The 115,343-nt window shown below is 47.4% G+C and carries 120 protein-coding genes, 8 tRNA genes and 3 rRNA genes (1 of these 131 running past the window's edge); 17 read left to right on the top strand and 114 right to left on the bottom strand.

Annotated elements, in window-relative coordinates:
• A protein-coding gene (locus QUE66_RS00655) for a DNA recombination protein RmuC (RefSeq protein WP_286223829.1) crosses the window boundary here: on the top strand, positions 1–1,152 show its 3' portion. Its footprint begins 117 nt before the window's first position; 1,152 of the gene's 1,269 nt are visible here — the last part of the coding sequence; the start codon falls outside the window, past its left edge; the stop codon is at positions 1,150–1,152.
• 50 nt (positions 1,153–1,202) lie between these two features.
• Here QUE66_RS00655 and QUE66_RS00650 read toward each other — a convergent pair whose 3' ends face one another.
• The gene (locus QUE66_RS00650) at positions 1,203–1,784 is read right to left on the bottom strand and encodes a phasin family protein (RefSeq protein WP_286223828.1); all 582 of its coding nucleotides are present in this window, start codon (positions 1,782–1,784) and stop codon (positions 1,203–1,205) included.
• Positions 1,785–1,944: 160 nt separating this feature from the next.
• Between QUE66_RS00650 and QUE66_RS00645 the strand changes: the two genes are divergently transcribed.
• Positions 1,945–3,261: an MFS transporter gene (locus QUE66_RS00645; protein WP_286223827.1), complete on the top strand. Its 1,317-nt coding sequence runs from the start codon at positions 1,945–1,947 to the stop codon at positions 3,259–3,261.
• A 21-nt stretch (positions 3,262–3,282) separates the two neighbouring features.
• Here QUE66_RS00645 and QUE66_RS00640 read toward each other — a convergent pair.
• From QUE66_RS00640 to petA, 6 genes are all read right to left on the bottom strand, one after another.
• Positions 3,283–3,358, bottom strand: a tRNA-Thr gene (locus QUE66_RS00640).
• A gap of 27 nt (positions 3,359–3,385) precedes the next feature.
• The gene (locus tag QUE66_RS00635; RefSeq protein WP_286223826.1) at positions 3,386–3,793 is read right to left on the bottom strand and encodes a ClpXP protease specificity-enhancing factor; all 408 of its coding nucleotides are present in this window, start codon (positions 3,791–3,793) and stop codon (positions 3,386–3,388) included.
• Positions 3,794–3,828: 35 nt separating this feature from the next.
• Positions 3,829–4,440 (bottom strand): glutathione S-transferase N-terminal domain-containing protein, encoded by a 612-nt coding sequence (locus tag QUE66_RS00630; protein WP_108507650.1) that lies wholly within the window; start codon positions 4,438–4,440, stop codon positions 3,829–3,831.
• A 48-nt stretch (positions 4,441–4,488) separates the two neighbouring features.
• Positions 4,489–5,244: a cytochrome c1 gene (locus tag QUE66_RS00625; RefSeq protein WP_458574882.1), complete on the bottom strand. Its 756-nt coding sequence runs from the start codon at positions 5,242–5,244 to the stop codon at positions 4,489–4,491.
• A gap of 52 nt (positions 5,245–5,296) precedes the next feature.
• Positions 5,297–6,697, bottom strand: coding sequence for a cytochrome b (locus QUE66_RS00620; protein ID WP_286223825.1), 1,401 nt, complete (start codon positions 6,695–6,697; stop codon positions 5,297–5,299).
• Positions 6,698–6,739: 42 nt separating this feature from the next.
• Positions 6,740–7,342, bottom strand: coding sequence for a ubiquinol-cytochrome c reductase iron-sulfur subunit (petA, locus tag QUE66_RS00615; RefSeq protein ID WP_286223824.1), 603 nt, complete (start codon positions 7,340–7,342; stop codon positions 6,740–6,742).
• 154 nt (positions 7,343–7,496) lie between these two features.
• Between petA and mscL the strand changes: the two genes are divergently transcribed.
• From mscL to QUE66_RS00600, 3 genes are all read left to right on the top strand, one after another.
• The gene (gene mscL, locus QUE66_RS00610; RefSeq protein WP_286224685.1) at positions 7,497–7,913 is read left to right on the top strand and encodes a large conductance mechanosensitive channel protein MscL; all 417 of its coding nucleotides are present in this window, start codon (positions 7,497–7,499) and stop codon (positions 7,911–7,913) included.
• A 76-nt stretch (positions 7,914–7,989) separates the two neighbouring features.
• Complete coding sequence (locus QUE66_RS00605) at positions 7,990–10,407, top strand: O-linked N-acetylglucosamine transferase family protein (RefSeq protein ID WP_286223823.1); 2,418 nt, start codon at positions 7,990–7,992, stop codon at positions 10,405–10,407.
• Positions 10,408–10,470: 63 nt separating this feature from the next.
• On the top strand, positions 10,471–12,765 hold the full coding sequence (locus QUE66_RS00600; protein WP_286223822.1) for an O-linked N-acetylglucosamine transferase family protein: 2,295 nt from the start codon (positions 10,471–10,473) through the stop codon (positions 12,763–12,765).
• A gap of 252 nt (positions 12,766–13,017) precedes the next feature.
• Here QUE66_RS00600 and QUE66_RS00595 read toward each other — a convergent pair whose 3' ends face one another.
• The 11 genes from QUE66_RS00595 to hisB all read right to left on the bottom strand — a co-directional run bounded on the left by QUE66_RS00595 (position 13,018) and on the right by hisB (position 20,136).
• A complete protein-coding gene (locus QUE66_RS00595; RefSeq protein WP_286223821.1) occupies positions 13,018–14,334 on the bottom strand; it encodes a porin in 1,317 nt (438 codons plus the stop codon).
• 170 nt (positions 14,335–14,504) lie between these two features.
• Positions 14,505–15,296, bottom strand: a complete 792-nt coding sequence (gene tatC, locus QUE66_RS00590) for a twin-arginine translocase subunit TatC (protein ID WP_286223820.1) — start codon at positions 15,294–15,296, stop codon at positions 14,505–14,507.
• 27 nt (positions 15,297–15,323) lie between these two features.
• A complete protein-coding gene (gene tatB / locus QUE66_RS00585; protein ID WP_286223819.1) occupies positions 15,324–15,815 on the bottom strand; it encodes a Sec-independent protein translocase protein TatB in 492 nt (163 codons plus the stop codon).
• A 46-nt stretch (positions 15,816–15,861) separates the two neighbouring features.
• Positions 15,862–16,089 carry a Sec-independent protein translocase subunit TatA gene (tatA, locus tag QUE66_RS00580; RefSeq protein ID WP_286223818.1) on the bottom strand — a complete coding sequence of 76 codons (228 nt, stop codon included), beginning with the start codon at positions 16,087–16,089 and terminating at the stop codon, positions 15,862–15,864.
• A 17-nt stretch (positions 16,090–16,106) separates the two neighbouring features.
• Positions 16,107–16,472: a histidine triad nucleotide-binding protein gene (locus tag QUE66_RS00575; RefSeq protein WP_286223817.1), complete on the bottom strand. Its 366-nt coding sequence runs from the start codon at positions 16,470–16,472 to the stop codon at positions 16,107–16,109.
• A 54-nt stretch (positions 16,473–16,526) separates the two neighbouring features.
• On the bottom strand, positions 16,527–16,922 hold the full coding sequence (locus tag QUE66_RS00570) for a phosphoribosyl-ATP diphosphatase (RefSeq protein ID WP_286223816.1): 396 nt from the start codon (positions 16,920–16,922) through the stop codon (positions 16,527–16,529).
• On the bottom strand, positions 16,919–17,320 hold the full coding sequence (hisI, locus tag QUE66_RS00565; protein ID WP_286223815.1) for a phosphoribosyl-AMP cyclohydrolase: 402 nt from the start codon (positions 17,318–17,320) through the stop codon (positions 16,919–16,921). Before hisI ends, QUE66_RS00570 begins: the two co-directional genes overlap by 4 nt.
• Before the next feature lie 5 nt (positions 17,321–17,325).
• A complete protein-coding gene (hisF, locus tag QUE66_RS00560; protein WP_286223814.1) occupies positions 17,326–18,084 on the bottom strand; it encodes an imidazole glycerol phosphate synthase subunit HisF in 759 nt (252 codons plus the stop codon).
• A gap of 7 nt (positions 18,085–18,091) precedes the next feature.
• The gene (gene hisA / locus QUE66_RS00555; RefSeq protein WP_286223813.1) at positions 18,092–18,838 is read right to left on the bottom strand and encodes a 1-(5-phosphoribosyl)-5-[(5-phosphoribosylamino)methylideneamino]imidazole-4-carboxamide isomerase; all 747 of its coding nucleotides are present in this window, start codon (positions 18,836–18,838) and stop codon (positions 18,092–18,094) included.
• A gap of 22 nt (positions 18,839–18,860) precedes the next feature.
• Positions 18,861–19,511 (bottom strand): imidazole glycerol phosphate synthase subunit HisH, encoded by a 651-nt coding sequence (gene hisH, locus QUE66_RS00550; RefSeq protein ID WP_286223812.1) that lies wholly within the window; start codon positions 19,509–19,511, stop codon positions 18,861–18,863.
• A 37-nt stretch (positions 19,512–19,548) separates the two neighbouring features.
• Positions 19,549–20,136, bottom strand: a complete 588-nt coding sequence (gene hisB, locus QUE66_RS00545) for an imidazoleglycerol-phosphate dehydratase HisB (protein WP_108507634.1) — start codon at positions 20,134–20,136, stop codon at positions 19,549–19,551.
• A 106-nt stretch (positions 20,137–20,242) separates the two neighbouring features.
• Between hisB and hisC the strand changes: the two genes are divergently transcribed.
• Positions 20,243–21,322, top strand: a complete 1,080-nt coding sequence (gene hisC / locus QUE66_RS00540; protein WP_286223811.1) for a histidinol-phosphate transaminase — start codon at positions 20,243–20,245, stop codon at positions 21,320–21,322.
• A 20-nt stretch (positions 21,323–21,342) separates the two neighbouring features.
• Here hisC and hisD read toward each other — a convergent pair whose 3' ends face one another.
• From hisD to QUE66_RS00460, 16 genes are all read right to left on the bottom strand, one after another.
• A complete protein-coding gene (gene hisD / locus QUE66_RS00535) occupies positions 21,343–22,662 on the bottom strand; it encodes a histidinol dehydrogenase (RefSeq protein WP_286223810.1) in 1,320 nt (439 codons plus the stop codon).
• Positions 22,659–23,285, bottom strand: a complete 627-nt coding sequence (hisG, locus tag QUE66_RS00530; protein WP_286223809.1) for an ATP phosphoribosyltransferase — start codon at positions 23,283–23,285, stop codon at positions 22,659–22,661. The genes hisD and hisG overlap by 4 nt, the downstream gene beginning before the upstream one ends.
• Before the next feature lie 9 nt (positions 23,286–23,294).
• Positions 23,295–24,569 (bottom strand): UDP-N-acetylglucosamine 1-carboxyvinyltransferase, encoded by a 1,275-nt coding sequence (gene murA / locus QUE66_RS00525; RefSeq protein WP_286223808.1) that lies wholly within the window; start codon positions 24,567–24,569, stop codon positions 23,295–23,297.
• Between the two features lie 18 nt (positions 24,570–24,587).
• On the bottom strand, positions 24,588–24,827 hold the full coding sequence (locus tag QUE66_RS00520) for a BolA family protein (RefSeq protein ID WP_286223807.1): 240 nt from the start codon (positions 24,825–24,827) through the stop codon (positions 24,588–24,590).
• Positions 24,828–24,839: 12 nt separating this feature from the next.
• Positions 24,840–25,616, bottom strand: a complete 777-nt coding sequence (locus QUE66_RS00515) for an ABC transporter permease (RefSeq protein WP_286223806.1) — start codon at positions 25,614–25,616, stop codon at positions 24,840–24,842.
• Between the two features lie 5 nt (positions 25,617–25,621).
• Positions 25,622–26,368, bottom strand: a complete 747-nt coding sequence (locus QUE66_RS00510) for an ABC transporter ATP-binding protein (RefSeq protein ID WP_286223805.1) — start codon at positions 26,366–26,368, stop codon at positions 25,622–25,624.
• Between the two features lie 3 nt (positions 26,369–26,371).
• Positions 26,372–26,632, bottom strand: coding sequence for an STAS domain-containing protein (locus QUE66_RS00505; protein ID WP_286223804.1), 261 nt, complete (start codon positions 26,630–26,632; stop codon positions 26,372–26,374).
• Between the two features lie 2 nt (positions 26,633–26,634).
• Entirely contained in the window at positions 26,635–27,264 is a 630-nt protein-coding gene (locus QUE66_RS00500; RefSeq protein WP_458574694.1) for an MlaC/ttg2D family ABC transporter substrate-binding protein, read from the bottom strand.
• Positions 27,265–27,311: 47 nt separating this feature from the next.
• Positions 27,312–28,049: an MlaA family lipoprotein gene (locus tag QUE66_RS00495; protein WP_286223802.1), complete on the bottom strand. Its 738-nt coding sequence runs from the start codon at positions 28,047–28,049 to the stop codon at positions 27,312–27,314.
• A gap of 27 nt (positions 28,050–28,076) precedes the next feature.
• A complete protein-coding gene (gene mlaD / locus QUE66_RS00490) occupies positions 28,077–28,571 on the bottom strand; it encodes an outer membrane lipid asymmetry maintenance protein MlaD (protein ID WP_286223801.1) in 495 nt (164 codons plus the stop codon).
• Positions 28,572–28,606: 35 nt separating this feature from the next.
• On the bottom strand, positions 28,607–29,419 hold the full coding sequence (gene mlaE, locus QUE66_RS00485) for a lipid asymmetry maintenance ABC transporter permease subunit MlaE (RefSeq protein WP_286223800.1): 813 nt from the start codon (positions 29,417–29,419) through the stop codon (positions 28,607–28,609).
• Positions 29,419–30,252 carry an ABC transporter ATP-binding protein gene (locus QUE66_RS00480; protein WP_286223799.1) on the bottom strand — a complete coding sequence of 278 codons (834 nt, stop codon included), beginning with the start codon at positions 30,250–30,252 and terminating at the stop codon, positions 29,419–29,421. The genes mlaE and QUE66_RS00480 overlap by 1 nt, the downstream gene beginning before the upstream one ends.
• Positions 30,253–30,259: 7 nt before the next feature.
• The gene (locus QUE66_RS00475; RefSeq protein WP_286223798.1) at positions 30,260–31,723 is read right to left on the bottom strand and encodes a glutamate synthase subunit beta; all 1,464 of its coding nucleotides are present in this window, start codon (positions 31,721–31,723) and stop codon (positions 30,260–30,262) included.
• Between the two features lie 38 nt (positions 31,724–31,761).
• On the bottom strand, positions 31,762–36,510 hold the full coding sequence (locus QUE66_RS00470) for a glutamate synthase-related protein (RefSeq protein WP_286223797.1): 4,749 nt from the start codon (positions 36,508–36,510) through the stop codon (positions 31,762–31,764).
• A 168-nt stretch (positions 36,511–36,678) separates the two neighbouring features.
• Entirely contained in the window at positions 36,679–37,362 is a 684-nt protein-coding gene (locus tag QUE66_RS00465) for a transposase (RefSeq protein WP_286223796.1), read from the bottom strand.
• A gap of 6 nt (positions 37,363–37,368) precedes the next feature.
• A complete protein-coding gene (locus tag QUE66_RS00460) occupies positions 37,369–39,666 on the bottom strand; it encodes a penicillin-binding protein 1A (protein ID WP_286223795.1) in 2,298 nt (765 codons plus the stop codon).
• Between the two features lie 98 nt (positions 39,667–39,764).
• Here QUE66_RS00460 and QUE66_RS00455 point away from each other — a divergent pair, with 98 nt between their 5' ends.
• Genes QUE66_RS00455 through aroB form a run of 4 tightly spaced genes read left to right on the top strand, consistent with a single transcriptional unit; the run spans position 39,765 to position 43,167 of the window.
• Positions 39,765–40,439: a hypothetical protein gene (locus tag QUE66_RS00455; RefSeq protein WP_286223794.1), complete on the top strand. Its 675-nt coding sequence runs from the start codon at positions 39,765–39,767 to the stop codon at positions 40,437–40,439.
• A complete protein-coding gene (locus tag QUE66_RS00450; protein ID WP_286223793.1) occupies positions 40,436–41,554 on the top strand; it encodes a secretin and TonB N-terminal domain-containing protein in 1,119 nt (372 codons plus the stop codon). Before QUE66_RS00455 ends, QUE66_RS00450 begins: the two co-directional genes overlap by 4 nt.
• 9 nt (positions 41,555–41,563) lie before the next feature.
• The gene (locus QUE66_RS00445) at positions 41,564–42,088 is read left to right on the top strand and encodes a shikimate kinase (RefSeq protein WP_286223792.1); all 525 of its coding nucleotides are present in this window, start codon (positions 41,564–41,566) and stop codon (positions 42,086–42,088) included.
• The gene (gene aroB, locus QUE66_RS00440; RefSeq protein WP_286223791.1) at positions 42,085–43,167 is read left to right on the top strand and encodes a 3-dehydroquinate synthase; all 1,083 of its coding nucleotides are present in this window, start codon (positions 42,085–42,087) and stop codon (positions 43,165–43,167) included. The genes QUE66_RS00445 and aroB overlap by 4 nt, the downstream gene beginning before the upstream one ends.
• Here the strand turns inward: aroB and cyaY are convergent.
• Positions 43,151–43,534 (bottom strand): iron donor protein CyaY, encoded by a 384-nt coding sequence (gene cyaY / locus QUE66_RS00435; protein ID WP_286223790.1) that lies wholly within the window; start codon positions 43,532–43,534, stop codon positions 43,151–43,153. The genes aroB and cyaY overlap by 17 nt on opposite strands.
• A 226-nt stretch (positions 43,535–43,760) precedes the next feature.
• On the opposite strand from cyaY, the gene lysA reads away from it, so the two are divergent.
• Positions 43,761–45,053 (top strand): diaminopimelate decarboxylase, encoded by a 1,293-nt coding sequence (gene lysA / locus QUE66_RS00430; RefSeq protein ID WP_286223789.1) that lies wholly within the window; start codon positions 43,761–43,763, stop codon positions 45,051–45,053.
• Between the two features lie 17 nt (positions 45,054–45,070).
• Here lysA and QUE66_RS00425 read toward each other — a convergent pair whose 3' ends face one another.
• A complete protein-coding gene (locus QUE66_RS00425; RefSeq protein WP_286223788.1) occupies positions 45,071–45,784 on the bottom strand; it encodes a c-type cytochrome in 714 nt (237 codons plus the stop codon).
• A 67-nt stretch (positions 45,785–45,851) separates the two neighbouring features.
• Here QUE66_RS00425 and yihA point away from each other — a divergent pair, with 67 nt between their 5' ends.
• Together yihA and hemB are read left to right on the top strand one after the other, a co-directional pair.
• Positions 45,852–46,475, top strand: coding sequence for a ribosome biogenesis GTP-binding protein YihA/YsxC (gene yihA / locus QUE66_RS00420; RefSeq protein WP_286223787.1), 624 nt, complete (start codon positions 45,852–45,854; stop codon positions 46,473–46,475).
• 26 nt (positions 46,476–46,501) lie between these two features.
• On the top strand, positions 46,502–47,494 hold the full coding sequence (gene hemB / locus QUE66_RS00415) for a porphobilinogen synthase (protein WP_286223786.1): 993 nt from the start codon (positions 46,502–46,504) through the stop codon (positions 47,492–47,494).
• 2 nt (positions 47,495–47,496) lie between these two features.
• Here hemB and dsbD read toward each other — a convergent pair whose 3' ends face one another.
• The 55 genes from dsbD to QUE66_RS00140 form a co-directional block, all read right to left on the bottom strand.
• The gene (gene dsbD, locus QUE66_RS00410) at positions 47,497–49,179 is read right to left on the bottom strand and encodes a protein-disulfide reductase DsbD (protein WP_286223785.1); all 1,683 of its coding nucleotides are present in this window, start codon (positions 49,177–49,179) and stop codon (positions 47,497–47,499) included.
• Positions 49,176–49,496 (bottom strand): divalent-cation tolerance protein CutA, encoded by a 321-nt coding sequence (gene cutA, locus QUE66_RS00405; RefSeq protein ID WP_286223784.1) that lies wholly within the window; start codon positions 49,494–49,496, stop codon positions 49,176–49,178. The genes dsbD and cutA overlap by 4 nt, the downstream gene beginning before the upstream one ends.
• Before the next feature lie 76 nt (positions 49,497–49,572).
• The gene (rplQ, locus tag QUE66_RS00400) at positions 49,573–49,971 is read right to left on the bottom strand and encodes a 50S ribosomal protein L17 (RefSeq protein ID WP_108507606.1); all 399 of its coding nucleotides are present in this window, start codon (positions 49,969–49,971) and stop codon (positions 49,573–49,575) included.
• Between the two features lie 16 nt (positions 49,972–49,987).
• Positions 49,988–50,968 carry a DNA-directed RNA polymerase subunit alpha gene (locus QUE66_RS00395; protein ID WP_286223783.1) on the bottom strand — a complete coding sequence of 327 codons (981 nt, stop codon included), beginning with the start codon at positions 50,966–50,968 and terminating at the stop codon, positions 49,988–49,990.
• A 28-nt stretch (positions 50,969–50,996) separates the two neighbouring features.
• Positions 50,997–51,620 carry a 30S ribosomal protein S4 gene (gene rpsD, locus QUE66_RS00390; RefSeq protein ID WP_108507604.1) on the bottom strand — a complete coding sequence of 208 codons (624 nt, stop codon included), beginning with the start codon at positions 51,618–51,620 and terminating at the stop codon, positions 50,997–50,999.
• 115 nt (positions 51,621–51,735) lie between these two features.
• Entirely contained in the window at positions 51,736–52,149 is a 414-nt protein-coding gene (gene rpsK / locus QUE66_RS00385; protein WP_108507603.1) for a 30S ribosomal protein S11, read from the bottom strand.
• A 12-nt stretch (positions 52,150–52,161) separates the two neighbouring features.
• Entirely contained in the window at positions 52,162–52,527 is a 366-nt protein-coding gene (gene rpsM / locus QUE66_RS00380; protein WP_108507602.1) for a 30S ribosomal protein S13, read from the bottom strand.
• Positions 52,528–52,550: 23 nt separating this feature from the next.
• Entirely contained in the window at positions 52,551–52,667 is a 117-nt protein-coding gene (rpmJ, locus tag QUE66_RS00375; protein ID WP_096673338.1) for a 50S ribosomal protein L36, read from the bottom strand.
• A gap of 21 nt (positions 52,668–52,688) precedes the next feature.
• Positions 52,689–52,907 carry a translation initiation factor IF-1 gene (gene infA / locus QUE66_RS00370; protein ID WP_108507601.1) on the bottom strand — a complete coding sequence of 73 codons (219 nt, stop codon included), beginning with the start codon at positions 52,905–52,907 and terminating at the stop codon, positions 52,689–52,691.
• A gap of 1 nt (position 52,908) precedes the next feature.
• Entirely contained in the window at positions 52,909–54,252 is a 1,344-nt protein-coding gene (gene secY, locus QUE66_RS00365; protein ID WP_286223782.1) for a preprotein translocase subunit SecY, read from the bottom strand.
• A gap of 8 nt (positions 54,253–54,260) precedes the next feature.
• Positions 54,261–54,701, bottom strand: coding sequence for a 50S ribosomal protein L15 (gene rplO, locus QUE66_RS00360; RefSeq protein ID WP_286223781.1), 441 nt, complete (start codon positions 54,699–54,701; stop codon positions 54,261–54,263).
• Positions 54,702–54,705: 4 nt separating this feature from the next.
• Entirely contained in the window at positions 54,706–54,900 is a 195-nt protein-coding gene (rpmD, locus tag QUE66_RS00355; RefSeq protein WP_108509267.1) for a 50S ribosomal protein L30, read from the bottom strand.
• 23 nt (positions 54,901–54,923) lie between these two features.
• Entirely contained in the window at positions 54,924–55,442 is a 519-nt protein-coding gene (gene rpsE / locus QUE66_RS00350; protein ID WP_108507598.1) for a 30S ribosomal protein S5, read from the bottom strand.
• A 21-nt stretch (positions 55,443–55,463) separates the two neighbouring features.
• A complete protein-coding gene (rplR, locus tag QUE66_RS00345; protein ID WP_286223780.1) occupies positions 55,464–55,817 on the bottom strand; it encodes a 50S ribosomal protein L18 in 354 nt (117 codons plus the stop codon).
• A gap of 22 nt (positions 55,818–55,839) precedes the next feature.
• Positions 55,840–56,373 carry a 50S ribosomal protein L6 gene (gene rplF / locus QUE66_RS00340; protein WP_286223779.1) on the bottom strand — a complete coding sequence of 178 codons (534 nt, stop codon included), beginning with the start codon at positions 56,371–56,373 and terminating at the stop codon, positions 55,840–55,842.
• 10 nt (positions 56,374–56,383) lie between these two features.
• Positions 56,384–56,779, bottom strand: coding sequence for a 30S ribosomal protein S8 (gene rpsH, locus QUE66_RS00335; protein ID WP_108507595.1), 396 nt, complete (start codon positions 56,777–56,779; stop codon positions 56,384–56,386).
• A 25-nt stretch (positions 56,780–56,804) separates the two neighbouring features.
• Positions 56,805–57,110, bottom strand: a complete 306-nt coding sequence (rpsN, locus tag QUE66_RS00330) for a 30S ribosomal protein S14 (RefSeq protein ID WP_108507594.1) — start codon at positions 57,108–57,110, stop codon at positions 56,805–56,807.
• 9 nt (positions 57,111–57,119) lie between these two features.
• Positions 57,120–57,662: a 50S ribosomal protein L5 gene (rplE, locus tag QUE66_RS00325; RefSeq protein ID WP_286223778.1), complete on the bottom strand. Its 543-nt coding sequence runs from the start codon at positions 57,660–57,662 to the stop codon at positions 57,120–57,122.
• Between the two features lie 14 nt (positions 57,663–57,676).
• On the bottom strand, positions 57,677–57,985 hold the full coding sequence (gene rplX / locus QUE66_RS00320) for a 50S ribosomal protein L24 (RefSeq protein WP_286223777.1): 309 nt from the start codon (positions 57,983–57,985) through the stop codon (positions 57,677–57,679).
• A gap of 10 nt (positions 57,986–57,995) precedes the next feature.
• A complete protein-coding gene (gene rplN, locus QUE66_RS00315; RefSeq protein ID WP_108507591.1) occupies positions 57,996–58,364 on the bottom strand; it encodes a 50S ribosomal protein L14 in 369 nt (122 codons plus the stop codon).
• A gap of 220 nt (positions 58,365–58,584) precedes the next feature.
• Entirely contained in the window at positions 58,585–58,854 is a 270-nt protein-coding gene (rpsQ, locus tag QUE66_RS00310; protein WP_108507590.1) for a 30S ribosomal protein S17, read from the bottom strand.
• Between the two features lie 13 nt (positions 58,855–58,867).
• A complete protein-coding gene (gene rpmC, locus QUE66_RS00305; RefSeq protein WP_108507589.1) occupies positions 58,868–59,062 on the bottom strand; it encodes a 50S ribosomal protein L29 in 195 nt (64 codons plus the stop codon).
• A gap of 13 nt (positions 59,063–59,075) precedes the next feature.
• The gene (gene rplP / locus QUE66_RS00300) at positions 59,076–59,492 is read right to left on the bottom strand and encodes a 50S ribosomal protein L16 (protein ID WP_108507588.1); all 417 of its coding nucleotides are present in this window, start codon (positions 59,490–59,492) and stop codon (positions 59,076–59,078) included.
• Positions 59,493–59,494: 2 nt separating this feature from the next.
• Complete coding sequence (rpsC, locus tag QUE66_RS00295) at positions 59,495–60,337, bottom strand: 30S ribosomal protein S3 (protein WP_286223776.1); 843 nt, start codon at positions 60,335–60,337, stop codon at positions 59,495–59,497.
• Positions 60,338–60,345: 8 nt separating this feature from the next.
• A complete protein-coding gene (gene rplV, locus QUE66_RS00290) occupies positions 60,346–60,678 on the bottom strand; it encodes a 50S ribosomal protein L22 (RefSeq protein WP_199908528.1) in 333 nt (110 codons plus the stop codon).
• Between the two features lie 7 nt (positions 60,679–60,685).
• Positions 60,686–60,964, bottom strand: a complete 279-nt coding sequence (gene rpsS, locus QUE66_RS00285) for a 30S ribosomal protein S19 (protein WP_108507586.1) — start codon at positions 60,962–60,964, stop codon at positions 60,686–60,688.
• An 18-nt stretch (positions 60,965–60,982) separates the two neighbouring features.
• The gene (gene rplB, locus QUE66_RS00280; RefSeq protein WP_286223775.1) at positions 60,983–61,813 is read right to left on the bottom strand and encodes a 50S ribosomal protein L2; all 831 of its coding nucleotides are present in this window, start codon (positions 61,811–61,813) and stop codon (positions 60,983–60,985) included.
• 2 nt (positions 61,814–61,815) lie between these two features.
• Complete coding sequence (rplW, locus tag QUE66_RS00275; RefSeq protein ID WP_108507584.1) at positions 61,816–62,130, bottom strand: 50S ribosomal protein L23; 315 nt, start codon at positions 62,128–62,130, stop codon at positions 61,816–61,818.
• Complete coding sequence (gene rplD / locus QUE66_RS00270) at positions 62,127–62,747, bottom strand: 50S ribosomal protein L4 (protein WP_108507583.1); 621 nt, start codon at positions 62,745–62,747, stop codon at positions 62,127–62,129. The genes rplW and rplD overlap by 4 nt, the downstream gene beginning before the upstream one ends.
• 9 nt (positions 62,748–62,756) lie before the next feature.
• The gene (gene rplC / locus QUE66_RS00265) at positions 62,757–63,407 is read right to left on the bottom strand and encodes a 50S ribosomal protein L3 (RefSeq protein WP_286223774.1); all 651 of its coding nucleotides are present in this window, start codon (positions 63,405–63,407) and stop codon (positions 62,757–62,759) included.
• Positions 63,408–63,592: 185 nt separating this feature from the next.
• The gene (rpsJ, locus tag QUE66_RS00260) at positions 63,593–63,904 is read right to left on the bottom strand and encodes a 30S ribosomal protein S10 (RefSeq protein WP_108507581.1); all 312 of its coding nucleotides are present in this window, start codon (positions 63,902–63,904) and stop codon (positions 63,593–63,595) included.
• A gap of 98 nt (positions 63,905–64,002) precedes the next feature.
• On the bottom strand, positions 64,003–65,193 hold the full coding sequence (gene tuf / locus QUE66_RS00255; RefSeq protein WP_286223765.1) for an elongation factor Tu: 1,191 nt from the start codon (positions 65,191–65,193) through the stop codon (positions 64,003–64,005).
• 39 nt (positions 65,194–65,232) lie between these two features.
• Complete coding sequence (gene fusA / locus QUE66_RS00250; RefSeq protein WP_286223773.1) at positions 65,233–67,335, bottom strand: elongation factor G; 2,103 nt, start codon at positions 67,333–67,335, stop codon at positions 65,233–65,235.
• A gap of 23 nt (positions 67,336–67,358) precedes the next feature.
• Positions 67,359–67,829, bottom strand: a complete 471-nt coding sequence (rpsG, locus tag QUE66_RS00245; RefSeq protein WP_108507579.1) for a 30S ribosomal protein S7 — start codon at positions 67,827–67,829, stop codon at positions 67,359–67,361.
• 118 nt (positions 67,830–67,947) lie between these two features.
• On the bottom strand, positions 67,948–68,325 hold the full coding sequence (gene rpsL / locus QUE66_RS00240; protein ID WP_286223772.1) for a 30S ribosomal protein S12: 378 nt from the start codon (positions 68,323–68,325) through the stop codon (positions 67,948–67,950).
• A gap of 176 nt (positions 68,326–68,501) precedes the next feature.
• Positions 68,502–72,770 (bottom strand): DNA-directed RNA polymerase subunit beta', encoded by a 4,269-nt coding sequence (gene rpoC, locus QUE66_RS00235; RefSeq protein ID WP_286223771.1) that lies wholly within the window; start codon positions 72,768–72,770, stop codon positions 68,502–68,504.
• Between the two features lies 1 nt (position 72,771).
• Positions 72,772–76,872: a DNA-directed RNA polymerase subunit beta gene (rpoB, locus tag QUE66_RS00230; protein ID WP_286223770.1), complete on the bottom strand. Its 4,101-nt coding sequence runs from the start codon at positions 76,870–76,872 to the stop codon at positions 72,772–72,774.
• Between the two features lie 225 nt (positions 76,873–77,097).
• Positions 77,098–77,475 carry a 50S ribosomal protein L7/L12 gene (rplL, locus tag QUE66_RS00225; protein WP_108507575.1) on the bottom strand — a complete coding sequence of 126 codons (378 nt, stop codon included), beginning with the start codon at positions 77,473–77,475 and terminating at the stop codon, positions 77,098–77,100.
• 36 nt (positions 77,476–77,511) lie between these two features.
• Positions 77,512–78,102 carry a 50S ribosomal protein L10 gene (gene rplJ / locus QUE66_RS00220; protein ID WP_286223769.1) on the bottom strand — a complete coding sequence of 197 codons (591 nt, stop codon included), beginning with the start codon at positions 78,100–78,102 and terminating at the stop codon, positions 77,512–77,514.
• Positions 78,103–78,322: 220 nt separating this feature from the next.
• On the bottom strand, positions 78,323–79,021 hold the full coding sequence (gene rplA / locus QUE66_RS00215) for a 50S ribosomal protein L1 (RefSeq protein WP_286223768.1): 699 nt from the start codon (positions 79,019–79,021) through the stop codon (positions 78,323–78,325).
• Between the two features lie 2 nt (positions 79,022–79,023).
• Positions 79,024–79,455 (bottom strand): 50S ribosomal protein L11, encoded by a 432-nt coding sequence (gene rplK, locus QUE66_RS00210; RefSeq protein ID WP_108507572.1) that lies wholly within the window; start codon positions 79,453–79,455, stop codon positions 79,024–79,026.
• A gap of 115 nt (positions 79,456–79,570) precedes the next feature.
• Positions 79,571–80,128, bottom strand: a complete 558-nt coding sequence (nusG, locus tag QUE66_RS00205; protein WP_407675552.1) for a transcription termination/antitermination protein NusG — start codon at positions 80,126–80,128, stop codon at positions 79,571–79,573.
• Between the two features lie 21 nt (positions 80,129–80,149).
• Complete coding sequence (gene secE, locus QUE66_RS00200; RefSeq protein WP_286223766.1) at positions 80,150–80,527, bottom strand: preprotein translocase subunit SecE; 378 nt, start codon at positions 80,525–80,527, stop codon at positions 80,150–80,152.
• Between the two features lie 26 nt (positions 80,528–80,553).
• Positions 80,554–80,629 (bottom strand) — tRNA-Trp (locus tag QUE66_RS00195).
• Between the two features lie 9 nt (positions 80,630–80,638).
• A complete protein-coding gene (gene tuf / locus QUE66_RS00190; protein ID WP_286223765.1) occupies positions 80,639–81,829 on the bottom strand; it encodes an elongation factor Tu in 1,191 nt (396 codons plus the stop codon).
• 63 nt (positions 81,830–81,892) lie between these two features.
• Positions 81,893–81,967: transfer RNA gene (locus QUE66_RS00185), tRNA-Thr, on the bottom strand.
• 49 nt (positions 81,968–82,016) lie between these two features.
• A tRNA-Gly gene (locus QUE66_RS00180) sits at positions 82,017–82,090 on the bottom strand.
• Between the two features lie 73 nt (positions 82,091–82,163).
• A tRNA-Tyr gene (locus QUE66_RS00175) sits at positions 82,164–82,249 on the bottom strand.
• A gap of 106 nt (positions 82,250–82,355) precedes the next feature.
• Positions 82,356–82,469 (bottom strand): 5S ribosomal RNA (gene rrf, locus QUE66_RS00170).
• 112 nt (positions 82,470–82,581) lie between these two features.
• Positions 82,582–85,453 (bottom strand): 23S ribosomal RNA (locus tag QUE66_RS00165).
• A 237-nt stretch (positions 85,454–85,690) separates the two neighbouring features.
• Positions 85,691–85,766, bottom strand: a tRNA-Ala gene (locus tag QUE66_RS00160).
• 28 nt (positions 85,767–85,794) lie between these two features.
• Positions 85,795–85,871, bottom strand: a tRNA-Ile gene (locus QUE66_RS00155).
• A gap of 58 nt (positions 85,872–85,929) precedes the next feature.
• Positions 85,930–87,462 (bottom strand): 16S ribosomal RNA (locus QUE66_RS00150).
• Together the 16S, 23S and 5S rRNA genes with 5 tRNA genes alongside form the textbook arrangement of a ribosomal RNA operon.
• A gap of 415 nt (positions 87,463–87,877) precedes the next feature.
• The gene (locus QUE66_RS00145) at positions 87,878–88,522 is read right to left on the bottom strand and encodes a BON domain-containing protein (RefSeq protein WP_286223764.1); all 645 of its coding nucleotides are present in this window, start codon (positions 88,520–88,522) and stop codon (positions 87,878–87,880) included.
• A gap of 1 nt (position 88,523) precedes the next feature.
• Positions 88,524–89,132 carry a phosphoheptose isomerase gene (locus QUE66_RS00140; protein ID WP_286223763.1) on the bottom strand — a complete coding sequence of 203 codons (609 nt, stop codon included), beginning with the start codon at positions 89,130–89,132 and terminating at the stop codon, positions 88,524–88,526.
• 97 nt (positions 89,133–89,229) lie between these two features.
• Here QUE66_RS00140 and rsmI point away from each other — a divergent pair, with 97 nt between their 5' ends.
• On the top strand, positions 89,230–90,126 hold the full coding sequence (gene rsmI, locus QUE66_RS00135) for a 16S rRNA (cytidine(1402)-2'-O)-methyltransferase (RefSeq protein WP_286223762.1): 897 nt from the start codon (positions 89,230–89,232) through the stop codon (positions 90,124–90,126).
• Here rsmI and QUE66_RS00130 read toward each other — a convergent pair whose 3' ends face one another.
• A complete protein-coding gene (locus QUE66_RS00130) occupies positions 90,127–90,645 on the bottom strand; it encodes a c-type cytochrome (RefSeq protein ID WP_286223761.1) in 519 nt (172 codons plus the stop codon).
• Positions 90,646–90,744: 99 nt separating this feature from the next.
• On the opposite strand from QUE66_RS00130, the gene QUE66_RS00125 reads away from it, so the two are divergent.
• Positions 90,745–90,820: transfer RNA gene (locus QUE66_RS00125), tRNA-Arg, on the top strand.
• A 182-nt stretch (positions 90,821–91,002) separates the two neighbouring features.
• Positions 91,003–92,037 carry a fatty acid desaturase gene (locus QUE66_RS00120; protein WP_286224776.1) on the top strand — a complete coding sequence of 345 codons (1,035 nt, stop codon included), beginning with the start codon at positions 91,003–91,005 and terminating at the stop codon, positions 92,035–92,037.
• Positions 92,038–92,257: 220 nt separating this feature from the next.
• On the opposite strand, the gene QUE66_RS00115 is transcribed toward QUE66_RS00120, so the two are convergent.
• Complete coding sequence (locus tag QUE66_RS00115; RefSeq protein ID WP_286223760.1) at positions 92,258–92,902, bottom strand: MBL fold metallo-hydrolase; 645 nt, start codon at positions 92,900–92,902, stop codon at positions 92,258–92,260.
• A gap of 44 nt (positions 92,903–92,946) precedes the next feature.
• Between QUE66_RS00115 and gcvH the strand changes: the two genes are divergently transcribed.
• Positions 92,947–93,339, top strand: a complete 393-nt coding sequence (gene gcvH, locus QUE66_RS00110) for a glycine cleavage system protein GcvH (protein ID WP_286223759.1) — start codon at positions 92,947–92,949, stop codon at positions 93,337–93,339.
• Here the strand turns inward: gcvH and priA are convergent.
• The 21 genes from priA to dnaA all read right to left on the bottom strand — a co-directional run bounded on the left by priA (position 93,336) and on the right by dnaA (position 115,243).
• Positions 93,336–95,417 (bottom strand): replication restart helicase PriA, encoded by a 2,082-nt coding sequence (gene priA, locus QUE66_RS00105; protein WP_286223758.1) that lies wholly within the window; start codon positions 95,415–95,417, stop codon positions 93,336–93,338. The two genes, gcvH and priA, sit on opposite strands and share 4 nt — an antisense overlap.
• Positions 95,418–95,680: 263 nt before the next feature.
• Positions 95,681–96,790: a uroporphyrinogen decarboxylase gene (hemE, locus tag QUE66_RS00100; RefSeq protein WP_286223757.1), complete on the bottom strand. Its 1,110-nt coding sequence runs from the start codon at positions 96,788–96,790 to the stop codon at positions 95,681–95,683.
• A gap of 6 nt (positions 96,791–96,796) precedes the next feature.
• Positions 96,797–97,213 carry a F0F1 ATP synthase subunit epsilon gene (locus QUE66_RS00095; RefSeq protein WP_108507563.1) on the bottom strand — a complete coding sequence of 139 codons (417 nt, stop codon included), beginning with the start codon at positions 97,211–97,213 and terminating at the stop codon, positions 96,797–96,799.
• Entirely contained in the window at positions 97,213–98,613 is a 1,401-nt protein-coding gene (gene atpD / locus QUE66_RS00090; RefSeq protein WP_286223756.1) for a F0F1 ATP synthase subunit beta, read from the bottom strand. The genes QUE66_RS00095 and atpD overlap by 1 nt, the downstream gene beginning before the upstream one ends.
• Positions 98,614–98,650: 37 nt before the next feature.
• Entirely contained in the window at positions 98,651–99,520 is an 870-nt protein-coding gene (gene atpG / locus QUE66_RS00085) for a F0F1 ATP synthase subunit gamma (protein ID WP_286223755.1), read from the bottom strand.
• 11 nt (positions 99,521–99,531) lie between these two features.
• The gene (atpA, locus tag QUE66_RS00080; protein WP_286223754.1) at positions 99,532–101,073 is read right to left on the bottom strand and encodes a F0F1 ATP synthase subunit alpha; all 1,542 of its coding nucleotides are present in this window, start codon (positions 101,071–101,073) and stop codon (positions 99,532–99,534) included.
• Between the two features lie 46 nt (positions 101,074–101,119).
• Positions 101,120–101,656 carry a F0F1 ATP synthase subunit delta gene (locus tag QUE66_RS00075; protein WP_286223753.1) on the bottom strand — a complete coding sequence of 179 codons (537 nt, stop codon included), beginning with the start codon at positions 101,654–101,656 and terminating at the stop codon, positions 101,120–101,122.
• Positions 101,657–102,127: a F0F1 ATP synthase subunit B gene (locus tag QUE66_RS00070; protein ID WP_286223752.1), complete on the bottom strand. Its 471-nt coding sequence runs from the start codon at positions 102,125–102,127 to the stop codon at positions 101,657–101,659.
• Positions 102,128–102,179: 52 nt separating this feature from the next.
• Positions 102,180–102,446, bottom strand: a complete 267-nt coding sequence (gene atpE / locus QUE66_RS00065; protein WP_286223751.1) for a F0F1 ATP synthase subunit C — start codon at positions 102,444–102,446, stop codon at positions 102,180–102,182.
• Between the two features lie 39 nt (positions 102,447–102,485).
• Positions 102,486–103,355, bottom strand: coding sequence for a F0F1 ATP synthase subunit A (gene atpB / locus QUE66_RS00060; protein ID WP_286223750.1), 870 nt, complete (start codon positions 103,353–103,355; stop codon positions 102,486–102,488).
• A 37-nt stretch (positions 103,356–103,392) separates the two neighbouring features.
• A complete protein-coding gene (locus QUE66_RS00055) occupies positions 103,393–103,872 on the bottom strand; it encodes an ATP synthase subunit I (protein WP_286223749.1) in 480 nt (159 codons plus the stop codon).
• 83 nt (positions 103,873–103,955) lie between these two features.
• Positions 103,956–104,864 carry a ParB/RepB/Spo0J family partition protein gene (locus QUE66_RS00050; protein ID WP_286223748.1) on the bottom strand — a complete coding sequence of 303 codons (909 nt, stop codon included), beginning with the start codon at positions 104,862–104,864 and terminating at the stop codon, positions 103,956–103,958.
• 7 nt (positions 104,865–104,871) lie between these two features.
• Positions 104,872–105,642, bottom strand: a complete 771-nt coding sequence (locus tag QUE66_RS00045; RefSeq protein WP_286223747.1) for a ParA family protein — start codon at positions 105,640–105,642, stop codon at positions 104,872–104,874.
• Positions 105,643–105,647: 5 nt separating this feature from the next.
• Entirely contained in the window at positions 105,648–106,307 is a 660-nt protein-coding gene (gene rsmG / locus QUE66_RS00040; RefSeq protein ID WP_286223746.1) for a 16S rRNA (guanine(527)-N(7))-methyltransferase RsmG, read from the bottom strand.
• A complete protein-coding gene (gene mnmG / locus QUE66_RS00035) occupies positions 106,304–108,223 on the bottom strand; it encodes a tRNA uridine-5-carboxymethylaminomethyl(34) synthesis enzyme MnmG (RefSeq protein WP_286223745.1) in 1,920 nt (639 codons plus the stop codon). Before mnmG ends, rsmG begins: the two co-directional genes overlap by 4 nt.
• Before the next feature lie 95 nt (positions 108,224–108,318).
• Entirely contained in the window at positions 108,319–109,110 is a 792-nt protein-coding gene (locus QUE66_RS00030) for a sulfite exporter TauE/SafE family protein (protein WP_286223744.1), read from the bottom strand.
• A 23-nt stretch (positions 109,111–109,133) separates the two neighbouring features.
• Complete coding sequence (locus QUE66_RS00025; protein ID WP_286223743.1) at positions 109,134–109,361, bottom strand: DUF3717 domain-containing protein; 228 nt, start codon at positions 109,359–109,361, stop codon at positions 109,134–109,136.
• A gap of 12 nt (positions 109,362–109,373) precedes the next feature.
• The gene (locus QUE66_RS00020) at positions 109,374–109,832 is read right to left on the bottom strand and encodes an SET domain-containing protein (RefSeq protein ID WP_286224775.1); all 459 of its coding nucleotides are present in this window, start codon (positions 109,830–109,832) and stop codon (positions 109,374–109,376) included.
• A gap of 31 nt (positions 109,833–109,863) precedes the next feature.
• Complete coding sequence (gene gyrB, locus QUE66_RS00015; RefSeq protein ID WP_286223742.1) at positions 109,864–112,362, bottom strand: DNA topoisomerase (ATP-hydrolyzing) subunit B; 2,499 nt, start codon at positions 112,360–112,362, stop codon at positions 109,864–109,866.
• A 35-nt stretch (positions 112,363–112,397) separates the two neighbouring features.
• Positions 112,398–113,513 carry a DNA polymerase III subunit beta gene (gene dnaN / locus QUE66_RS00010; RefSeq protein ID WP_286223741.1) on the bottom strand — a complete coding sequence of 372 codons (1,116 nt, stop codon included), beginning with the start codon at positions 113,511–113,513 and terminating at the stop codon, positions 112,398–112,400.
• A 248-nt stretch (positions 113,514–113,761) separates the two neighbouring features.
• Positions 113,762–115,243: a chromosomal replication initiator protein DnaA gene (gene dnaA / locus QUE66_RS00005; RefSeq protein ID WP_458574877.1), complete on the bottom strand. Its 1,482-nt coding sequence runs from the start codon at positions 115,241–115,243 to the stop codon at positions 113,762–113,764.
• Between the last annotated feature and the right edge of the window lie 100 nt (positions 115,244–115,343).

Here is a 115,343-nt window from a genome sequence, read left to right as displayed (position 1 = left end):
GTAACTGCCCAGTTAGAGCAAATTAGGGTTGAGCGTGACCAAGTCCTCCAGCGCGCCATTCGCCTAGAGGCTGAGTTGGATTCAGAGCGTAAGCAAGTTCAACATCGGATTGATTCATTAAACGAGGCCAAGGAGGCGCTCACCAACCAGTTTAAGAATCTCGCCAATGAGATTTTGGAAGATAAAACCAAGAAGTTCACGGAGCAAAATGCCCAGCAGCTCGATATTTTGCTAAAGCCCCTACAAACCAAGCTCACCGAGTTTAAGGAACAAGTGAGCAACTCTTACGAAAAAGAATCTAGGGAACGCTTTGCACTTAAGCACGAAATTGAGCGTCTAGCCAATCTCAATCTCAAGATGTCGGATGAGGCACGATCGCTTACCAATGCACTAAAGGGCGACTCCAAGATCCAAGGCAACTGGGGGGAACTCGTTCTGGAATCCATCTTGGAGTCCTCGGGCTTACGTAAAGGCGAAGAGTATCTGGTTCAGGATAGCCATATGCAGGCGGATGGCAATCGCTTACAGCCTGATGTGATTATTAAGTTGCCCGAAGGACGCCACCTCGTAATCGATAGCAAAGTATCCATCACGGCCTATGCCAGACATACTGAGGCAGCCAGTCCAGATGAAGCCGATAAGGAACTACTCGCCCACATTCAATCGATTCGGCAACATATTCAAGGTTTATCTGGGAAGAACTATGCTGGGATTGCGGATATCGCCAGTATGGATTTTGTATTGATGTTTATTCCCATTGAGCCGGCTTTTTTAAGTGCTCTCAAGTCTGCCCCCAATCTCTACCAAGAGGCGCTTAGTAAAAATATCGTCTTGGTATGCCCCAGCACCCTAATGGCTACTTTACGGACTGTCGCCCACTTGTGGAGGCAGGATCAACAGAACAAAAATGCCATGGAGATTGCCCGTCAGTGCGCCAACCTCTATGACAAGTTCGTGGGCTTTGTAGAAGACCTTGAACAAATCGGCAAGCGCCTAGACCAAGCGCAATCGAGTTATCACGATGCTTTCAATAAACTTAAAACGGGTAAAGGCAATTTGATTAAGGCCGCTGAGAAGGTCAAAGAATTGGGTGTGAAGCCCAATAAGATGATTGCGAGCAATCTACTCACGCAAGATGATGAGTCTGCATAAATGAGAACCCGCTCACTCGGAGCGGGTTTTCATGAACAATAAACTACTAATTAAGCAGCTTTACGAGCCTTCGCAGGGGCAGCAGCTTTTTTCACTTGAGCCAATTGGCCTTGGAATGCTTCAAATGCTTGGTCAGCTGATTTCTCAACAGTAGCCAATGCATCCTTGCTGGCTTCACGGAACTGCTCAATACCTTGCATCACCGAGTTCATCGAGGTTTTGAATGCAGATACAAACACATCCGAACCAGCAGGTGCATTTGCAGCCAAGGTATTTACCCAGTCTTGCATGCCAGCTTGAGCTTGCTCAATGCTAGCTTCAACAACGTCGGCAAACTCTTTACCGCTCTCACGCAATACTTTAGTGACCTTGCGCTGATGAGCAATTGCTTGGTTACCAACGTCTTGCAAAGTATCCGCTTGCAAAAGTTCGGTTACTTGCTTTGGATCTTTTGCACTCAATACTTGCTGAATGTTCTCTTGAGCATTTAACAACGCAGCTTTAGAAGCGTCGTAGTTCAATTCAACGAGTTTCTGAGCATTCTCAAGAGCAGCTTCGCTCAAAGAAAATACGGTCTCGAGATTCTTGCTCTGGATTTGCGACAATTTTGCTGCGACTTGATCTTGATTCATGGTGTACTCTCCAATTAATTAATTCGTTTGATATTGCACTGCACCATGAAACTATACCCAATTATTTGCTGCTGCGCAATAAATATGTGTGCAATGCAACAAAATACTCGGGTATTGAATAAAATAGTTAATTAAATCAATTATTTATAATAAATCTACTGTGCAAAATCCCCCAAATACCAACCATTCTTACCCCAAAATTGCCACTGCTGCCTGTTTTGGCACCTTTCTAGAGTGGTACGACTTCCTCACCTTTGCCACCCTGGCAGTGGCCTTTGCCCCACTCTTTTTTCCAAGCTCCGACCCCATGACGGGCCTCTTAGCCAGTCTTGCAACCTTTGGGGCAGGGATGGTGGTTAGACCCTTGGGTGCAGCATTCTTTGGCTCTCTCGGTGATCGGATTGGGCGTCGGCCAGTCTTTCTAATCACGATCACCTTAATGGGCGGAGCTACTTTCGCCGTGGGATTTTTACCCACCTATGAGCAAATTGGGATTTGGGCACCCATTTGCTTGGTAACCCTAAGACTTCTTCAAGGCCTATCTGCCGGTGGAGAAATTGGCGGGAGTGCGGTCTACTTAACTGAGCATGCAGGAAGCACCAACCGGGGATTGAAGACAAGTGTTTTACAACTCATGGGGCCGCTTGGAATGCTGGCCTCCATCCTGCAATTGGTCTTACTCCATCACTATTTAGATCCGGAGAGTTTTAAAGAATGGGGCTGGCGGGTGCCCTTCTGGTTCTCCATTGTTCTTCTGCTAGTTGCCCTCAAGGTTCGGATGACCCTTGAGGAAACGCCAATCTTTAAAGCGATGCTCGCTAAGGGCGAGCTAGCCAAATCACCACTGCGCGATAACTTTAAAGACAAAGAAACGCGTAAACAAATGTTTCTGTTGTTCTTCTGCATCTCAGCGGGCGGATCTGTCCTCTTTTTCTGTGTGCAGGTCTATACCGGCATCTTCATGAAATCCGCCTTGCAAATGAGTTCGCAAATTGTGGATACCCTCACTATCACCGCAACGCTCGTTCTCTTTCCGATGGTGATTATTGCGGGAGCGCTCTCCGACAAAATTGGTCGACGTCCAGTCGTGATTAGCGGCTTATTACTTGGAACAATCCTGATTCAGCCTGCCTATCAATTTCTGCAAAGCCTATCAATGCAAAGTGCCCCTGATTATTTTCTAATGAGCGCAACCTTAATTGCACTGGCAATACCGCTTTCATTAGTTGTGGGGCCTCAAACGGCTCTTCTAGCGGAGCTGTTTCCAGCGAGAACACGCAATAGCGCAGCAACTTTGCCACACAACCTAGCAGCCGGCTGGATCGGGGGATTGCTCCCGTTGATTGTGACCTGGCTCAATAAAGAGTTTGCGAGTCAACTTGCAGGGCTTTGGTATCCAACTCTTTTCCTAGCGATTGCAGCAACTTTGGCAATACTGTATCTGCCAGAGACAAGGAAAGTGGATCTGAATCAATGAAGATAGGATCAAGAGGGTGATTGGTGCCCCATGTCCGACTCGAACAGACCACCTACTGATTACAAATCAGTTGCTCTACCAGATGAGCTAATGGGGCATTGACCTACTAGAACTGGATTTTAACTTACTTCACAATCTTCAAAACAGGGCGCTCGCTCTTGGTCTTGGTGGCTTCTTGGTTACCAAGTCCCTTATCTACTGGACCCTTGGTCTCGGGATCAAAGGGGAAGGACATCCCTTGGCCGTTTTCTCGGGCGTAGATTGCTAATACGTGCGTGACCGGCACTAATACTTTCTTCGGTACACCACCAAACCTTGCCTGAAAACTGATCCAATCGTTCTCAATATGCAGCTGATGGCAAGCCTCTGAAGAGATGTTGAGAACAATCTCGTTATTTTTGACAAACTCCATGGGCACTTCAACCCGATCATCAACAAAAACGGCTAAGAACGGTGTAAAACCAAAATCCGTACACCACTGATGCAGTGCACGGATGAGATAGGGTTTGGTACTTGGAGTTTCGCTAGCCATATTACTATTTTAAGCTAGCGACATAGACGCTTCGATTAACGACGCATGACCTTTTCAGAAGGGGTCAAGGCCTCAATGTAAGCAGGACGACTGAAAATGCGCTCAGCATATTTCAGGAGTGGGGCAGCATTTCTGGAAAGATCAATACCATAGTGCTCTAGGCGCCACAACAGAGGAGCAATTGCCACATCCAACATCGAGAACTCATCCCCCAACATATACTTGTTCTTTACAAATACCGGTGCTAATTGAGTCAACCGGTCCCGAATTGCTATTCGGGCCTTCTCATGCAACTTCTCAGCACTCTTGCCCTTTTCGTTCTCAAGCGCACTCACATGCACAAAGAGTTCTTTCTCAAAATTAAACAGAAATAAGCGGGCACGGGCACGAGCCACTGGATCGGGCGGCATTAACTGTGGATGAGGAAAGCGCTCATCAATGTACTCATTAATGATGTTGGACTCATACAAAATCAGATCACGCTCAACCAAAATAGGAACTTGGCCATAGGGGTTCATGACCGAGATATCTTCTGGTTTATTGAAGAGATCTACATCACGAATCTCAAAATCCATACCCTTCTCAAAGAGAACTAGGCGGCAGCGTTGTGAGAATGGGCAATTGGTACCCGAGTACAACACCATCATAAGCAAATATCCTTCAAATCAAATAATCAAAATACGCTAAGTTAGTTCTTAGCGAATGTCTTTCCAGTACGCCTTGTTCAGACGCCATGCAAGCAAGGTAAAGATTGCAAGGAATAGAAGGACGACGACACCGATCCGCTTACGTTGTAACTGAGTAGGCTCAGCCATCCAAGACATAAATGAAACGAGGTCCGCAATATTATCATCATATTCTTGGGGCTTCATTAATCCTGGGGTGGTTTGCTCAAATCCTTTGAAGACTTTAGTTGTCTTGGCAGGATTCTTGGGATCTTTTACCTCTTCAAACTTAGCAATACGCTCACCCTGGAGTTCCCACAATACATGGGGCATACCAACATTGGGATAGACCATGTTATTCCAACCCGTTGGACTCTCCTCATCCTTGTAATAAGTACGGAAGTAGGTATAGAGCCAATCGGTACCGCGGGCACGAGCTTCAACCGATAAATCAGGTGGAACCTTACCAAACCAAGCCTTAGCATCCTTAGGGTTCATCGAGATAGTCATCAGATCGCCTACCTTTTGATCGCCCAAGATCAAGTTGTCTTTAATCTGCTGATCACTCAAACCAATATCACGCAAACGGTTGTAACGTAAGTTCACTGCAGAATGGCAACCTAAGCAGTAGTTCACAAAAATCTTAGCACCATTTTGCAAAGAGGCATTGTTATTTACACGGTTAGGAGCGCTATCAAGAGGAAAGTCGCTGCCAGCCGCAAATGCAGCGCTAACCATGAAGCTACCTAAGCCCACTACAACAAACTTCTTAAGCGCACCGATCATATAAAGAGAATGGTTCATCTGGATTCCTAATATCTTCTATTGTTCTTATGGATTAGTGCGCCTCAAAGGTCACGCGATCGGGCACAGGCTTAAATTTACCCATCTTGCTCCACCAAGGCATGGCAAAGAAAAATGCCAGATAGTAAATCGTACATACCTGCGAGATCTTCTCAAAAAGTGGTGAAGGTGGCTTGATGCCGAGATAACCCAAGATCACAAAGCTCACAATGAAAATGCCGTAAATGTATTTATGAAAATCTGGGCGATAACGGATCGATCGCACTGGGGATTTATCGAGCCAAGGCAAGAAGAACAGGATCACGACCGTACCGCCCATGATGACCACGCCCCAGAACTTCGCATCAAACACATAAAAACCAACCGCAAGAGCAGCCAAAATGCCAACGCAAACGGCTTTCACCCGGATGTCTTTGTTGTTCTTAATGACCATCCCCAAAATCACTGCACACAGAATCCACAGAGGAATTAGGAATGGTGTGGTGGTGGCACGCAGCATTGAATAGAACGGCGTGAAATACCAGACCGGGGCAATGTGCGAAGGCGTTTGCAAAGGATCAGCCGGAATGAAATTGTTCGCCTCTAAGAAGTAACCACCCATCTCAGGTGCAAAGAACACAATGGCGGCGAAGATCATGAGGAACACACCGAGACCCATAATGTCATGCACTGAGTAGTAAGGATGAAATGGAATGCCGTCCACTGGCTTACCAGAGGCATCTAAGTTGTTCTTAATATCAATGCCGTCAGGGTTGTTAGAGCCCACTTCATGTAGCGCAATGATATGAGCTGCAACTAAGCCAACTAGAACTAATGGCAAAGCGATCACGTGCAAAGAGAAGAAGCGATTCAAAGTTGCGTCGCCCACCACATAATCACCGCGTAGCCACAAAGCCAAGTCTGGACCAATTAAGGGAATAGCAGCAAAGAGATTAATAATCACCTGAGCGCCCCAGTAGGACATTTGGCCCCAGGGTAAGAGATATCCCAAGAAAGCCTCAGCCATGAGCAATAAGAAAATGGTGCAACCAAAGATCCAAATGAGTTCACGCGGTTTTTGATAAGAACCATAGATCAAGCCACGGAACATATGCAGGTAGACCACTACGAAGAACATCGAAGCGCCAGTCGAGTGCATGTAACGAATCAGCCAACCCCAGGGAACCTCGCGCATGATGTACTCAACCGAATCAAATGCTTTCATGGCATCGGGTTTGTAGTTCATGACGAGGAAAATACCGGTCACAATCTGAATCACCAACACCACAATGGCTAAGGAGCCAAAGAAGTACCAGAAGTTAAAGTTCTTTGGAGCATAGTACTCGCTCATATGCTCTTTAAAGAGCTTAGTCAATGGAAAACGCGAATCCACCCACGCCAAGCCTTTTTGGGCAACAGAGGCGTTTTCTGGGACTTTAATTTCTTGAAATGCCATGGTTAGTTTCCTAAATCAGTAACTAATAATTAGATAAATAAATTACGACTTCTTGTCCTCACCAATCAAAATCTTGGTGTCGCTCAAATACATATGGGGAGGCACTTCTAGGTTATCTGGAGCAGGCTTGTTCTTATACACACGGCCAGCCAAGTCAAAGGTGGAACCATGGCATGGGCACAAGAAACCGCCCGGCCAATCGTTTGGCAAAGATGGTTGTGGGCCTGCTTGCAACTTCGCTGTTGGCGAGCAACCTAAATGTGAACAAATACCAACTGCCACAAAATACTCAGGCTTAATCGAGCGGTGGTCATTGCGGGCATAAGGAGGTGTTAAAGCTGCGGGATCACGCAAGGATTTGGGATCGGCCAGCTCGCCATCTAATTTAGGAAGTTCAGCTACTTGCTCTGGGGTGCGGCGCAAGACCCAAACTGGCTTTCCGCGCCACTCAACCGTCCGAATCTCATCGGGCTTCATGCCGGAGATATCGACCTCAACCGGGGCACCAGCAGCCTTAGCACGCTCGGATGGTTGGAAACTATCTAGAAATGGGTATGCAACAGCAGCGGCTCCGCAACCACCAACAGCAGTCGTAGCAATCAGCCAAGTACGGCGGTCTTTATCCATTTTTGGGGTATCACTCATGTACGATCTATCCTTGTGCCTAAGTCAAATAAGGGGTTCTAAAGGGTGAATTGCATAAACCTCCAATTTTAAGGTAAAAAGCCAAATGACCGCTTAATTTGGGTCAATTTCCAGCAAACCCATGATTTTTAGGGAGAGAGTTGTGGCATCCAAGATGATGAAAGAATTCCGGGCCTTTGCGGTCCGCGGCAACGTCGTTGACCTGGCGGTCGGTATCATCATTGGCGGCGCCTTCGGAAAAATCGTCGATTCCCTGGTCAATGACATTGTCATGCCCCTCATTTCTACCCTACTAGGGGGCAGGATTGACTTTACCAACCTGTTTATAGTTCTTGGCACAGTACCGGATAACGTACCAAGAACCTTTGATGCACTCAAAAAGGCTGGCATCCCTATCTTTGCCTACGGCAACTTCATCACCATCCTGATTAATTTCATCTTGCTCGCATTTGTGATCTTCCAGATGGTCAAAATCATCAACAAAATAAGAGCAGAAGAACCAAAAGAGGCACCCCCAACACCCGAAGATATTGTGCTGTTAAGAGAAATTAGAGATAGTTTAAAGAAGTGAGTCTAATAACGACTCATTTCCGATATGCAAGCAGAGTAACTTCGCTTAGTATTTTTAAGAAAATTAGCACAAACTTGTGAATCAAAACCCACCTCCATTTGTTATTCAACTCTTTGAGCTAGTTAAATCAAATAAGCTTGCTAATAATCAAAAGCTTTTATTGGAGGGAATCTCAAAAAAAGAGGGGCTATCTTATGTTTTTGAATTAGGCCTCCTTTGTGCAAATAATGGAAAAATAAATGATGCATTGCTTATTTTCGAGTCTTTAAAAACCGAAATAAAGAATGATGAAAGAATTTTTTATAACTTGGGACTTTTATATTCACTTCAAAGCAAACTTCATACCGCAATCGCTTGTTATGACTCAGCAATTCAAATAAAACCGAATGATGCAGCAAGTATTATCAACAAAAGTCAATTACTCATCCAATTAAAAAAGTTCGATGAGGCGAATAAATCCCTTGACGAAGCAATAAGCATTGATCCCAGCTTTCCTGAGGCATGGTCAAACAAAGGAATTGCCCTCAATCATTTAGAGCGATATTTAGAAGCATTGATAGCTTTTGATAAAGCAATAAAACTAAATCCTTTATATAGCGAGGCTTACGCCAACAAATCGAATTCTCTAATCAAGCTTAAGCGGCACTTTGAAGCGATTAATGCATGCGAACAGTCAATTCAAATACAACCTAATTTTGATGCTCTATTAAATAAAGGCATCGCACTAAATGAGCTAAAAAAATATGAGTCAGCAATCTTATCGTTTGATGACACATTAAAAATTGACTCTCGGTCTGCTGTTGCTTTCTTTGGCAAAGGTATTGCATTCACTGGCTTAGATAAGGATGAACATGCAATCCGTGAATTTGATAACGCCCTACTCATTGATCCCAATTATTTTGAGGCATTATTAGCAAAAGCATTTACTCTTAATAAGATAAAAAAATTTGCAAACGCAATTAGTAGTTTTGATGCAGCTTTATTAATTGATGATACCTCTTCGAAAGCATACTACGGCAAGGGTGCTGCGCACGTTGGCTTAGCACAAAATGATAAGGCTCAATTATTTTTTGATCTTGCCCTAAGGCACGATCCGAATTTTAGGTTGGCGCAGTGGTCAAAAGTATTTGCCATCATTCCCTCTATTTTGGGTGCGAAAAATGATGTCAATTCAATTAGAGAAATTTTCACCACTGAATTTATAAAACTCAAAAACAGCTTGTTAAGTGACGTAAATCTTAAGTCAAATGAAATCATTGAGATTGTTGCGTCAACTCAACCTTTTTACCTCGCTTATCACAATTTCAATAACAAGAATATCCTGTCTGAATATGGAGATCTCTGCTCAAAATTGATGGGTAAAGCAGTTTCTATTCAGTCAAGCCCCGAACAAAACACTCCCAGGTTAAAAATTAGGCTTGGAATCGTCAGCAGTCATTTCAGAAATCATTCTGTTTGGCATGCACTCACTAAGGGAATGATTAAAAATTTAAATAGGGAGGCCTTTGAGATTCATCTTTTTAGCACCAACCCCTATTGTGATAAGGAAACAGATTTTGCTAGAGAAAATTCGGATTCTTTCACCATTTATTCTCACGACATAAATGCTTTTGCCCAAGAAATTGTTAACAAAAAAATTGATTTTTTGTTCTACCCCGAAATTGGCATGGATCAACTAACCACTCAACTTGCAAGTTTGAGGCTCTCTCCTACACAGCTAGTTGGATGGGGACATCCGGAGTCAAGTGGCTTGCCCACAATTGACTACTATGTGTCCTCTGAGCTTTTTGAGCCCCCAAATGCCACTAATTATTATTCTGAAAAGCTAGTTCAATTACCGAATCTTGGCTCGTACTACGTTGACCCAGTTAATATTCAATCTACAAAGGCTCAGCCTCTGTCCCAATTTCCCTCCGATATCCCAGTCCTCATCTGTCCAGGAACGCCCTATAAATATCAACCAGATAGCGATTGGATTTTTGCTGATATAGCTAAACGGTTGGGTGCTTGTAAATTTGTGTTTTTTAACCTTGAAGACCCGCTGGCCAGTGTTTTGAGCAATCGTCTTGAAAATGAATTCAGCAAACATGGTCTTGATTCAAAAGGGTTTATTTCATTCATGCCATGGCTAGACGCGCGTGAGTTTCATGGTTTATTGAAGTCTTCGACGGCGATGCTTGATACCCTTCATTTCTCTGGATTTAATACTGCTATCCAAGCTATCGGATGCAATCTGCCAGTAGTTAGCCATGATGGTAATTTCTTGCGCGGCAGGCTTGGGAGTGGGATATTGAAACGCATTGGACTTACAGAACTGGTAGCAAAAGATTCAGCAGAATATATTCAGTTAGCAGTAAGGCTGTGCCAAGATTATTCGTTCCGTAAAAATGTTAAAGATAAAATAATTGAACGAAAGTCAACTCTCTATGAGGATATTGAGCCAATTAAAGCGTTTGAGGCTTTCATGATTAACCATTCTCTTAGTGTCAAGTAATCCATTAAATAGTGAGTTTCCCTTGTTAAATTCTTATCAGAATATCTACTATAAATTTTCATAATGAATCCTCAAGTTCACTTCCTTTTAAACAAAGCGCTTGAGTCACTTGGAAATTCAAATTTGGATTCTGCTGAGCTTTATTTAAAACAAGCATCAAAATTACAAGCTCATAATCCACATGTTTTAGGACTCTTGGGCATCGTTTATGCACAGCGCGGCAACTATCCAGATGCACTCAAATTCCTAAATGATTCTCTACGAATCCTGCCAAAAAATCCCTTAACTCTGAGTAGTCTCGGCAATACATATCTTGGACTTAAAGATTATGAGAATGCTCTTGATGCGTATAAAAGAGCAATTAAATTTGAACCCAATTTCTTTGAGGCTTGGTCTAATGCAGGTAATGCCCTACAGGAACTCAAGCGATTTGAAGAAGCGATCACTCATTACGATAAGGCCCTTAGTTTAAAACCAGACTACGCAGAAGCTTGGTCTAATAAAGGTAACGCCCTACAGGAACTCAAGCGATTTGAAGAAGCGATCACTCATTACGATAAGGCCCTTAGTTTAAAACCAGACTACGCAGAAGCTTGGTCTAATAAAGGTAACGCCCTACAGGAACTCAAGCGATTTGAAGAAGCGATCACTCATTACGATAAGGCCCTTAGTTTGAAGCCGGATTACGCAAAGGGATATGCAAACAAGGGAAATGTGCTCAATGAGTTAAAGCGCTTTGATGAAGCCATTGCATATTACCACCAAGCCCTTAAACTTAATCCTAATTATGCTGAAGTATATTCTTGCATAGGAAATACTTTACTTGAGCTTAATCAAATTGATGATGCAATAGCCCATCACAACAAGTCTTTGGATCTTAACCCTCATAATGCTGCAGCTTGGCTCAACAAGGGTGTGGCTCTAAATGAGCTCAAGTGCTATCGGGAGGCAATTGATTGCTATAGCAAGGCACTGAATTTAAGACCTGATATTTATTGGGTGCATGGATATCTTATTCATGCAAAAATGAAAATTGGTAACTGGTCTGATTACTCTGATTTTCTCAAATATATTTATCAAAAAATTATTTCGGATGAAAAAGTAATTAGCCCTTTTGTATTACTCTCTCTGAGTGATGATCCCCTGCTACATAAGCAAACTAGCAAAATTTTTTCAGAACATAACTTTCCTGAAAACTTTCCTTTGGGGATAATTTCTCAGCACAATAAAAAAGAAAAAATTAGGATTGCTTATTTTTCTCCTGATTTTCGTAGCCACCCTGTTTCTTATTTAACTGCTGAGCTGTTTGAAAAACATGATCGCAATCGGTTTGAGGTATTTGCATTTTCTTTACAAAAAGCTCCTCCCGATGACCCAATGAGAGCACGTCTTAAAAGAGCTTTTGATGAATTTATCGAGATTGATAATCTTTCCGACCTTGAAACCGCTCTGTTAACGCGAAATCTTGGAGTTGATATTGCCATTGATCTAGCAGGTTTTACCCAACACTCGAGAACTGGAATATTTTCCTTTCGAGCCGCACCTATACAGGTTAACTGGTTAGGGTATCCAGGGTCTTCTGGTTCAAATTTTATCGACTACATAATTGCCGACCAAACGGTTATTCCGAGGTCTCATGAACGTTTTTATTCTGAAAAGGTAGCATATCTTCCAAATAGCTATATAGTGGATGACTCCAACCGAATTCCATCAGGAAAAATATTCTCAAAGGAAGAATGTGGATTGCCACAAGATAATTTTATCTTCTGTTGCTTTAATAATGATTTTAAATTTAATCCTTCTGTATTAGATCGCTGGTCAAGAATTTTACTTGCAGTAGAGAATAGCGTATTGTGGATTTCAGAAAACAACAATGAATTCAATATGAATATAAAAAGTGAGTTCGAAAAGCGAAAGATTAATCCATCAAGAATTATTTTTGCTAGCCGTCTCGATTCCATGGGTGACTACTTAGCTAGATATGCCTTGGCTGACTTATTTTTAGATACTCACCCATACGGTGCCCACACTACTGCTGTCGACTCTCTTAAGTCAGGAGTTCCTGTGCTTACACTCTTAGGCCAGTCATTTGCAAGTCGCGTAGCCGCAAGTTTATTGAATACCATTGGACTGCCAGAGCTCATTGCTCATAGCCCTGAAGAATACGAAATGATGGCTATTGATTTGTCTACCACACCGAAGAAATTAGAAACAATAAAGCTTAAATTAGCTACCAACCTTCAGAATACGCCCTTATTTAAAACTTCCGTATTTACTAAAAATCTTGAATCAATTTATCTGAAAATGTATGAGCGTTGTCAGCTAAATTTACAGCCGGATCATATTCTTATTCATTAAGTATTCATTTTTTAATCAGTTACGATACTGATGATTATTATATGTTTGATTCATATGTTTTGATTGTCTTAGTTATTAAATCTTTTTTTAAATTTTCTGAATACGGATTAATCATCTGATTGTCCTGTCGAGACGAAGATTGATTTGGTTTTTTATAAAAATGGAATTAACTTAATTAAAAAAACCCACTGTGTTTTCACAGTGGGTTTATTTGCTACAACTAATCTTCAACTAGCCAAAGCTAGCATCAAATTAGAACGTGTGACGCACACCAACAGCGTAGTTATTGGCATTGGCGCTAGTTCCAACACGTGCAGTGTTGTTACCAGTACCGCTGACAATCAAGGTATTCCCAGAGGTCTGGGATGTGTTGGTTGCACCAAAGATTGCATACAAGTTGGTACGCTTGCTCAACCAGTAGTTGGAACCAATCTGATATCCAGTGAAGTCAGCAGTTGGGTTGGCATAACCAAAGTTAGAATTGCGTCCCATACCAGCCGAGCCCCAGAGCTCAACAGTCTTGGTTAGGTTTCCACGCAAACCAATTTGTTGAGCAGTGCGCTTCGCATACGCATTGGAATCCAAGCCAGACTCAACTTTACGGTTGATGTACTGAGCGTAGGCCTTGACGATACCGAAGTCATAAGTCGCACCAACGTACCACTGGTTGTCGTTGAGGTTGGTCAAAATACCTGATTGAGCAGCAGAAGAGCGCGCTGCTACAGCAGTATCAGTGGTGCCAGTTGCTGCAGAACCAGTAACTACTGGCACTAAATTCTCTTGATAAGTCCAGTTGTTCTCAGTTTTGAACGACTGATAGTTAGCAGAGATCAAGAACTTCTGAATGGCAAAGTCTAAACCAAGGCCCCAGCCTGTGCTGTTGGTGTTGCCACCTGTGTAGCCTTCACCATTAACATAGCGCGTTGTACCAGATGTTGCGCCACCAGCAGCTGGGTAATCTGTTTGGTTTTCATTTCTGTTGTTGGCAACATAAAAGGCCTTGCCTTTGAAGCCAGAGAAGCTCTCAGACTCAAAACGGATCATGTTGTTTGCACGAACTGTGTAACCAGCGTTGGCGTTACTTGCGCTGCCGTCGCGGTTGGTCAAGCCAGTGTTCTGGGGATAAATCACGTCACCCACTAAGTTATTCAATTGGTTAGCACCAGTTGCGCCAACGGCCTCGTGGATTGGGGTGTATTGAGTACCGATACGTGCGTTACCCAAGCCTTTTTGGCCCAAACCGATAAATGCTTGACGGTTATTGAATGGCGATAGGCTGCTTTGATTTGGCTGAAGGCCAGTTTCAAAGGTGAAGAATGCTGTGGTGCCACCACCCAAGTCTTCTGTACCGCGGAAGCCTAAACGGCTGGTTGTTTGGGCAGATTGACCAAGCAAGCTTACTGTTTCAGCTACGTTGACTTGACCGCCAGTTGAGTTAATAGTGGTTGCCTTGGCATTACCACCCACATATCCCACGTCCAAAATACCGTATACGGTTACGCTTGACTGAGCTTGAGCAGCACCAGCAAACGCGCCGACTGCGGCGAGTGCAAATAGTGATTTTTTCATTGTTTAAATCTCCATAAATTAAGAAATGCCCGAATTCCTTCGAGACCATTGAATTATCCCGTTTTTGTATGTAAATACAGCCTTTTGAGGCTTTTTTATGGCTATTCGTTGTATTGGTGCAACAGATATTTTTGATTGATTTAATCCATTTAAATCAATGAGTTGCAGAATTATTCTGATTTTTCTTCTTCAGATTCGGTTTTGGGTAGGTAGAAACGAGCAATAAATAGCCCCAGCTCGTAGAGAAGGCACATGGGAATGGCCAAAAAGAGCTGGGATAAGACGTCCGGTGGGGTCACAATCGCGGCAATCACAAAGGCCCCAACAATCACATAAGGTCGAATCTCTTTTAACTTTTCTAGGCTCACAATCCCCATCTTGACTAAAACAACCACCACCACCGGGACCTCAAAGGTGATCCCAAAGGCCAAAAAGGTCGACATCGCAAAGCTTAGGTATTTATCAATATCAGTCGACATATCGGCACCCAGGGGTGCGTTATAGCTCGCCATGAACTGGAAGACGGTTGGGAAAACCAGGAAATAGGCAAAGGACATACCAACCAAAAATAGTGAGTAACTGCTTACTACTAATGGAAGGATTAGTTTTCTCTCATGGGTGTAGAGACCTGGGGCGATAAAGGCCCACATTTGATAGAGAACAATCGGTAGCGCAATTAAAAAGGCGACCAACATCGTGACCTTCATCGGCACAAAAAAGGATCCGGTTACATCGGTCACGATCATCTTGCCCCCGGCTGGAAGGGCATCTAAAAGTGGCTTGGCAAACAGATGAAAGATATCGGGCGCCCAATAAACAAGCGACAGAAAAACAATGATCACTGCTATGGCGGCTTTGATCACCCGATCGCGCAACTCAAAGAGATGCGACATGAAGGTTTCTTGAAAACCCTCGCCCTCTTTTGCAGTCTCTTCGCTCTGACCTGGTTTGGTATCGGACATCGTGATTTGTTCTTTGTTCTTGATTTTTTACTTACTCAATACCGGACGTTTAAATCGCTTAACCCTTGCTGCACCCGATTGCACTCGAGTGCGCACACCCGCTGAGTGTTTATACCAAAGGGGTCTTGCGGTGCGCTTGACGCCCCAACTATCCCTACCCTGACGCAGAGCATCTCGATAGACCTTAGTCACATCCGGCGCAGAATCTAAGAGCGAACTGGAAAACTCATTGGTCGTAGGCTCGGCCTGATCGCTCAGGTTTACATTCGCCTCTTGGACTGTGGCATTAAGGGTACTTTCCATCTCCCGCATGGCGTCGGCGCTGGCCTCACGAAGCTTCTTGAACTCATCGAGCTCAATTTGGCGGTTGACCTCAGTACGAACTTCGGCCATATAACGCTGCGCGCGCCCAAATAAATTGCCCGCCATGCGAGCAACTTTGGGTAAACGTTCGGGGCCCACCACAATCAAAGCCACCACTGCAATCAGGGCGAGCTTTGATACACCAAGATCAATCATCGATGCATCGCTGGTATTTAGTTTGTGTGTTTTGTTTGATCAGGTCTTACGACTTGTTCACGTCCTTGGCTTGCACATCAACAGTCTTCTCAGCAGCAGGGGTCTGCGACTGAATCTGTTCGGTCTTGGCTTCATCACCATTTTTCATGCCATCTTTGAAGCCTTTTACGGCACCGCCTAGATCAGAACCAATATTGCGGAGTTTCTTGGTACCAAAGACCAACAAAATAATGACCAGTACGATTAACCAGTGCCAAATACTAAATGAGCCCATCTCAATTTCTCCTCGGATTATTTTTTCCAGGGGCGCGGCCCGCCCATCACATGCAAATGCAAGTGATAAACCTCCTGACCCCCATCCGCGCCATTGTTCACCATCACCCGAAATCCCCCCTCTTTACCAGGGCGACATCCTTCTTGGGAAGCTAAACGCGGGGCTAATTCCAACATTCTACCCAGCAATGGCGCATCGTGGGCAGTCGCTGACTCCAACATTGGTATGTGTTTCTTGGGAATCAGCAATAAATGGACTGGGGCAGCCGGATTAATGTCCTTAAACGCCAGGATTTCATCATCCTCGTAGACCTTTTGGCAAGGAATTTCCCCTGCAACAATCTTGCAAAAAATGCAGTTTGGGTCATAGCTTGGGTGTTTCATAGGCAGGCATCTTACCTGAATTAAGCCCAAAAACGGGCAAATTGGGGGTAAGCACTACGTTTTACGACTGGCCTTCTCGGTAATACCCGAAGTGCCCTCGCGACGCTTGAGTTCGGCTAGTACATCTTCGGGACGCAAATTGAACTTTGAGAGCGCCACCAGGCAGTGAAACCATAAGTCAGCCATCTCGCCCACCAATAACTGTTGGTATTTGGGATCAAGCTGATTCTGGCGAGAATCCTTGGCCGCCATCACGGTCTCGGTCGCCTCTTCCCCAATCTTCTTCAGAATCGCATCGTCACCCTTAGTAAATAACTGAGCGATGTATGAACTTCCGGCATCGATCTTGCCACTCGCTAAATCAGCACGACGGCTATCGACCACATCGGCCAGATGCGCCAAGATGGAATCGAGGTTGAGGTTTTGGTTGAATTGACTCGGGCTACTCATGGTTTCATTGTATCGACCCAATTGCTCGCTACCGAGTCCCACTCGTTAAAAAAGCAACTGTGTCTGCCCGTATGGCAAGCAATTCCGTCTTTTTGATCCACGATCAGTAAAAGCGTATCGCCATCGCAATCCAACCGAATCTCTCGCACGGTTTGCGTATGACCCGACTCTTCACCTTTATGCCACAGCTTGTTTCGTGAGCGTGACCAGTAGACCGCCTCACCCTTTTGCAAGGTTTGCAGTAGAGACGCTTGATTCATCCAAGCCATCATCAATACATCACCCGATGAAGCCTCTTGAGCAATCACGGGCACCAAACCTTGCTCGTTCCAAGCAATGCGATCAAGCCATGGACCAGCTTGCAAACCCGATATCTTTGTAAATTTAGCCTTGGTCATAATGATTAGAGTCTAATCGCAATTCCTTGCTCTGCCATATAGTGCTTAGCCTCTTGCACGCTGTGCTGTCCGTAATGAAAGATACTTGCTGCCAGCACCGCATCGGCTCTCCCAATTTGGATGCCATCGACTAGATCTTGCAAGCCGCCCACTCCACCAGACGCAATCACAGGCACAGGTACTGCTTTACTTACCGCAGCGGTGAGTTCCAGATCAAACCCATCCTTGGTGCCATCGCGATCCATGCTGGTGAGCAAGATCTCACCGGCGCCGCGCTTTGCAACTTCCTTGGCCCACTCGATGGCATCGATACCCGTGCCTTTACGCCCACCATGCGTGAATACCTCCCAACGCTTGGGGGCGGTTTGCTTGGCATCAATCGCTACCACGATGCATTGCGAGCCATAATGCGCGGACGCATCCGAGACCAAATCTGGATTGGCAACTGCTGAGGAGTTCATGCTCACCTTATCAGCGCCAGCATTCAGTAAGCGACGCACGTCCTGAGTGGCGCGCACTCCACCGCCCACCGTCAAAGGAATAAATACCTTCGATGCCACCGCTTCAATGATGGGCAAAATCAGATCACGGCCATCCGATGTTGCAGTGATATCTAGAAATGTGAGTTCATCAGCACCTTGCTCGTTATAACGCTCTGCAACCTCCACCGGATCTCCAGCGTCTTGCAAGCCAACAAAATTAATTCCTTTAACAACCCTGCCTGCAGTGACATCGAGGCAAGGAATAATACGTTTGGTCAGCATCGTTTGCCTACTTGGCTTTGCTGAGTTGGTCAGCGTACTGTTGTGCCTCAGTGAGATCAATATCGCCGGTGTAAATGGAACGCCCTGCGATCACGCCCATGACGCCCTCGTCTTCAACTGCACAGAGCGCCTCAATATCTTTCTTGCTCGAGAGACCGCCGCTTGCAATCACCGGAATACGCACCGATTGCGCAAGCTTCACCGTTGCCTCTAGATTGATACCCTTGAGCATGCCGTCACGCCCGATATCGGTGTAGATAATAGCCTCAGCGCCGTAGTCCTCAAACTTCTTTGCAAGATCGATCACTTCATGACCGGTTAACTTACTCCAACCGTCGGTGGCGACCTTACCATCTTTAGCATCTAAGCCCACCATGATGTGGCCGGCAAATGCAGTACACGCATCTTGTAAAAATCCGGGGTTCTTCACCGCAGCGGTACCTATGATGATGGTGCTAATGCCATCATCGAGTAAGCGCTCAATCGTTTCTAGATCGCGGATACCGCCACCTAATTGCACGGGAATGTCATCGCCCACTGCTTTCAGAATCGATTTGATTGCAGCCTCATTCTTGGGCTTGCCCGCGAAGGCGCCGTTGAGGTCAACCAAATGCAAACGGCGCGCGCCTTTACTCAACCAATGCTTGGCCATCGCCGCAGGATCTTCGGAGAACACGGTGCTACGGTTCATATCACCTTGCTCAAGACGCACACAGTGTCCGTCTTTAATATCAATGGCAGGTATTAACAACATAAGATCATCTTGTTGAAATCAATCAGGGTCGCCAGGCGACAAAGTTTTGATAGAGCTTAAGTCCGTATTGAGCACTTTTCTCGGGATGGAACTGCGTAGCAAAAATAGTATCGCGAGCCACGGCCGATGTAAACCACCCGCCGTAATTCGTTGATCCTACAGTATCTTCTGGGTTAGCCACCTCGACATAATAACTGTGCACGAAGTAAAAACTCGTCATATCAGGGATACCATGCCACATCGGGTGATCACGGTCTTGGCGAACCTGATTCCATCCCATATGCGGGATCTTAAACTCCGAACCATCTTCTTGCGTGCCAGACAAATGAAAGCGTTTTACCTTCCCTGGCATTAAGGCAAGGCACGCCGTATTGGTCGTTACTCCTGGTTTGCGCTCTTCGCTCTCTTCAAAAAGCATTTGCTCGCCCACACAGATACCAAAAAGTGGCTTCTCACGCACCGACTGCATCACTGCATCCATGAGACCTGAAGAACGGAGTTGCTTCATGCAATCGGGCATGGCGCCCTGTCCAGGCAAAACCACACGGTCTGAACGCAAGATTTCGGCAGGATCGCTCGCAATCGCAATCTTGCACTCTGGAGCCACATGCTGCAGAGCCTGCGAGACTGAGCGCAAATTACCCATTCCATAATCAACAATAGCGATGTGCATCGCGATCTCAATAATCTGTTGGTAAAAGAAGTGTGTCTTACAAACTTCCCTTAGTGGATGGCACCGCATGGGGTGAACGTGGATCGATACTCAAGGCCATACGCAGTGCACGCCCAAAAGCCTTAAATACGGTCTCAATCTGGTGATGCGCATTCACACCGCGAATGTTATCGATGTGCAAGGTTACGCCGGCGTGGTTTACAAAACCACGGAAGAACTCGATGCTCAAATCCACATCAAAGTCACCCACCCGCGCACGGGTAAAGGGTACGTTGAACTCCAAGCCTGGCCGACCGGAGAAATCTATCACAACGCGCGACAAGGTCTCATCGAGCGGTACATAGGAGTGGCCATAACGTGTAATACCCGCTTTATCGCCAACCGCTTTCGCAATCGCTTGGCCCAAAGTAATACCGACATCCTCCACGGTGTGGTGATCGTCAATATGAGTATCACCCTGGGCATGCACCTTGAGATCGATCATGCCGTGACGGGCAATTTGATCGAGCATATGATCTAAAAACGGCACCCCGGAGTTCAAATCCGCTTTGCCGGTACCATCCAAGTTCAACGTAATTTGGATCTTTGTCTCTGAGGTATTACGACTGACATCTGCTTGGCGCATGGTGTGTGAATAAAAATAATAAGTCTTAAGCGTTCATAATATCATTTGTCATTCAAAATCAATCACTTCACCAGTTTTTCATTGTTACTCTTTGGACCCCATTGCGATGAGCCTCTTTTGGAACCCCGATCTGCAGAACTTAAGCCCTTACGTTCCTGGGGAGCAGCCCAAACACCAGAAACTTGTCAAACTCAATACCAATGAGAGCCCCTATGGGCCCTCGCCCAAAGCCTTAGCAGCAATTGCTGCAAGTAATCACGAGGGCTTGCGGCTTTATCCCGATCCGGATGCCAAGGCTCTCAAAGAAGCGGTCGCCAAGCACTATGGGCTAGAACCCAATCAGGTATTTGTGGGCAATGGCTCGGATGAAGTACTCGCCCATGTGTTCTTGGGACTTCTCAAACACCCAAAGCCCCTTCTCTTTCCCGATATCACCTACAGCTTTTACCCCGTCTATTGCCAACTGTTTGGGATTGACTACCAAACGATTGCGCTCGATAGTCAATTTGCCATTCACTTGGATGACTACATTCAGAAAACAAATCAGTTAGGTTGTAATGGTGGGGTCATCTTTCCGAACCCAAATGCGCCCACCGGTCGCGCTCTACCGCGCGCAGCAATTGAAGGGTTTCTAAAAATCAATACCCAAAGCGTGGTGGTGATTGATGAGGCCTATGTGGATTACGGCACCGAATCGTGTATACCACTCTTACACAAACACTATCCCAATCTTCTGATCACCCACACGCTCTCAAAATCGAGGGCCTTGGCAGGACTGCGAGTTGGTTACGCTTTAGGTCACCCCGACTTAATTACGGGACTAGAACGCGTGAAGAATAGTTTTAACTCCTACCCCTTAGGTCAATTAGCGCAAGCCGGTGCGATTGCCGCGATTGAAGATCAGGCGCATCTTGATGCAATCACTCAAGAGGTGATGAAGACTCGAGCCGCCTGTATCGAAAGCTTAAAGACTCTGGGCTTTGATACCCTTCCCTCAAGCGCTAACTTTGTCTTTACCCAGCACCCAAAGCACGATGGCGAAAAATTGTATTTAGCTTTACGTGAGCGCGGCATCATCGTGCGCCACTTTAAAACACCACGGATTAAGAACTACCTTCGCATTACGATTGGCACGAATGAGCAAATGAATATTCTCATCGATGCCCTACGCGACATCGTCTCGTAATACTTTTAATACTACGCTAATTATTTTTTCGTGAGCCGCATCTCGGCTGCACGCGCATGCGCCTGCAAACCCTCGCCATGCGCTAAGGTACTGGCGATGGGGCCTAAAGTTTGTGCGCCCGCCTCACTCACCTCAATGAGGCTCGAGCGCTTAATAAAGTCATAAACACCCAAGGGTGAAGAAAACCGCGCCGTCCGTGCAGTAGGTAAAACGTGATTAGGTCCAGCACAATAATCACCCAATGACTCACTGGTGTAAGAGCCCATAAAAATAGCGCCTGCATGCCGAATCTGCGCTGCCCATTGATCGGCATTATTTGCACAGATCTCTAGGTGCTCAGCCGCAATCAAATTAGCAATCTGGCAAGCCTGCGCCATATCGTCAACCTCAATCAATAGTGCTCGATTTTGTAGGGATGCGCGGATTACTTTCTCTCTAGGCATTTGCGGCAATAGCTTCTGAATACTCGCATCAACTCGATCAATGAACTCTTCGTCAGGACAGAGCAAAATCGATTGGGCGAGCTCATCGTGCTCGGCCTGCGAAAACAAATCCATCGCAATCCAGTCTGGATCGGTAGAACCATCGCACAATACCAAGATCTCGGAGGGGCCTGCAATCATATCGATCCCCACTCGACCAAATACTCGACGCTTGGCGGCTGCTACATAGGCATTACCGGGACCTACGATCTTATCGACCGCCGGCACCGTTTGGGTTCCATACGCTAATGCGCCAACCGCCTGTGCTCCACCAATCGTAAAGACCCGATCTGCTCCTGCCAGATGAGCGGCTGCTAGTACCAAGGGATTGCGCGCACCATCGGGCGTAGGCACCACCATCACAATCTCACCAACCCCAGCAACCTTGGCAGGAATGGCATTCATCAGCACAGAAGATGGATAAGCCGCCTTACCGCCAGGCACATAAATACCAACACGATCCAAGGGTGTAATTTTTTGACCTAAGCGCGTACCATTGCTCTCGGTGTACTCCCAGGAGTGGCAACCAGTTTCTATCTTCTGGCGCTCGTGATAGGCGTGTACTCGCTCGGCCGCTGCTCGTAATGCGCTTGCTTGCTCTTGCGCTAGAGATTGATAAGCCGCAGCCAAATCAGCAGAGGTAATCTCAAGATCACCAACCTGATTAACTGCTAAGCGATCAAACTGCTGGGTATATTGCAACAGTGCCGCATCGCCCTCGCGCTCAATGCGCTCCAAAATCCCAAGCACAATCTGATCAATGGCTTGATCGTCGGCTGATGGAATGGACAAGCTAGACAGCAAGGTCTTTTCAAAGCCATCATCACGGCTGGTCAGGCGTCGAATCTTGACACTCATGGCTGCCAAATACTCAGGATCTTTTGCAATTGAGCGCGCTTACGCTTAAATGATGCTTGATTCACGATTAAGCGTGCACTGATATCGGTAATGGACTCGACCTCGACTAGGTTATTGGCACGCAAGGTGTTGCCGGTGGATACCAAATCCACAATCGCATCGGCTAAGCCCACTAAGGGAGCTAACTCCATCGATCCATATAAATGAATCGTATCGATATGCACGCCCTTATTAGCAAAGTGCTCACGGGCGCAGTTGACATACTTGGTGGCCACCCGCAAACGCGATCCCTGGCGTACCGCCGCTGCATAATCAAAGCCATTTTTGACAGCCACTGCCATCCGACAACGCGCGATTCCTAAATCAATCGGGATGTATAAACCGTCGCTGCCTTTTTCTAACAGAACGTCTTGACCCGCAACGCCAAAATCCGCTGCACCAAATTGCACATAGGTGGGTACGTCCGATGCACGGACAATGATGATTTGCAGCTCTGGATTAGAGGTCGGAATAATTAACTTACGGGATTGCTCAGGATCTTCAAGCGGACGAATACCCACCTTTGCTAAAACAGGGGCGGTTTCTTCAAAGATGCGTCCTTTGGACAAAGCTAAAGTCAACATAATGACCCATTATTTCATGCGGCGGATGTTTGCGCCAAGTTGGGTCAATTTCTGCTCCATACGATCGTAACCACGATCAAGGTGATAAATCCGATCCACTTGGGTCTCACCTTGAGCCGCTAAGCCAGCAATCACAAGGCTTGCGGAGGCACGCAAATCGGTCGCCATCACCGTTGCACCCGAGAGCTTATCAACACCCTCCACAATCGCGGTATTGCCCTCGATTGAAATATCGGCCCCTAAGCGATTGAGCTCTTGCACATGCATAAAACGGTTCTCAAAAATGGTCTCGGTGATGCGTGAGCTACCCCCGGCAATGGCATTGAGCGCCATAAACTGCGCTTGCATATCGGTTGGAAAAGCCGGGTACTCGGAGGTCCGAAAGGTCACTGGCTTTGGACGACCATTCATCGATGCAGAAATCCAATCGGCACCCTTTTTCATTTTGAGACCCGCCTCTTTAAGCTTTACTAAGACAGCATCTAAGGTATCTGGTCGGCAGTTCTTCAGAACAATCTCACCACCGGTGGCTGCTACTGCACATAAGAAGGTGCCGGTCTCAATACGATCTGCAATCACATGATGACTTGCTCCGTGTAAGGCGGGAACCCCCTCGATCACGAGGCGATCACTACCAATGCCACTGATCTTTGCACCCATCTTGACCAAAAGTTCTGCCAAATCACCGACCTCGGGTTCACGCGCCGCGTTTTCTAAAATTGTCGCTCCTTCTGCAAGGCAAGCCGCCATTAAAAGATTTTCAGTACCGGTCACGGTAATCATGTCGGTCAGGATCGCATTACCCTGTAAGCGAGTATTGGGCTCTGCAATCTTCGCGACGATAAAGCCCTTACGAATTTGGATGCTCGCCCCCATCGCCTTCAAACCTTTGATGTGCTGATCTACCGGTCGTGCGCCAATTGCACAGCCCCCGGGTAGCGATACGGTTGCACGTCCCATCCGCGCCAAAAGAGGGCCCAAAACCAAAATCGATGCCCGCATGGTTTTTACTAACTCATAGGGTGCCTCAGGGCTTGAAATCGTTCCGGCTTGCAAAATCAAATGGCTGTGATCATTGGGATTCGGAAACTCTAAAGTGACGCCCATTTGTTGCAAGAGCTTTAACATCGTGCGCACATCTTGCAAATCAGGCACATTAAAGAGCTCGACCGGGTCAGCCGTTAATAAGCTGGCACACAAAATGGGTAGAGCGGCATTCTTAGCACCCGCAATATTGATCTCGCCCTTAAGGGGGGCTCCCCCTGTCATCACTAATTTATCCATACGCTGATCTCAGATAATTTATTGAGCCGTAAACTCATCAGGCGTAAAAGCTTTAATCGAGAGCGCATGAATCTCGGCCTTCATTCGATCACCCAAGGCTGCGTAGACCAACTGATGGCGCTGCACCAAGCGCTTGCCTGCAAACTCGGGGCTCACGATGGTGGCATAAAAATGTTGCCCATCACCCTCGACCTCTAAATGCGTACAAGGGAGCTTCTCGCTGATATAGCTTTTCACTTGCTCAGGGGTAGGAAACATCGTAATCCTTCATTAATGGCGTAATTTATAACCCGATTGTAGTAAACGCAGAGCCAACCCTGAGACGACCAAGAAAAAAGTGCTAACGATCGCAAGGCTTAGCCAAGGGGAGACATCCGAGACCCCAAAAAATCCATAGCGAAAGCCATCAATCATGTAAAAAAATGGGTTCAGGTGTGAAATGAATTGCCAAATCTCTGGTAAGGAATGAATCGAATAAAACACACCTGAGAGCATGGTGGCGGGCATGATCAAAAAGTTCTGAAAGGCAGCTAACTGATCAAACTTATCGGCCCAAATACCCGCAATCAATCCCAAGCCGCCCAAGATCGCGGCCCCCATGAATGCAAACAAAATAATCCAAAAAGGGTTATGCATAGCCGGCACATCAAATAAGAGGGTAATGATTAAAACACCCAGACCCACCACAACCCCCCGAAATACTGCAGCTAACACATAGGCTGAATAAAACTCAAGATGCGTGAGTGGTGCCAGTAAGACAAACACCAAATTACCGGTAATTTTGGATTGAATTAATGAGGAAGAAGTATTGGCAAATGCATTTTGTAACACGCTCATCATGACCAACCCCGGAATGAGAAACGCGGTGTACGTTAACTTGTCATACACCACCAAGCGGCCTTCTAAAACATGCCCAAAAATCATGAGGTACAGCACGGCGGTCAAGACAGGGGCAGCAACCGTTTGAAAGGCAACCTTATAAAAACGCTTAATCTCTTTTCGGAGCAGGGTTGGAAAACCACTACCGTATTCAAATGGAATTGGCATTGCGACTACTCCCCCGCCATGATCTGAATGAATACATCCTCAAGATCGACCTCTTGACCTGCTTGCGCCTTATGGGATCCGTAGCGTGCGAGTAAATTTTGAGTAGTATCCAATGCCACCACTTGACCAGACTTGAGCATCGCAATCCGACCACATAAACATTCAGCCTCTTCTAAATAGTGCGTGGTGAGCAAAATGGTATGGCCATCTTGATTAAGCCGACTAATAAATTTCCAGAGGGACTGACGTAGCTCGACATCCACCCCAGCAGTTGGCTCATCCAACACAATCACTGGAGGACGGTGAACCAGGGCTTGCGCGACCAGAACGCGCCGCTTCATACCCCCAGAGAGCGAACGCATATTACTGTTGGCTTTACTGGTTAAGTCGAGATGCGTCATGATCTCATCGATCCAATCGTCATTGTTCCGAATCCCAAAGTAACCCGATTGAAACCGCAAGGTCTCGCGCACTGTAAAAAAAGGATCAAACACCAGCTCTTGAGGAACCACACCGAGTAAACGACGCGCCTCAATAAAATTAGTTTGCACATTCGTGCCCATAATGAATGCACGACCAGAATCAGGACGGCACAAACCAGCCAAAATAGAAATGAGAGTGGTCTTACCAGCGCCGTTGGGGCCAAGCAATCCAAAAAACTCGCCCTCTTTGATATCTAAAGAAACATCCTTGAGGGCTTGCAATGAACCATACGATTTACTTAAATGCTCGACTAAAACTGCGGACTGCATAAATTATTGAAGTCCTAAAAGATCAGTCACTCCGTAGACACCGGCGAGCACTTTTAACTTCGCAGGAGGATTTAAAACCACCAAGGATTGATTACGCTCTTGCAGCTGGCGGCGCCATGCGAGCAAAACCGCCAGCACACTTGAATCAAAGTCAGACAGGGCAGAACAATCGACTTGATAATCCTTAGTAAATGCCTCACTACCCTGCTTTGTAATCTTCTCGGCATTCGTCTGGTTAACTTGGTGAGGTAAAGCAAAACTCATATTTACTTCTTACCTGCCAACATCGCATTGCGCTCTTGCAAAAACTTGATCAGGCCTTCGACACCGTTTTGGCTAATTTGATTGGTAAATTGATTTCGGTAAGCCTCAATTAACCAAGCCCCCATAATGTTAATGTCATAAACTTTCCAGCCATCATTGGTTTTCTCAAGGCGATAGTCCAAGGGAATGGGATCTGATTTACCAATCACCACGGTGCGAACGATCACATCGGTGTCACTCGGATTTGCACGAAAGGGTTTGTATTGAACCGTTTGATCACGCAACTGACTTAAGGCTCCTGAATAAGTCCGAATCAATAAAGACTTGAACTCGGCAATCAATTGATTTTGCTGCTCTGGGGTTGCCTTACTCCAATTTCTTCCCATGGCCAATTGCGTGGTTCTGCGCATATCCGTGTAGGGAACAATTTTCTTTTCGACTAAATCCACGACGCGAGGAATATTGCCTTTCTGGATTTCAGGGTCGGCTTTCACGGAGGCCATCACATCAGCCACGATCATTTTGATAAGACCATCAGGTGTATTAGAGTCTGGTGCATTTTGGGCGTTGGCAATCCCAAGCGCGCCTGAAAGCAAAAAGGCAAAAAATGTTAGAAAGGCTGTTTTCACGATAAACCGATCAAAAAGGTAAAGAAACAATTTTAGTCTCTTTGAACCATTTACTCGTAGGGGTTCTCATAGACTGGGGCGGGAGGCTCCTTACCCTCTTTAGCCTGATCAATTTGATACTGACGCCTCTGAATATAGGCATCACGTGTAAAGGTGTACTTATCAATCGCCGCACCTTCCAAAAGATCGCCTGCCTCATAGTAGTTATTACGGGCATTAACAATCCGCAATCCCGTCAAACTATTACGCAAGGCTACGTCCGGCAAGAGACGGAAAAGATAATCGGTTTCTAAATCGACTGCGGTACCAAAGGTATCGCGTACATTGCTTGGCCCAAAAAACGGCAAGACCACATAGGGTCCTGGCGGAACACCCCAAACACCAAAGGTCTGCCCAAAATCCGCTTTGTGTTTTTCTAAGCCACCCGGTGTGGCCATATCAATAAACCCACCTAATCCAAAAATGGTATTAACGACCACCCGCATTAGATCACTAAAGGCCATACTGACATTACCTTGCAATAAATTATTCACGGAAGTGTAGATGTCGCGGTAGTTACCAAAAAAGTTATCAATGCCTTGCTGCGCTGGCTTTGGCAGAATAAATCGATAGCCTTTGGTGATTGGCTTTAACAAATACTCATCCAATCCTTCATTGAAAGAGAAAACTGAGCGATTAAAGGACTCCCAAGGATCGTGCGGCGATGGCTCGCTGCCCGCCGGGATACTCGCACATCCGATGATGCAAAGGCTCAGAAGAGTAACGCACAAGCGCTTTAGAAAAATCACAATGGTTTTAGTTCTTAAATAATGAGATTATTTGGTGCCTGACTTGGTATCGCCTTTATCTTGCCCGGTATCCGCTGCCTTGTTGTATAGAAATTGGCTAATGAGATTTTCTAGAACAATAGCGGATTGGGTTTGGGTGATCTTGCCCCCATCGGCGAGCATTTGCTCATCACCACCCGCTTCAAGACCAATGTATTGCTCGCCTAACAATCCTGATGTTAAGATCTTTGCCGACGAATCTTTGGGAAACTGATAGGCCTTTTCAATCGTCATCGTCACTGTAGCCTGATAGGTCGTGTCATCAAACTGAATGGTGGCAATACGGCCGACCACAACGCCAGCACTTTTTACCGGTGCACGCGGCTTTAAGCCACCAATATTGTCAAAGCGGGCCGAGACCGTATACGTTGGCGCAAATGACACAGCACTCATATTGCCCACCTTAAGTGCCAGAAAAAGCATGGCTAACATACCGATCGTTACGAATAACCCGACCCAAATATCAATTGCACTTTTTTTCATAAGAATCCTAGTTTATTCCGATCTTGTCCTACGCTTTAATTGGAGAACATCATCGCGGTCAATAAAAAGTCCAATGCCAACACTGCTAAAGACGAGAGAACCACAGTCCTCGTAGTCGCTTGCGACACTCCCTCCGGAGTAGGCCTTGACTCATACCCCTGATAAAGGGCAATAAATGTCACGGCCACCCCAAAGACAATGCTTTTGATAAAGCCATTGGCAATGTCATCAAATAAATCAACACCACCTTGCATTTGGGACCAAAATGCACCGCTATCGACCCCAATCAGGGGTACGCCCACTAGATAGCCACCCAAAACACCAACCGCAGTAAAGATGGTGGCCAAAATTGGCATCGCAATAATCCCGGCCCATAAACGCGGCGCGATTACCCGACGTAATGGATCTACAGCCATCATCTCCATGGCGGATAACTGCTCTCCGGCTTTCATAAGACCAATCTCCGCTGTGAGCGAAGTGCCAGCACGACCCGCAAACAATAAAGCAGTAATCACGGGGCCCAGTTCACGTGTCAATGACAAAGCCACCAACAATCCCAGAGCCTGCTCGGAACCATAACGCGTTAAGGTGTAATAGCCTTGCAACCCTAATACAAAACCAACAAATAAACCTGATACGGTAATGATCACAAACGAATAATTACCAACGAACAAAATTTGATCCGATACTAGGCGCGGTCGTTTAAGCAACCCGCCAGAACGCATCAGCACCAAGACAAACATCCGAGCGGCATACCCAAGGCCAGTAATATTCTTACGAATAAAAAATCCGAGATCGCCCAGTGTGTTCGTGATTGGATTTGACTTAGAGCTTGGTTCGAGATTCATTAACGGTGCAATCCAAAATCACTAGCTAAATCCGGGCCTGGATAATTAAACGGCACCGGCCCTTCTGGTGAGGCATCTAAAAACTGGCGAACAAAGGGATCGGTTGAGCGATTGAGTTCATCGGGCGTACCTTGCGCCCCAATCTTGCCATTGGCAATAAAGTACACGTAGTCTGCAATCTCGAAGGTCTCTTCGACATCGTGTGTCACCAGAATACTGGTTGCACCCAAGGCATCATTGAGATTGCGGATTAATCGCGCTGTAATCCCTAAACCAATTGGATCAAGTCCCGCAAATGGCTCATCGTACATGATGAGAGGCGGGTCCAAAACAATCGCCCGCGCTAGCGCAACCCGTCTTGCCATCCCCCCTGAAATCTGCGATGGCATTAAATCGCGAGCGCCGCGTAAACCCACTGCGTTTAATTTCATCAGCACCAAATCACGAATCAGCTCTTCGCTTAGGTTCGTGTGCTCGCGCAATGGAAAAGCAACATTCTCAAACACACTCAAATCAGTAAACAAGGCACCGAACTGAAATAGCATGCCCATACGACGGCGAGCCTGCATCAGCTCATCACTATTCATCGCAGAAATCTCACGACCCTCAAACTCCACCGAACCCGTTTGAGCTGTCACCTGTCCGCCGATCAATCGCAATACTGTGGTCTTACCGCAACCCGAACCACCCATCACCGCAACCACCTGGCCGCGGCGAAACTCCATATGAAGCCCACCCAAAATTTGACGCTCACCCGGGGCATATGAAAAATCCACCCCCCGAATGGAGACAACGGGCAAATCAATCGCACCTAAGGTCAGATTAGTGGGCATGACTTGATTATCGGGGCAATACCGACGATCCCATTAAATACTCATCGACCGCACGGGCGCATTGGCGACCCTCCCGGATTGCCCAAACCACTAAGGATTGGCCGCGCCGCATATCGCCTGCCGCAAACACCTTGGGTATATTGGTGTGATAGGCATGATGACCATCCGTCGTAGCCTTTGCATTACCGCGCGCATCTTTTTCTACACCAAAAGCATTTAAGATTTGCTGTGCTGGGGAAACAAAACCCATGGCGAGTAAAACTAAATCAGCCTTGATTTCAAACTCTGAATTTGGGACCTCACTCATCTTGCCGTCTTTCCACTCTAAACGCACCCCAATGAGTTTTTCTACTTTGCCGTTTTTGCCTTCAAACCGCTTAGTAGCAACCGACCAGTCGCGCTCACAGCCCTCTTCATGTGAAGACGAGGTGCGAAGTTTAGTGGGCCAATAGGGCCAAACTAAAGGCTTATTCTCTTCTTCAGGTGGCTGAGGTAATAACTCAAACTGCGTAACATGCTTTGCACCATGCCGATTGGATGTGCCTACGCAATCCGAACCGGTGTCACCACCACCGATCACAACCACATGCTTATCTGTTGCCCGAATCTCATTTTTGAGATCGCCAGCCACTTCCTTATTTTGTGGAATTAAAAACTCCAGAGCAAAATGAATTCCACTTAACTCACGACCGGGGACTGGTAAATCGCGGGGTTGCTCAGCGCCGCCACTGATAATGACCGCATCAAAGCTCTTGAGTAATTCATCCGGGCTTACCGTTTTTTGAGCATAGTTCTTTACTTCTTTGCCTAGCGTTTCTTTACCGACAAAAACCCCGGTTGCAAAAGTAACACCTTCGGCTTGCATTTGCTCAACCCGTCGGTCAATCAACCACTTCTCCATCTTGAAGTCGGGAATGCCATAACGCAGTAAACCACCGACCCGATCATTCTTTTCATAAACGGTGACATCGTGACCAACTCGTGCTAACTGTTGAGCCGCTGCCATTCCTGCGGGACCAGATCCAACCACGGCAACTTTCTTACCAGTCTTGGTTTTAGGTGGCTGTGGTTTTACCCAATCGTTAGCCCAGGCCTTATCAATAATGGCATGCTCAATCGACTTGATGCCCACTGGTAGCTTGTTGATCCCAAGAGTGCACGCTGCCTCACATGGTGCTGGGCAAATACGGCCGGTGAACTCCGGAAAGTTATTCGTAGAATGCAAAACCTCAATCGCATTTTTCCAATCGTTGTGATAAACCAAATCATTAAAGTCAGGAATGATGTTGTTCACGGGGCAGCCGTTGTTGCAAAACGGAATCCCACAATCCATACAACGTGCACTTTGCACTTTTGCATCCGCATCCGATAGCGCAGCTACAAATTCTTTGTAATGATGAATTCGTTTGACCGGCGCTTCATAGGTCTCTTCGACCCGCTCAAATTCCATAAATCCAGTGACTTTACCCATACCTACTCCAAAGATTCTTCATTAATCAATTCACGTGATCAAGCCATCACAGGCTTGGTTTGATCTTGCCCTTGAGCACGCTCCCACAATTCACCGAGAGCCCGCTTATATTCAGTAGGCAATACCTTCACAAAACGCGCGCGCGACTTGTCCCAATCAGCTAGCAATGCCTTGGCACGCTCTGATCCGGTGTACCGGAAATGGCGCTCAATCAGTGTCTTTAGAATTTGCTCATCGGTTTGACGCTCGCCGCCCTCTTTGACATTGACTGGTGCATGCCATGTGGATTTAGGCATATTCGCAATCTGCTCCGACGATGGCAGCACTTTCTCCAAGCTTGCCATCGTGGTATTACAACGCTTCTCAAAGAGTCCGTCTTCATCAAAGACATAGGCAACACCACCGCTCATGCCTGCAGCAAAATTACGGCCAGTTTTACCAAGCACCACTACAGTGCCGCCAGTCATATACTCGCATCCATGGTCACCGGTGCCCTCGACAACTGCAATCGATCCGGAGTTACGCACTGCAAAACGCTCACCCGCCACGCCATTGAAAAATGCCTCGCCTTCAATCGCGCCATACAACACCGTGTTACCCACAATAATGTTTTGGGACGCGTCGCCCCGGAACTCATGGGGCGCACGCACCACAACGCGCCCGCCCGACAATCCCTTGCCGACATAGTCGTTCGCATCGCCCACGAGATCTAAGGTGATTCCGCGCGCCAAGAATGCTGCAAAACTTTGTCCAGCCGTACCGTTTAACTGAATATGGATCGTGTCATCAGGCAAACCCAAATGCCCATAGCGTTTTGCTAACTCACCAGAGAGCATCGCCCCCACCGTACGATTGACGTTGCGGATCGGCACAATGAAAGAGACCTTCTCGCCACGCTCTAAGGCTAGCTCACTCTTTTCGATCAAGGTATGGTCAAGCGCAGCACCTAAACCATGATCTTGAGTGAGCGTTTGGTGACGAGGCTCGTCATGTGAAACATTGGGCAAAGCAAAGACTTTACTGAAATCCAAGCCCTGCGCCTTCCAATGATCAACGCCCTTGCGCGTATCCAATAGATCAACACGACCAATCAGCTCATCAAACGTCCGGATTCCGAGCTGTGCCATAATCTCGCGCACTTCTTCAGCAATGAAGAAAAAGAAATTCACGACATGCTCGGGTTTGCCTGAAAACTTCTTACGCAACTCGGGGTCTTGAGTCGCAACACCTACTGGACAAGTATTGAGATGGCATTTACGCATCATGATGCACCCCTCAACTACTAAAGGCGCTGTAGCAAAACCAAATTCATCAGCGCCTAGTAATGCACCAATCACGACATCACGGCCGGTTTTCATTTGACCATCGGCTTGTACACGAATACGACTACGCAACTGATTGAGTACCAATGTTTGCTGGGTCTCTGCAAGACCTAACTCCCACGGTGTGCCAGCATGCTTAATCGATGACAAAGGAGATGCGCCTGTACCACCATCATGACCAGCAATCACGACGTGATCCGACTTTGCTTTGGCCACGCCTGCTGCCACCGTGCCAACACCCACCTCTGAGACAAGCTTTACTGAAACATCGGCTTGTGGATTGACGTTCTTTAAGTCATGAATGAGTTGCGCCAAATCTTCAATCGAATAAATGTCGTGATGCGGTGGTGGCGAGATCAGACCTACGCCTGGTACTGAGAATCGCAGACGTCCAATATAGTCCGAGACCTTGCCACCTGGTAATTGACCGCCCTCGCCTGGCTTTGCGCCTTGGGCCATCTTAATTTGAATCTGATCGGCTGAACGCAAATACTCAGTGGTCACACCAAAACGCCCAGAGGCAACTTGCTTAATTTTCGAACGCAATGAGTCGCCGTCTTGCAATGGAATATCTGCCTCAACGACATCCTTGCCCAAAATACTAGCGAGGGTCTCACCCTTCTTAATCGGAATCCCTTTGAGTTCATTGACATAGCGATTTGGATCTTCGCCGCCCTCACCCGTGTTGGATTTACCGCCAATACGATTCATCGCGATTGCTAAGGTTGCATGGGCCTCGGTCGAAATTGAACCTAAGGACATCGCACCGGTTGCAAAGCGCTTCACAATCTCTTTGGCGGGCTCGACCTCATCAAGGGGAATGGCTTTGTTCGGATCAATCTTGAACTCAAATAATCCTCGCAAAGTCATCAAACGCTTACTCTGATCATTAATCAGGTTGGCATACTCTTTATAGGTTTGATAGCCTTTCTCTGGCCCGGTGCGAGTCGCATGCTGTAATTTTGCAATCGAATCGGGTGTCCACATATGCTTTTCACCACGTACCCGATACGCGTACTCTCCACCCGCATCCAACATATCAGCCAATACAGGATCATCACCAAACGCAGAGTGGTGCATCCGTAAGGCTTCTTCAGCAACTTCAAACACACCAATTCCACCAACATTTGATGAGGTGCCTTTGAAATACTTATCAATGAGCTCATGATTAAGGCCAATCGCTTCAAAGATTTGCGATCCGGTATAGGACATATAAGTCGAAATACCCATTTTCGACATCACCTTTTGCAAGCCCTTACCAATCGCCTTGACAAAGTTCTTAATCGCTTTCTCAGACGATAAGTCGCCTGAGAGGCCTTTGGCCATCTCAGCCAAGGTCTCCATCGCCAAATAGGGATGAATCGCTTCCGCGCCATACCCTGCAAGTAAGGCAAAGTGATGAACCTCGCGGGCACTACCAGTCTCCACCACTAAGCCAGTGCTGGTTCGTAAACCGCGCTCCACCAAATGCTGATGAATCGCCGAGGTTGCCAAGAGTGCAGGAATCGCCATATGCTCGCGATCCACTTGGCGATCGCTCACAATTAAAATATTGAAACCGCTGCGCACTGCATCGGTTGCCTCAGCGCACAAGGAGGCTAAACGCGCCTCAATGCCCTCCTTGCCCCAGGCAACTGGATAACAAATATCTAATTCATACGAACGGAACTTACCACCGGTGTAATGTTCAATATGACGCACCTTGGTCATGTCATCCAAGTCCAAGACCGGCTGACTGATCTCCAAACGCATCGGGGGATTGATATTGTTGGTATCTAATAGGTTGGGCTTTGGTCCAACAAAGGACACCAAAGACATCACCAGATTCTCACGAATCGGATCGATTGGAGGATTAGTAACTTGAGCAAACAATTGCTTAAAGTAGTTGTAGAGCGACTTGCTGCGATCGGATAAAACCGCAAGTGGACTGTCGTTGCCCATCGACCCAATTGCTTCTTCTGCATTCTGTGCCATCGGTGCCATCAGATATTTGAGATCTTCCTGGCTATAACCAAATGCTTGCTGACGATCGAGTAATTTTGCTGCGGGGCGAATGTGTTTCGCATCATCCTGAGTGTCTTTTTTGCTCACATCCAACTCATCGAGCTTCACGCGCACCGCATCAATCCAGCTCTTGTATGGCTTGGCTTTAGAGACCGAGTTCTTTAACTCCACATCATCAATGATGCGGCCTTGATCCATGTCGATCATGAACATCTTGCCAGGCTGTAAGCGCCACTTTTGCACAATCTTATTTTCTGGAATCGGCAACACACCAGCTTCAGAAGCCATGATGACCAAATCATCATCGGTCACGTAATAGCGTGCTGGTCGTAAGCCGTTGCGATCCAAGGTGGCGCCAATCTGACGCCCATCAGTAAATGCCATCGCCGCGGGGCCATCCCATGGCTCCATCATGGCAGCGTGGTACTCATAAAAGGCGCGGCGGTTCTCATCCATGAGGGTGTGCTGCTCCCATGCCTCTGGAATCATCATCATCATGGCTTGCGCAAGCGGATAACCAGCCATCACCAAAAGCTCAAGGCAGTTATCAAAGGAGGCGGTATCCGATTGGCCTGGATAAATCAATGGCCATAGCTTTTGTAAATCATCGCCTAGTACAGGCGAGCTAATCGCGCCCGTGCGCGCATTAATCCAGTTCACGTTCCCCTTCACCGTATTAATCTCACCATTGTGAGCAAGCAAACGGTATGGGTGAGCTAGTTCCCACGCTGGGAAGGTATTGGTTGAGAAGCGCTGATGCACCAATGCTAGAGCTGACACTGCTTTGGGATCTTTAAGATCGCAATAATAGGCGCCCACTTGACTAGCCAATAAGAGGCCTTTATACACGACGGTTCTCGCAGACATTGATGCCACAAAATATTCTTTGCCGTGCTTGAGGTGCAAATCTTGAATCGCATGACTTGCTGTTTTACGAATCACATAGAGCTTACGCTCGAGTGCGTCGGTGGTCATGATGTCGCGACCACGCCCGATAAAAATTTGGCGAATGATTGGTTCGGTTTTTTTCACGGTGGGCGACATCGGCATCGCACGATCGATCGGCACATCGCGCCAACCCAATACAATTTGTCCTTCTTGACGTACTGTGCGCTCTAACTCTTGCTCGCACGCTAAGCGTGACGCGTTCTCTTTAGGCAAAAAGATCATGCCAACGCCATATTCGCCAACGGGTGGCAACTCGACCCCCTGCTTTTTCATCTCGCTGCGATACAGCTCATCAGGAATTTGAATCAGTATTCCGGCGCCGTCACCCATCAGTGGGTCAGCACCTACGGCGCCTCGATGATCGAGGTTCTCGAGGATCTTTAATCCTTGAGTGATGATGTCATGGGATTTCTTGCCCTTGATGTGTGCCACAAAACCAACGCCACAGGCATCGTGTTCATTTTGAGGGTCGTAGAGACCTTGGGCGGACGGACGTAACTCGAGATGATTCATATTTAATCCAAATTGGTCATGCGGCCGGCAATCCCCATGGATTGCTTCAAATAGAGGCCGGGAGGGTAAATATAGGGGAATCCACTAAGGGATGCAATAGAAATTTAATGACTCTGTCCCATTTATATAATGGCGGAAGAATAGAAATTAAATTAAATAGGGACAGACTTAAAGTTTTTTTGGTCTTCCACGCGGCTTGACCTGCCATTGATTCAGGCTCATCTTAGGATTTTGCTTGATAAATTCAGGGCTTACCCAGGGTCTTGAGCGGATTAAATGCTCAGTAATTGCCCGATCCTCATGATGCGGCGCCCCCTCCCTCACAAAAGCCACCCAGGCCAGCTGCCTCTCAAAAGGGGTGTTGCCTAAACCCCAGAAGCTTGGGTGATCGGTTAGCCAAGTCTCACCCTTGCCCCCGATATGGCTTTGGTAGCTAGTGTTTTTACAGTCCTCAGCACGAGATTCCAGTCCGGCGCGCACAGGGTTAAGTTCAATGTAGCGCTGGACTCGTAAGGCATACATTGGATCAATCAGGGAAGAACAAAAGCGACCTTCCCAAATCGTGCCCGAAGTCCCTTGTTGTCGATTGATGTATTGCGCGTAGCGGCGACCCAAGGATTGCATCGTTTTGGATAAGGAATATTCAAAACGGGGGGTGGCTAATACGTGTGCATGGTTTGGCATCAAGGCATAAGCATGAACGGCACATCCAAACTCTTTAGCAGCATCACGTAACCAGTCAAGATAAATTCGGCAATCCGCATCATGGCTAAATATGATTTGACGATTGTGACCACGAACCAAAAGATGCATCGCTTGTCCAACAATAACCAAGCGTGCTTTACGGGCCATCTTTACTTAGTTAATTTGGCGAACGCCGCCCAAGGGAGCGAACTCAGGAATAATCCAATCGCCGTCGTACTCAGAAACTCCCGGTGGAGGGGTGCGGTTTATCTCGGGGACGCCTCGTAGAGCGACCGACATAAAGTTAATCCAGACAGGCAATGCTAAGCCGCCACCCGTCTCACGGTCGCCGAGGCTTCTTGGGTTATCAAAACCAATCCAAGCCACTGCCGCAACCCGAGGGTTGTAACCAGCAAACCATGCGTCGTGTGAATCATTCGTTGTACCGGTTTTTCCAGCGATATCGTTACGACCTAAAGCAGGCCTGGCACGCGCTGCGGTTCCAGTCTTTGTAATTTCTTGCAACATACTATCCATCACAAAGGTCGTTCGCTCATCCAATACACGAATCGCATTTTTTCCAACACGCACCGGATTAGCCTCAAACAAGGTTTGACCTTTTGCATCCGTGACCTTATCAATCAAATAGGGATTCACGAAATAGCCGCCATTTGCAAAGACGCTATAAGCACTCGCCATTTGCAAAGGTGTGACTGAACCTGCGCCAAGGGCCATCGTAAGATATGGCGGATGCTTCTCAGGCTCAAAACCAAAGCGCTGAATAAATTCTTGGGTATACGAAGGGCCTATTTTGCGAATTACCCGAACCGATACTAAATTTTTAGACTTCGCCAATGCAGCTCGCAACCGCATCATCCCATCGAACTTGCCATCGTAGTTCTTGGGTTGCCACACTTGACTGCCAGTCTCCAATGCCCCAATCGATAATGGTGCGTCATTCACCATGGTTGAAGGACTTAAACCCCGCTCGAGAGCAGCTGCGTAAACAAAGGGTTTAAATGCCGAGCCTGGTTGACGAAACGCCTGGGTTACGTGATTAAATTTATTACGACGAAAATCAAATCCACCAACCAAGGCCAAGATTGCTCCATCGTTAGGGTCAAGAGCCACAAAAGCAGCCTCGACTTGAGGTAATTGAGCCAGCTTCCAAACCCCGTCATCGTTGAGCAGTCGAACCACTGCGCCCGGACGAATGCGTCGCTTGGGCTGTGCGGATTCGGATAATGAAGCACTTGCAAGTCTTAATGCATCGCCTTTAATGGTGATTTGCTCACCAGTTGCAATCATGACTTTTAATTCTTTGGGGCTTGCCTCCAATACAACCCCGGATTGCAATTCATCAAGCGCCGGGTAATCAAGCAAGGCGTCATCAATCGTTCGCTGGCGCTTTACAGGGTCTTCGGGTAACTCAATAAACCCCTCTGGGCCGCGATACGCATGTCGCAAATCATAGTCAAAAATACCCTTGCGAACTGCAGCATAGGCAGCATCTTGGTCTGCCTTTAAGACCGTGGTGTAAACATTGATACCTTGCGAATAAATAATGTCACCGTACTGAGAAAAAAGGAGTTGTCTGGCCATCTCAGCAACAAAATCAGCGCGAGTATCAAATTCTTTTCCTAGGCCTCGAATCTTAATGGTCTCAGCCATCGCCTTTTCATAATCGGCTGGCGTAATGTATGAGAGATCGCGCATGCGCTGCAAAATATATTCTTGACGAATCTTGGCGCGCTTATAGTTACTAACCGGGTTATAGGCAGAGGGTGCCTTTGGGAGGCCTGCTAGCATCGCCGCCTCTGCAATGCTAATATCCTTGAGTTCCTTACCAAAATATATTTTGGAAGCGCTCGCAAATCCATAGGCGCGTTGCCCCAAATAAATTTGATTCATGTAAATCTCAAGAATCTTGTCCTTGGTTAATTGGGCCTCGATCTCCCAGGCAAGTAGCACTTCATAAAGCTTGCGACTGAAGGTTTTCTCATTGCTTAAGAAAAAATTACGTGCCACCTGCATGGTGATGGTCGACGCCCCTTGGGAGAGGCTTCCTCTTAAATTGGCTAAAGTTGCTCGCAATACGCCCCAGTAATCAACGCCGCCATGACTATAGAAACGATCATCTTCAATCGCGATCACTGCATACTTCAAATAGACAGGGATTTCATTGAGAGGGACAACGCTTCGCCGTTCCTCTCCAAACTCACCTATTAATACCTTATCGGCGGTATAGATCCGTAATGGCTCTTTGGGGTTGTAATCCACTAGCGCTGAAATGTTCGGTAAGTTTGGCTTCGCAATAATGAATGCGTAGGCGACTAACATGGTAAATAACAAGCCAAGCACCACCATCAAAATCAATAAGGCTTTAATTAGTGGGCTGGCACCTGACTTCTCAGAAAAACGAGTGCCCGAGCCCCGTTGGAAAGGCGGTTTTTTGCTCGGTGGATTAGCCATCCCCAAATTATATGGTCCTACAGCATTTGCAAGAATGGCCGATCAATCAATCCGGTTTTGCTGATTTCAATCACTAGCGCCCACCAACACAATAGGGCATGGTCTATCGCAATATCAAACGAGAGGATTTTGACGAAACCTTGCAAAGTCTGGGCAACGATCCTGCTATTTTGGAGCATGAAACCCAGGCTGATCATTTACAAAGCAAGCACCAGGCACCAAGGCACAATCAAATGAGCCAATCCTGGCCAGGCCTTAACGCCTTCAAAGAATTGCCCCTAGCATCGCTTCACCCAGGAATGCTCATTGCTGGAATTAGTTTTATAGCGATTCTTGTGACTTTAGTCTATTTGACCATCCAGGTTCGGGAAATTGCTGAACTTGGCCAGGGTGAACCAAACCAAACAGCTATGAAGAAAGAGTTGTTGACAATTCAAAGCCAAATTGACGAACTTCATAGCCAGGCTGACGAAAATCTAGAGCAGATGATGGAGTTTCTGGAGGAGATCCAAGCAAAGCGATACATTTCTGTCAAAGAAACGAAGCGATCAGTTATCCCCGATCCCGATGAGGTCGATTTAAAGAAATGGCGTCATTTGGGTATTAGCAAGAATAAGGATGGCGCCTTCGTGATGCTTCACGATGGCCAACAAAGTCGACTCTTTGCAAAACATGGGTTTGCTAAACCTTCCTGGCAGATCACCCACTTTGACCAGTCCCAGGTCACCTTACAGGGTCCCGGAGGAAAGCAAGTGGTGCTGATTTCGCCATGAAGCATGTGATATTTCGATACTGTTGGATTTGGCTTTTACTTGGCCCACAAAACACATTTGCATACCACGCGGCCAGTGGTAATGCTGCACTGAATACTCCAATTAGTATTTCAGCAAAAGAGATGCCACTAGTGGATTTGCTCCATGTATTGGGGCAACTTGGCAATACGCATTTTGTATTAAGTCCTAGTATTCAAGGAAGTATTGATGTTCAGCTTGTCGATGTTCCATGGCAAACTGCGTTATCAACGATCTTGGCAAGCCGAGGCTTGCGGTTCATACGCAATCAGGGGGTCTATTGGATTGCACCGCATCAAGAAATCAACGCTTTCCAAAAACAACGTCGGGATGACTCAGCACTCCCCTTTGGGGGCGAGCATCATGGCACACCCCGGCAAATTTTGATTGAGGCGCGGATTGTTGAAGCTGACCATCGCTTTGCACGTAATCTTGGCGCCAAGCTTGGCTTGCGCTCGCAAGCAAAGAATCTCCCCGAAGGGGGCGATCGGGTTCAGGGTTCGTTTGCACTAGGATCACCACTTGGGGCTGGCGGCCTTAGTGGATTTGAGCCAGTGACTGCCGCGGCGACCCTTCTTAGTAAAAATGCCACACGTCTTCTCGATGTGGAATTAAGTGCTCTTGAGAGCGATGGACAGGGCAAGATATTGTCCAATCCCCGCATCATGACCGCCGATATGGTGAAAGCAACTATTGAACAAGGTACTGAACTACCGTACCAAACCTCCTCTTCAAATGGAGGTAACAAAATTCAATTCCGTAAAGCGAACTTGCGTCTCGAGGTGATTCCCAAGATTCATCATGACGGCAAAGTCTCTTTATTGGTTGCCATTAATAAAGATAGCGTGGGCATGAAGACCGAACAAGGTTACGCTATCGATACCAAGAATCTGAGCTCCGAAGTCAGTGTTGAGAATGGCGGTACCGTCATCTTAGGCGGTATTTATCAAACTACAGAACGTGATGACACTATCAAAATCCCGCTTTTAGGTGATATTCCCTTGATTGGGCATCTGTTCAAACATCAATCAACTTTGCGAGATAAAACAGAACTTCTCGTCTTTTTAACGCCTACTATCTTAGATAAACCCGAATAGAATGATGAAATGGACATTAAAAATTCCAATATCTTTCTGATTGGGCTGATGGGGGCTGGCAAATCAACGGTGGGGAAATTAATTGCCCGCAAGCTTGAGCGGCGCTTTATTGACTCTGACCACGCACTTGAAGAGCGCTGCGGGGTCAAAATACCAACTATTTTTGAGATGGAAGGTGAGGCAGGTTTTCGTAAACGCGAGGCACAAATTATTGATGAGCTAACCCGCGAGCAATCGATTGTGCTCGCCACCGGCGGTGGTGCAGTATTACTCCCAGAGAACCGCAAGGTACTAGCTGAACGTGGTACGGTCATTTATCTACATGCCAACCCAATTGAACTTTGGCATCGTACTAAAGGTGGTGAAGGTCGCCCCCTGTTGCAACATGGGGACTCAAAAGCAATCTTAGAAAACTTATACGCCATTCGCGATCCACTGTATCGCAAAATCGCGGACTTTATTATTGAAACTGGTAAACCAAGCGTCAATCAACTCGTAAGCTCTTTACTCATGCAACTTGAATTAGCCCCATGAAAACTCTGAATGTATCGCTCGGTGAGCGCAGCTACCCTATTTACATTGGCTCGGGACTTCTCAAAAAGCCGGAACTCTTTAAACCTTGGATTACCGGCAAATCGGTATTCGTGGTGACCAACACGACCGTAGGGCCCCTCTATAGTAAGACGTTGATCCAAACCATTTCAGGCGACGCGAAGTCAGTTCATGAAATTGTCCTGCCCGATGGGGAGTCGTATAAAGACTGGGTTACCCTACAGAAAATCTTTGATGCTTTATTAACGCATGGCGCTGATCGAAAATCAGTACTAATTGCTCTCGGTGGTGGCGTGATTGGTGATATGGTGGGGTTTGCAGCGGCTAGCTTTATGCGCGGCATTCAATTTGTTCAAGTACCCACGACTTTATTGGCTCAGGTTGATTCTTCGGTAGGCGGTAAGACTGGGATTAATCACCCGCTTGGTAAAAATATGATTGGCGCCTTTCATCAGCCGGTTGCGGTTATTGCTGACCTTGATACCCTCAAATCACTCCCGCCAAGAGAACTATCAGCTGGCTTGGCGGAGGTCATCAAACACGGCGCAATTGCAGACACTGAATTTTTTAATTGGATTGAAGCGCACCGTCAAGAACTATTAAATTGCGATAGTGGCGCCATGAGTCATGCGGTCGAGCGTTCTTGCGAAATTAAATCGGCAGTAGTGGCCGCCGACGAGAAGGAATCTGGGATTCGTGCCATCTTAAATTTTGGTCATACTTTTGGCCATGCCATTGAATCTGGCTTAGGCTATGGAGAATGGCTGCATGGTGAGGCCGTGGGATGTGGAATGGTGATGGCGGCTGATTTATCTTCTCGTCTGGGTTATTTAAAAACCGAGGAAGTAAGTCGTATCAAAAAACTCGTTATGGCAATGGGTCTGCCGGATTGCGCACCCAAACTTGGAAACAGCCGTTTCTTTGATTTAATGCGCATCGATAAAAAATCCGAGGGTGGGGAAATTCGCTACATCACCCTTGAGAGAATTGGCAAAGCAAAAATTGAAGCGGTTGATGATGCAATTGTTGAACAGGTCTTAACGACTAACCAAGTAAATTAATCTCAACTGTCTGCCCAGCCTGGTCACTTACAAAACGGGATAAATCGGCAAGCAACTCATTACCAGTTTTTGTATCCAGCCAGAGTGGCTGGTTCATCATTCCGGCCCAACGGTAATGAAATCCTCCGGCTTTACAGGCCACCCAAATTTCATGGAGAGGTGGCTGGGTATTCACCACAACCACACTACGATCCCGAAAAACAATATTAATCACATTGCCCCCTTGACGAGCAATATCAAGGTCGAGATCTAAACGCTCATCGGCATTTTCCAGCGATAGTTCAATCGATTGCAATAGATGGCTAGCCAGTTGATGAAATTGCTTATCGTCAATTTTGTCAATCTGGGATGAAGGGGTGTTCTGCATGCTATATTCAAATTCCGGTGATTAAACAGATGATATTGATTGTAGTTAAGATTCCAGTTTACGTTGCGTTGCTGTCCCTACTTGGATGTGGGGTTAGAGGACCTTTGTTTTTACCCAACCCACCGCCCGTTCCACCAGCGCCCACCCAACCGGAGCCCAAAGGTACTCTGTACCCTCCTAAAGAATCAGGTTTATCGACCCCCACTAATACGAGCTCGCCAAAGTAATGACGCATTCCATTCCATCATTAACTGGCTTTACTGAACACCATGGAGAGTGGTTTGCTGAAGGTGTTTCGCTATCTGCCTTAGCGAATCAATATGGCACCCCTCTATATGTTTACAGTAAGCATGCAATTTGTACGGCATACCGCGCCTATGATGTTGCCTGTATCCGTGCAAACGGCAGTCGCCGCGCCAGAATTCATTACGCCGTCAAGGCTAATAGTAATCTCGCTGTTTTAGATGAGCTCAAACAATTAGGTGCTGGATTTGATCTGGTGAGCGGCGGCGAACTCGCTCGAGCCCTTCACGTTGGAGCCGATCCAAAAAGTATGGTTTTTGCTGGAGTCGGCAAATCCGCTGATGAAATTAAATTTGCCCTCTCGGTTGGCGTCAAATGCATCAACGTCGAATCCATCCCTGAACTGCAGCGTATTAATTCCATTGCTAAGAGTTTGGGTCTTCGCGCCCCAGTTTCATTGCGCGTGAACCCTGATGTAGATGCGCAAACCCATCCGTATATTTCCACGGGTCTCAAAGATAATAAATTTGGGATTGCCTATTTTGAGGTTCTAAAAACGTATCGAGAGGCGGCGCTACTGCCCCACATTGATATTGTTGGCATTGATTGCCATATTGGTTCCCAAATTACTAGCACATCGCCATACCTCGATGCTCTTGATAAAGTCCTTGATCTCATCGATCAACTCAAACGTGATGGCATTGTCATTCATCATCTCGATCTTGGTGGTGGCCTTGGGATCGACTACGGCTCGGACGCACCACCCGATATCACCGAGTTTACGAACACCCTACTCAATCGTGTGGATGAGCGTGGCTTTGGGCACTTGGATGTCATTTTGGAACCGGGTCGCTCCTTAGTCGGAAATGCGGGAGTGCTATTAACGCAAGTTGAATATCTTAAAACTGGTGCAGATAAAAACTTCTGCATTGTGAACGCCGCCATGAATGATTTAATGCGACCAGCTCTATACGATGCCTATCATGCGATCGTTCCTATCAAAAGTGGAATTGGTAAAGCAATCACTTATGATGTAGTTGGTCCTGTTTGTGAGTCAGGCGATTGGTTAGGCAAGGATCGCGCCCTTGCTGTTCAAGAAGGCGATGTGCTGGCTATTTTGTCAGCCGGTGCCTACGGCTTTGTAATGGCTTCAAACTACAACACCCGGGGACGGCCCGCAGAGGTCATGGTCGACGGCGACCAGGCTTACTTGGTCAGAGAGCGGGAGTCTGTAAATAGCCTCTTTGCGAATGAACGAACGATTGGGCCGAGCTAATTAATCGAAATATTCGATTAACGCAACCCAGCCATGTAATCCGAGACGGCTTTCATTTCAGCGTCAGACATCTTGGTAGCAATCGTGCTCATTTGCACACTGTTCTTGCGCGTACCCTCTCTAAATGCAATCAATTGTGAGATCGAGTAATCTGCCCATTGACCACTTAAACGAGGGTACTGAGCAGGAATACCAGCGCCATTCGGACTATGGCAGCCTGAGCATGCTGGAATACCTTTCTCAGCAATACCTGCACGATAAATCCGTTGTCCCAATGCAATGGTGTCTTTGTTTTGCGCAGTACCCAACTTCAGCTCTTGTTTATTGAGATACGCAGCCAAGTTGAGCATATCTTGATCGGTCAAAGTTGCGACCATTCCCATCATGACAGGATTCATCCGGGTGCCATCTTTGTAATTCTTAAGTTGCTTCACTGTGTAAGCCGTATGCTGGGCAGCCAATTTAGGCCATGACGCAACCCCACTATTTCCATTTGGGCCATGGCAACCGACACAAGAAACGATTCCACGCTTAGGGTCGCCATTGTTATAAAGAGCATCTCCTGCAGCAGCATCTGCCTTGATCACTGCTGGAGTTGGTGCACTAGTAGTCATTGTTGGGGCGTCAGCTTTTGCAGGCTCAGCCGCATGAGCGAACGATATAAAACCACCAACTAAAACAGCCATCAGGGCAGAGATATTTAATTTGGAGAATTTGCTGCTATAGCGCATTATGGGTACCTAGCCTACTTTGAAATGTTCAAACGAAATTCATGTGATTTTACAATAGCTTCCATTCATGTCTAAACTGCACCAAGCCCGCTTTTTTACCACGGTCAATGAGCTCCAAACGCTTCCCCAGGGTGAGCTTCCTGAGATCGCCTTTGCGGGTCGCTCTAATGCCGGAAAATCCAGTGCAATCAATATCTTATGCAATCAAAAGCGCCTTGCTTTTGCGAGCAAAACTCCGGGCCGAACCCAGCACATTAACTATTTTGGGATCTATGCCAAAGATGAGCTACTGGCGTATTTGGTCGACCTGCCAGGCTATGGCTATGCCGCAGTTGGGGAGGCAACGCGCTCCCACTGGAACGAGATCTTGAGCCGCTACCTCCAAACCCGTAAAAATTTGGTTGGTTTGATCTTAATTGTGGATGCGCGACGGGGACTAACCGAACTTGATGAACAAATGATTGCCTGGTTTAGCGTGACCCAAAAACCTATCCACATTTTGTTAAGTAAGTCAGACAAACAAACTTTCTCCGAAAACCGCGCCCTGTTGCAAGCCATCTCAGAACAAATTAAGCAATTTGCCCCTGCACAGATTACAGCTCAACTGTTCTCCAGCACAAAACGGGTCGGTCTTTCGGAAAGCGATACACTTATTCAACAATGGCTTTTTCCAGAGCGCAACATCGCCTAACCCTATCCTGATTAGAGAGTATTTGCATGTCTCAATATCCTGCCTATCGCCCCCGTCGGATGCGCCGTGATGATTGGTCACGTCGTCTCGTTCAAGAAAATCATCTAAGGGTTGACGATCTAATCTATCCCGTTTTCTTACTACCTGGAAGTAATCAAACCCAAGCGGTCAACTCGATGCCAGGTATTGAGCGCATGTCGCTTGATCGCTTGTTTCATGTGGCTGAAGAATGCCTAGCCCTTGGCATCCCAGTAATGGCACTCTTTCCTGTAATCGATGCATCACTAAAGAGCAACGACGGTGCTGAAGCATTTAATCCAAAGGGCCTTGTTCCAAGCGCAGTGATGGAGCTCAAAAAACGCTTTCCCACCCTTGGCATCATGACCGATATTGCGCTTGATCCCTATACCAGTCATGGTCAAGATGGTGTGCTCGATGAACAGCATCGGATTTTGAATGATGAAACTGTCACGATCCTCATTAAGCAGGCGCTCTGCCATGCCCAAGCGGGTGTAGACATAGTTGCCCCATCCGACATGATGGATGGCCGAATTGGAGCGATTCGTTCTGCCCTTGAAAATCAAGGATTAATTCATACGCGCATCATGGCTTATGCGGCCAAATACGCCTCGTCGTTTTATGGTCCCTTCCGAGATGCCGTTGGATCGGCGAGCAATCTTGGCAAGGCGGATAAAAAGACCTACCAAATGGATCCTGCTAACGGCGATGAAGCCATCCGCGAAGTTGGCTTAGATATTAGCGAGGGTGCTGACTTGGTGATGGTAAAGCCCGGCATGCCCTACCTCGATATCGTCTATCGCATCAAAGAAGCCTTCGGTTACCCAACCTATGCCTATCAGGTCAGCGGCGAATACGCCATGATCAAAGCTGCTGCCCAAAATGGCTGGCTTGATCATGATGCGGTCATGATGGAGTCACTGCTCGGATTTAAACGTGCTGGAGCAGATGGTATCTTGACCTATTTTGCGCTTGAGGCCGCTCGCCATCTCAAGCGCTAAGATTATTTTGCTCCTAACTCTTGCAGGCGCTCTAGAAAACGACTGGGAGTCATAAAACCCACCACCCGTAACGATTTTTGTTCTTCACCAGCACCATTGAAGAACAAAATTGCAGGTGGACCGTACAAACCAAATTGCTTCAGTAGCGCTTGCGTTTGTGGATTGTTGATGGTGACATCGGCTTGTATTAGTACGAAACGACTCATCGCCTTTCCAACCTCTGCATTGGTAAAAGTAATGGCTTCCATCTCTTTACAAGAAATACACCAATCAGCGTAGTAATCGAGCATGACGGGTTTATTGTCGGCCTTAGCCTTTTGCATAATTCGCTCGAGCTCTTCACTCGATCGCACAACCTGAAATACCAAATCTGGAGAAATTCGTTTTTCAGTACGAGTACTTGTTTGAGTTTGGTTACCAGTTACGACGGAAATTGCTGGCCACACAATCCAAATAGCTAAAGCAACCAACACTAGCCCAAGAGCGCGCTGTAACCACATCATCCAAGCGCCCGTTTGCGGCAAAAAACTTCTAGCGCCCAATGCGATGAGCAATAAGGGCAATCCCATCCCTAAGGCCAGCACAAATAGTAAGCCCCCACCAAGCGCCATCGATCCGGTTTGTGCCACAAACCCTAAAACACTGGCTAAGGGTGCTGTAATACAAGGGCTTGCAACCAGCGTTGAAATTGCGCCAAGGCTAAAAGCCCCGACAATACTTCCGCCCTTTTGTCGCCCGGCCAATTGATCGACTTTGGTTTGCCATCCTTGGGGCATCTTTAGCTCGTATAAACCAAATAAGCTGCCAGCCAAAAATAATAAAAGGAGAGCAAACAAAATGAGGGCAATGGGACTTTGAAGGGCGCGCTGTACGCCGCTTCCTAATGCCGCTGTTAAAACCCCCGCTAGCGCATATAACAAGGCCATGCCCAAAATGTAGGCCAAAGCAAGATAAGCCGATCGGGTCTTGCTAATTGGGCTGCCATCTTGGCGACCCAAAACAATACTGCTCAAAATCGGGAGCATGGGTAATACGCAAGGCGTAAAGGCAAGCGCAATCCCAAGAATAAAGAATCCGATCAATAGATAAAACGGTTTGGCATTCTCTAAATAGCTTTTAATTGATATGACATCATCGCGCCCACTCCATAAATCCGTGAGGCTAAATGGTGTTGAGTTTGTGGCGATAGTACGGATTGGCGCTGCATCACCTTCAGGGATGGGCGCCACTCGAACGCCTGGAGCTGCTATGAAGTATTGATAGGTCATGGGTGGATAACAAATGCCACCGTCAGCACAACCCTGCAAATCAATCTCTAGGCGAATACCGCTTTGTGGAGATTCTGGCAACCCAATAAGAACTTCGAATGGTTTTGGAAAAATCTCCATTTTTTTCCCAAAGGTCTCATCAAACTTTTCAACCCCTTTAGGAATTTGAATGCTCTTGGGAGCGCTTGGCTTGTCATTGATGAACAGCCGATAGGCTAAAGACTCCCGGTAAATGTAATAACCCGAAACCGGTCGATACTCAATGGCAATTTCATTGGCATTGGCAATCCATGTCGCCTCCACAATAAATGCCTTTTCGGGAGGTAGAAATTCCTTGGCATCTACTGAACCAAGGAATGCGACACTCGATAGTAGAAACAGTAAGAGTTGAACCAAGCCATACTGAATTCTCTTCATGACTTTGTCTCCTCATTTACCCAGCGCCCATATGCCTGGGAATATTCAGCTGGTTTTAAAGCAATGATCTCTGGCAACTGATAAGGGTGGTTGGCCCTAATAAATGCCTCAATGCCTTTCCATTGAGTTGTTGCTGTTTTAGCACTTAATAGAACTTCCGTGTCATTGCAAACCTTTCCATCCCATCGATAGATCGATTGCACGCCCTCCTGAATTTGTACACAGGCTGCAAAACGCTCATCGATTAATTGCTGACCTAGTAATCTAGCCGCATCCATCGTGGGCAAAGTCGTGGTTACGATCAGTATCGAATCCATACAAAAGATGGCTCAAGCAGTGGGTTAAATGAAAAAGCCAGACCGAAGCCTGGCTTTAACTATACCCGATGCTAATTTATGCTGCTGCAGGTTCTTGTTGAGGCGCCTCTTCAACTTCAGGGCGGTCAACCAACTCAACCAGTGCCATTGGGGCATTGTCACCGTGCCGAAAACCAAATTTCAGAATACGGAGATAACCACCTGGTCGAGTTGCATAACGTGGGCCGAGCTCAGTAAATAATTTGCTTACCATTTCACGATCGCGCAGACGATTGAATGCCAAACGGCGGTTCGCTAAATTATCTTTCTTACCCAAAGTAATCAAAGGCTCAACCACCATCCGCAATTCTTTTGCCTTTGGCAGGGTTGTCTTAATAACTTCGTGCTCGATCAGTGAGTTGGACATATTGCGCAACATCGCCAAACGATGCGATGAGGTGCGATTTAGTTTGCGTAAGCCATTACCATGACGCATGATGCTTCCTTTCTAATTATTGCCCGAGAGTCGCTGGAGGCCAGCTGTCGAGCTTCATCCCAAGACTTAAACCGCGGGCTGCCAATACGTCCTTGATTTCATTCAAAGACTTACGGCCCAAATTAGGCGTCTTGAGTAATTCATTTTCAGTACGCTGAATCAAATCACCGATGTAGTAAATGTTCTCAGCCTTTAGGCAGTTTGCAGAACGAACGGTCAACTCTAAATCATCAACCGGTCTCATCAACAACGGATCAACCATGGTTGAGCGACTTGGAGCCAACTCACCGCTCACTTGGCTGCTCTCTAAGGCGGCAAACACGACCAACTGGTCAACCAAAATACTCGCCGCTTGACGAATCGACTCTTCAGGAGAGATCACGCCATTGGTTTCAATGGTCATCACTAAACGATCTAAATCAGTACGTTGCTCAACACGAGCAGACTCAACCGCATAGCTAACACGATTAATTGGGCTAAATGATGCATCCAACACAATACGGCCGATTAGCTTAGTCGCTTCATCTTGATACTGACGCATATTGCCTGGTACGTATCCACGACCCTTTTCAACCTTGATCTGCATATCGAGCTTACCGCCAGCTGCTAAATGTGCAATGACATGCTCTGGATTAATGATTTCAACATCATGGGGAAGATCAATGTCCTTAGCGTAAACAACGCCAGGACCTTCTTTACGCAAATTGATCGTCACCTCATCACGAGATTGCAATTTAAAGACAACGCCCTTTAGGTTGAGGAGCAGGTTAACAACATCTTCCTGAACGCCATCCAAGGTGGAATACTCGTGAACAACGCCTGCAATCGCTACTTCGGTTGGAGCAAAGCCAACCATGGAAGACAACAAAACACGACGTAATGCATTACCAAGCGTGTGGCCATAGCCACGCTCAAATGGCTCCATCACAACCTTAGCCTGATTCGCACCGAGTGCTTCAACAGAAATGATTTTTGGTTTAAGCAAATTTGTTTGCATAGATATCTTTTCCTTAAGAGGTGCAGTATTAGCGTGAATACAATTCGACGATCAAACTTTCGTTGATATCACCACTGATTTCATCGCGATCTGGTACTTGTTTAAACGTTCCCTCGAGCTTGCTTGCATCAACGCTGACCCAATTAATTGAACCAACTTGCGAAGCAAGATTTAGTGCTTCTTGAATACGAGTTTGCTTCTTTGCCTTCTCACGAATTGCAATGACATCGCCAGGACGAACCTGCATGGACGGAATATTGACCACTTGGCCATTTACCGTAATTGCTGCATGCGATACCAACTGACGCGCTTCAGCGCGAGTTGAGCCAAAACCCATGCGATAAACCACATTATCTAAACGGGACTCAAGCAGTTGCAATAAGGTCTCACCAGTATTACCTTTACGGCGCTCAGCTTCAGCAAAATAGCGACGGAATTGACGCTCGAGCACGCCATAAATCCGCTTCACCTTTTGCTTTTCACGCAACTGATTACCGAAGTCAGAAGTACGAGCACCTGAGGTGCGACCGTGCTGTCCTGGTTTGCTGTCTAGTTTGCACTTGTCCGATAAAGCACGGCGTGCGCTCTTTAAAAATAAGTCGGTACCTTCCCGACGAGATAGTTTGGCTTTAGGGCCTAAATAACGTGCCACGATTTCTTCCTTTCTATGCCTCGATGGTTACCGAGGTGAGTTCGCTGTAACTACCAACGAACGGTGGGCTTATTAAACAATTGCTGGCAAAGCCAGCGGCTTGGTACTGCAAAAATTAGATACGGCGACGCTTTGGAGGGCGGCAACCATTGTGAGGAACCGGAGTCACGTCCTGGATCTCAACAATCTTGATCCCTAACGAGTTCAATGCACGAACCGCAGACTCGCGACCAGGACCCGGGCCCTTAATCTGAACTTCTAAATTCTTAATCCCACACTCAATTGCTGCCTTACCAGCCACTTCAGCAGCAACCTGAGCTGCAAATGGCGTTGACTTACGTGAACCCTTAAATCCTTGACCGCCTGATGTTGCCCACGACAAGGCGTTTCCTTGACGGTCGGTAATGGTCACAATGGTGTTATTAAACGATGCATGCACGTGTGCGATACCATCGGCGACGTTCTTTTTAACCTTCTTACGAGCGCGTTGTGCACTTGCATTTGCGGCGGTTTGTTGTGCTTTTGCCATATCAGTTCCTAATTATTTCTTTAGTGCAACGCCGGCCTTACGGGGGCCTTTACGGGTACGGGCATTGGTCTTCGTTCTCTGGCCGCGCACCGGTAAACCCTTGCGATGACGAATACCGCGATAGCAAGCCAAGTCCATTAAACGTTTAATGTTCATGGTGACTTCACGACGCAAATCACCCTCTGTGGTGCGCTTACCCACTTCATCACGCAGCTTCTCGAGCTCAGCATCGGTAAGATCTTTCACTTTCTTATCGATTGCAACACCCGTGTTCTCACAGATCTTAAGAGCTTGTGCTTTGCCAATACCGTAAATGGCGGTTAAACCAATCACAGTATGTTGATGATTTGGGATATTTACCCCAGCGATACGTGCCATATAAATTCCTCTACTTAACCGAATTAACCTTGACGCTGCTTATGACGTGGATCGGACGAGCAGATCACACGCACCACGCGCTTACGCTTGATGATTTTGCAATTGCGGCAAATACATTTAACGGATGCCAATACTTTCATCATTCACCTCTTTAATAATCCTTACTTCGCACGGAAGATAATTCTTGCGCGCGTTAAATCGTATGGGGTCATTTCCACAGTTACCTTGTCTCCTGGCAGGATTCGGATGTAATGCATCCGCATCTTCCCAGAAATATGACCTAAAACTACATGCCCATTCTCTAACTTCACCCTAAACATGGCATTGGGGAGGTTTTCAACAATTTCCCCTGCCATCTGAATTACATCGTCTTTAGGCATCTTAGAGAGTGGGTCCCATCTTAAAGTTGGCCTTCTTCATCAGAGAGCCGTACTGCTGTTGCATCACAAATGATTGCACCTGAGCCATAAAGTCCATCGCAACCACAACAATAATTAACAACGATGTCCCGCCAAAGTAGAAAGGAACGTTGTATTTCAAAACCAAAAACTCGGGCAATAAGCACACTAAAACCATATAAATTGCGCCAGCCAAAGTTAAACGAACAAGAATTTTGTCGATGTAGCGCGCCGTCTGATCGCCCGGACGAATACCTGGAACAAATGCACCGCTCTTTTTCAAGTTGTCGGCCGTATCGCGGCTGTTAAAAACCAAAGCGGTATAGAAAAAGCAGAAGAAAATAATGGCAGTGGCGTACAAAATGATGTAAACCGGCTGCCCAGGAGCTAAAGTTGCCGCCAAATCTTTCACAATACGACTCACCATATTGGTTGGTTCGCCTGCTGTAAACCAGCCGGCAATAGTGGCCGGGAACAAAATAATCGATGAAGCAAAAATGGGAGGAATCACACCAGCCATATTGAGCTTTAAAGGCAGATGAGAAGACTGACCGCCGTAAATCTTATTACCCACCTGACGTTTGGCGTAGTTCACCAGAATACGGCGCTGACCACGCTCTACGAAGACAACAAAGTAAGTAACTGCAATAACAATCACTACGATAAAAATTGCTGAAAGAATGCTCATGGAGCCAGTGCGAACCAACTCTAAAAGACTAGCCAATGCGCTTGGCAGGCCAGAAACAATCCCGGCAAAAATAATGATGGAAATACCATTACCCAAGCCGCGTTCAGTAATTTGCTCACCGAGCCACATTAAAAACATCGTGCCCGTAACAAGCGTTACAACGGTATTGAACTGAAACATCAAGCCAGGATCAACAACAAGGCCTGGCTGAGACTCAAGCGCAACGGAAATTCCAATCGCTTGGAAAGTTGCCAAAAAGACCGTTGCATAGCGGGTGTATTGGGTAATCTTGCGTTGACCAGCTTGACCTTCCTTCTTCATCGCCTCGAGCGAAGGAATCACAATGGTCATCAACTGCATGATGATCGATGCCGAGATATAGGGCATGATACCCAAAGCAAACACCGTGAAGCGAGACAAAGCACCGCCTGAAAACAAATTGAACATTCCCAAAATACCGTCCTTTTGTTCACTAAACAGTTTTGATAACTGATCAGGATCAATACCAGGGACTGGAATATGAGCGCCAATACGGAAGACAACCAACGCCAATACCAAGAAAATCAAGCGGCGACGTAAGTCGCCATACTTGTTTCCAGATGGTGTCAAACTAGAGACGTTAGAGGAACCGAGCGCCATAGATTGCTTTAAACCTCAGCGAGCACCTTGCCACCAGCAGCCTCAATGGCAGCTTTTGCACCAGCACTTGCAGTCAATCCTTTTAAGGTAACTGCGCGCTTGATTTCACCGGTCTTAATGACTTTGACAGCATTGGTTTGCTCACCAGCAAGACCGTGCTGTTTCAAGGCAACCAGATCAACTTCAGCTAAACCAATGCGCTCTAAATCAGCAAGAGTTACTTGACCAATAAAACGACGTGTTAAAGAGATAAAGCCGCGCTTGGGTAGGCGACGATACATGGGCATTTGACCGCCTTCAAAACCAACTTTATGAAAACCGCCGGAACGCGACTTTTGGCCTTTGTGACCACGACCAGCGGTCTTACCAAGACCGGAACCAATCCCGCGGCCGACACGGCGACGTGGGCGCTTAGCACCTTCAGCGGGTTTAATCGTATTTAATTGCATTGCTTCACCCGATCACTTTCACAAGGTATGAAACCTTATTAATCATTCCCCGGACCGCCGGGGTATCTTGTAACTCTGAAACTGAGTTGAGGCGACCAAGGCCCAAACCACGAACCGTCGCACGGTGACTCTCGCGCGTACCGATCAAGCTGCGCACGAGCTGAAGTTTGACCTTTGAATTTGATTGTGTATTTGCCATCTTTTACTTTCGATTACAGGCGATTAACCCAAAATTTCTTCAACCGACTTTCCGCGCTTTGCAGCAATTTCTGCTGGCGTACTCATCTTGCTCAAACCGTCCAAAGTGGCACGTACCATGTTGTAAGGATTGGTTGAACCAATCGATTTAGCAACTACGTTGGTTACGCCCATCACATCAAAGATCGCGCGCATTGGACCACCTGCGATCACGCCGGTACCTTCTTTTGCAGGAGAAATCAGAACGCGCGACGCGCCATGCTGACCAATCACAGAATGCTGCAATGTGCCCTTACGAAGAGGGACCTTAATCATTTTGCGACGTGCTTCGTCCATTGCTTTTTGAACGGCAACTGGAACTTCCTTCGATTTACCTTTGCCCATTCCAATTCGTCCATCACCATCACCAACGACCGTCAAGGCAGCAAAGCCAAGAATACGGCCGCCCTTCACTACTTTGGTTACGCGATTAACAGCAATCATCTTCTCGCGTAGACCGTCATCGCGCTCTTCTGACTGAATTTTGGTTTGCATTTTTGCCATAATTTTTTCCTAAACCGTTTCTTAGAACTTCAAGCCGGCTTCACGCGCAGCTTCAGCAAGGGCCTTAATACGGCCGTGATAACGATGTCCAGCACGATCAAATGCGACGGCCTCAACGCCAGCCCTTTTTGCACGTTCGGCGATTAATTTGCCAATCGCTTGTGCTGCTTGGCTATTGCCGCCATTTTTTACCGAAGTACGCAAATCCTTTTCCATGGTCGAGGCCGCGGCAACCACCTTGCTACCGCATGGGCTATAGATCTGAGCAGAGATGTGGCAATTGCTTCGAATCACTGTCAAGCGATGAGCCAATAACTCAGCAATCTTGATACGGGTTTGACGCGCACGTCGTTGTCTTGTTTCGTTTTTATTCATATCGAATCTCAGCTGTACTTAATTACTTCTTCTTGGTTTCTTTGAGGTGAACCACTTCGTCAACATAGCGCACGCCTTTACCCTTATATGGTTCTGGGGAACGATAGGCACGAACTTCCGCAGCAACTTGACCAACTTGTTGCTTATTGGCACCCTTAATAATGATTTCGGTTTGCGAAGGGGTTTCCGCTTTCACGCCAGTGGGTAGTGGATAGTTGATTTCATGCGAAAAGCCCAATTGCAATTTCAAGGAATTGCCTTGTGCCTGTGCACGATAGCCCACTCCAACAAGGCTCAGCTTGCGCTCAAATCCCTGGGTCACACCAACGACCATGTTGTTAACTAATGCACGAGTCGTTCCAGACAATGCATTAGCTTCTGGGGAATTATCTTTAATGGCAACCGTGATAACACCATCTTTATGCTCAAGGCCAACACTAGGATGTAAGGTATGTGTGAGGGTCCCCAATGGGCCTTTCACGGTTAATAACGCGTTTGCAATACTGATCTCAGCACCTTTTGGCACCGTAATGGGAGATTTACCAACTCGAGACATTGTTCTCTCCTTAAGCCACGTAGCAAATGACTTCACCGCCAACGCCAGATGCGCGCGCTTTGCGATCGGTCATCAAACCTTGCGGTGTTGAAATAATGGCAACGCCCAAGCCATTCATGACCTCAGGAATGTCATGGCGTCCTTTGTAGATACGCAAGCTAGGGGTTGAAACTCGCTCAATTCGTTCAATCACAGGACGGCCAGCGTAGTATTTCAGATCAATCTTCAATACTGGCTTAGCTGCTTCACCGGTGATTTCAAAACTATCGATATAGCCTTCGTCTTTCAAGACCTTGGCAATCGCTACTTTTAATTTTGACGACGGCATGGTAACCAAAGTTTTCTGCACCGCTTGCGCGTTGCGAATTCTGGTCAACATATCGGCGATTGGATCACTAATACTCATGGGTTCTCCTAAATTCGTTCGCCGCTTACCAGCTGGCCTTGGTTAAACCGGGGATCTCGCCACGGAAAGCAATCTCACGGATCTTGCCGCGCGCCAAACCAAATTTGCGGAAGGTGCCACGTGGACGACCGGTTAATGAACAACGATTACGTTGGCGAATAGGGCTCGCATTGCGCGGCAATGACTGCAGCTTCAAACGGGCCTCATAACGCTCCTCGTCACTGCGGCTTGTGTCGTTAATGATCGACTTGAGCTCAGCGCGCTTATGCGTGAATTTTGCAACCAACTTAGCGCGTTTTTTCTCACGCTCAATTAAAGATAGTTTTGCCACGTTTGCCTCTTAATTGCGAAATGGAAATTTAAACGCCGCTAACAATGCTTTGGCTTCCTCATCGGTTTTAGCGGTGGTCGTAATGCTGATATTGAGACCACGTAATGCATCAATCTTGTCGTACTCAATTTCAGGGAAAATAATTTGTTCTTTAATGCCAATGTTGTAGTTGCCACGGCCATCAAACGCTTTACCGGAGATTCCACGGAAATCGCGCACGCGTGGCAAAGAAACCGTAATAAAACGATCTAAGAACTCATACATGCGAGTGCCGCGCAGCGTTACCATCGCACCGATAGGATAGCCTTGACGAATCTTAAATCCAGCAATCGCTTTGCGTGCCTTGGTAACAACGGGCTTTTGACCAGCAACTTTGGTTAAATCACCAACAGCATGCTCAATCACTTTTTTATCACTGACAGCTTCACCTAAACCCATATTAAGGGTAATTTTGGTAATGCGTGGAACTTCCATCACAGACTTATAGCCAAACTGCTGCATCAAGTTTGCAATGACTGTATTTTTGTAATGTTCTTGTAAACGGGTGCTCATAATTTCTCCGAACCTTAAGCGCTAAGCGTCGCGCCAGTGGTTTTTAAGTAACGCACTTTTTTGCCATCAACTAACTTAATGCCAACACGCGATGGTTTGCCGTTCGCATCAACCAATGCAATATTAGAAGCAGCGATTGGCATCGTCTTATCAACAGTTCCACCAGTAGTTCCATCATTAGGATTGGGCTTTACATTCTTTTTGTAAATATTGACGCCCTCAACCACAAATTTGTTTTCAAGAATTCCGGTGACCGTTCCTTTTTTACCTTTATCACGCCCAGTAAGAACAATCACGGAGTCGCCTTTACGAATCTTTTTCATAGTGACCTCTTTAAATAACTTCTGGGGCAAGCGAAACGATCTTCATGAAACGCTCTGTACGGAGCTCACGTGTAACTGGTCCAAAAATACGGGTGCCAATTGGCTCAAGCTTTGCATTTAGCAAAACAGCAGCGTTTTCATCAAATTTAATTAAGGAGCCGTCGGGACGACGAACGCCTTTTGCGGTACGAACAACCACGGCGTTGTAAATATCACCCTTTTTTACACGACCACGAGGAGCGGCAGCTTTCACGCTAACCTTAATCACGTCACCAATATTGGCATAACGGCGCTTTGAGCCGCCCAATACCTTGATGCACAAAACTTCGCTCGCGCCAGTGTTATCGGCGACTTGCAACCTGCTTTCAGTCTGAATCATTTTGTCTAATCCCCAACTTGTACGCCAATGGCGTCAGTCTTGGTTCCGTCTATGAGCCTTTCGCATTGCTGCAAAATAGCTCGGATTTAATAAAAATTACTTATCAATCAACAACTTAATAAAACTTTATGTTTCCGTCATTTAGTATTTTTAATTACGGAAAGCTTTTGATTCTACTACAAAAAACTCTGTTTTGACAATCTCTTGTCAAAATTTCAAGTTAAATTCCCTTGGAGGCCTCAACCAAGCGGGTCACCACCCAGGCCTTTGTTTTGGCCATTGGCTTGCCTTCCGTAATTTCCACGGTGTCGCCCATCTTGTATTGATTGGTCTCATCATGTGCGTGATACTTTTTTGATTTACCAACGTATTTACCAATTACAGGGTGCTTCACTTGGCGCTCAACTTGAACAGTCACAGTTTTTTGCATTTTGTCGCTAACAACACGACCAACCAAGGTGCGGCGCAAGGGTTTGGAGATTTCTGTCATATCTCGATCCTAATTATTTCTGAATAGTCTTTTGGGTGATAAAGGTTTTAACGCGAGCAATATCACGCTTAACCTGTCCCAATTGACTGGTATTTTGGAGTTGCTGAGTTGCTTTTTGCATACGCAGCTTGAAATGGGTTTTTAGTAACTCAGAGAGCTCTTGGTTAAGAGCACCTAAATCTTTGCTTTGCAGTTCTTTGCTTTTCATGATGGATTCCTGATTAAGCGCCGATTTGACGAATCACAAACGTGGTTTGAATAGGCAACTTGGATGCGGCTAGACGGAATGCCTCTCTTGCAAGAGTTTCATCAACACCGTCCATCTCATACAAAACCTTGCCTGGCTGAATCTCGGCTACATAATATTCTGGGTTACCTTTTCCGTTACCCATACGAACTTCAGCAGGCTTTTGAGAAATGGGCTTGTCTGGGAAAATACGAATCCAAATTCGTCCGCCACGCTTAATATGACGCGTCATGGCGCGACGTGCAGATTCAATTTGACGGGCCGTTAAACGACCGCGGCCAACCGCCTTCAATCCAAAGTCTCCGAAGGCAACCGAACTGCCACGTGTTGCAACACCGGTGTTGCGACCCTTTTGTTCTTTACGATATTTGCGACGCTTTGGTTGCAGCATGCTTACTCTCCTGCCTTCTTCGTTTCTGTGCTAGCTGCAGCTTTACGAACCCGCTTTACAGTGGGCTTCACCGCTGGCTTCTCTTCACCGGGCTTCGCTGAGACATCAGCGCCGGCTGCACGTCGCACAGTCTTTGCTTGTGCACGACGTGGTTTTTTCTCTTCAGCAACTGGGGCTTCTGGTGCCGCATTTTGGGTCAATTGGGCGTCTGCACCACGACCTAAGGTGTCGCCCTTATAAACCCAAACTTTAACGCCAATGATTCCATAAGTTGTTTCCGCCTCAGATGTAGCGTAATCAATATCCGCCTTCAAAGTATGGAGTGGAACGCGACCCTCGCGATACCATTCGCGGCGCGCAATTTCAGCACCGTTCAAACGGCCAGAGGACATAATCTTGATGCCTTGAGCTCCAAGACGCATTGCACTTTGCATTGCACGCTTCATGGCACGACGGAACATAATGCGCTTTTCAAGCTGTTGAGTGATTGAGTCTGCAATCAACTGGGCATCCACTTCGGGCTTGCGAATCTCTTCAATATTGACATGAACAGGTACGCCCATCCGCTTTTGTAATTCTTTACGGAGAACTTCAATGTCCTCACCCTTCTTACCAATTACAACGCCAGGACGCGAACTAAAAATGGTAATTCGTGCGTTCTTAGCAGGGCGCTCAATTAAAACCTTGCTAACAGAAGCATTCTTCAGCTTCTTCTTCAAATAATTGCGAACCTCAACATCCTCTTTGAGCATGTTGGCAAAATCATTGCTATTGGCATACCAACGGGATGTCCAGTTACGGCTTACCGATAGACGAAATCCATTTGGATTAATTTTTTGGCCCATGTCTTTCCTTAATTACTCAGGGTCACGCTAATGTGACAACTTTGTTTCTCGATACGATTACCGCGGCCCTTGGCCCGAGCAGTAAAACGCTTTAATGATGTTGCTTTATCAACAATCACAGCGGACACTTTGAGCTCATCAATGTCGGCACCTTTATTGTGTTCGGCATTGGCGATGGCGGATTCAACCACCTTCTTCATGATGAAAGCAGCTTTTTTGGGGCTGAAATTCAAAATGTTCATAGCACGAGAAATCGGCAAGCCACGAATTTGATCTGCCACTAAACGTGTTTTTTGTGCAGAAATTCGTGCGCCGCGGTGAATAGCTTTAACTTCCATCATCATCCCCTTACTTCTTCACTACTTTCTTGTCGGCAGAGTGTCCCTTGAACGTACGCGTCAAAGCAAACTCACCAAGCTTGTGTCCAACCATGTTTTCAGAAACATAGACTGGAACGTGCTGCTTACCGTTGTGAACAGCAATTGTTAATCCAATGAAGTCAGGAAGAATGGTCGAACGACGTGACCATGTCTTAATTGGCTTCTTATCTTTATTGGCCTGAGCAGTCTCAACCTTTTTCACAAGGCTGGCATCGCAGAAAGGGCCTTTTTTCGCAGAACGAGTCATTTATCTATTCCTTATCCATTAACGCTTTTGACGACGCTGAACAATCATGGTCGTTGTACGTTTATTGCGACGGGTACGATAGCCCTTCGTTGGGGTTCCCCATGGAGAGACAGGCACACGGCCCTCGCCAGTTCGTCCTTCGCCACCACCATGTGGGTGGTCGATTGGGTTCATGGCTACACCGCGAACTGTTGGACGAATACCACGCCAACGGGTTGCACCTGCTTTACCAATCTGACGCAAGCTATGCTCTTCATTGCCAACTTCGCCAATGGTGGCACGACAATCGATCAAAATACGACGTACCTCACCCGAGCGCAAACGAACCTGGCCATACACACCTTCGCGGGCCAACAATACTGCTGAGCTACCAGCAGAGCGAGCGATTTGCGCACCCTTTCCAGGCAACATCTCAACACAATGGATCGTGCTACCAATTGGAATATTGCGAATCGGTAAATTATTTCCTGCTTTGATGGGAGCCTCGGCACCATTCATCACTTGCTGTCCAACTGTCATTCCCTTAGAAGCAATGATGTAGCGACGTTCACCATCAGCAAAAACGAGAAGAGCAATATTTGCACTACGATTTGGATCGTATTCTAGGCGCTCAACCTTAGCGGTAATGCCATCTTTATCGTTGCGCTTGAAGTCAACCACGCGGTAGTGATGCTTATGGCCACCTCCCTTGTGACGTGTCGTAATGTGACCATTATTGTTACGACCAGCTTTTTGGAACTGTGGCTCAACCAATCCTGCAAAAGGTTTGCCTTTATGCAGATCAGGATTAACCACCTTGACCATTGAACGACGACCTGGTGAGGTCGGTTTAGTTTTCATGAGCGGCATAATTAATTTGCCTCCGCTTCAAAGTTAATTTCTTGGCCAGGCTTCAGATTGACATAAGCCTTCTTAGCGTGATCGCGTCGACCCTCAAATCGGCCAAAGCGCTTTGGTTTACCTTTTTGGTTGACGATTTGCACAGACTCGACTTGAACTTTGAAAAGCAATTCAACAGCTTGCTTCACATCAAGCTTGTTTGCGTCACGCGCAACTTGGAAAATCACTTGCTCATTCTTTTCGGCTACCATCGTTGCTTTTTCAGAAACAATGGGTCCAAGCAAAATTTGCATGAGACGATGATCGTTTTTACGTGTTTGGCTCATTTCAGCAACTCCTCCATCTTGGCGATCGCTGCTTTGCTCACCAATACTTTTTGAAACTGAACTAATGACAAGGGGTCTGCATGCTGAGGTTCAACCACAGCAACTTTGTGCAAATTGCGCGATGCAAGATAAAGATTCTCGCTAACCTCATCCAAAATAATTAATACCGACTCAAGACCCATACCCTTGACTTTCTCAGCCAACAACTTGGTCTTGGGCGCATCCAAATTAAATTGGTCGACCACATTTAAACGACCTTCGCGTGCCAACTGAGAAAGGATCGAGCGCATACCAGCGCGATACATTTTCTTATTGACCTTGTGCGAAAAATTTTCTTCTGGAGAGTTCGGGAATATCCGACCGCCTCCACGCCACAATGGCGAAGAGCTCATACCAGCACGAGCACGGCCGGTACCTTTTTGGCGCCATGGTTTTTTTGTGCTGTGCTTTACTTGCTCACGATCTTTTTGTGCGCGATTACCACTACGTGCATTTGCTTGATACGCAACCACGATCTGATGAACAAGTGCTTCGTTGTACTCACGCTCAAATACTTCGGGTGAAGCTTGTACACCAGCACCTAGCTGGCCGTTGTCTTGGAGAAGTTTCAGTTCCATGTCCTCTCCTTATTTCTTAGCTACAGCTTTAACAGCTGGAGTAACAAGTACTTTTCCACCAGGAGCGCCGGGAATAGCGCCCTTGACCATAATGAGATTGCGCTCCGCATCAATGCGAGCAATCACCAGATTTTGAACGGTACGGGTTACATCACCCAAATGACCGGTCATACGCTTACCAGGAAAAACACGGCCTGGATCTTGCGCCATACCAATAGAGCCTGGAACATTGTGTGAACGGGAATTACCATGACTCGCACGACCAGACGCAAAGTGATAGCGCTTAATTGTTCCAGCGTAGCCCTTACCAATCGTTACACCTTGCACATCCACCTTTTGACCGGCAGCAAAAACATCAACGCCAACGACTTGACCAGGCTTCATCTCGGCCAATTTTTCAGCATCAACATGGAATTCATTTAAGGCATTGCCAGCCATCACACCTGCTTTTGCAAAGTGTCCAGCCATCGCCTTGGTTACGCGGCTAGCGCGGCGTGTTCCGTGAGCTAACTGAACAGCATCATAGCCATCCGTTGCCTGGGTTTTCACTTGAGCAACCCGGTTATCGCTCACATCAATCACGGTGACAGGGATAGCCTCCCCTTCATCCGTAAACAGACGGGTCATGCCGACCTTACGGCCGATCAAGCCTAAGCTCATATTCTTACTCCAATGCTGACTTCGATTGGTCAGCGGAAATTTAATTTAACCTGTTTTAAATAAAAATGTTTATATAAAACAAGCACTTACAATTTATGTACTACAAACCTGGCTTTTCAAAACTACGAAAAGCCTTCAATTCTAGCCTAAAAAGGCAAAACTAACAAACTTTTGCGCAATCTACCTTACTGCAACTTGATTTCAACATCGACGCCGGCAGGTAAATCCAGCTTCATCAGGGCGTCCACCGTTTTCTCAGTTGGATCCACAATGTCCATCAAACGTAGATGGGTGCGGATCTCCATTTGATCGCGTGAAGTCTTGTTCACATGGGGCGAGCGCAACAAATCAAAACGCTCAATACGGGTTGGCAAAGGAATTGGGCCCTTGACAACAGCGCCAGTGCGCTTTGCAGTATCTACAATCTCAGCAGCAGATTGATCGATCAATCGATAATCAAACGCTTTCAAACGAATTCTAATTTTCTGGTTTTGCATATTTATTCCAAAGAGCAGTGCGGTGCTGCCGCGTTAATCATCCAACTAAAGAACAAGGGAATATCTGCAGCACAAATATTCCCAATCGTGCAAAACAATTAAGCCAAAATCTTCGCAACCACACCCGCACCGACGGTACGACCGCCTTCACGGATTGCAAAGCGCAAGCCCTCTTCCATCGCGATGGGGGCAATAAGCTTTACGGTGATGGTGACGTTATCGCCAGGCATCACCATCTCTTTGTCCTTAGGCAACTCAATTGAGCCGGTGACATCGGTGGTACGGAAGTAAAACTGAGGGCGGTAGTTGTTAAAGAAGGGGGTGTGACGACCGCCCTCATCTTTGGACAACACATAAACCTCAGCAGTAAAGTGGGTGTGGGGGGTAATCGAGCCGGGCTTAGCTAATACTTGGCCACGCTCGACTTCCTCGCGCTTGGTGCCGCGCAAGAGGATACCGACGTTATCACCTGCTTGACCTTGATCGAGCAGTTTACGGAACATCTCTACGCCAGTGCAGGTGGTTTTGAGGGTGGGCTTAATACCGACGATCTCAATCTCTTCACCGACTTTAATAATGCCGCGCTCAACACGACCGGTCACCACCGTGCCACGACCAGAGATCGAGAACACGTCTTCGACTGGCATCAAGAATGCGCCATCAATCGCACGCTCAGGATTGGGGATATAGCTATCTAAAGCTTCAGCAAGCTTCATGATGGCGCCTTCGCCCAACTCACCCTTGTCGCCTTCTAAGGCGAGCTTGGCAGAGCCCTTGACAATGGGGGTATCGTCGCCTGGGAACTCATACTTGGAGAGCAGCTCACGCACTTCCATCTCCACGAGCTCTAAGAGTTCAGCGTCGTCGACCATATCGCATTTGTTCATAAACACGATGATGTAAGGCACGCCTACTTGGCGGGCCAAGAGGATGTGCTCACGGGTTTGGGGCATGGGGCCATCGGCTGCCGAGACCACCAAAATAGCGCCGTCCATCTGGGCAGCACCAGTAATCATGTTCTTCACATAGTCGGCGTGACCTGGGCAATCGACGTGCGCGTAGTGACGGTTCTTGGTCTCGTACTCGACGTGGGCGGTATTAATCGTAATACCACGGGCCTTCTCTTCAGGGGCCGCATCGATCTGATCGTAGGCTTTTGCTTCGCCACCAAAGAGCTTGGAGAGCACGGTGGTGATTGCCGCGGTTAGCGTGGTCTTACCGTGGTCGACGTGACCAATGGTGCCAACGTTCACATGGGGTTTAGTCCGTTCAAATTTTTCTTTTGCCATTTTGGGTGCCTTTTATTTAGCTAATCAATGTTCAAAAATTTACTTTGCTTTTGCTGCAATCACAGCATCAGCCACGTTCTTCGGTGCTTCTGAATAATGCTTAAATTCCATGGTGTAGGTCGCGCGACCTTGGGTTAGTGAGCGCAAGCCGGTTGAATATCCAAACATTTCTGCAAGGGGAACCTCAGCGCGCACAATCTTGCCACCACCAGGGATATCATCCATGCCTTGCATGATGCCGCGACGAGAAGATAAATCACCCATCACATTACCCATGAAATCTTCTGGCGTTTCAACTTCTACCGCCATCATTGGCTCAAGCAGAACTGGGCTTGCTTTACGCATACCGTCTTTGAATGCCATCGACGCCGCCATTTTGAATGCATTCTCATTCGAGTCAACATCGTGATAGGAACCAAAGAACAGGGTTGCCTTTACGTCAACCACTGGGTAGCCAGCAAGGACTCCGGCATTGAGCGTCTCCACGATACCCTTTTCAACCGCAGGAATGTATTCACGAGGAACAACTCCACCCTTGATCGCATCAACAAACTCAAAGCCCTTACCTGGGTCTTGTGGCTCAAGTTTCAATACCACATGACCATATTGACCACGGCCACCAGATTGCTTAACAAACTTGCCTTCGATTTCGTCGCAAACTTTACGAATGGTTTCACGATAAGCAACTTGTGGTTTACCAACCGTTGCCTCAACGCCGAACTCGCGCTTCATGCGATCAACAATAATCTCAAGGTGTAGCTCGCCCATTCCAGAAATAATCGTCTGACCAGATTCTTCATCGGTCTTCACGCGGAATGATGGATCTTCTTGTGCAAGGCGATTGAGCGCTAAGCCCATCTTCTCTTGGTCAGCCTTCGTTTTTGGCTCAACGGCCTGAGAGATCACGGGCTCTGGGAACACCATGCGCTCTAAGATCAAAATATTATCTGGGTCGCAAAGAGTTTCACCGGTGGTGGCTTCTTTCAAACCAACCGCTGCTGCAATGTCGCCAGCACGAACTTCTTTAATTTCTTCGCGCTGATTGGCATGCATCTGCAATAGACGACCGATACGCTCTTTTTTGCCCTTGATGGGGTTATAAATCGTGTCACCAGAATTCACAACGCCAGAGTAGACGCGGAAGAAAATCAATTGGCCCACAAATGGATCGGTCATGATCTTAAATGCGAGTGCCGAGAACTTTTCATCATCACTGGCTTTACGACTGGTTTCACTACCGTCTTCTTTTTCGCCTTTGACCGGAGGAATATCAACGGGTGAGGGCAAGAAATCAACAACCGCATCCAACATTGCTTGGACGCCTTTATTTTTGAAAGCGCTGCCACAAAGCATGGGAACGATTTCACCAGCGATGGTCCGTTGACGGAGTGCCTTCTTGATGTCTTCCTCTGTCAGAGTTTCGCCGCCAAGGTACTTGTCCATCATTTCCTCAGAGCTCTCAGCCGCAGCCTCAAGCATTTTCTCGCGCCACTCTTCAGCGATTTCTTTCAATTCAGCAGGGATATCACCGTACTCAAACTTAGTTCCCTGAGAAGCATCATCCCAAATGATGGCTTTCATCTTGATTAAGTCAATCACGCCCTGGAAGTTTTCCTCGGCACCAATTGGAACCTGAATTGGAATCGGGTTTGCCTTTAGGCGCGATCTCATCTGGTCGTAGACCTTAAAGAAGTTAGCACCGGTCCGATCCATTTTGTTCACAAAGGCTAAACGTGGCACTTTGTATTTATTTGCTTGGCGCCAAACGGTCTCAGACTGTGGCTGAACACCGCCCACCGCACAGTAAACCATGCAAGCACCATCCAATACACGCATTGAGCGCTCCACTTCAATCGTGAAGTCAACGTGTCCTGGTGTATCAATGATGTTGATGCGATGCTCTGGATAATTACCAGCCATACCTTTCCAGAAAGCGGTGGTAGCAGCTGAGGTGATGGTAATCCCTCGCTCTTGCTCTTGCTCCATCCAGTCCATCGTGGCAGCGCCATCATGAACTTCGCCGATTTTGTGATTTACGCCGGTATAAAACAACACGCGCTCGGTTGTGGTTGTTTTGCCAGCATCGATGTGTGCAGAGATACCAATATTTCGATAGCGCTCAATGGGGGTTTTACGTGCCACTTTTTCCTCTTTCGGTTAGAGCGTTAGAAACGGAAATGCGAGAAGGCTTTGTTGGCTTCAGCCATACGATGAACCTCTTCACGCTTCTTCATTGCGCCGCCACGACCTTCAGCGGCTTCTAGTAATTCGTTTGCCAAACGCTGTGCCATAGACTTTTCACCACGCTTCTTGGCAGCCTCTCTTAGCCAGCGCATTGCCAAGGCAGATCGACGCGATGGACGAACTTCAACGGGCACCTGATAGTTAGCGCCACCAACCCGGCGACTTTTGACCTCAACCATGGGTTTTACATTTCCCATCGCGGTCGAGAAAATCTCGAGGGGCTCTTTATTGGCTTTTTTCTCAATGTGTTCAAAGGCACCATAGACGATGCGCTCTGCAACGGACTTTTTACCGTCAAGCATTAAGACGTTCATGAACTTAGCTACTTCCACATTCCCAAATTTTGGGTCAGGAAGAATTTCCCGTTTCGGGACTTCGCGACGACGCGGCATAACAACTCCTATCTATTCAGTTAGGGAACATTCCCTTGGTTACCTAACAACTTTGCAAACAAAGCGAAGTAACCACTTACTTGCCAAAATGGCCTTTACTACAAACTACTACTTCAAATTACGCTTTCTTAGCACGCTTTGCGCCATACTTAGAACGAGCTTGCTTACGATCTTTAACGCCCTGCAAGTCAAGAGATCCGCGAACAATGTGATAGCGCACACCAGGCAAATCCTTCACACGACCACCACGAATCAGCACAACCGAGTGCTCCTGAAGGTTATGGCCTTCACCGCCGATATATGAGATCACCTCAAAACCATTGGTTAAGCGCACCTTTGCCACTTTACGCAATGCCGAATTTGGCTTTTTTGGCGTCGTCGTGTAAACACGGGTGCAAACACCGCGGCGCTGGGGGCTATTCTGCAACGCTGGGCTTTTGCTCTTAACCACTAGACGTGAGCGCGGCTTTCGCAGCAGCTGATTAATTGTTGGCATAAATTTATACTCGCTTATTACTTTTATCTTTAAAATCAATAACTTATAAAATTAACCTGCTATTTTCTTAAGTAATTGATTTTCTTATGAATTAGTAGAACTCAGCATTCTAACTTGACCAGCCCTTCCCGTCAACTTCCGGGAGAAAGACTGGTCAATGTGTTGAATTACAACCCCTAACTTTGCTCGGCCTCACCTTCAGGCGTTGCTGCAGCCTCAACTTGCTCCGCCACAGCGCCAGCCTCCAACGCTAAAGCCTCCTCGGCTGCAATCATCTGAGCACGATCGCGCTCAAATTGCTCACGTACTTTTCTAGCACGGCGATAGGCCAAGCCAGTTCCGGCAGGAATCAAACGCCCAATAATGACGTTTTCCTTGAGGCCTCTCAAGGTATCAACTTTGCCCATAATGGCAGCTTCTGTTAATACACGAGTGGTTTCTTGGAAGGATGCCGCTGAAATAAAGCTGTCGGTTGACAAGGATGCCTTGGTAATTCCGAGCAGAATGTTTTCGAACTGAGCAGGTTGCTTGCCTTCAGCAATCACACGATCGTTTTCGTCATAAAGCTTGGAACGCTCCACTTGCTCACCAGTAATGAAGTTGGTGTCGCCAGGATTGGTGATCTGAACACGACGCAACATTTGACGCACGATTACTTCAATGTGCTTGTCATTAATCTTTACGCCTTGCAGTCGATAAACGTCTTGCACCTCATCAACGATGTAGATCGCTAACTCTTCGATTCCCTTGAGATGCAAAATATCGTGTGGATCTGCTGGACCCTCCACAATCATCTCGCCCTTGTTCACGACTTGGCCGTCATGAACCAGAACCTGCTTCTCTTTTGGAATGAGGAACTCGCTGCTTTCACCATCCATATCAGTAATCACCAAACGCTGCTTACCTTTGGTTTCCTTACCGAACGAAACTGTTCCAGTTACCTTGGCCAAAATCGCCGCATCTTTGGGTGAACGGGCTTCAAATAATTCAGCAACTCGTGGCAAGCCACCGGTAATGTCGCGAGTCTTCTGCGACTCAATTGGAATACGCGCCAACACCTCACCAACTTCGATCTTCTGACCATCTTTTACGGTGATCAATGCGCCGACCTGAAGACCGATCGTTACGGGATGATCAGTACCAGCAATCTTGGTTTGATTTCCCTGCTCATCGAGTAACTGGATTACAGGACGCAAACCTTTGCTTGCTGCTGAACGGCGCTTACCATCGATCACCACCAAGGTTGATAAGCCGGTGACTTCATCAACTTGCTTGGCAACGGTGACGCCCTCTTCAACATTCTCAAAGCGTGCAATGCCTGCATACTCAGAAATAATTGGGCGAGTTAAAGGATCCCAGGTTGCAATACTGGTACCGGCTTTTACGCTTGCGCCTTCCTTCACGAGCAAGGTCGCTCCGTACGGAATCTTGTGACGCTCGCGCTCGCGACCGTTGTCATCCAAGACCAAGGCCTCGCCTGAACGAGATATCACCACTGGCTCGCCCTTCGCATTCGTTACAAATCGCATAGTGGAGGAGAACTTCAATGAACCGTTTGACTTCACCTCAACATTACTTGCAACCAATGCACGTGATGCGGCTCCACCAATGTGGAAAGTACGCATCGTTAACTGGGTACCGGGCTCACCAATCGACTGAGCCGCGATTACTCCAACTGCCTCACCCACGTTAACGAGACCGCCACGACCTAGATCACGACCATAGCACTTAGCACATAGTCCATAGCGCGTCTCACAGGTTAGAACAGTACGAACCTTGACTTCATCAATACCTAAATCAACGATTTGATCGACATGATCTTCTTCGAGCAAGGTATCGTGGGGAACAATGACCTCTTGAGTGTCTGGATGCAAGATATCGCCAATGCATACGCGGCCTAAAATGCGATCGCGCAGGGCTTCAATAATTTCGCCACCTTCCACTAGGGCACGCATCGTTACACCATTACTTGCGCCACAATCTTCTTCAACCACAACCAGATCTTGCGTCACATCGCACAAACGACGCGTCAAGTAGCCAGAGTTTGCAGTCTTCAACGCAGTATCTGCGAGGCCCTTACGAGCACCGTGGGTGGAAATGAAGTACTGCAACACATTCAAGCCTTCACGGAAGTTCGCTGTAATCGGTGTTTCAATGATTGAGCCATCGGGCTTCGCCATCAAGCCTCGCATACCAGCAAGCTGACGAATCTGTGCTGCTGAACCACGCGCTCCAGAATCAGCCATCATGTAAATGGAGTTGAAGGACTCCTGGCGTACCGGCTTGCCGTTGCGATCAGTTACATCAACATGCGACAACTCGTCCATCATCGCCTTGCCAACCTGATCACCAGCGGCACCCCAAATATCAACCACGTTGTTGTAACGCTCTTGATTGGTTACCAAGCCTGACATAAATTGCTTGTCATACTCTTTCACTTTGCCGGCAGCTTCGTTAATGATTCCGTCTTTCGAGCTTGGAATCAGCATGTCATCGATCGCAATCGAAATACCTGCCTTGGTTGCCAAACGGAAACCTGCCTGCAACAAACGGTCGGCAAAAATAACGGTTTCACGCAAGCCGCACTTCCGGAAGGAAGTATTAATCAGCCGTGAGATTTCTTTTTTCTTCAGCGGCTTATTAATTTCCGCAAATGCCATACCTTTTGGCAAAATCTCAGACAAAATTGCCCGGCCTACCGACGTATGCTGAACCGATGTCTTGGCAACAAAGCGCTCATCGCCCTCGGCATTTTTGTTCACTACTTCATACTCAGTGACGCGTACCGCAATCCGCGATGCAAGCTCAACAGTTCCAGCCTCATACGCCCGAATCACTTCTGGAATATTGGCAAATACCATGCCTTCGCCCTTACCGTTAATCTTATCGCGCGTCGCGTAATATAAACCTAGCACTACGTCTTGGGACGGAACAATGGATGGCTCGCCGTTCGCAGGGAAAAGCACATTGTTAGAGGCCAACATTAAGGTGCGGGCTTCCATTTGCGCCTCGAGAGAGAGCGGGACGTGAACAGCCATTTGGTCGCCGTCAAAGTCAGCATTGAACGCAGCGCATACCAGGGGGTGCAACTGAATTGCTTTGCCCTCAATTAACATCGGTTCAAACGCTTGAATACCAAGACGATGCAAGGTCGGCGCACGATTTAACAGAATCGGATGTTCCCGAATGACCTCTTCCAAAATATCCCAAACGATTGGGGTTTGGCTTTCGACCTCTTTCTTGGCGGCCTTAATGGTGGTTGCAATGCCGAGTGTCTCAAGCTTATTAAAAATAAATGGCTTGAATAACTCCAATGCCATCAATTTTGGCAGACCGCACTGATGCAATTTCAGCGTTGGGCCCACTACGATCACCGAACGACCGGAGTAGTCAACACGCTTACCTAATAAGTTTTGACGGAAACGACCGCTCTTACCTTTAATCATCTCAGCAAGCGACTTCAACGGACGCTTATTCGCACCCGTCATTGCCTTACCGCGACGACCGTTATCCAATAAGGAGTCAACCGCTTCTTGCAACATGCGTTTTTCGTTACGAACGATAATCTCGGGGGCGCGCAACTCCAAAAGGCGGCGTAGACGATTATTACGATTAATAACGCGACGATACAGATCGTTCAAATCGGAGGTTGCAAAACGACCGCCATCCAATGGCACCAATGGACGCAACTCAGGAGGCAATACTGGCAAGACCTCCATGATCATCCAATCAGGCTTGATGCCCGAACTTTGGAAGGCCTCTAGTACCTTGAGACGCTTGGCGTACTTTTTAATCTTAGCGTCGCTGCCGGTTGCCTTCAACTCTGAACGAATCGATTCAACCTCACGATCAATATTGATGGTGCGCAATAGCTCCCGAATACCTTCGGCCCCCATAATGGCAGTAAAGGCGCCCTCGCCAAATTCTTCGACCTTAGCGTTGTACTCATCCTCGGACATAATTTGACCGCGCTTCATCGCGCCCTCAGGCGTTAAGCCTGGATCAACAACGACATATGCTTCAAAGTACAGAACGCGCTCAATATCACGCAAGGTCATGTCTAATACCATTCCCAAACGGGATGGCAAGGACTTCAAAAACCAAATATGCGCAACCGGGGCAGCGAGTTCAATATGCCCCATGCGCTCACGGCGCACCTTGGCCAGTGTGACCTCGACGCCGCACTTTTCACAAATAACACCGCGGAATTTGAGACGCTTGTACTTACCACACAAGCACTCATAGTCTTTAATGGGTCCAAAGATCTTGGCACAAAAAAGGCCGTCTCTCTCTGGTTTGAAGGTACGGTAATTAATCGTCTCAGGCTTACGAACTTCTCCGAAAGACCACGAACGAATCTTCTCGGGAGAGGCTAAGCCAATTTTGATAGCATCAAATTGCTCCTCGCCAGAGGTTTGCTTAAATAGATCGAGCAATGCTTTCATATCAGTTACGCTCCATGTCAATGTCAATACCCAACGATCGGATTTCCTTCACCAGAACGTTGAACGATTCGGGCATGCCAGCATCAATCGTGTGCTCACCCTTGACGATGTTTTCATAAACTTTGGTTCGGCCAGTGACGTCGTCAGACTTCACAGTGAGCATCTCTTGCAAGACATAGGAGGCGCCATACGCTTCTAGGGCCCAAACTTCCATCTCACCAAAGCGCTGTCCACCAAACTGGGCTTTTCCGCCCAGAGGTTGCTGGGTGACCAAGGAGTACGGACCAGTTGAGCGAGCATGCATCTTGTCATCCACTAAATGGTGCAATTTCAAGACATGCATCACACCAACGGTGACTGGGCGCTCAAAAGCATCACCAGTTCGCCCGTCATACAAGGTGATTTGCTGACGCGAGGGAGTCATGTGCAAGCTCTTAGCTTGATCATCGGGATAAGCAAACTCCAGCATCTTGCCAATCTCGTTTTCTGTAGCCCCATCAAAAACAGGGGTTGCAAATGGCAAGCCATTCTTCAGATTGCTCGCAAGCTCCAGAATCTGCTCATCACTAAACTCATCAATGTTTTCTTGACGACCAGTCTCGTTATAGAGAGTTTTAAAGAACTTCCTGAGATCGGCTACCTTGGCTTGCTCTTTGAGCATGGCATCAATGCGCTTACCAATTCCCTGCGCAGCCCAACCCAAGTGAGTTTCCAAAATCTGACCAACGTTCATCCGTGATGGGACGCCCAAGGGATTCAGCACGATATCAACCGAACGACCATCGGCCATATATGGCATATCTTCGACTGGAACAATCTTGGATACAACACCCTTATTGCCATGACGTCCTGCCATCTTGTCGCCAGGCTGCAAGCGGCGCTTAACCGCCAAATACACCTTAACCATCTTGGTAACGCCTGGAGGCAATTCATCGCCTTGGGTCAGCTTCTTCCGCTTTTCCTCAAACGCTGCATCAAACTGCTTACGCTTTGCCTCAATCGAGGCTTTAATGGCTTCGATTTGGGTTGCTACCTCCTCATCAGCTGGACGAATATCAAACCAGTGATAACGATCCAATTCCGACAAATACTCTTTCGTAATCTTGCTACCTTTGGCCAATTTCTTAGGGCCGCCATTCGCAGTTTTGTTTAAGAGTAATTTTTGCAAACGATCAAACGCATCGCCCTCAACAATACGCAACTGATCATTCAGATCTAAACGATAGCGTTGGAGCTCTTCAGCAATAATCGATTGAGCACGTGCATCACGCTCGATACCCTCGCGGGTAAATACCTGAACGTCGATAACAGTTCCGCTCATGCCCGATGGTACACGCAGGGAAGTATCTTTAACGTCAGAGGCTTTTTCACCAAAGATTGCGCGTAATAGCTTCTCTTCTGGAGTTAAGGTGGTCTCGCCTTTTGGCGTTACCTTACCGACCAATACGTCGCCAGCCTCAACTTCAGCACCGATGTAGACAATACCGCTTTCATCGAGGCGCGCCAATTGCGATTCGGCCAAATTGGAAATATCTCTTGAAATCTCTTCCGAGCCCAGCTTGGTATCTCGCGCTACAACCGATAGCTCCTCAATATGAATCGAGGTATAGCGATCATCCGCCACAACCTTCTCAGAAATCAAAATAGAGTCTTCGAAGTTATAACCGTTCCAAGGCATAAAGGCGACGGTCATATTTTGACCCAAAGCCAATTCACCTAAATCGGTTGAGGCACCGTCCGCAACCACATCACCACGTTTGACATGATCGCCCACTTGTACGATTGGACGTTGATTAATGTTGGTATTTTGATTCGAGCGAGTGTATTTAGTGAGGTTATAAATATCCACACCCACTTCACCGGCTGCGGTCTCATCATCATTCACGCGAATCACGATGCGGTTTGCATCCACATAATCAACCACACCACCACGCGTTGCCATCACAACAGTGCCTGAGTCCAAAGCCACAATGCGCTCGAGGCCCGTTCCAACCAGTGGCTTATCAGGACGCAAACAAGGAACCGCTTGACGCTGCATGTTTGCACCCATCAATGCGCGGTTTGCATCGTCATGCTCCAAGAATGGCACGAGGGAAGCTGCCGCAGAAACGATTTGGCTTGGTGCGACATCAATGTAATCAATACGCTCTGGTCCAACCATCATGGTCTCGCCCGCTTGGCGTGCAGAAACCAATTCATCCGCTAACTTACCGTTTTTATCGATGGTCGCATTCGCCTGAGCAATCGTGTACTTCGCTTCTTCAATCGCCGACAAATATTCCACTTGATCGGTTACCTTGCCATTGCTTACCTTACGGTATGGCGTCTCAAGAAAACCATGCTCATTTAATCGAGCAAATAGAGCGAGTGAGTTAATCAACCCAATGTTTGGTCCCTCTGGGGTTTCAATTGGGCAAACACGGCCATAATGAGTTGGATGCACGTCGCGTACCTCAAAGCCGGCACGCTCACGTGTTAATCCACCCGGTCCCAATGCTGAGATACGGCGCTTATGGGTAATCTCAGACAATGGATTAGTTTGATCCATAAATTGCGATAGCTGCGATGAGCCAAAGAATTCACGAATTGCCGAGGAAATTGGTTTGCTGTTGATTAAATCATGAGGCATCAAATTCTCGGTCTCGGCCTGACCAAGGCGCTCTTTAACAGCGCGCTCAACACGCGATAAACCGGCACGAAACTGATTTTCTGCCAATTCACCAACACAGCGGACACGACGATTACCAAGGTGATCGATATCGTCAACCTCGCCCTTACCATTACGCAGATCAACCAAAATCTTGATGGTATCCATGATGTCTTCATTCGAGAGCACCATGGGGCCTTCCATATCGCTGCGACCCAAACGACTATTGACCTTCATGCGACCAACTCGCGAGAGGTCATAAGAGTCTTCGCTGTAGAACAAGCGTTGGAACAAAGCCTCAACAGCATCTTCGGTGGGCGGCTCACCAGGACGCATCATGCGGTAAATGGCAATGCGAGCAGCGGTTTGATCAACTGTCTCATCCATGCGCAAGGTCTGCGAGATATAAGCACCGCAATCTAAGTCATTGGTATAAATGGTCTCAAATTGCTTGATGCCGCTTTCACGAAGTTTGGCCAACAGGTCTTCGGTAATCTCGTCATTCGCGCTTGCTAATACTTCGCCAGAATCCGGATCGACAATATTTTTAGCGACCACACGACCAATTAAAGAATCATCCGGGACGGTAATAATTTTGGTTTTAGCAGCCTCAAGCTCACGAATATGCTTTGCATTGATGCGCTTGTCTTTTTGAACAACTACAACGCCGTTCTTGTCCACAATATCAAATCGAGCAACTTCACCACGCAAACGCTCTGGGACAAATTCCATCGATGCGCCGGATTGCGAGAGTGTGAAGTGGTCAAAATTAAAGAAGTTAGCCAAAATTTGCTCATTGTTTAAGCCAATCGCTTTGAGCAAAATGGTGACCGGCATCTTACGCCGACGGTCTACCCGGAAGTACAAAATATCTTTAGGGTCGAACTCAAAATCCAACCACGATCCACGATAAGGAATAATGCGCGCGGAGAACAAAAGCTTCCCTGAGCTATGAGTTTTGCCTTTGTCATGTTCAAAAAATACACCGGGTGAACGATGCAACTGAGAAACGATCACGCGCTCGGTGCCGTTGATCACAAATGAGCCGGTATCGGTCATCAAAGGGATTTCACCCATGTAGACTTCTTGCTCTTTAACCTCTTTTACCTTGTGCGGCGCTTCACGGTCATTAATGATTAAGCGAACTTTGGCGCGCAAGGCGGAGTGATAGGTCAAGCCACGCTGTTGACACTCTTTGACGTCAAATGGTGGTGGCGATAATTGATACGAAACATATTCCATGCGCGCATATCCATTGTTAGATACGATCGGGAATATTGACGTAAATGCAGACTGAAGTCCTTCGTTCGCTCTTGCAGTTGCAGGTTTATCAGCCTGCAAAAATTTGGCATAGGACTCGAGCTGGGTTGTAAGCAGGTATGGAACCTGGTGATTATTGGGTCGCTTAGCAAAACTCTTACGGATGCGCTTGCGTTCGGTGAAGCTATAGTTCATTTCATCTCCGATGGCAGCGACTGAGCAAAGATTTGGCGGCTGGCCTCTACCAGCCTCTGGCGGACAGCAAAACAATATAAATTGTTATGCCCGACCAAACTTGTCTTCTGCAGTCGTATCAGAAGGCAAACCAGATTTCAGACTTACATTTGTAAATATGAGATCTGGTTTGACCACTGAGGATCAAACCGCGGAGAGCCCGTGAGCCCTCCGGCAATCTCAAAATTACTTGAGTTCGGCTTTTGCGCCAGCGTCTTCGAGCTTTTTCTTAGCCTCTTCCGCTGTTTTCTTATCAACACCTTCTTTAATTGGTTTTGGTGCACCATCGACCAAATCTTTGGCTTCTTTCAAGCCAAGGCCGGTGATCTCACGAACCGCCTTAATGACACCAACCTTGTTGGCACCAGCCTCGAGGAGATTTACAGTGAACTCAGTCTTTTCTTCAGCAGCAGCTGCACCACCACCGCCACCAGCAGGTCCTGCTACAGCCATTGCTGCTGCAGAAACACCAAACTTCTCTTCGAATGCTTTGACCAAGTCATTCAAATCCATTACGGACATATTGCCAACTGCTTCAATAATTTCTTCTTTAGTAATTGCCATTTTTAGCTCCTAAACTGTATTGGTTAATCCTGCGCATTAAGCAGCAGGAGTTGGGTTGTCTTGCTCGGGTGCAGCACTGACCTCAGGCGCTGGCTCTGCGGTGGCTTCGGCAACCGGTGCAGCGGCCGCAGCCGGCGCTCCACTTGCTTTTTGCTCTGCCACAGCACCAAGAACACGAGCCATTGCCGATACAGGCGCCTTCATCACTCCCAATAACTTCGAGAGCAATTCTTCGCGTGACGGAATTGTCGCTAGTTCTTTAACACCGTTTACATCAAGTACTTTGCCGTTATAAAAGCCTGCCTTGATGACCAATTGGTCTTGGCCTTTGGAAAACTGATGCAGTACCTTTGCCGGAGCAACAGGATCAGCAGAGATTCCATAAATCAAAGGTCCAACCATTGAGTCGCCAAGTTGCTCAAACGGTGTTCCCTGCGCAGCACGACGCGCCAAAGTGTTCTTCAATACACGAAGATAAACACCTTGGGATCGTGCGTTCGCACGCAAGGTGGTTAACTCGCCCACGGGAATCCCGCGATACTCGGCAAGCACCACTGTTTGAGCCGCAGCCAATTGAGCGCCGACATCAGCCACAATCGCTTTTTTGTCTTCTACATTCAAAGGCACGGTTTAACTCCTTCTCATTCCGACTGTTTCCAATCGGGGTTACACACCAGCGTCTGATTTGTCTATCACGGGGTGTGCCCGAAATATCCTTACAGGGTCGCCATCTAGGTTGGTTATCGCTCTCGCAACAATTAAGAACTCGTAAACGACACTTTGTTCACCAACGGTCTTTGATGTTCGAGTGCCAAGGCACTCGACCCAAAGTTTGTTTACTACAGACTTATGCGGCCTGCAGTGAAGCTTGATCGACACGCACACCAGCACCCATCGTGCTGCTCAGTGCGATCTTTCTTAAATAAATCCCCTTTGATGCGCTTGGCTTGGCCTTATTTAAGGCATCAAGCAAGGCTAGCAAATTGGTCTTGAGTGCGGTTGGCTCAAAAGAACGACGGCCAATCGAAGCATGCACAATTCCGGCTTTATCAACTCGGAACTGGACCTGGCCAGCCTTGGCGTTCTTAATGGCAGTAACCACATCAGGGGTCACAGTGCCCACCTTTGGATTGGGCATCAAACCACGTGGGCCTAACACCTGTCCTAAGGTACCAACAATCTTCATCGTGTCTGGGGATGCAATCAGCACATCAAAGTTGATGTTGCCACCCTTGATCTGTTCTGCCAAATCTTCCATGCCTACGATTTCGGCTCCAGCCGCTTTTGCTTGCTCGGCTTTTTCACCTTGAGCAAATACGGCAACACGCACATGCTTACCGGTACCCGCTGGCAGCACAACTGCGCCACGAACAACCTGGTCAGATTTCTTTGCATCAATGCCTAGCTGAACAGCAACATCGATTGACTCATCAAACTTTGCCGTTGCACACTCTTTCACCAATGCTAAAGCATCATCTAATGGATAAAATTTATTACGATCAACCTTGGACTGAATCGCTTTCACGCGCTTTGATAATTTAGGCATGTTTAGACTCCTTCCACAGTAATGCCCATCGAACGGGCGCTGCCTGCCACAGTGCGAACAGCAGCATCTAAATCAGCGGCTGTTAAGTCAGGCATTTTTAACTTGGCAATCTCTTCTGCTTGTGCACGAGTAATCTTGCCAACCTTATCGGTATGAGGCCGGGGTGAACCCTTCTCAATTTTCGCTGCCTTCTTAATCAAAATGGTTGCGGGGGGAGTCTTCATCACAAATGAGAAGCTCTTGTCCGCAAAAGCAGTAATTACAACTGGAATTGGTAAGCCGGGCTCCATGCTCTGAGTTTGAGCATTAAACGCCTTACAGAACTCCATGATATTGAGGCCGCGCTGACCCAATGCGGGACCAACGGGTGGGGATGGATTTGCTTTACCAGCAGGAATCTGCAACTTGATAAAGCCAATAATTTTCTTTGCCATACTTGCTCCAAAAAAGCGCGCTAACCAATTGTGTTAACCGCTGTTGAGTAAACGCTTCACCAGAATTGGCGTGTTCTGGATCCGCTCCTCGCTAACTACTTGATACTTCTACAAATTACATCTTCTCCACTTGGCCGAATTCAAGCTCAACGGGAGTACCGCGACCGAAAATTGTAACAGAAACGCGGAGTTTTGACTTCTCATAGTTCACTTCTTCCACATTTCCATTGAAATCGGTAAATGGGCCTTCTTTGACACGAACCATCTCACCCACCTCAAATAGGGTCTTAGGCTTAGGCTTATCTACCCCGGCCTGCATTTGATCCATGATTTTGCTGACTTCTGCAGTCGAAATTGGGGATGGGCGATTGCGAACACCGCCCACGAAACCGGTAACCTTGGGCGTATTTTTGACCAAATGCCAGGTTTCATCGGTCATTTCCATCTCAATTAATACATAACCGGGGAAAAAACGACGCTCAGAAACAGCCTTTTGACCTGATTTAACTTCTACCACTTCCTCGGATGGAACCAATATACGGCCAAACTTTTCAGCCATTCCGGAGCGCGCAATGCGCTCTTCGAGCCCCTTCTTTACACTCTTTTCCATACCAGAATAGGCGTGGATTACATACCAGCGCATATTGCCAGTTGCCTGAGGGTTGGAAACCATATCAGTATCAACCATATTGCCTCACTTCCAGCCTAAAAAGATTGAGAACACGAGCCATTCGACCAATTTATCAATTAACCATAAAAAAAGCGCCATGATTAGAACAAAGCCGAATACAACGAGAGTCATGCGAGTTGATTCTTGGCGGGTCGGCCAAACTACTTTTTTTACCTCTAGCCAAGAGTCTTTGCTATAAGCTATAAAACGCTTACCATCGGCTGAAAATGCCATCAAAATAACCGCGAGAGCAATTCCGCCCAATAACGCAGCAAGACGAACCCAATAACCTTGGTCAATCAGGGTGTAATAAAGAACCAGCGCAGCGATCACAATAGCAACCGCTACAAGGCTGACCCAACCTGATTTCTGCTCCGAGCTATCTATCGTTTGTTGTGACATTTACAAATCCACTTACAAAATAATGCTGGCAGGGGCGGAGGGCATCGAACCCCCAACCTTTGGTTTTGGAGACCAACGCTCTGCCAATTGAGCTACGCCCCTAATTCCTTCTTAAGCCAAAATCTTCGCAACCACACCCGCACCGACGGTACGACCGCCTTCACGGATTGCAAAGCGCAAGCCCTCTTCCATCGCGATGGGGGCAATAAGCTTTACGGTGATGGTGACGTTATCGCCAGGCATCACCATCTCTTTGTCCTTAGGCAACTCAATTGAGCCGGTGACATCGGTGGTACGGAAGTAAAACTGAGGGCGGTAGTTGTTAAAGAAGGGGGTGTGACGACCGCCCTCATCTTTGGACAACACATAAACCTCAGCAGTAAAGTGGGTGTGGGGGGTAATCGAGCCGGGCTTAGCTAATACTTGGCCACGCTCGACTTCCTCGCGCTTGGTGCCGCGCAAGAGGATACCGACGTTATCACCTGCTTGACCTTGATCGAGCAGTTTACGGAACATCTCTACGCCAGTGCAGGTGGTTTTGAGGGTGGGCTTAATACCGACGATCTCAATCTCTTCACCGACTTTAATAATGCCGCGCTCAACACGACCGGTCACCACCGTGCCACGACCAGAGATCGAGAACACGTCTTCGACTGGCATCAAGAATGCGCCATCAATCGCACGCTCAGGATTGGGGATATAGCTATCTAAAGCTTCAGCAAGCTTCATGATGGCGCCTTCGCCCAACTCACCCTTGTCGCCTTCTAAGGCGAGCTTGGCAGAGCCCTTGACAATGGGGGTATCGTCGCCTGGGAACTCATACTTGGAGAGCAGCTCACGCACTTCCATCTCCACGAGCTCTAAGAGTTCAGCGTCGTCGACCATATCGCATTTGTTCATAAACACGATGATGTAAGGCACGCCTACTTGGCGGGCCAAGAGGATGTGCTCACGGGTTTGGGGCATGGGGCCATCGGCTGCCGAGACCACCAAAATAGCGCCGTCCATCTGGGCAGCACCAGTAATCATGTTCTTCACATAGTCGGCGTGACCTGGGCAATCGACGTGCGCGTAGTGACGGTTCTTGGTCTCGTACTCGACGTGGGCGGTATTAATCGTAATACCACGGGCCTTCTCTTCAGGGGCCGCATCGATCTGATCGTAGGCTTTTGCTTCGCCACCAAAGAGCTTGGAGAGCACGGTGGTGATTGCCGCGGTTAGCGTGGTCTTACCGTGGTCGACGTGACCAATGGTGCCAACGTTCACATGGGGTTTAGTCCGTTCAAATTTTTCTTTTGCCATTTTGGGTGCCTTGTAATCTACTTAAATCAAATTGAGTCACACTAAAAAATTAACCACAAAAACTGGTGCCCATGGGCAGGATCGAACTGCCGACCTCTCCCTTACCAAGGGAGTGCTCTACCACTGAGCCACATGGGCAGCGCTCTTACATCACACTGCGTCAATACTGCACATGAACTACAAAAGCTGGAGCGGGTGAAGGGAATCGAACCCTCGTCATAAGCTTGGAAGGCTTCAGCTCTACCATTGAGCTACACCCGCAGTAAATACTGCTTAATTACATCCACTCATACTTCACTTATTCCGCTCTTACTTCTTTTGCTACCAATTCATCTGGTGGAGAGAGTTGGATTCGAACCAACGTAGGCGTAAGCCAACAGATTTACAGTCTGCCCCCTTTAGCCGCTCGGGCATCTCTCCGAGAACCGTACATTTTCTCTTGTTCGGTCACTGCTGTCAATCTGCAAGTCCTTCTTCCACAAGTGAAAACGCCCAGACCGTAGGGGTCTGGGCGTCACACATTGGTGCCCGGCAATTACCTACTTTCACACGGGTAATCCGCACTATCATCGGCGTTGAGTCGTTTCACGGTCCTGTTCGGGATGGGAAGGGGTGGTTCCAACTCGCTATGGTCACCGGGCGTAGAGGATAGGCTGTTTCAAAAGAAACAACCCAATTTGAGCAAGCAATGTATTACTTAATATCGATAGTGACTTGAATCACGCAAACTTCAGCACAATGGTGCTGGTTATAGGATCAAGCCTAACGGGCAATTAGTATCAGTTAGCTTAACGCATTACTGCGCTTCCACACCTGACCTATCAACGTTGTGGTCTTCAACGACCCTTTATGGAGGTTAAACCTCCGGGAGATCTTATCTTCAGGCAAGTTTCCCGCTTAGATGCTTTCAGCGGTTATCTCTTCCGTACATAGCTACCCTGCGATGCTTCTGGCGAAACAACAGGTACACCAGCGGTACGTCCACTCCGGTCCTCTCGTACTAGGAGCAGCCCCCGTCAAATCTCCAACGCCCACGGCAGATAGGGACCAAACTGTCTCACGACGTTTTAAACCCAGCTCACGTACCTCTTTAAATGGCGAACAGCCATACCCTTGGGACCGGCTACAGCCCCAGGATGAGATGAGCCGACATCGAGGTGCCAAACACCGCCGTCGATATGAACTCTTGGGCGGTATCAGCCTGTTATCCCCAGAGTACCTTTTATCCGTTGAGCGATGGCCCTTCCATACAGAACCACCGGATCACTATGACCTGCTTTCGCACCTGCTCGACTTGTCGGTCTCGCAGTTAAGCACGCTTTTGCCATTGCACTTTAGGCACGATGTCCGACCGTGCCAAGCGTACCTTCGTACTCCTCCGTTACACTTTGGGAGGAGACCGCCCCAGTCAAACTGCCTACCATGCACTGTTCCCGACCCGGATAACGGGCCAAGGTTAGAACCTCAAATAAATCAGGGTGGTATTTCAAGGTTGGCTCCACCAGAACTAGCATCCTGGTTTCAAAGCCTCCCACCTATCCTACACAGACCGATTCAAAGTCCAATGCAAAGCTACAGTAAAGGTTCATGGGGTCTTTCCGTCTAGCCGCGGGTAGATTGCATCATCACAAACATTTCAACTTCGCTGAGTCTCAGGAGGAGACAGTGTGGCCATCGTTACGCCATTCGTGCAGGTCGGAACTTACCCGACAAGGAATTTCGCTACCTTAGGACCGTTATAGTTACGGCCGCCGTTTACTGGGACTTCAATCAAGAGCTTGCACCCCATCATTTAATCTTCCAGCACCGGGCAGGCGTCACACCCTATACGTCCACTTTCGTGTTTGCAGAGTGCTGTGTTTTTATTAAACAGTCGCAGCCACCATTTTATTGCAACCCTTTTGCCCTTCTGTTGTTCACAGTCAAGCTACTTGGGCGTACCTTATCCCGAAGTTACGGTACCAATTTGCCGAGTTCCTTCTCCTGAGTTCTCTCAAGCGCCTTAGAATACTCATCTCGCCCACCTGTGTCGGTTTGCGGTACGGTCTCGTTAGACTGAAGCTTAGAGGCTTTTCTTGGAACCACTTCCAATTGCTTCGTGAGCAAGCTCACTCGTCCCACACCCTTGATTTACGCTACCGGATTTACCTAATAGCCATCTCCAATGCAGGAACCGGGACATCCAACACCCGGACAACTCTCCGCGATCCGTCCCCCCATCGCATCTAACGACGGTCAAGGAATATTAACCTTGTTCCCATCAGCTACGCATCTCTGCCTCGCCTTAGGGGCCGACTCACCCTACGCCGATGAACGTTGCGTAGGAAACCTTGGGCTTACGGCGAGGGGGCTTTTCACCCCCTTTATCGCTACTCATGTCAGCATTCGCACTTCTGATACCTCCAGCATGCTTTACAACACACCTTCGCAGGCTTACAGAACGCTCTCCTACCATCACTTACGTGATTCGCAGCTTCGGTAACTGGCTTAGCCCCGTTACATCTTCCGCGCGGGACGACTCGATCAGTGAGCTATTACGCTTTCTTTAAAGGGTGGCTGCTTCTAAGCCAACCTCCTGACTGTTTTAGCCTTCCCACTTCGTTTCCCACTTAGCCAATTTTAGGGACCTTAGCTGGCGATCTGGGTTGTTTCCCTCTTGACACCGGACGTTAGCACCCGATGTCTGTCTCCCGTGCTGACACTCAAAGGTATTCGGAGTTTGCTATGGCGCGGTAATCCGCAATGGACCCCACAACCATTACAGTGCTCTACCCCCTTTGGTGATACACGAGGCACTACCTAAATAGTTTTCGGAGAGAACCAGCTATTTCCAGTTTTGTTTAGCCTTTCACCCCTATCCACAGCTCATCCCCTAACTTTTCAACGTTAGTGGGTTCGGTCCTCCAGTACGTGTTACCGCACCTTCAACCTGGCCATGGATAGATCAACTGGTTTCGGGTCTACACCCAGCAACTAACGCCCTATTCGGACTCGCTTTCGCTACGCCTTCCCTATGCGGTTAAGCTTGCTACTGAATGTAAGTCGCTGACCCATTATACAAAAGGTACGCAGTCACCCCTTGCAGGGCTCCTACTGTTTGTATGCATGCGATTTCAGGATCTATTTCACTCCCCTCCCGGGGTTCTTTTCGCCTTTCCCTCACGGTACTTGTTCACTATCGGTCGATTACGAGTATTTAGCCTTGGAGGATGGTCCCCCCATATTCAGACAGGATTTCACGTGTCCCGCCCTACTTGTCTCTAGCCTAGTACCACACATCACCTTTCGCATACGGGGCTATCACCCTTTATTGCCGGACTTTCCATTCCGTTCTGCTAAATGTTGTGTTATCACTAGAAGGCTGCTCCCATTTCGCTCGCCACTACTTTGGGAATCTCGGTTGATGTCTTTTCCTCTCGCTACTTAGATGTTTCAGTTCACGAGGTTCGCTCCACACACCCTATGTATTCAGATGTGGGTGCCGCAAAAGCGGCGGGTTTCCCCATTCGGAAATCTTCGGATCAAAGCTTGTTTGCCAGCTCCCCGAAGCTTATCGCAGGCTACAACGTCCTTCATCGCCTGTAATCGCCAAGGCATCCATCACATGCACTTATTCACTTGATCCTATAACGAGCACCATTACTGATACCTGTTACAGGTTTTACTTCTGACATGTTTGCCGTAATCCAAACTTGATAAAACTCATTTGTATTACTGATGATTCAATCACTACCCATACTACTTGTTGTTTGATGCACTCTCAAAGATGCATCAAACGCATTGCTTACTCAAATTGTTAAAGAACAGCCATAAATGGCAAAACAAAACACTGCATCAATGCTTTGTTTTGACATTTAATGATGGTGGAGGATGACGGGATCGAACCGACGACCCCCTGCTTGCAAAGCAGGTGCTCTCCCAGCTGAGCTAATCCCCCATCGACCGCAGTCTGTACCGCCGCTTGATGGTGGGTCTGGTAGGACTTGAACCTACGACCCCCGCCTTATCAAGACGGTGCTCTAACCAGCTGAGCTACAGACCCGTGGCGTTTTTCGTCAACCGATAAGTGTGGGTACTAAAGTTTTAGCATCATTCTCTAGAAAGGAGGTGATCCAGCCGCACCTTCCGATACGGCTACCTTGTTACGACTTCACCCCAGTCATGAACCCTGCCGTGGCAATCGCCCTCCTTGCGGTTAGGCTAACTGCTTCTGGCAAAACCCACTCCCATGGTGTGACGGGCGGTGTGTACAAGACCCGGGAACGTATTCACCGCGACATGCTGATCCGCGATTACTAGCGATTCCAGCTTCACGTAGTCGAGTTGCAGACTACGATCCGGACTACGATGCGTTTTAAGAGATTAGCTCCCCCTCGCGGGTTGGCAACCCTCTGTACGCACCATTGTATGACGTGTGAAGCCCTACCCATAAGGGCCATGAGGACTTGACGTCATCCCCACCTTCCTCCGGTTTGTCACCGGCAGTCTCTTTAGAGTGCTCTTGCGTAGCAACTAAAGACAAGGGTTGCGCTCGTTGCGGGACTTAACCCAACATCTCACGACACGAGCTGACGACAGCCATGCAGCACCTGTGTTCACTTTCCCTTACGGGCACCTAATGTATCTCTACTTCGTTAGTGACATGTCAAGGGTAGGTAAGGTTTTTCGCGTTGCATCGAATTAATCCACATCATCCACCGCTTGTGCGGGTCCCCGTCAATTCCTTTGAGTTTTAATCTTGCGACCGTACTCCCCAGGCGGCTGACTTCACGCGTTAGCTACGTTACTGAGAATGTAAATTCCCAACAACTAGTCAGCATCGTTTAGGGCGTGGACTACCAGGGTATCTAATCCTGTTTGCTCCCCACGCTTTCGTGCATGAGCGTCAGTGTTATCCCAGGGGGCTGCCTTCGCCATTGGTGTTCCTCCACATATCTACGCATTTCACTGCTACACGTGGAATTCCACCCCCCTCTGACACACTCTAGCTATACAGTCACAGACGCCATTCCCAGGTTAAGCCCGGGGATTTCACGCCTGTCTTGTATAACCGCCTGCGCACGCTTTACGCCCAGTAATTCCGATTAACGCTCGCACCCTACGTATTACCGCGGCTGCTGGCACGTAGTTAGCCGGTGCTTATTCTTCAGGTACCGTCATTCGCAAACTGTGTTAGAGCTGCTGTTTCTTCCCTGACAAAAGAGCTTTACAACCCGAAGGCCTTCTTCACTCACGCGGCATTGCTGGATCAGGGTTGCCCCCATTGTCCAAAATTCCCCACTGCTGCCTCCCGTAGGAGTCTGGGCCGTGTCTCAGTCCCAGTGTGGCTGATCGTCCTCTCAGACCAGCTACTGATCATCGCCTTGGTGAGCTTTTACCTCACCAACAAGCTAATCAGACATCGGCCGCTCTAATCGCGCGAGGCCTTACGGTCCCCCGCTTTCCCCCTCAGGGCGTATGCGGTATTAGCGCAACTTTCGCTGCGTTATCCCCCACGATAAGGTACGTTCCGATGTATTACTCACCCGTTCGCCACTCGCCACCAGGTGCAAGCACCCGTGCTGCCGTTCGACTTGCATGTGTAAGGCATGCCGCCAGCGTTCAATCTGAGCCAGGATCAAACTCTTCAGTTCAATTCCTGTGAACCTTGCGGTTCGTCGCACTCATTTAAGAAATTGACTTGGTAAAAAACCAAATCATTTTTACTGTCTATGAGTACTGTTTATTTACATCTGTCCCGAAGGACTGGATGCCTCTACTCAGTACCCACAATTATCGGTTGACTAATTTTTAAAGAAGGCTGTCCCCAGAGACAATTCATGGGAATTCAGCGAAGTCCATAACTATGACATACCCTTAGAAGGATGTCAACACCTTCTTACAAATATTTTTATGCCGCCGGACCCCCAAATTAGCCCCATCAATTTGGGCTACAATAAAATCAATGGCTTAGAAAGCCCCCTAGGCCAATTCTTTAAACTCATATAAGGCGCTAGCTCTAGATATTAGGGTAAATACTAATTAATTGGGATCAAAAAGCATCCGAATTTAGTTTGGGGCAGGATTCGTATCTGGTTGCGAGGTTCTTGCCTTGCCTTCTTGCTCAAGGCGCTGCTTCTCAGCCTCCGAAATAATGTCAAAAAAGGCAAACACCTGCTTCACGCCGCTTACCTTGCTGACAATTTGCTTGGCTTTGTCAGCTTCTTGCTGAGTCAATATGCCCATTAGGTAAACCCTGCCACTCTCAACCGAAATGTTCATAGAATTTGAGGGAACATCAGGGCTAAAAATAAGTTGGGTTTTAATGTTTGAGGCTAAATAAGCATCGCTTGCCCGTTGACCCAATGAGCTATTGGGCCCGATCACAATTTCATTAAATAGAGAGCGAACGTTCTTCATCGCCTTCACATCGTTACCTGCCTGAGTTTTGATGGTCTCGTCTTTCGCCTCGCCGATTAGGAGAACTTTTTGGTTAAAAGAAACAACGACAATGTGCGCAGAGTCCCCGAACTTTCTGGAGAGCTGACTATTGGCCTCAATCTCAATTCCCAAATCAATTGCCTGAACTGCGGGCGTTCTGCGATCAGCCAGTATTGTTACGCCACCGACCATGCCGCCAACCACTAACACGCCGCAAGCAGATAGTTGCAGGGCAATTAAGGCGGTACAAACTATTTTGATGAGTCGCATCATTTCAATCCTCGTTAAACAAAACGTGATCAACGCCATCGCAAAGGCAGTGCAATAAAAGTAGATGGGTTTCTTGGATGCGTGCAGTACGGGTCGCTGGAACACATAAATGAACATCTTCTCCGCTGAGTAGCACAGCAATCTTTCCCCCGCCATTACCTGTCATCGCAACAATATGAATGCCAACCTTTTTCGCTGCTTCAATCGCTTTGACGACATTCTTTGAGTTCCCAGATGTTGATATAGCAATCAATACATCGCCCGGGCGCCCGATGCCGCGCACCTGCTTGCTAAATACTTCCTCATAGCTGTAATCATTTCCGATGGCTGTCAATATGGATGAGTCGGTTGTGAGTGCAAGCGCAGCAAGCTCGCGACGCTCACGTTCAAAGCGGCCCATTAGTTCGGCTGCAAAATGTTGTGCGTCTGCCGCAGATCCACCATTTCCGCAGGCCATTATTTTTCCGCCCGCTTCAATCGATTGCGTGATCAAAAGAATGGCGCGCGCAATTTCTGAAGGCAGGGCCTTGGCCCCTAACTGCTTTGTCGCAATACTATCAACAAAATGCTGTTGTGCTCTGGCTTTTAGCTCATCGATTGGTTTTGTTTTCATCACAATATTATGCTCTGTTTTGCCATCCCCAAATGCTGCTCCATATGGTTTCATTTCAATACATTTGCAGGGATAATTAATTCTAAAGGGGTTCTTCATGCTGGAAATACCATCACTCGATGCATTGCAAAAGCAAGACTTTCCAAGCGCCAGTTTGTATGTCGTAGCAACCCCAATCGGAAATCTAGGGGATATCACACTAAGAGCGTTACATGTGCTGAACCTTGTCGACGGTATTGCCTGTGAGGACAAACGTCATAGCCTATTGCTTCTTAAGCATTATGGAATTAGCAAACCAATGATGGCCATTCATGAGCACAACGAACTTGAGGCATCAAAAAAACTAATAGATCGTCTTAAAGCGGGAGAGCGTTGGGCCTATCTATCAGACGCTGGCACCCCGGGAGTCTCGGATCCTGGGGCTCGTTTGGTCGCCGAAGTTCAAAAGAACGGTTATCGAACCATTCCCATTCCAGGAGCAAGCGCACTGACAGCAGTTCTTTCGATTGCCGGGGGTGTACTACAAGCAGCCCATGGGCAATTTCAGTTTCTTGGTTTTTTGCCTAGCTCAAAAAATGAGGTGGAAGAGACACTTCGTTTAATGATTGAGAGCCCGATTCCAACTGTGTTTTACGAAAGCCCCCATCGCCTAACCAAGACCTTAACTCGATTGAGTGAGCTTCTGAGTAATGATCGACGATTAATCATTGGGCGGGAGCTTAGTAAAAAATTTGAGAGTCTTTTTTTATTACGGCCCAACGAAATCTCGGCCTGGCTAGACAACCCTAATCACCTAAAGGGGGAATTTGTCTTTGTTCTTGAGGGCAGGGATCGCAAAATCGTCATTGAAAGCAATGCGCCTTTACGCTTAGCTCAATTGCTTAGCAAGCAATTGAGCAGCAAAGATCTCTCAGCAGTTTTGCAGTCGATGTATGGCCTACAAAAAAATGAGGCCTACGAACTTGCCCTTGCAGTGAAGAAGGGTGGCGAGTAATTACTTCGCTGGCTCTGCAGGTGCGGGAGCGGGTGCTTTGGGCTCAGCAAATTTTCCACCCGCTGAATTCGCTAGATAAACAACCGATCGAGCAATTTCATAATCGCTCACATCTGCAGGACTTGCGCCGCCACGAGCGGGCATCGCGCCCTTGCCCTTCATAACCGATGCATAGAGCGCATCATAGCCCTTGGCGATTCTGCCACCCCAGGTAGATGGATCGCCATACTTGGGAGCGCCAGCAGCGCCCGAATTATGGCAAGAAGCGCACACTGCTTTGTAAACTGCCTCACCCGTTTGAACTTCGCGAGGAGCGCTTGCATCTTTGAAATTCAATTTACCAACTGGCTTGATCAAGGTCTCCGTACTCTTCTCTGAGGCCACATTTTCTTTATTTTTCCCACTGCTGACATAAACAATCAACAAGAAAATGATGATTAGGGGTACAAAAAAACTAGCAATTACCGCAATACTTAATTGCTTTGTATTTTTGATTAAATTACCGTGCTCTTCACTCATAATGGCTCGAAAAAAGGGTGGTTAATTAAGAATGCATTGAATTATACCGAGAGCAATCTGGTTTCAGGCACTTACAATACATACTGAATTATTTTGATTGCGCCCGTAGCTCAGTGGATAGAGTATTGGCCTCCGAAGCCAAGGGTCGCAGGTTCGATTCCTGCCGGGCGCGCCACTTTCATCATTCTGTAATACCGAAATCCCAAAAAACCACTATGATTCAAGGATCTTAAGAAAGTCACTGTGTCAGAGCTAAATAGCGCCCTCCAATCCAATCAAGTATTGGTTAATCCGGCACCCCTAAGCCCAGATCTTCCCCTTCCTCACCGCAAGGTTATTCGCTCATGGTTGAGCCCAATGACCGAGGGAAACACGGTTCGGGCCATTTCTCTTTTGATCCTAGATTCGTTCTTGTGGGTTCTTAGTATTGCCGCTACGGTTTACTTTGAGAACATTCTGATCAAAATTCTATTTGGTGTGATCGCCGGTTTTGTGACTGGACGAATCTTTATCTTGGGCCATGATGCCTGTCACCAGAGCTTTACCCCTCATCGAACCTTAAACAAAGTGCTTGGTCGGATTGCCTTCTTACCATCCCTTACCCCGTACAGCCTTTGGGATATCGGGCACAACGTAGTTCATCATGGACAAACCAATCTCAAAGGCTTTGATTTCGTTTGGGCGCCCCTTTCAAAATCAGAATATGACGCCCTTCCCAAATGGCGTCAATTTCTAGAGCGGCACTATCGGAGTGGTTGGGGGCCCATCGCCTACTATTTGATTGAAATTTGGTGGAACAAAATGTTCTTCCCCAATAAAAAATACCGCCCTGCGGACCGTTCTATTTTTCTAAAAGATAACCTTCTGGTGAGCGCATTTGCCCTGATCTGGATTGGGCTTTTGAGCTTTTTTGCCATCAACACGGGGCAATCTGTTCTGGTCGCATTGTTATGCGGCTTTGTCCTTCCTTATTTATTCTGGAACGGGATGATTGGGTTTGTAGTCTATGTCCACCATACCCACCCAGCAGTTTGTTGGTACGACAATAAATCAGAGTGGTTAAGGGCACAGCCTTTTGTATCGACCACGGTTCACTTGACCTTTGGTTTCTATTGGGGAGCCCTGATGCATCACATCATGGAACATACGGCGCATCACGTTGATATGAGCGTTCCCCTGTATAACCTTCCGGCCGCCCAAAATCGCCTGGAAACCCTTCTACCAGAAAGAATTATTGTTCAGCCGTTCTCATGGAAATGGTATTTTGATACTGCCAAAACCTGCAAACTCTATGACTTTAATGAGAAAGCCTGGCTCGATTTTGATGGCAATAAAACCGCGAACTCCGTTCGGGTTCTGCTTACCCCCTCTAACAATGGGGAAACAAGGTAAAATAATGGTTTCGAGAAGATTTATCAGATTCCGTTATGACCACGTCAACCACTCCAACCCCTACCCAAGATACTTCTCCTAGCCTTAAGTTTTGCTCTTCATGCAGCCGGGAAAAAAGGCTAGAAGGGGGCACCTGGATCCCTACGAGCAATCGTAAACAGCGTTGGATTTGCGCAAGCTGCCTTTACAATCGCACACACCGCACTGGTTCAGCTAAAACCTAAGCCCTATCCCCAACATAGGGGTTATTTTGTCTCTCGCGGCCAAAAGTCGACATGGGGCCATGGCCTGGCACAAAATGTACATCGTTGCCTAGAGGCCATAACTTTGTTTTGATGGCGTGTATTAGGTCTGCGTGATTACCTTTTGGAAAATCTGTGCGGCCAATCGATCCAGCAAATAAGACATCGCCAACAAAAGCAAGGCGAGTAGGCTCGTCATAGAACACGATGTGCCCAGGCGTGTGTCCTGGGCAATGAAATACCTTCAATTCATGCTCTCCAAGAGAAACCGTATCCCCGTCGAGTAACCAACGATCCGGCTCAAAAGGTTCGGCCTCCCCAAAACCAAAACGGACGGTTTGCTCTGGAAGTTGATCAAGCCAAAATTTTTCAAGAGGGTGGGGGCCCTCAATGGGAACCTGCCATTTCTTAGCAAGCTCTTTCGCCCCAGCGCAATGATCCAAATGGCCATGAGTTAATAGGACTTTACGAAGTTTGACATTCAGCTTCGATAAGGCGTCTTCGATTTTTTCTAAATCTCCACCTGGATCAACAACTGCCGCCTCTTTAGTTTTCTCACAAAACACGATTGAGCAATTTTGCTCAAATGGGGTCACAGGAACAATTGAGAGCTTTAAGGTCATGTCGATATGATCAAATTCTTGGTTAGTGTCGTTAAAATATTCTAATGAATATTCCAAACGATCTTTTGTTTGCACAAACCCATGAATGGGTAAGGCATGGTGATGACGGTCAATATTGGGTTGGCATTAGTAATCATGCTCAAGAGGCCTTGGGGGATATTCTTTTTCTAAAGCTTCCTGAACCTGGGTCTTCATTGAAACAGGGTCAGGCTTGCGCTACGATTGAATCGCTCAAAGCAGCAAGCGATATTCATGCGCCAATTAGTGGGATCATTAGCGAAATTAATGTAGCGGCAGTAGAAAAACCAGAAAGCATCAACACCCAACCCTATGATGTTTGGCTTTTCAAAATTCAGACAAAAGATGAGGCGCTGTCTGTTAACGAGCTTGCGTTATTACAAAGCCCCGATCAATACGAGACTGGCGTTAGTGGCTAAATAAATAGCGGGTCGCGCTCAATTGACCAGCGCACTTTGCCCACTTTTGAAATTCGTCCGACTGACTGTTGCCGCAAATAATGCTCAAGCTCATTAAGCAGGGCTTGGAGCGGTGCCCGTTGACGCGACTCAATTAATAATTGTGAACGCTCCCATCCTCCTAGGCGAGCGATGGATTTCGGAACTGGATCAAAGACGGTGATTCCGGTTTGTAAATGAGCGGTTTTCTGCAAAAATTGTTTTGCATGATTTAGCCATGTCAATACTTCTTTCTTCTGCTTTGCTTCCGCATGCACTAACGCTTGATAACTAAATGGCGGCAGACCTGCCTCTTGACGAGCAGCCATTAAATGCTCCATGAATCCAGCTAGATCGAATGTTTTTATATATTGATACACGGGATCATCGGGATATCGAGTTTCAATCAATATCTGGGTGGACTCACCACTAAAACGCCCAGCCCGCCCAGCCACCTGAACAAGTTGAGCAAATAAATGTTCTGGCGCCATATAGTCATTGGAATACAACCTTGCATCGGCATCCAGAACACAAACTAGGCCGATATTTTGATAATCGTGCCCCTTCGCAAGCATTTGTGTACCAACAATAATTTGTGCTGAACCAGCATGTATCTCTTGAAACAGCGCCTCGGTCTTTTTGCTCGTGCGTGCAGTATCGGCGTCAACGCGTAGTACCGTTGCTTGTGGGAACAGTGCTTGTAATTGATCCTCGACTTTTTGGGTTCCCCTCCCGAGCGGCTGCAAATCAACATCACCACACCTTGGGCATCCTTGTGGAACAACTTTCATCAGGCCGCAATGATGGCAGCACAACATAGGCTTTTTAAAGTGCCCTAACTGTCGATGCATCACCATATAACTGGAACACTGGTCACACTCACTTAACCAATTACACGATGAACAACTAAGAACGGGCGCCAATCCCCGCCGGTTGATCAATATTAAACTCTGTCGACCTTTGTGAAGATTCTGTTCAAGCGCCCTGATCATTAAAGGACTGATGGTGATTGAACGCGAGGACTTACTAGGGGCTACCAGCTCGACATTGGGCATTTGAAAACCCCCGGCTCGATTGGTCAATTGAATTTCCTGATACCGACCTTCTTTTACTGCCTGCCAGGTTTGCGAGGAGGGGGTTGCTGAAACTAAAACAATTGGCAGGCGTTCGTTTTTAGCACGCCACACGGCTAAGTCGCGCGCTGAATAGGCCATACCTTCTTGCTGCTTAAAGGAGCTGTCATTTTCCTCATCGACCACAATCCCTACCAATTTTGGTAGGGGGGTCATAATCGATAGTCGCGTACCCAATACGATGCGGGCAAGCCCCGTCATTGCAAGGTACCAAGCAATGCCACGCTGCTTCTCCGTTAATCCACTGTGAAGAACGACCAGAATCTCTTGGGGGAAATATTCTTGAATCCGCCTTTGTAATTGCGGAGTTAGATTAATTTCGGGCAGCATGATTAAAACTTGAGCCGCGGGGTCTTGCTTGAGCAAAGTTTCGATAAACGTAAGGTAAACGGCTGTTTTGCCACTACCGGTCACCCCGTTGAGAAGGAATGTATTAAATGTCCCCTGCTGATGGCCGTTTAGGATCTGAATTGCTTGTCTTTGATCATCATTGAGCTCCTCAAGAGAGAGTTTTTTCTCCTTGGCTTTTGATTCGGTTGCGTCCTTTGTTTTGAGATTTAAATAATCAAGTGGCTTATTCCAGTTGCTGGCAGTGCGCCACCATTTCGGTATCGCTGACACAATTGTTTCGCCAAGCCCATGAAGATAATATTGGGAAGCAAAATGCGCTAATTCCATCAAGCGATTATCGATCGGGTTTAGGGGCGCAATCTGAAGTACTTTCTTTAATTTTGAATCATTTAAATGAGAGTAAGTAGTTACTTCAATAACTATACCTGGTAGATTTGTTCGTCCAAAGGGAACCTCAACCAACATCCCGACCTGGGGTATGGCGCGAAGCGTTTCTTTATCCCATAGGTAATCAAAGGCCTCCGGAAGAGGCCGATCGACAACAACTTTAACGATGATTGGCGCTGATTGATTCAATAAAGTAGTGTATTGATTAGTCTGTGGATAACTTTGTGGACAACCGCTACTTAGGCTAATAAATAACAAGAGTGATAGCGGGCCCTAACTTTCTTATATCCATTGAAAATTAAAAAATATTTAACCAAATCAATAGCTTATAGGATAAAGTCAAACTATGATCTGCGGTATATTGATAATCTCCATGAAATCCAATAGACCGACACTATTTGTGCATAAGTCTACCCCTAAACCTACTGAAGCAAAGGGATAAAACGGGTTAATTAAGCCTTACGTAGATATTCTGAATACTCGATAACGGTCTTGGCCAGTACAGTTACGCTATCTGGATTTGTGAACTGAGAGATTCCGTGCCCCAAATTGAAAATGTGTGCATCAAGGGGGTGGAGGTCCGCCTTCAAAGCGGGAGCCTTGTTGAGGCCATCCAAGATTTTCTTGGCCTGAGCCTCAATTTGTTCCGGGTTAGCAAATAAAGCGAGCGGGTCAAGATTGCCTTGAAGCGCAATGGACTTATTTTTTTCGACTAAGCGAGCTCTTGCCTTGGCGACCGACATTGTCCAATCGAGCCCAATCACATCAGCTCCAGATTCTGCCATGTCATCGAGCCACAGACCGCCGCCCTTAGTAAAAATAATGATTGGCACCTTTTGCCCATTTAATTCCTGAGGAAGCTGGTCAATCACCTTACGCATACTTGCCAATGAGATTTCTTGGTACCAACCATCAGGCAATAACCCACCCCAAGTATCAAAAATCATGAGCGCCTGAGCGCCTGAGCGTAATTGTTCCGTCAAATATGCAGCTACCGATTGAACGTTAATGTCGAGAATGTGCTTGAGCAAATCCGGGCGATTAAACATCATGGTCTTTGCATGTCGAAAATCATCCGAACCTGAGCCATCTATCATGTAACAAGCTAAGGTCCATGGACTGCCCGAGAATCCAATTAGCGGAACGCGCTGCTTGCCGTCTTGGATCAACGATTTCCTAATTTGGGCCACCGCATCAAACACATATTGCAGTTGATGAAGGTCTGCAGGCCTTAAATTTTTAACAGCCTCCTCCGTGCGCAAGGGGTGAGTAAAGCTTGGGCCTTCGCCCGCAGCAAACTGGAGGCCCAAACCCATCGCATCAGGGATGGTCAAAATATCAGAAAACAAAATGGCCGCATCTAAGGGATAGCGGTCTAATGGCTGTAAAGTAACCTCTGTTGCATACGCAGGATTTTTAGCAAGGCCCAAAAAACTACCGGCCTTTGCACGCGTTGCATTGTATTCAGGTAGATACCGACCTGCCTGACGCATGAGCCACAAAGGGGTGCGGTCTGTTTTTTGACCCAAACAGGCCCGAAGGAAGCGATCGTTTGCTAACAATTGAGCTTACTTCTTACGACGCAAGCGCGCAATTGCAGCCAATTGAGCTGCGGCCATTGCAAATTCAGACTGGGCGTAGGCAATATCAAAATCACCGGCACGATTTTGCATGGCTTCTTCAGCACGCCTTTTTGCCTCAAGCGCCTTAGCCTCATCCAGATCATGGCCACGGATTGCGGTATCAGCCAAAACCGTAACGCAATCTGGCTGAACCTCTAAATAACCGCCGGCAACAAAGACAAACTCTTCATCGCCATCCGCCTTTTCAATTCGCACCGAACCAGGCCGAATGCGAGTAATTAAAGGGGTGTGGCCATGCAGAATTCCAAGCTCACCTGATTCGCCTGGAAGGGCTACAAATTTAGCCTCGCCACTAAAAATTGACTGCTCTGCACTCACGACATCAACATGAATGGTTGCCATTAGAGTTTCTTCGCTTTCTCAATGGCCTCATCAATTGAACCAACCATATAAAAGGCCTGCTCTGGCAAATGGTCAAGTTCACCACTAACAATCATCTTAAAGCCACGAATTGTCTCTTTTAGTGGAACGTATTTTCCAGGTGAGCCGGTGAAAACTTCGGCAACGTGGAAAGGCTGGGACAAGAAACGCTGAATCTTACGAGCACGGGCAACAGCTAACTTATCTTCGGGAGAGAGCTCGTCCATACCCAAAATCGCAATGATGTCTCGCAATTCTTTATAACGTTGCAAGGTCATTTGCACACCGCGCGCAACTTCATAATGCTCAGCTCCCACCACCTGCGGGTCAAGCTGTCGGCTTGTTGAGTCCAAAGGATCAACCGCCGGATAAATACCCAAAGCCGCGATGTCACGGGATAACACGACCGTGGAATCCAAGTGCAAGAAGGTAGTGGCTGGCGATGGATCGGTTAAGTCGTCAGCTGGAACATAAACGGCCTGAATCGACGTAATCGAGCCTGTTTTAGTTGAGGTGATTCGCTCTTGGAGCTTTCCCATCTCTTCAGCCAAGGTAGGCTGATATCCCACTGCAGATGGCATACGGCCTAATAGAGCGGATACTTCGGTACCCGCAAGGGTATAGCGGTAAATATTGTCAACGAAGAACAGAATGTCACGGCCTTCGTCACGGAATGCTTCAGCCATTGTCAGGCCTGTTAAAGCGACACGCAAACGGTTGCCTGGGGGCTCGTTCATCTGACCAAAAACCATGGCCACCTTATCGATCACGTTTGACTCTTTCATTTCATGATAGAAGTCGTTACCTTCACGAGTGCGCTCACCGACTCCCGCAAATACCGACAAACCGGAGTGTTGTTTTGCAATGTTGTTGATGAGCTCCATCATGTTCACGGTTTTTCCAACGCCCGCGCCACCGAAGAGTCCGACCTTACCACCTTTAGCGAATGGGCAGACGAGGTCAATCACCTTAATACCGGTTTCAAGCAAATCCACCGATGGCGATAACTCATCAAACTTTGGTGCGGATTGATGAATGGAGCGGCGCTCTTGGGTCGCAATTGGACCGGCGTCATCGATCGGACGACCTAATACATCCATGATGCGGCCCAGGGTTGCGGGGCCAACTGGTACAGAAATTCCCGCGCCGGTCGCCTTCACCTCCATGCCACGACGCAGGCCGTCACTAGCGCCCATCGCAATCGCGCGAACCACGCCGTCGCCAATTTGCTGCTGAACTTCAAAGGTCAATCCTTTTTCGGCAAATGATGCCTCATCGCTTTCGACCAAAGTTAATGCGTCATAGATATTGGGCATCTTATCTCGGGGGAACTGAATATCCACCACCGCACCAATACACTGAACAATATTTCCGATGCTCATCACATTTCTCCGCTATTTAATCTTTAAAAATCTTTACTTAAACCGCCGCCGCTCCGCCGACGATCTCGGAAAGCTCCTTGGTAATCGCTGCTTGACGGGTTTTGTTATAAATCAGCTGCAATTCACCGATCACATTCTTTGCGTTATCAGACGCGGCTTTCATGGCCACCATCCTCGCTGACTGCTCTGACGCCATATTCTCTGCCACCGCCTGATAAATCAACGCCTCAATGTAGCGCTTCAAAAGGCCATTCAATACTGATTCCGCATCAGGCTCATAGATGTAATCCCAACCATGGCCTGTATTTGCTCCTTGGCTTAAGTCGTCAGACTCAAGCGGCAAGAGCTTTTCTAAGACTGGCTCTTGTTTCATGGTGTTGATAAATCGGGTATAGGCCAAATACACCGCATCCACCTCGCCGCGCTCAAATGCATCAAGCTGTGCAGTGATTGCACCGATTAAGCTATCCATATGCGGGGTGTCGCCCAACAAAATAGATTGAGATAAAAGCTTAGCCTTGGTTCGGTTTAAAAATTGCAAGCCCTTTGAACCAATTGCAGTGAACTCAACAGAAATATTCTTCTCGCTAAAGTCCCGCATCTGATTCGTGACCAAACGAAGGACGTTGGTATTCAAACCGCCACACAATCCCTTATCAGTGCTTACTAAAATCAGGCCTGCCTTCTTAATCTCACGCACAGCCATATACACCGGACGGTATTCTGGATTTGCTTTTGATAGATTGGCGGTGATTGCCCGAATTTTTTCAGAGTAAGGTCTTGCTGAGCGCATGCGCTCTTGAGCACGCCGCATCTTGGAAGCGGCGACCATTTCCATCGCTTTAGTGATCTTGCGCGTATTCTGAACGCTCTTGATCTTGGTGCGTATTTCTTTTGTGCCGGCCATGATTGCCTATCTTAAAAAGTGCCAGCGCGTTTAAAGTCTTCAATGGCAGAGCGAAGAGCAGCCTCATCGTCTTTACTCAAATCTTTGGTGTCCTCAATGCGGCCAACCAAATCAGCGTATTTTGACTTTAAATGCTCGTGCAGACCCTTTTCGAATGGCAGAACCTGTTTAATCTCTAAGTCGTCAAAAAAGCCATTGTTCACTGCATATAAGGAGGCGGCCATTTGCCATACTTGCATGGGCAAGTACTGGGGCTGCTTTAGCAATTCAGTAACTCGACGACCGCGCTCTAATTGCTTACGGGTTGCTTCGTCAAGATCGGATGCAAATTGGGCAAAAGCTGCTAATTCACGATATTGGGCAAGGTCTGTACGAATACCGCCCGATAATTTTTTAATCACTTTGGTTTGTGCCGCACCACCTACGCGCGATACTGAAATACCGGCATTAATTGCTGGACGAATACCTGCATTAAACAAATCAGTTTCTAGGAAGATCTGACCGTCCGTAATCGAAATCACATTGGTTGGCACGAAAGCCGATACGTCGCCAGCTTGGGTCTCAATCACCGGCAAAGCGGTTAAAGATCCCGTTTTTCCTTTAACGGCGCCGTTCGTGAATTTCTCCACATAATCTGCGTTCACGCGGGCAGCGCGCTCTAACAAGCGGGAGTGTAAATAGAAAACATCGCCAGGATATGCTTCGCGACCTGGGGGACGACGTAACAAAAGAGAAATTTGACGATAAGCAACCGCCTGCTTCGTTAAATCGTCATAAATAATCAGGGCATCCTCACCGCGATCACGGAAATACTCGCCCATCGTGCAGCCGGCATAAGCCGATAAATACTGCATCGCTGGGGACTCTGACGCGCTTGCCGCAACCACGATGGTGTATTCCATAGCACCAAGCTCAGTCAACTTGCGAACCACGTTTGCAATTGTCGACGCCTTCTGACCGATCGCAACATAAATACAGAAAACGCCCTTACCCTTTTGATTGATGATGGCATCGACAGCAACGGCGGTTTTACCAGTTTGACGATCGCCAATAATGAGCTCGCGTTGACCGCGACCAATTGGCACCATCGCATCAATCGCCTTTAGGCCAGTTTGCACCGGCTGACTAACCGATTGACGTGCAATCACGCCGGGAGCAACTTTTTCAATAAAGTCAGTTAGCTTAGTATTGACGGGGCCCTTGCCGTCGATAGGCTGGCCGAGAGCATTAACAACTCGACCGAGGAGCTCTGGTCCAACGGGAACCTCAAGAATGCGGCCAGTACATTTAACAGCATCACCTTCTTTAATATGAGTGTATTCACCCAATACCACGGCACCGACGGAATCGCGCTCTAGGTTTAATGCCAAACCAATGGTGCCACCAGGAAACTCAAGCATCTCACCTTGCATGACCCCAGATAAACCATAAATACGACAAATGCCGTCGGTTACCGAAATCACGGTTCCCTCGTTACGAATCTTTGAATCAACGCCTAATTCGTTAATTCGGCTTTTGATCAGTTCGCTGATCTCGGAAGGGTTTAGTTGCATCAATTACTCCTAGATATAAATCGAATATTCTTAATAAATCCCTGCGTTAAGCAATCAACCGATCGTGCATATGGCTAAGCTGTGCTCTCACGGAGCCATCCAACACCTCGTCGCCCACTTGGACACGAACGCCGCCAATTAAATTAGGATTGATTACCACCGTTGGGCGCAATTCTTTTCCACCAAAACGTTTTTTTAGGGCAGAGAGCAAATCATTTAGTGCGGCGCCCTCGAGAGGAAAGGCCGAGGTAATGAGAGCTTCTGCGGCACCCTCGCTTTTGTTCTTCATCGCCGAAAACTGCTTCGCAATCTCGGGCAAGACGATGAGGCGATGATTATTCGCTAAAAGCTTAATAAAAGAGCTAATTGACTCATCGGGTTTTGATTTAAGAAAACCTAAAACTAGCTTAGCAAGCTCGTCAGCACCTAATTTTGGGTTGCTAACAAGCGTTAGAAGCTCGTTGTTTTCTAAATATCTAGCAAGCTCATTGAGCTGCTTTTCCCATGATGACAAATCATTTGGCTTGGCGCTTGCAAACAAGGCCTCAGCGTAAGGGCGGGCAATGGTGGCAATATCAGCCATTTATAGTTCTGCCTTTAGTTGGTCAAGCAATGCAGCATGCGCTTTGGAATCAACCTCGCGTCGTAAAATTTGCTCTGCACCTCTGACAGCTAAGCTGGCGACCTGATTGCGTAACTCGTCACGAGCCTTACCGACCTGTTGCTCCGCGTCAGCCTTAGCCTGGGCAATAATCCTAGCTGCTTCCGCCTGGGCATTCGCCTTAATTTCTTCCGCCGCTAACTGAGCGCGCTTTTCAGCTTCTGCAACACGCTGAATACTTTCTTGACGAGCAGAGCTCATAGCCTCTTCTGCCTTTTTCGTCGCATTCTCAAGATCTAATTTTCCCCGCTCAGCGGCGGCAAGACCTTCTGCCACTTTAGCGGCTCGCTCATCAAGCGCCTTCACCAATGGGGGCCACACAAAACGAGCCACGACCCACCATAAAACGAAGAAAACGATCATTTGCGCGAATAGAGTCGCGTTTAAATTCACGATATTCCTTTCAAAACTTGTTGCAGTAATGGGTCATCGACCCACAACTAAATTACTTAATAACAGCAAGCAATGGATTGGCAAATGCGAACAACATCGCAACACCAACACCGATCAGGAAGGCCGCGTCGATCAAGCCGGCCAATAAAAACATTTTGGTTTGTAATGGCTCCATGAGCTCAGGCTGGCGAGCACAAGCTTCAATATATTTTCCACCCATTAGGGCGATACCCAAACAGGCTCCGATTGCGCCTAGGCCAATAATGATGCCGATTGCAATGGCGGTTAATCCTTGAATGTTGGCGAGAAATTCTTGCATGTTGCTAACTCCTAAGTTTAAGTGTGTAAAAAATAAAAATTAATGATGGCTGTGCGCCTGACCAATGTAGACCAATGTCAACATCATAAAAATAAAGGCCTGCAAAAGGATGACCAAAATATGAAAAATGGCCCAAGCAGATCCTGCAATCACATGCCCAACCAAGCCAAAAACACTGAGGTCAAGACTAAAGGTCCAGATGCTACCGAGCAATGCGATTAACAAGAACAGGAGCTCACCTGCATACATATTGCCAAAAAGTCGCATCCCAAGAGAAACGCCCTTGGCAACAAATTCAATCATGTTAAGAACGAGATTAAATGGGGCTAAATACCACTTCGCACCAAAGGGGGCTGAAATCAATTCGTGAAGGAAGCCGCCAACGCCCTTGATCTTAAAACTGTAGAAAAAAACCAGCAAAATAACAGCAAAGGACATTCCCAAGGTTGCGTTCAAATCCGTAGTGGGTACTAATTTGTGATGCGGCACGTGCACGCCAAAATTTTCTAAGAAGTGGTTAAATCCAACCACCCAATCCACCGGCACCAAATCGAGCGCATTTAACAAAATAATCCAGCAAAAAACGAGCAAAGCCAAAGGTGCAATATAGCTACGGTCTCCATGAACAATGGTTTTTGATTGCGTCTCAACCATGTCGACCATCATCTCTACAAATGCCTGAAAGCGCCCTGGAACACCAGAGGTTGCGCGTCGAGCAGCAATCAATAAAAAAGTGACCACAATCAGGCCCATCAAAATCGACCAAAACAAGGTGTCAAGATTAATAACACTAAAGTCAACGACGGAGCTCTGCGCACCACCGATATTGTTTAAATTCTGTAAATGCTCGGCAATATATGCGGTCGGGGTTAGAGGCTCTGTTGATGCCCCGTGTGCTGCGCTAGCCATTTCTAGATCATTCCTTCTCTACGCCAATTAAAGCTGCTCACCGCAACACCCACGCTAACCAATAGCTCATTAGCGTAAGCATGTATGTGACCAGCAACGGTAACCACTGCAGGTTGGGAATAACAAGTGCCACTCCCAAAAACAACCCGATTGTTAAGGCGATCTTCATCAGTTCGCCAGACACAATCGCCGACAACATTCTTCCAGGGCTTGGGTTTTTCATGCTTCGCGACATTCGAACGCGCAGAGCAAATACCAGTACCGGAAAAAATCCGATAAACCCACCCCAAAAAGCCGAATAAGTATAAAGGGTTCGCCCCTCCATCGGATCTGCAAATATTGACCAAAAAAGGACGCAAATACCGGTCATTAGCAGCTGAATACGCACAACTAGCCACGGCGAAATCGTTGCAAATGCCTTTTTATTGTTGCCAAAAAGGGCTTTTGCCTCGTCTCGACTGAGGGTTCGATACACATCTACTTCTTGATCGTCCTCTTCCCAAGACCGGGATTGCATTGATTGATCTTTTTTGGGAATCAATTAAGCCTCAAGATTTTAGTATTTACCCTAGTGAAGGTCAATTGTTTTAGACACTTTTATTAAGAATGATCCTTAATTCCCAGTTTTTTTATCAGCGAATCAAGCTCATCAAAGTGGCTAAAGTAAAAGCGTAACTCTCCGCCCCTTTTATTGGTCTTAAAAACAGCCTCTAGCCCAACTAAATCAGCCAGAGCTTGAGCAAGGCGTTTGTAATCTTGGTCTTGGCTGATTAAGTGCTTCTTTTTTCCCTTTGTGGGAGTATTTCGGGATAAATCGCCCGCAGCCAGGGCCGCCGAACTCGCCAATCGCTCTGCCTCACGAACTGAAAGGCCTTGGGCAACAATTTTTTGGGCCAAGGCAACTTGGCTTGCGCCCGGCAGGGACAAGAGCGCCCTTGCATGGCCCATATCCAAATCACCAGATAAAAGCATCGCTTGAACCGCTCCGGAGAGTTGCGATAGGCGAAGCAGGTTAGTAATGGCGCTTCTCGATTTACCAACGGCTTTTGCGGCCTGCTCATGAGTAAAGCCGAATTCATGAATCAGACGAGATAGTCCTCGCGACTCTTCTAGGGGATTTAAATCCTCCCGCTGCATGTTCTCAATGAGGGCAATCGCAGCTGCGGCCTGGTCGTCGACCTCTAAGATTCGTACGGGCACCTCATTAAGACCCGCTAGTTTTGCAGCTCGAAATCGTCGTTCACCCGCAATAATTTCGTAGCGACCACCTTCAATTTCACGAACCAAGAGGGGCTGCATCACACCGCGCTCTCGAATACTGTCAGCCAATTCTTTTAGTGGCTCATCAGCCATAATGGTTCGAGGCTGATATTTACCCGCCTGCAAACGCTGCAGTACTAGCGACTGCAGTGCCTTGTCGGCAACAGGGTCCGCATCGCCCGCCTTGCTACTAGCACTCAATAACGCGTCAAGGCCGCGCCCCAATCCCTTTTTCTTATTCACACCCATTGTTCACCTACATCGTTTTAATTCGTTGAACCATTTCACCCGCAAACTCAATATAGGCCTGAGCGCCTCGAGATGATTTGTCAAAAATTACGCCCGGCAAGCCAAATGAAGGGGCCTCGGCTAAGCGCACATTACGAGGAATAATGGTCTTAAACACCTTGTCGCCAAAATGTGAATTGAGCTGCTCTGAAACCTGTTGCTGTAAGGTAACCCGGGTATCAAACATAACCCTTAGAAGCCCAATGATTTTCAAGTCTGGGTTTAAGTTGGCATGAACTTGTTTAATGGTATTAACCAAATCAGAAAGTCCCTCTAGAGCAAAGTATTCACACTGCATGGGGACCACTACGCCATTAGCTGCGCATAAACCATTTAGGGTCAACAAAGACAGCGCGGGAGGGCAATCAATCAATATGAAATCGTATTGATCAGCAACCTCATTTAATGCGTTTTTTAGTCTTGCCTCCCGACCCTCCAAATCAACCAATTCAACCTCGGCTCCGGCCAATTCGCGATTTGCAGGCAAAACACTGTAACCAGATTCTTTTGCGAACTGAATTGCTTCGCTTGCGGAAGCCATTCCGATCAGCACGTGATAAACGCCGCTTGTGATCGTCGACTTATCAATTCCTGAGCCCATGGTGGCATTTCCTTGGGGGTCCAAATCCACCAAAAGCACGCGCTGTCTCTGGGCAACCAGTCCGGCGGCCAGATTAACTGCGGTAGTTGTTTTTCCAACCCCGCCCTTTTGATTTGCGATGCAAAAAGTTTTAGCCATAGTAACTATTGTTGATACTGAAAAACCAAGAGTCGGCGATCAAGAGTTTGCCCGGGCAAGGATAATTCACACTCCTCAAGTAGCGTCCAGTCTTTGCTCGATACCTCAGAAATTTCCTCTTCGCTTTGTTGACTCTTCATCGCAAATACAAACCCCGATGATTTTAATAAAGGGGCTGAAAGGTCTAGCAGTTTATGAAGACGCGTAAATGCTCTTGCAGTAATGGCATCAAAAAATGCCCGGTGGGTCTTGGCCACATTTTCAACACGACTTGCCATAATTTGAAGATGACCTAGGCCCAAACCGCCACGAACATGCTGTAAAAATGCGGCCTTTTTCTTGCTTGACTCAATCAAACTAAAAAACCATGTGGGCTGAAGGATTGCCAGCGGAATGCCCGGCAAGCCGCCCCCCGACCCCAAGTCAGCAATTTGAATCGGCGCCCCACTGGTCCGCGAGTGAGCCTGTAAATATCGCCGCAATATCGGCAAAACAACAATTGAATCAATAAGATGCAAATGAAATGCGGCCTCAGTCTCATCAATAGCGGTGAGGTTATGGACCCGATTCCAGCGTAGCAGCTCGCCTAAAAAATATTGCATTGCAGCAGCCTCCTCCGGGGAAAGGCCGGCCGCCTTTAGGCCCTCACCAACCTCAGGGCTCATGACACTATTTGGGTTTTGCCAATACCCTTTTTTAAGTGGACCAAAAGCAAGGATATGGCGGCCGGCGTTACCCCTGAAATTCGCGATGCCTGGCCTAAGGTTTCCGGTTGATGCAAATTCAGCTTTTGCCAAACCTCAACTGACAGGCCCTTAACCAAGGAATAGTCCAGGTCCCCAGGCAAACGAAGTGTTTCGTAATGCTCATGTCGCTCGATTTCAACGCGTTGGCGCTCAATATAGCCCTCGTATTTAATGGAAACCTCTACCTGATCAAAAACCTGGCGCCCCAAATGAGGGTCTTCAAGGCTTGGGGAGTCCTGCACAAAAACCGGATCAACTTTCATTAACGAGCGGTAATCAACCTCGGGTCGTCTTAAGATCTCTGCCAAGCTACACTCATGCGCCAAGGCTTGACCAAGAAATGCCTCCAGTTGTTGAGCGGTGTGATGCTTTGGCCCAACCCGGAAGGAGCGTAAGCGCGATGTTTCACGTGAAACATGCTCCTGCTTTCGTTGAAAAAACTCCCACTGCTCATCACCCACCAGACCAAGGCCTCGTCCAATTTCGGTAAGCCGCGTATCGGCATTATCCTCCCGCAAACTCAAACGATATTCGGCGCGGCTAGTGAACATGCGATAGGGCTCTTGCACGCCCCTTGTAATTAAATCGTCAACTAAAACACCAATGTATGACTCGCTTCTCTTGGGCAGCCAGGGCTCCTGGTCTTGTGCTGAAAGGCTTGCATTAATACCCGCCAGCAGGCCCTGGGCCGCAGCCTCCTCATACCCAGTTGTTCCATTAATCTGCCCGGCAAAATATAGGCCATTAATCGCCTTGGTTTCTAGGCTATGCTTTAGCTGCCGCGGATCGAAATAGTCATACTCAATGGCATATCCTGGGCGGACGATATCAGCACTCTCAAGCCCACGAATGCTGTGAACCAGAGCCATTTGAACATCAAATGGCAAGCTCGTTGAAATTCCGTTCGGATAAAACTCGTTGGTTGTTAAGCCCTCTGGCTCTAAGAAGATTTGGTGGCTCTCTTTAGCAGCAAAGCGATGGATTTTGTCTTCAATCGAAGGGCAATAGCGCGGGCCAACCCCCTCAATGACCCCCGTATACATCGGCGAACGGTCCAATCCGGAACGAATAATGTCGTGCGTTTGGCTATTAGTATGGGTTATCCAACAGGGCACCTGGGGCGGGTGCTGTTCGGGTCTGCCCATAAACGAAAAACATGGAATAGGATCTAAGTCTCCGGCCTGCTCCTGCATTACTGAGAAATTAATGGTCCTACCATCAATGCGGGGTGGAGTTCCGGTTTTTAAGCGCCCCTGCGGTAATTTCAGCTCTTTTAGACGAGCGGAAAGGGTGGTTGCAGCAGGATCTCCAGCCCGGCCACCACTATGGTTCATTAGGCCGATATGAATTTTTCCATCCAAAAAAGTGCCCGCGGTTAATACAACACTTTTTCCTTCAAACTGGAGGCCGCTTTGGGTTCTAACCCCACGAACCCGATCTCCAACCACAATCAAATCATCAACGGCCGCCTGAAATAGGGTCAAGTTTGCTTGGTTCTCGAGGCGCCGACGAATCGCAGCCTTATATAGAATTCGATCGCCCTGAGCCCGGGTTGCCCGAACCGCTGGGCCCTTGCTTGAATTCAAGATCCGAAATTGAATGCCAGCCTCATCGGTTGCGACCGCCATGGCTCCGCCCAAGGCATCAATCTCTCTTACTAGATGACCCTTGCCAATACCCCCGATTGAAGGGTTACAGCTCATTGCCCCAAGTGTTTCGATGCTGTGGGTAATTAATAAGGTGTTTGATCCTCTCCGAGCAGACGCAAGTGCGGCTTCGGTTCCTGCATGACCGCCGCCGACCACAATCACATCAAATTTCTTAAAATAAAACATGGATTTGCCCAATTAGGGCGTTGATCATAGCATTTTTACTGTTTCACGTGAAACAATCCGGTGGCCGGGGATACAAAAAAATTTAAGTTGTTGATTTAATTGGAAAAAAATGCTGAGTAGGTCGATCGAGCGATAAGGGCTAACACCACAATTAAGAATATTTTCCGAACAAATTGGCTGCCATGCGCAATCGCCAACATGCTTCCCACCTGACTGCCAAGAATATTGGCCACCATGAGGCTCAAGCCGAGGGGCCAATCAATGAAGCCAAGACTTGTAAGCATGATGATCGTGGCCAGATTAGTGGTGACATTAACTAATTTGGTCGCGGCAGATGCGTGCAGAAAGTCAAAGTAAAAGATTCGGACAAAAGCGAACAGAAAAAAGCTTCCGGTTGCTGGGCCAAAAAATCCATCATAAAACCCGATGACCAAGCCCATCGCCACCGCCTTCGGAGCCTCGTAGCGACCTATTTTGTGGGCGGGGCGATTCTCAAGGCCCATGTTCGGGGCAAACCAGGTGTAGGCCAACAAAATCGCCAACATAAATGGCAAAGCCTTTCGAAGAGGCTCGGGCGGAAATACACTTACCGCCAGAGCCCCCAAAAGCGCCCCAATAAAACCGGCAACGATGGCTGGGCCCAAGATATTCCAAGGTAACTTTGCATGACGCAAATAGCGCCTTGCTGCGTTGATAGTTCCGCCAATCGAGGAAACCTTATTGGCGCTCAGAAGCGTTGCTGGATGAGTGTCTGGGTAGGCAGCAAATAAAGCTGGCACCTGTATTAATCCTCCACCACCAGCAATTGCATCAACAAAACCCGAAGCAAACGCAGCCACTAAAAGCAAAAGCCATAAATATGAACTGAAATCGACTACGGTTTCCATGGCTTGGCTTAAGAAATTGCCAATTATTTAGTCTGCGACTTCCAGGCCACAAACTTGGCAAACGATTCTTTACTAAGCTCGTCGAGCATATCAAGCGGGATTCGTTGTGCGCCCTGGATAATCATGAGTGCATAAGGCTTTGCTAACGCACTAGCCTCTTTAGACAAAATCAGTTCATCGCCGCGAGAGGGTGACTGGGAGCGCCAATAATTAATGGCGGCCTCTAACTCTTGAATGGAAACGAAGAGCATGTCGACAACCGATCAATCGATGTCGAGCATCGTGCCTCGGCACTTTTTATGGCCACAATAGCAGGCATATTCCTTCAGTAACTTTTTGGTTGGCTTTTCGTCTAAATTTAAGGAATAGTCATAGAAAAGCTCTTCGCCGGGAAGAAGCTTGCGTTTTGCAAAAATAAATACGCGCCCCTCGCCGTCGAGCGAGATTTCGTCTGCCTTGCAATTTGGTTTACAGGAGTGGTTAATCCAGCGCGCCGCATTACCGCCAACATTCGCATCAATGACCCGACCGTCTTCCAAAGAAAAATAAAAGGTGTGGTTCGGTTGTTCTGGATCATGTGGATGGCGACGCAGAGCCTCCTTCCAGCTAATCCGCTCCCCAATGTATTCAATGATTGCCGAGCCCTTTGGAATTTCTTTTTTTACAAAAACCCCGCGACCGTGGATTTTCGAGTTTTTAACGGCAATGGATGATTTGGCCACGGTTTTCGGGGCTTTGTTATTTTTCATGAGGCTAGATATCTAAATTGCGTGCGATTAAAGCATTCTTTTCAATAAAAGCACGTCGAGGATCAACCTCATCGCCCATTAAAGTTGTAAACACCTGATCGGCCATAATGGCGTCTTCGATTTGTACGCGCAACAGTCTTCTGGTGCTTGCGTCCATTGTGGTTTCCCAGAGCTGCTGGGGATTCATTTCACCCAAGCCTTTATACCGTTGACGACTAATCGAGCGCTCGGCCTCGGAGAGAAGCCACTCAAACGCTCCGCGGAAATCAGCAATCACACTCTCTTTGTTAGATTTCTCGGGATCTCCGCGCCGCACGCGGCTGCCCGGGGGAACCTTCCCGGCAAGCGATAGGGCGGCATTCATTAGGCTTTGATAATCATCGCTTGCCACAAAGTCAGAACTAATCACCGAGATTTTTAAATTACCATGGACTCGTTTAGATAACAGCAGTCGATAGCGCTCGGTTCTCTCTTCCTTTTGAACCACAATATCGGTGGGAATCGATAAGAGATTTGCGTTTTGTGAGAATGCCTCTTGTAGGCGACGGGCTGAATCGTTGGCCAGGGCTTCTGTATCAAAATTGAGGGTTACGCCCGCGGCAACCGCTCTGAGGGCATCTTCGTCCATCGTTCTTGATAATCGGTCAACCACTGCTTGAATATTTTGATAGTGTTTTGCAAGATCCTCTAGCTCTTGGCCAACGATCTTCTCGCCTGTTGGGGTCTCAATAGAGGCTTGCTCAAGCGCAACCCTAAACAACAATTGATTTAATTCAGCATCATCTTTAATGTACTGCTCGCTCTTACCAAACTTCACTTTATAAAGAGGGGGCTGAGCTATATAAACATGTCCGCGCTCAATTAATTCTGGCATTTGGCGGTAAAAGAAAGTTAGGAGCAGGGTGCGGATATGGCTGCCATCTACATCGGCGTCGGTCATGATAATGATGCGGTGATAGCGCAATTTATCGGCTTTGTATTCTTCGGCACCAATGCCGGTGCCCAAAACCGTAATTAAGGTAACCACCTCTTGGCTTCCTAGCATCTTGTCAAAACGCGCTTTTTCCACATTTAGAATCTTGCCCTTTAGCGGTAAGATTGCTTGGAACTTTCGATCGCGCCCCTGTTTGGCCGAGCCGCCGGCAGAGTCTCCCTCGACAATAAACAACTCCGATTTGGCGGGGTCTTTTTCTTGGCAGTCGGCGAGCTTGCCCGGTAGACCAATGCCGTCAAGCGCGCCTTTGCGACGGGTCATCTCACGAGCCTTACGTGCAGCCTCGCGCGCCTTTGCGGCATCCACAATCTTGCCGCACAGGATTTTTGCATCCTGTGGTTTTTCGGCTAAATATTCTGCAAGTGCCTGGGCTACCACCTCCTCGACAGGACCCCGGACCTCACTTGACACCAACTTATCTTTGGTTTGGCTTGAAAACTTAGGCTCCGGAACCTTCACTGAAAGAACGCATGTAAGGCCCTCGCGCATATCATCGCCAGAAATCTCGACCTTTGCTTTTTTCGCAATCTCATTTTCATCGATATATTTATTGATGACACGAGTCATTGCCGCGCGTAACCCCGTTAGATGTGTGCCGCCATCGCGCTGAGGAATGTTATTGGTAAAACATAAAACTTGTTCGTTGTATCCATCATTCCACTGCATCGCAACCTCAACGGTGATTTGGCCACCCAAATCCGATGGGCGCTCAGCAAGCGCATGGAAAATGTTTGGGTGCAAAACAGTTTTGGTTTGGTTGATGTACTCAACAAAGCCCCGCACACCGCCAGAAAAAGCAAAGTCCTCTTCTTGGCCGCTACGCTGATCAACAAGACGAATATGAACGCCGTTATTTAAGAACGAAAGTTCGCGTATTCGTTTTACAAGAATTTCATAGTGATACTCAATGTTGCCAAAAATCTCTTCATCTGCAAGAAAGTGAACCTCTGTGCCTCGAAGATCCGTTTCACCTGTTATTGAAATTGGGGAAACCTCAACCCCATTTTCTATTTGGATGTTCCGGTTTTGAACAACGCCGCGAGCAAACTCCATGTGATGAATCTTGCCGTCACGTCGAATGGTTAAGCGCAGCCATTTTGAAAGGGCGTTTACACAACTAACTCCAACGCCGTGAAGCCCACCTGAGACCTTATAGGAATTCTGATCAAATTTGCCACCCGCATGAAGTTCTGTCATTACGATTTCTGCGGCGCTACGTTTTGGCTCATGCTTATCATCAAACTTAATGCCAGTTGGAACACCTCGGCCATTGTCGATAATTGAAATAGAGTTGTCGGTGTGAATCACAACCGAAATTTCGGTACAGTACCCTGCTAGAGCTTCGTCAATCGAATTGTCAAGAACCTCAAATACTAGGTGATGTAAGCCAGTACCATCGGAGGTATCACCAATGTACATCCCCGGACGCTTACGAACCGCCTCCAAGCCCTCTAATATCTGGATCGAAGAGGCGCCATATTGCTCGTTAGTTTGATTTTCTAAAGACATGAATTTTCTTCTTTGAACTTATTGGGCATTAAAACTTAAATGCGCATTGGCATTACAACGTATTTAAACGCCTCTGATCCAGGTAATGTAATAACAGCACTACTGTTAGCATCACCAAGACTGATTTGAATTTCTTCGTTTTTAATATTAGCTAAGACATCAAGAAGATAGCTAACGTTAAACCCAATCTCAACGGCGTCGCCAGCATAATTGGTTTCAATTTCCTCTTGGGCCTCTTCTTGCTCCGCGTTTGTAGACTGTATCGTAATTTTGTTAGTTGTTAGTGAAAAGCGAACACCTTTAAACTTTTCGGTTGTCAAAATAGCCGCCCGCTGCAGCGCTGCCTGCAAAACTTCACGATTTACAGAAAGTGTATTTTTGTGCCCCTTTGGAATTACTCTCTGATAGTCTGGAAACTTACCCTCGACCAACTTCGAGATTAATTCAATATCCCCAAAAGTGAATTTGATTTGATTATTGCTGATACTAATGTCAACTACTTCGTCTGTATCCTGCAACAAATGTTGACACTCTAAAATTGTTTTACGAGGAATAATAATTTCTTGTTTTTGACCATTTCCTGTGGGACTCGCATCAAGCTCAGTGTGGCTATAAGCAAGACGATGACCATCGGTTGCAACCGCAATCACATCCTTGCCATCCACAACTAAAAGCATTCCGTTTAAGTAATAGCGTATATCCTGCTGAGCCATTGCGAAATACACTTGACTGATGAGTTGACGGAATTTTCTTTGACTCATCCCCCAGCTTGCCTGAGCTTCAGAGTGGGTTTGCATCACAGGAAATTCAGAGGCGGCTAAGGTTTGAAGAGAAAACCGGCTCTTACCGCTTTGCACCACCATTTTGTTATCTTTAAGATTAAGGTTTACAGGGCCCTCTGGTAGCGCTCGCAAAATATCTAAAATTTTTCGAGCGCCGACTGTTGTGGTGACATCATCATCACCAACTCCAAAATTCGCCTTAGTCGTAATTTGTATTTCGATATCGGTAGAAACAAACGAGACCGAAGACCCCGTCTTTTTAAAAAGTAAATTCGCCAAAATTGCTAAGGTATGACGGCGCTCAACAATACCACTAACCACCTGTAATGGTTTTAGCAATTCATCTCGGGTAGCGTTGATTAGTTGCATTGTTTTTAAATTCCTTTTTATATTTATATCGTAGTAATAATAAGACCGATTTTTTCTGTTGATAAGTTAAATTTTATAGTGAAATCAGGCTCTTTTTGAGAAAAATTGGTGTGGATAAGTTCGGTATAAGGTATGGATAAATTGTGAACAAGGGTTTGGTTTAAAAAAGACAAACTGCTTATTCACAAACCTATCAATCACCTATTAACAGAGTTATCCCATTTGCCTTCCACAGGCTTATCCACAGGCTAGTTTTTCAAGCTCTGCTCAAGGACATGCAGTTCGTGGTTAAGGTGAGAGTCGTGTTGGCGCTCCTCAGCAATTTTGCGAACCGCATGCAAAACCGTAGTATGGTCTCTGCCGCCAAAAAGTTCACCAATTTCAGGCAGACTTTTTTGGGTTAGCTCCTTGGCAATAAACATCGCGATTTGCCTGGGTCGGGCAATATTGGCGGGCCGCTTTTTGGAGTACATGTCGGCAACCTTGATGTTATAGAAGCTGGCAACCACTTTTTGGATACTTTCAACCGAAATTTGGCGGTTCTGAATTGATAAAAGATCCTTAAGGGCGCTGCGGGCCACCTCAATATTGACTTCTTTGCCATGAAAATGAACGTAAGCCAAAATTTTTCTTAGTGCCCCCTCTAGCTCCCGAATGTTGGAGCGTAGGTGTTTAGCAACAAAAAATGCAACATCCTCACCCATTGGAATGCCTTCGGCTGCGGCTTTCTTCATCAAAATTGCTACTCGCATTTCAAGTTCTGGGGGTTCAATAGCGACAGTTAGTCCGGAATCAAAACGAGAAATCAACCGCTCATCGATGCCCTCCATTTCTTTTGGATAGGTATCGCTAGTAATAATGACCTGTGCCCCATTGCTAATGAGGGCTTCAAAGGCATAAAAGAACTCCTCTTGGGTGCGCGACTTGCCACCAAAAAACTGAATGTCATCAATTAACAAAAGGTCTAAGGAGTGGTAATAGCGCTTAAACCGATCAAACGCCTTTTGTTGATATGCTCTAACGACATCTGACACATACTGTTCGGCGTGTATGTACCGAATTTTGGCATCCGGCTTTTCTTTTAGAAGATGGTTGCCAATTGCGTGGATTAAATGGGTTTTTCCTAAACCAACGCCGCCATACAAAAACATTGGGTTATAAGATGCCCCAGGATTGTGGGCAACCTGAATGGAGGCTGCGCGAGCCAGTTGATTTGCTTTGCCAGTAACAAAGCTCTCAAAGGTTAGACCAGGATTCAGCTTGGAGTGTTCGCGGTCAGCAAGCGCGGCACCAAGGTTGGTTTCCGAAGCCTCATCAGGCTCAGCCCCCAAACCCTCAGCAATTAATGTGGGCCCTGTCGATACGGCGGTGCCAGCGACCCCCTCAGTCAAACCTTCGGGGCGAAAGCCGGGACCAGGTATTTTGGTGATGTTTTTTGATGGATCGGCACCGAGTGTAAATTGAAGGTTAATCGGCCCCCCAAAATAGGAAGAGGCGATTTCATGGAGCCTTGTAGAAAAGGTTCGTTTGATCCAGTCAAGCTTAAAGGGGTTGGGCGCGCCAATTAATAGTAACCGCTCACTTTCGTCGTAACCCTTTATTTTAAGAGGTTGAATCCAGGTTTTGAATTGTTGTGGCGAGAGCTCTTTGGCCAGGGTTTCCAGAGCTAAATCCCAAAAACCTAAGGGATTTGGGTGCATAAGAAGGGGGGGTAGATCGGGTTTGCTCATACGAAATTAGGTATCGATTGTAGCCAGTGTTAAAAGTTATCCACAAGCAAAAGTACAGGGGATAAGCTGTGGATAAGTTGTGTGTAAACAGAGTTTCTCT

The organism is Polynucleobacter sp. HIN6, from assembly GCF_030297575.1.
In the GTDB taxonomy this organism is placed as follows: domain Bacteria; phylum Pseudomonadota; class Gammaproteobacteria; order Burkholderiales; family Burkholderiaceae; genus Polynucleobacter.
This window is presented reverse-complemented; position numbering and strand designations above follow the sequence as displayed.

Bases quoted from the DNA above. Each gene is read 5' to 3' on its own strand.
- rplO (WP_286223781.1), bottom strand. From the start codon at position 54,701: ATGCAATTAAATACGATTAAACCCGCTGAAGGTGCTAAGCGCCCACGT.
- tatA (WP_286223818.1), bottom strand. From the start codon at position 16,089: ATGGGCTCATTTAGTATTTGGCACTGGTTAATCGTACTGGTCATTATT.
- atpE (WP_286223751.1), bottom strand. From the start codon at position 102,446: ATGCAAGAATTTCTCGCCAACATTCAAGGATTAACCGCCATTGCAATC.
- rplA (WP_286223768.1), bottom strand. From the start codon at position 79,021: ATGCCTAAATTATCAAAGCGCGTGAAAGCGATTCAGTCCAAGGTTGAT.
- QUE66_RS00650 (WP_286223828.1), bottom strand. From the start codon at position 1,784: ATGAATCAAGATCAAGTCGCAGCAAAATTGTCGCAAATCCAGAGCAAG.
- rplP (WP_108507588.1), bottom strand. From the start codon at position 59,492: ATGCTGCAACCAAAGCGTCGCAAATATCGTAAAGAACAAAAGGGTCGC.
- rplB (WP_286223775.1), bottom strand. From the start codon at position 61,813: ATGCCGCTCATGAAAACTAAACCGACCTCACCAGGTCGTCGTTCAATG.
- QUE66_RS00625 (WP_458574882.1), bottom strand. From the start codon at position 5,244: ATGATCGGTGCGCTTAAGAAGTTTGTTGTAGTGGGCTTAGGTAGCTTC.
- rpsH (WP_108507595.1), bottom strand. From the start codon at position 56,779: ATGAGTATTAGTGATCCAATCGCCGATATGTTGACCAGAATTCGCAAC.
- rplX (WP_286223777.1), bottom strand. From the start codon at position 57,985: ATGAAAAAGATTCGTAAAGGCGACTCCGTGATTGTTCTTACTGGGCGT.
- tuf (WP_286223765.1), bottom strand. From the start codon at position 81,829: ATGGCAAAAGAAAAATTTGAACGGACTAAACCCCATGTGAACGTTGGC.
- rplK (WP_108507572.1), bottom strand. From the start codon at position 79,455: ATGGCAAAGAAAATTATTGGCTTTATCAAGTTGCAGATTCCTGCTGGT.
- tatC (WP_286223820.1), bottom strand. From the start codon at position 15,296: ATGTCCGATACCAAACCAGGTCAGAGCGAAGAGACTGCAAAAGAGGGC.
- rpmD (WP_108509267.1), bottom strand. From the start codon at position 54,900: ATGGCAAATACACAATCAAATTCAAAGGTCAAACTTCAGCTCGTGCGC.
- lysA (WP_286223789.1), top strand. From the start codon at position 43,761: ATGACGCATTCCATTCCATCATTAACTGGCTTTACTGAACACCATGGA.
- rpmC (WP_108507589.1), bottom strand. From the start codon at position 59,062: ATGAAAAGCAAAGAACTGCAAAGCAAAGATTTAGGTGCTCTTAACCAA.
- rplW (WP_108507584.1), bottom strand. From the start codon at position 62,130: ATGAGCCAAACACGTAAAAACGATCATCGTCTCATGCAAATTTTGCTT.
- QUE66_RS00470 (WP_286223797.1), bottom strand. From the start codon at position 36,510: ATGAATCATCTCGAGTTACGTCCGTCCGCCCAAGGTCTCTACGACCCT.
- rpsK (WP_108507603.1), bottom strand. From the start codon at position 52,149: ATGGCAAAAGCACAACAAACCGCCGCAAATGCAAGTGCACAACGCGCT.
- rplL (WP_108507575.1), bottom strand. From the start codon at position 77,475: ATGGCAATTACTAAAGAAGAAATTATTGAAGCAGTTGGCAATATGTCC.
- QUE66_RS00475 (WP_286223798.1), bottom strand. From the start codon at position 31,723: ATGGGTAAAGTCACTGGATTTATGGAATTTGAGCGGGTCGAAGAGACC.
- rplF (WP_286223779.1), bottom strand. From the start codon at position 56,373: ATGTCTCGAGTTGGTAAATCTCCCATTACGGTGCCAAAAGGTGCTGAG.
- QUE66_RS00460 (WP_286223795.1), bottom strand. From the start codon at position 39,666: ATGGCTAATCCACCGAGCAAAAAACCGCCTTTCCAACGGGGCTCGGGC.
- QUE66_RS00465 (WP_286223796.1), bottom strand. From the start codon at position 37,362: ATGGCCCGTAAAGCACGCTTGGTTATTGTTGGACAAGCGATGCATCTT.
- QUE66_RS00450 (WP_286223793.1), top strand. From the start codon at position 40,436: ATGAAGCATGTGATATTTCGATACTGTTGGATTTGGCTTTTACTTGGC.
- rplQ (WP_108507606.1), bottom strand. From the start codon at position 49,971: ATGCGTCATGGTAATGGCTTACGCAAACTAAATCGCACCTCATCGCAT.
- secE (WP_286223766.1), bottom strand. From the start codon at position 80,527: ATGTCACAACAAACGATAGATAGCTCGGAGCAGAAATCAGGTTGGGTC.
- QUE66_RS00025 (WP_286223743.1), bottom strand. From the start codon at position 109,361: ATGCTCTTCGTTTCCATTCAAGAGTTAGAGGCCGCCATTAATTATTGG.
- rsmG (WP_286223746.1), bottom strand. From the start codon at position 106,307: ATGAGCCCTGAGGTTGGTGAGGGCCTAAAGGCGGCCGGCCTTTCCCCG.
- QUE66_RS00050 (WP_286223748.1), bottom strand. From the start codon at position 104,864: ATGGGTGTGAATAAGAAAAAGGGATTGGGGCGCGGCCTTGACGCGTTA.
- cyaY (WP_286223790.1), bottom strand. From the start codon at position 43,534: ATGCAGAACACCCCTTCATCCCAGATTGACAAAATTGACGATAAGCAA.
- gyrB (WP_286223742.1), bottom strand. From the start codon at position 112,362: ATGTCTTTAGAAAATCAAACTAACGAGCAATATGGCGCCTCTTCGATC.
- QUE66_RS00120 (WP_286224776.1), top strand. From the start codon at position 91,003: ATGACCGAGGGAAACACGGTTCGGGCCATTTCTCTTTTGATCCTAGAT.
- rpsG (WP_108507579.1), bottom strand. From the start codon at position 67,829: ATGCCGCGTCGTCGCGAAGTCCCGAAACGGGAAATTCTTCCTGACCCA.
- cutA (WP_286223784.1), bottom strand. From the start codon at position 49,496: ATGGATTCGATACTGATCGTAACCACGACTTTGCCCACGATGGATGCG.
- rplV (WP_199908528.1), bottom strand. From the start codon at position 60,678: ATGATGGAAGTTAAAGCTATTCACCGCGGCGCACGAATTTCTGCACAA.
- rpoC (WP_286223771.1), bottom strand. From the start codon at position 72,770: ATGAAAGCATTGCTCGATCTATTTAAGCAAACCTCTGGCGAGGAGCAA.
- rpsQ (WP_108507590.1), bottom strand. From the start codon at position 58,854: ATGACAGAAATCTCCAAACCCTTGCGCCGCACCTTGGTTGGTCGTGTT.
- QUE66_RS00480 (WP_286223799.1), bottom strand. From the start codon at position 30,252: ATGCCCACTAATCTGACCTTAGGTGCGATTGATTTGCCCGTTGTCTCC.
- mnmG (WP_286223745.1), bottom strand. From the start codon at position 108,223: ATGTTTTATTTTAAGAAATTTGATGTGATTGTGGTCGGCGGCGGTCAT.
- QUE66_RS00145 (WP_286223764.1), bottom strand. From the start codon at position 88,522: ATGATGCGACTCATCAAAATAGTTTGTACCGCCTTAATTGCCCTGCAA.
- infA (WP_108507601.1), bottom strand. From the start codon at position 52,907: ATGCCTAAAGACGATGTAATTCAGATGGCAGGGGAAATTGTTGAAAAC.
- QUE66_RS00595 (WP_286223821.1), bottom strand. From the start codon at position 14,334: ATGAAAAAATCACTATTTGCACTCGCCGCAGTCGGCGCGTTTGCTGGT.
- hisB (WP_108507634.1), bottom strand. From the start codon at position 20,136: ATGCGCCAAGCAGATGTCAGTCGTAATACCTCAGAGACAAAGATCCAA.
- hisG (WP_286223809.1), bottom strand. From the start codon at position 23,285: ATGTTGACTTTAGCTTTGTCCAAAGGACGCATCTTTGAAGAAACCGCC.
- rpsS (WP_108507586.1), bottom strand. From the start codon at position 60,964: ATGACTCGTTCTGCGAAAAAAGGCCCTTTCTGCGATGCCAGCCTTGTG.
- QUE66_RS00635 (WP_286223826.1), bottom strand. From the start codon at position 3,793: ATGGCTAGCGAAACTCCAAGTACCAAACCCTATCTCATCCGTGCACTG.
- rplD (WP_108507583.1), bottom strand. From the start codon at position 62,747: ATGGAACTGAAACTTCTCCAAGACAACGGCCAGCTAGGTGCTGGTGTA.
- aroB (WP_286223791.1), top strand. From the start codon at position 42,085: ATGAAAACTCTGAATGTATCGCTCGGTGAGCGCAGCTACCCTATTTAC.
- rplE (WP_286223778.1), bottom strand. From the start codon at position 57,662: ATGAGCACCCGTTTACAAGAACATTACAAAAATACAGTCATTGCAAAC.
- QUE66_RS00030 (WP_286223744.1), bottom strand. From the start codon at position 109,110: ATGGAAACCGTAGTCGATTTCAGTTCATATTTATGGCTTTTGCTTTTA.
- QUE66_RS00395 (WP_286223783.1), bottom strand. From the start codon at position 50,968: ATGCAAACAAATTTGCTTAAACCAAAAATCATTTCTGTTGAAGCACTC.
- murA (WP_286223808.1), bottom strand. From the start codon at position 24,569: ATGGATAAATTAGTGATGACAGGGGGAGCCCCCCTTAAGGGCGAGATC.
- QUE66_RS00630 (WP_108507650.1), bottom strand. From the start codon at position 4,440: ATGATGGTGTTGTACTCGGGTACCAATTGCCCATTCTCACAACGCTGC.
- gcvH (WP_286223759.1), top strand. From the start codon at position 92,947: ATGAATATTCCAAACGATCTTTTGTTTGCACAAACCCATGAATGGGTA.
- hisC (WP_286223811.1), top strand. From the start codon at position 20,243: ATGAGCCTCTTTTGGAACCCCGATCTGCAGAACTTAAGCCCTTACGTT.
- rpsL (WP_286223772.1), bottom strand. From the start codon at position 68,325: ATGCCAACAATTAATCAGCTGCTGCGAAAGCCGCGCTCACGTCTAGTG.
- atpA (WP_286223754.1), bottom strand. From the start codon at position 101,073: ATGCAACTAAACCCTTCCGAGATCAGCGAACTGATCAAAAGCCGAATT.
- QUE66_RS00520 (WP_286223807.1), bottom strand. From the start codon at position 24,827: ATGTTTCCTACCCCTGAGCAAGTGAAAAGCTATATCAGCGAGAAGCTC.
- QUE66_RS00455 (WP_286223794.1), top strand. From the start codon at position 39,765: ATGGTCTATCGCAATATCAAACGAGAGGATTTTGACGAAACCTTGCAA.
- atpD (WP_286223756.1), bottom strand. From the start codon at position 98,613: ATGAGCATCGGAAATATTGTTCAGTGTATTGGTGCGGTGGTGGATATT.
- rpsC (WP_286223776.1), bottom strand. From the start codon at position 60,337: ATGGGCCAAAAAATTAATCCAAATGGATTTCGTCTATCGGTAAGCCGT.
- secY (WP_286223782.1), bottom strand. From the start codon at position 54,252: ATGGCGCTCGGTTCCTCTAACGTCTCTAGTTTGACACCATCTGGAAAC.
- QUE66_RS00115 (WP_286223760.1), bottom strand. From the start codon at position 92,902: ATGACCTTAAAGCTCTCAATTGTTCCTGTGACCCCATTTGAGCAAAAT.
- rpsE (WP_108507598.1), bottom strand. From the start codon at position 55,442: ATGGCAAAAATGCAAACCAAAATTCAGTCAGAAGAGCGCGATGACGGT.
- dnaA (WP_458574877.1), bottom strand. From the start codon at position 115,243: ATGAGCAAACCCGATCTACCCCCCCTTCTTATGCACCCAAATCCCTTA.
- QUE66_RS00620 (WP_286223825.1), bottom strand. From the start codon at position 6,697: ATGGCATTTCAAGAAATTAAAGTCCCAGAAAACGCCTCTGTTGCCCAA.
- QUE66_RS00425 (WP_286223788.1), bottom strand. From the start codon at position 45,784: ATGCGCTATAGCAGCAAATTCTCCAAATTAAATATCTCTGCCCTGATG.
- hemB (WP_286223786.1), top strand. From the start codon at position 46,502: ATGTCTCAATATCCTGCCTATCGCCCCCGTCGGATGCGCCGTGATGAT.
- QUE66_RS00095 (WP_108507563.1), bottom strand. From the start codon at position 97,213: ATGGCAACCATTCATGTTGATGTCGTGAGTGCAGAGCAGTCAATTTTT.
- QUE66_RS00510 (WP_286223805.1), bottom strand. From the start codon at position 26,368: ATGCAGTCCGCAGTTTTAGTCGAGCATTTAAGTAAATCGTATGGTTCA.
- hisI (WP_286223815.1), bottom strand. From the start codon at position 17,320: ATGACCAAGGCTAAATTTACAAAGATATCGGGTTTGCAAGCTGGTCCA.
- QUE66_RS00505 (WP_286223804.1), bottom strand. From the start codon at position 26,632: ATGAGTTTTGCTTTACCTCACCAAGTTAACCAGACGAATGCCGAGAAG.
- QUE66_RS00075 (WP_286223753.1), bottom strand. From the start codon at position 101,656: ATGGCTGATATTGCCACCATTGCCCGCCCTTACGCTGAGGCCTTGTTT.
- tatB (WP_286223819.1), bottom strand. From the start codon at position 15,815: ATGATTGATCTTGGTGTATCAAAGCTCGCCCTGATTGCAGTGGTGGCT.
- rplC (WP_286223774.1), bottom strand. From the start codon at position 63,407: ATGAGCTTAGGCTTGATCGGCCGTAAGGTCGGCATGACCCGTCTGTTT.
- nusG (WP_407675552.1), bottom strand. From the start codon at position 80,128: ATGGTTTCCAACCCTCAGGCAACTGGCAATATGCGCTGGTATGTAATC.
- petA (WP_286223824.1), bottom strand. From the start codon at position 7,342: ATGAGTGATACCCCAAAAATGGATAAAGACCGCCGTACTTGGCTGATT.
- rsmI (WP_286223762.1), top strand. From the start codon at position 89,230: ATGCTGGAAATACCATCACTCGATGCATTGCAAAAGCAAGACTTTCCA.
- mlaE (WP_286223800.1), bottom strand. From the start codon at position 29,419: ATGAATCTCGAACCAAGCTCTAAGTCAAATCCAATCACGAACACACTG.
- QUE66_RS00570 (WP_286223816.1), bottom strand. From the start codon at position 16,922: ATGAGTAGCCCGAGTCAATTCAACCAAAACCTCAACCTCGATTCCATC.
- QUE66_RS00575 (WP_286223817.1), bottom strand. From the start codon at position 16,472: ATGAAACACCCAAGCTATGACCCAAACTGCATTTTTTGCAAGATTGTT.
- mlaD (WP_286223801.1), bottom strand. From the start codon at position 28,571: ATGAAAAAAAGTGCAATTGATATTTGGGTCGGGTTATTCGTAACGATC.
- rpsM (WP_108507602.1), bottom strand. From the start codon at position 52,527: ATGGCACGTATCGCTGGGGTAAATATCCCAAATCATCAACATACTGTG.
- QUE66_RS00600 (WP_286223822.1), top strand. From the start codon at position 10,471: ATGAATCCTCAAGTTCACTTCCTTTTAAACAAAGCGCTTGAGTCACTT.
- dsbD (WP_286223785.1), bottom strand. From the start codon at position 49,179: ATGAAGAGAATTCAGTATGGCTTGGTTCAACTCTTACTGTTTCTACTA.
- rplR (WP_286223780.1), bottom strand. From the start codon at position 55,817: ATGAATAAAAACGAAACAAGACAACGACGTGCGCGTCAAACCCGTATC.
- dnaN (WP_286223741.1), bottom strand. From the start codon at position 113,513: ATGCAACTAATCAACGCTACCCGAGATGAATTGCTAAAACCATTACAG.
- QUE66_RS00045 (WP_286223747.1), bottom strand. From the start codon at position 105,642: ATGGCTAAAACTTTTTGCATCGCAAATCAAAAGGGCGGGGTTGGAAAA.
- rplN (WP_108507591.1), bottom strand. From the start codon at position 58,364: ATGATTCAGACTGAAAGCAGGTTGCAAGTCGCCGATAACACTGGCGCG.
- QUE66_RS00515 (WP_286223806.1), bottom strand. From the start codon at position 25,616: ATGCCAATTCCATTTGAATACGGTAGTGGTTTTCCAACCCTGCTCCGA.
- QUE66_RS00055 (WP_286223749.1), bottom strand. From the start codon at position 103,872: ATGCAATCCCGGTCTTGGGAAGAGGACGATCAAGAAGTAGATGTGTAT.
- QUE66_RS00130 (WP_286223761.1), bottom strand. From the start codon at position 90,645: ATGAGTGAAGAGCACGGTAATTTAATCAAAAATACAAAGCAATTAAGT.
- hisF (WP_286223814.1), bottom strand. From the start codon at position 18,084: ATGCTGACCAAACGTATTATTCCTTGCCTCGATGTCACTGCAGGCAGG.
- QUE66_RS00140 (WP_286223763.1), bottom strand. From the start codon at position 89,132: ATGAAAACAAAACCAATCGATGAGCTAAAAGCCAGAGCACAACAGCAT.
- hisA (WP_286223813.1), bottom strand. From the start codon at position 18,838: ATGTTGTTAATACCTGCCATTGATATTAAAGACGGACACTGTGTGCGT.
- tuf (WP_286223765.1), bottom strand. From the start codon at position 65,193: ATGGCAAAAGAAAAATTTGAACGGACTAAACCCCATGTGAACGTTGGC.
- hisD (WP_286223810.1), bottom strand. From the start codon at position 22,662: ATGAGTGTCAAGATTCGACGCCTGACCAGCCGTGATGATGGCTTTGAA.
- atpB (WP_286223750.1), bottom strand. From the start codon at position 103,355: ATGGCTAGCGCAGCACACGGGGCATCAACAGAGCCTCTAACCCCGACC.
- mscL (WP_286224685.1), top strand. From the start codon at position 7,497: ATGATGAAAGAATTCCGGGCCTTTGCGGTCCGCGGCAACGTCGTTGAC.
- rpsJ (WP_108507581.1), bottom strand. From the start codon at position 63,904: ATGCAAAACCAGAAAATTAGAATTCGTTTGAAAGCGTTTGATTATCGA.
- rpmJ (WP_096673338.1), bottom strand. From the start codon at position 52,667: ATGAAAGTATTGGCATCCGTTAAATGTATTTGCCGCAATTGCAAAATC.
- rpoB (WP_286223770.1), bottom strand. From the start codon at position 76,872: ATGAACTATAGCTTCACCGAACGCAAGCGCATCCGTAAGAGTTTTGCT.
- atpG (WP_286223755.1), bottom strand. From the start codon at position 99,520: ATGGCCGGCACAAAAGAAATACGCACCAAGATCAAGAGCGTTCAGAAT.
- yihA (WP_286223787.1), top strand. From the start codon at position 45,852: ATGTCTAAACTGCACCAAGCCCGCTTTTTTACCACGGTCAATGAGCTC.
- QUE66_RS00445 (WP_286223792.1), top strand. From the start codon at position 41,564: ATGGACATTAAAAATTCCAATATCTTTCTGATTGGGCTGATGGGGGCT.
- hisH (WP_286223812.1), bottom strand. From the start codon at position 19,511: ATGCACATCGCTATTGTTGATTATGGAATGGGTAATTTGCGCTCAGTC.